Below are 97,496 nucleotides of genomic sequence, written 5' to 3'. Positions count from 1 at the left end.
GAACCGAAATGCTGATGCCAGTTGTTTTTAGGAAGTTGTTTTTGTAGATTGTCAAGGCTCTCGAAAAACATCGAAGTGCAGAGCGGTCCCGGAAGCTACAAAGAAAAGCAAGACCGCTTGCTCCAAACGCCAACACCGAAAAACACACCAGAATCAGCAGCCAAAGAAACCATCGAAGGGATGGAAAAGGGTTGTCATTCATCGAACGAAAACAAAAATTCGATGCAAAAAACAGGATGTATGCTAATATACTGACTCGAAGAAAGACAAAGAAATCCCTTAACGTCGGCAGCCTCATTCTGCCGAGATGGATAAAGTCCCGCGCGAAAGGAACTGAAAAGGCGTTTGCCAATACGGGCATCAACACGACAAACATTGGGGCAATGACTCCGTACGTTGAATTCGTAATGGGTCCGTAATTGACGAAGGAACTCACCAGTTCTTCGGCAACGGTCCATAAAGCCGCGACGACCATGGAAACCAGATACCTGTACAACACAGTCATCATGGACACTTCCAGTTCTTCATTCTGCATGCTTTGTACATACCACACCAATGAATTTCCTGTACATAGATCAAGTGATACTTGTGCGTGTCGGTTTGCATGCACGAAGACGATTGCGTTAGAGAACGAAAAAGGACTTCACCCAGCCTCCCGGATGGATACATGTACACAGGGACAGCTGGGGAAGCCCACGTGCGATTCCATCACGCTCGCTTTCCCCCATAGTGCTGCGTCACAATGGCAATAAACGCCTTCGTCAGTTCCTCGTGCTCAATGGCATCCGGATACGCCAGGAAGGTGGGCCGGCAGAAGTGCGGATCCGACAAGGGGATGGCCACCACGCCCTTGGCATCGGCGTCGTGCAGTGTGCGCCGGGGAAGGAGCGAGATGCCGAGCCCCTGCGCCACCATTGCCTTGATCCCGTCGATGGAATCGAGCTCCATGCGCACGTCTGGATACACGTTGTACTTGGCGAGGAGCATCGCGACGCGCCGCCGGAACGGCGCCGTGGTGTCCGCAAACGCGATAAAGGGTTCCTCCGCGAGTGCGCCGATGGACGGGAGGTCGTGCACAAACCGATGGCCGCGCGGAACGACGAGATCGATGGCATCCGGCGGATATTCGATGAGCCGCACGCGCGGATGGTGGATGGGCTCGCCCAGAAAGCAGAAGTCCACCTGATTCCCGATGAGCGCCTCGACCATATCCTCGTACATGCCCATTCGGACCTGCAGGCGCACCTCAGTCACTTGCAAAATCTGATGGAGGCACTTTGGCACGTCGGTGGAGACGAAGGCGCGCCCGCTCATGACGCGGAGCGTCCGCACCGCGCGCCTGGACGGCTCGAGCATGCGGTGCTCGAGGTCCACCATGCGCTCCGCGAGCGGATAAATCCGCTTGCCCTCCTCCGTCAGCTGGACGCCGCCGGGCGTGCGGGTGAACAGTTGGCAGCCGAGATCGCGCTCGAGCCGCTGCAGGCGGTTCGTCACGGTGGATTGGGACATGTAGAGTTGGTCCGCGGTGCGCGAGATGGACCGGTTGCGCGCCACGGCGAGAAACAGTTCCAGATCTTTCGTTTCCAAGCGCTCCACTCCTCACTCGTCCACCGGCTCGCGCGACGCGATGATGCCCCCACCGAGGCACACCTCGCCGTCGTAGAACACCACCGACTGGCCCGGCGTGATGGCCCGCTGGGGCTCATCAAAGATGACGCGGCACGTGTCTTCGCCCGTCATCTCGACATCGACCGGCTGATCGTCCTGGCGGTAGCGGAACTTCGCCGTGCAGCGGAATCGCTTGGCAGGCGGCTGTTCCGCGACGAAGCTCACCGTGTCCGCGGTGAGTGCCCGGCTGTACAGGCGCGGGTGATCGTGGCCCTGCGCCACCACGAGGACGTTTCGCGCGAGGTCCTTGTCCACCACGAACCACGGCGCCGGATCGCGACCGGGAAGGCCGCCGAGGCGCAGGCCCTTCCGCTGGCCGATGGTGTAGTACATGAGCCCGTCGTGCTCGCCGAGCACCCGCCCGTCCACGTCCTCGATGAGGCCCGGCTGGGCCGGCAGGTACTGCTGCAGGAAGGCGCGAAAGTTGCGCTCTCCGATGAAGCAGATGCCGGTCGAATCCTTCTTCTGCGCCACGTGCAGGCCGTGATCGCGCGCAATCTGGCGCACCTCGGGCTTGGTCAGATGGCCGATGGGAAACATGGCCCGCCTGAGCGGGGCCTGCGTGAGCATGTGCAGGAAGTAGGTCTGATCCTTGTTCTTATCTCGCCCCCGCAACAGCGCCACCGAGCCATCCTCTTCCCTGCGCACCTGGGCATAGTGCCCCGTGGCAAGGTAGTCGGCGCCGAGATCGAGGGCGCAGGCGAGCAGTTCCTTGAACTTGATCTCTCGGTTGCAGAGCACGTCCGGGTTCGGCGTGCGCCCGCGCTCAAACTCCTCCAGGAAGTGCTGGAACACGCGCTCCTCGTACTCGCGCTCGAAGTTGACGCCGTAATAGGGGATCCCAATCTGCTCGCACACCCGGCGTACGTCCTCGAAATCCTGTTCCGCCGTGCAGGCGCCGTTCTCGTCCGTCTCGTCCCAGTTCTTCATGAACACGCCGATCACGTCGTAGCCGGCTTGCTTGAGGAGGAGCGCCGTCACGGAGGAATCCACGCCGCCGGACATGCCCACCACCACGCGCGTCGCCATCTTCGTTCCCTCCCTTCTCCGCGCTTTCGGGCGATCTTTGATACAATGATCACCGGCATTCGTTTCACCCTCACAGGGAAAGGCGGGTGATGCGCGGTGTTCGAACTCGATCGATCCGCCATCCTGGAACATCCACGGCTTCGGTTTCTCACCGATCTCGTTCCCGTCCACGAGCATCTGGACAACATTGAAAAGTTTATTCGCATCTGTTTTGAAGAGCAAGGATGGCGCGTGGCGCAGTCGGGGCGCGTGGTGGCGCTGCGCGCGACGGACCAGGACAGGCTGTCGAGCGCCTTCAAGGCGAGTCTGTATCTGGGCAAGTACAACGACATGGCGAACCGGGACAGGTTTCTGCGCAGCATGGTGGCCGCGGGTCACTCGTACGAGCCCATCCGCGGCGAGACCATCTTGTTTCTTTTCATCGGCGTGGCCAAGCCGGTGTACGACCACCTCATCACCTACACCGTGGGTCGGCCCACGAGAATTGCCGGCGGGCAGCGGGCCAACGTCCCGTGGGGCTTTGAGCTGCCGGTGGAGGCGCGCCATCCGGAGGAGTACGAAGAGGAGCTGGAGCGCATTCGTGAGGTCATTCGCCTGGCGAAACAGGAGCGCACCGAGCAAATGCAGGCGGCGCGGGCGAAGCTGCCCGTGGGCTACATCATGCCACCCTTTTTGCTCGAGTTCTCCGAGGAGGCGCTCATCAAGCACGTGTTTCGCCAGCGACTGTTCGAGCGCGGCGCGCAGGGCGCCACCGTCGAAGTGGTGTCCGACATGCTGAAGGCGTGCCTCGCCATTGACGAGGAGAAGTGGACCTTCCTCATTGATTATCACGGCCCGCACATCCAGCAGTGGCAGAAAGCGATGCGCACACTCCGCAAGGAGCGCCTCAGCCTTCGCCAGCTCGCGGCGATGGAAAACCTGTCGCCCGAGGAGGCGCTCGACGCAGATCTTTACGATCTGCTCATGGCGACGGTCGGCAAGCTGCCGCCGTCGATGTGGGACAGAATGCGCTGACTGGCTGACGGAAGGGCATCAGGTGATCTCCTCCACCGATTCAACCACCCAGATGCCGCCGGGGCCCTGTTTGACGGGCTGATACAGGCGAACCAGGTAGACGCAATCGCGGTGCTTGACGCGCACCACCGCGTGCATGAGCCCGCTGTCCGCGTCGCGGTACTGTTCGACCAACGTGTAAATGTCGTTCATTCGAAACCCCAGATGGCGCGTCCCCACCTCCTGCGCGGTTCGGACGGGGCTTAAGCGCCATAGATTTTGGCCGTGATCGACGGCCTCCTGAATACGGCGAAAGTCCTCGCCTGGAATCGCGACGTGACCCGTGACGACCTCGGGGCATGGCATGGGGAGCATCCTCCTTCGTGCGGAGCAACTGTGCAGTTCAGCGTATGGCATCCTGGCGAACGCCGACACGACGGTCGCCCAACTGCCTTGAAAGGGTGTGAGCAAGCGATGGCAATCGACGGACGTGGCAAAGTCGCGGTGGTGACCGGGGCGTCGAGCGGCATTGGCCGGCAGACAGCCCTGGCGCTCGCGCGCGCGGGGTTCGACGTGGGGGTGGGGGCGCGCCGCAAGGAGCGCCTCGCCGATCTCGTCGACGAGATCGCCCGGGAATCGGGGAAGGCCGCATACGCGGCGGAGCTCGACGTGACGAGCGCAGCCAGCATCGACGCGTTCGTGGAAGGCGTCATTCGGCACTTTGACAAGGTGCACGTCCTCGTGAATAACGCGGGGAAGGCTTTGGGGCGGGATCCGGTGGAAACCGCGGATGAGTCAGATTGGCAGGAGATGCTCGATACGAACGTCATGGGTCTCATGCGCATGACGAAGCGCTTCCTGCCTCACATCGCGGCGTCCGGCGACGGACACATCGTCAACCTCGGTTCCATCGCGGGCCACGAGTCGTACGCCGGCGGCAGCGTGTACTGCGCGACGAAGTTCGCGGTTCGGGCCATTACCGAGGCGCTGCGCCACGAGCTGCTGGGCAAGCCGGTGCGCGTGACGTCCATCGATCCGGGCATGGTGGAGACGGAGTTCAGCCTGGTCCGGTTCCACGGTGACGCCGCTGAGGCCACGAAGGTGTATCAGGGCGTGCGACCGCTCACGGCGGACGACATCGCGGACTGCATCGTGTTTGCCGTCACGCGTCCGGCGCATGTGAACATCGACGAGATGATCGTGACGTCCATCGATCAGGCGGGCGCGCGCGTGTTCAACCGAAGGGGGACGACTTCGTGACGGCACTCCTGATCCAGCCTAACGATCTCGCCGCGCGGCTCGGCCAAGGCGAGATGGTCGTGTTTGACTGCCGGTTTCAGCTGTCGGACCCGGAGGCTGGCGAGCGCGCGTATCGGGAAGCGCACATTCCCGGCGCGTACTATCTCCACCTCGACCGGGATCTGTCTTCGCCCAAGGGAGAACACGGCGGGCGCCATCCGCTGCCGGACTGGAACCGGTTCGCCGCGCGACTTTCGGTGTGCGGCGTGCGACCGCACTCCACGGTGGTGGTCTACGACGCGGGCGAGGGGATGGCGGCGCGCGCGTGGTGGCTGATGCGCCACATCGGGCTCGCGGACGTGCGAATCCTGGATGGCGGATGGAAGCGATGGACGAGGGAAAACAGGCCTGTGACGCCTGTGGTGCCCGAGTCTCGGCCGGGCAGTGTCGAGGTCAGGCTGCGCGCGGGCGAGACGGTCGACGTGGACGCGGTCCGGCGGGGACTGCGCGAGGGAAGCCTTGTGCTTGTCGACGCGCGCAGCCCCGAGCGGTACCGCGGCGACGTGGAACCTATCGATCCGAAAGCCGGGCATATCCCGGGCGCCTTGAACCATCCGTGGGAGCAGGGGCTGAAGGAAGACGGCACGTGGCGTTCGCCCGAAGAGCAGCGCGCTCGCTTTGCAGATCTGGCGAAGTGTGGGAAGCATATCGCCGTGTACTGCGGATCGGGCGTGACGGCCTGTTCCACGCTCTTCGCGCTTGAACTCGCGGGCATCCCGGCGAAGCTGTATCCGGGGAGCTGGAGCGACTGGGTCTCGTACCTCGAGAATCCTGTCGCCACAGGGGATGAACCGGGGGCGTGGGCGCCATGAGGACGCTTGGCGCCGCGGAGGCGAAGGAGCGGCTCGAGGCGTGGCGCGGCTCCCGGGTGTACGTGCACCTCGAGGTGAATCCGGAGGCGTACCTGCGCAACGCGAGCGCGACGCTCGACGAGGTGGGCATGTTCGGCGACGGGCTGTATCGCCTGCACCTTCGTTTTCGCGATCCGGACGGCCTGCTCTACATCCAGGATGTGACCGAGTTTGTCGAAGACGGATCGGCGCTCGTCGCGATGGGGCTTGATGGCCAGAATCGCGTCCGGCAGACGCTGACCGTGAGCCTAGCGCCGCTCGATGTGGGAAAGGTGGGATGAGCGCATGGCGACCGTCATGGGCGTGTTCGCTCACCCGGACGACGAGACGTTCATCGCAGGCGGCACCTTCGCGCGCCTGGCGGCCGAGGGGCACCGCGTCGTGATCGCCTGCGCGACGCGCGGGGAGATGGGCCGGCGGCTCGGCGTGCCGCTCCGAGCGACGCGCGAATCCCTGGGCGCGCTCCGCGAGCAGGAGCTGCGCGAGGCGTGCGCCGAACTCGGCGTGAGCCGCCTCGTCCTCCTGGGCTACCGGGATAAAGAGGTCGAGATGGTGCCGGAGGACGAAGGCGTGTCTCGTCTCGCGTCGCTCTTCGCCGAGGAGCGACCCAACGCGATCATCACGTTTCACGATCCGCTCGGCGGCCATCCGGATCACGCGGCCATCGGGCGCTTGGCGACGGCGGCCTTCGGCCGATACCACCGCACCCACCCCGAAGCGCGCCTGTTTTACCTCGCGTGGGGGGACGATCTCGCCGCCTTCCGGCGATACCCGCAGCCAGCGAAGGCGCTGGTCGAAGTGGACGTGCGCGCCTATCGTCGCCAGAAGCTCTTGGCGTTTCGAGCCCACCGCACCCAGTCGGAGCTGGATGGCTCCATCTGGGGAAACGAGGAGAAGGCTGTCCACCGCATGCGCCATCGCGAGTACTTTGTGTTGAGCCAGGGGCCGAGTCTGAGATGCCCGGGAACGTTGATAGACTGAAAGCGGGGCGAAACCAGATGTACGACATCTATGGAGAGAGCGCACTGCCCGCGGACGTGCGCGAGCGCTTGCGCATCACGCGCGATCTCGCCCGTCGTTTCCACGATCGCGCGCCCGAGCACGACCGCGCGGGCGATTTTCCGTTCGAGAACATGGAGGATCTGAAGGCGTCGGGTTACGTGCGCTGGACCGTGCCTGTGGAATACGGGGGGCTCGGCCTGAGCCTCGAGGAGATGCTCATGCATCAGGAGATGCTGGCGAAAGGAGACGGATCGACCGCGCTCGCGATCGGCTGGCACGTGGGCATTCTGCTTCACCTGCGCGAGACGGGGGCGTTCCCGGATGAGCTGTTTCGCGCGGTGTGCGAGTCCGTCGTGAAGGAGGGCGCGCTCATCAACAGCTGCGCCACGGAGCCCGCCACGGGAAGCCCGAGCCGCGGCGGCAAGCCGGAGACCACTGCCGTGAAAGTGCCCGGTGGGTATCGCATCACGGGCCGCAAGACATTCAGCACCCTCTCGCCAGCGCTCACCTGGATCATGGTGACCGCCACCGTGGCGGACGAAGACGTGGTGGGGCAGTTTCTCGTTCGGCAGGAGGACGTGGAAATTGTCGAGACGTGGGACACACTCGGCATGCGCGCCACCGGCAGCCACGACATCGTGCTCAAGGACGTGTTTGTGCCGGAGGAGCGGGTGATTGTCATTCAGCGCCCGGGCGCGCAGGCGGAGCGCAGGCCGGACGGAAGCGGCTGGTTGCTTCATATTCCCGCGTGTTACCTCGGCATCGCCCTCGCGGCGCGCGACTTCGCGCTGGAATACGCCGCGACGTACCGGCCCAACACGTTGCCGCATCCCATCGCGCAGGTGCCGCACGTCGAGCAGAAACTCGGCGAGATGGAGCTCAAGCTGCTGGCCGCCCGCACGCTCCTGTACGATCTCGCCCGCCGCTACGACGCCGCTTCGCCAGAGGAACGCGTCAAGCTGCAGCCCCAGTTCGGCGCGGTGAAGACCATCGCGACGAACGCCGCCAATCAGGTGGTGGATCTCGCCATGCGAATTGTCGGCGGCCGCAGCCTGTCGCGCGCCCTGCCGCTCGAGCGGTACTATCGCGATGTCCGCGCAGGGCTGCACAATCCCCCGATGGACGACGTGGTCTACCGCAATCTTGCGAAGGCCGCACTCGCGCGCCGCGCCGCGGGGCCGGAGAAGGCATAACGCGCACGGCCTCCTGCGCGCTCGCCGCACAGGAGGCCGTCTTCGCCGCGTCAGGACGTCTTCGCTTTGGCAAAGTCAATGTAGCCCGCGCTTCCATCCCGGTTCACGAACAGGTCCACGGCCTCATAGTCCTGGCCGTTGAATCGAATCTTGCCGTTCGAGGCGTACAGCACGCCCGCCGGCGACTTCTGCTTCACGCCGATGCCGGGGAAGAGCAGTTGCTCGTGGCCGTTCATGTAGAGATTTGCCGTGTAAATCACCTGTCCGTTTTGCACGTGTTTCTCCAGGTTCCATGCTTCGCCCACCGAATTGGAGGGCACGGCCTTCGCCGTCACGTGCACCCGGATCTCGCCGCCGGGCAGCTTGTCGTAGCTCGTCGGATACGGGACGCTTCCTCCGATGCGGATCTTGAGCAGCACAACGGCGAGGACGACGATGAAGATCCAGAAGTACTGGCGAAAGCGGGCGTCGCGCAACGTCTCGCACCTTCTTTACGATTCCTGAATTTGAATCGATTCGATGTACGCCGTCTTGAGCGGATAGCTGTCCTCTTGCGTCATCGGATTCGTGGTCACCGGAATAGCGGCGATTTTGTCGATCACGTCCATGCCAGAGACGACGCGCCCGAATTCCGTGTACCGGTTGTTGGGTGGCTGAAACACCTGTGTGTCGTTCGCGGTGCAGATGAAGAACTGGCTGCCGCCGGTATGCGGCTGGCCCGTGTTGGCCATGGCCACAATGCCCTTAGTGAATGGCACTTGGTGGCTCAGTTCGTCGGGGATGGTGTACCCTGGGCCGCCCGTGCCGTCATTGCGCGGATCGCCCGTTTGGATGACGAAGTTTTTCACGATGCGGAAGAACGTGCAGTCGTGATAGAAGTTGTGCTCCGCCAGGAACACGAAGTTGTTGACGGTGACAGGCGCATCCTTGGCAAACAGTTCAATGGTGAACGTCCCGTAATTGGTGTGCACAATGGCGTCATACGTCTTGTTCGGGTTGATGAACATCTTGGGCATGCTCGACCACTGTTCCGTGGACGTGTGGAGGTACGGCGGATTCGCCGTGTCGAGCGTCTGATTGCCCTCGTTCGACGCGGTATTTGCGGCGTTCGTAACGGTTTCATTCGACACGTTCGACGAAGTCGTGTTGTTGGCGGCCGTGCCACAGCCCGTCAATGCGAGAACAGCCGCGAACGATATGCCCGCAAGCAAGGTGCGACGTTTCATGCATCTGCCTCCTCATGAGCTTGGACCAACGCTCATGATATCACAAGCGCTGAGATGTGCCCTATGAGCCGATGTTCAGCCGTTCAAACACCGCCTGAAACAGCGCCTTGGGATCCGATCCGTCCGAGGAGATGACGTTTCCGTCAATCGCAACAGGGCTCTGCTCGAAGATGGCATAGCGAAAGAGAGGCTCGTGCGCTTTTACCACGCGCGCGGGGGCGGTGAACCGCAGGCCACCCAGAAGGCCAGCCGAGGCGAGGCACAACAGCCCTTCGCCAGAGGCGGCGAAGTACCCGCCCGTCGTCGAAAAGCGGCGCAGGTAGCGGTGCAGGCGCAGATCTCCCCAACTGTCCGCCTCATACAGGCCGCTTGGGACGACGCAAAGGTAGGCGTCCGGCGGCACCGGTTCTTCGACGGCGCCGTCCGCCTGGATGACGAGCCCCTCCGCCGTGTGGCACGGGCGACCGTCGAGTGTGATGACGCGGGCGCGGCGGTTCAGCCGGCGGAGCCCTTCGAGAATCGGAGCCACGTCTCCCAGGCGCGTGAATGGCAGTGCGACAAACACAGCTCTCATGGCGAGGCTTGTCCTCTCGTTCCGGTTGGAGTCGATCGTATCGTAACAGAATGGACGGGATCGCACATCCCCGCCGAGGTTTCTCGATGGGCTGCGACGTGGTAGTCTCTGATCTTGCTGAAGCCACGGTGTGGGAGGGACGGCCGTTGTGCTTGATGTGAAGGACATCCTACGTGGACTGAATCCCGAGCAGCGGGACGCCGTCACCACCACGAGCGGTCCGCTCCTCGTGGTGGCGGGGGCGGGAAGCGGCAAGACGAGCGTGCTCACGCGGCGTATCGCTTACCTCATCGCGCACGCTGGCGTGGCGGTGCACGAAATTCTCGCCATCACGTTCACGAACAAAGCGGCGCGCGAGATGAAGACGCGCATTCGAGACCTCATCGGCCCTCGCGCGGACGATCTCTGGATGGGGACGTTTCACAGCATCTGTGTCCGCATTCTGAGGCGCGAGGCGGATCGGCTTGGATATCAGCCGAATTTCACCATTCTCGACGCCGAAGACCAGGAGGCTCTGGTCCAGCAGTGCTTGCTCGATCTCGGCTACGATCTCAAAACGCACGACGCTCGCTCCATCAAGCATCGCATCTCCCATTGGAAGAACGTGGGTAGTGCACACGCCGTCAACGAGTCCAACCCGTCGGATCTCATCGCGGATCGGGTGATGGAGCTTTACAACAAGCGACTTTTCGCGGCCAACGCCATGGACTTCGACGATCTCATCGGGCACACGGTCCGGCTCCTCGAGGAAAACGACGACCTGCGGGACAAATATCAGGAGAAGTTCCGGCACGTGCTCGTGGACGAGTACCAGGATACAAACGGCATCCAGTTCCGCTTGCTCAGGCTTCTGTGCGCCAAGCACCGCAACCTGTGCGCGGTTGGGGACGCGGACCAGGCCATCTACGCCTGGCGCGGCGCGGACAGCGAGCACATGCTGCGGTTCGAGCGGGATTTTCCGGACGCGAAGATCGTGTTGCTGACGCGCAACTACCGCTCGACGCAGGAGATCCTGGACGCCGCCAACAGCGTGATCGCTCACAATCCGCGGCGCCGGCCCAAAGAGCTTCGCTCGACGCGCGGGCATGGCGACAAGCCCCTTGTTGTGCGGCTGCCCGACGGCGCGGCCGAAGCCCAGTACGTGGCGGAGGCCATCGAGGAGCACGTGCAGAACGGAGGCCGTTACGAGGACTGCGCCGTGCTGTACAGAGCCAACGCGCAGTCGCGCGCTGTGGAGGAAAAGCTGCTCGAACGCGCGATTCCCTACACCGTGGTGGGGGGGATGACGTTTTACGATCGGCGCGAGGTCAAAGACGTTCTCGCGTATCTGCGCGTCCTTGTCAATCCGCAGGACGAAATCTCGCTCCTTCGCGTTATCAATCGTCCGAAGCGAGGGCTCGGCGACACGACGGTAGACAAGTTGCTCGAATTTGCACACGCCGAGGGCGTCAGCCTGTACGAAGCGCTCGACCGCGGCGAGGAAGCTGGGTTGTCGGATCGCGCCGCCGAGGCTGGGCGCCAGTTTCATGCCACGCTCGACGAACTCGCGCTCTGGATGGAGGGCATGAGCGTGTCCGAGTTTTTGGCGGAGGTGCTGCACGCCACGCGCTACCGAGAGATGTACCTCGAGTCGGGGAAGAAGGAAGATCTCGCTCGCGCGGAGAATATCGACGAGCTGTTCAGCGTGACGAGATCGTTCGACGAACGCCGGGGCGGAACGGTGGCCGAGTTTCTCGCGGAGGTCAGCCTGCTCTCGGACATCGACAAGGAGCGCGATCGCGGCAAGGGATCCGTCAGGCTGATGACGCTGCACGCGAGCAAGGGACTCGAATTCCCGGTGGTGTTCCTCGTGGGCATGGAGGAGGGGCTGTTTCCTCACGCGCGGTCCCTTGATGACCCGCTGCGCGTCGAGGAGGAGCGCAACCTCTGCTACGTTGGCCTCACCCGCGCGATGGACCGGCTCGTGCTCACGCACGCCGCGTGGCGCACGCTGTACGGCCAGACGGTGGCTCGCGATGCGTCTCGGTTTCTGGCCGAGATCCGCGAGGACCTCATTGTGCGCGTCGATCTCGCAGAGGCGCTGGAGCCAGAGATGCTGCGACCGGGGGACCGGGTGGTGCACCCGCAGCATGGCCAGGGCGTTGTGCTTTCGGTGGAATCTCGCGACGGCGAGGATCGCGTGCAAGTGATGTTCCATCCATCGATAGGAATGAAATGGGTGTCGAAGAAAGGATTACGGACAGACGGTGCCGTCGTGGTACAATGAGACGAGCGCATCCGCGCCGCTGGACTCGCCATCACAGGGGGATATCGCTTTGATGTACTGGATCATCGTCCTCAGCGTGTTCGCAGCGTTGATCGCAGCGTATACCGCCTTTTACTTCTGGGCGCGCAAGCGACAGCGCCAATTCGACGAGCAGTTTTTGGCACACAAGCAACGCTTTGAGGTGTTTGTCCTTTCCAAACGGCGCGTGCGCGAGCGAGGCAAGCAGGGCGTCGCGCGCTTCGTGCCGCTCAGCACGTACCAGGTGGTGGGACGCGTAACGCTTGGGCAGACCATGAAGGGGCTGCACGTGCATCGCACGGCCAACGTGACGTTCCGCACGACCAAAGAGGAGTACGACAAAATTGAGGTGAACCGCAAGTACCGCATGGACATCGCGGGCGACTTTATCGGCAACGTTGTGGCCGAGGTCACCAACAAGCGGCGTCGCGAGCTTGAGCGCAAACGCCAGGAGGAAACGGCGCACCGCGGCAAGGGCATTCGGCGGTTTTCGTTCGCGCGGCGCAAACCCGACTGAGCCGCCGAGCAATTGGGCGGGCATATGCATAGTGTGATGTCGACAGTTCCAAGGGAGGTCGACATCATGCCAAACCGAAATCGCTCCCGCCGCGCGGGCCCGAAAGGTTCGCGCGCGCGGTCTCATGCCAAGCCCACAACGGCTCGGCAAGTCGCATCTCATGCGGTTCCTGCCGAAGAGGTGCGCTATCGCTCGCGCCGCGCCGAAGACGACGATTGGATTGTGCAACTTGCTCGGCGCGAGCTGGGCGTTGTGCACGAACAGGCGTTTGGCGAGCCGTTTCCGGAATCGGAGCTGCGCCAGTACCTTCAGTCAGGCATGCCGACCGTCGTGATCGAACGAAACGGTCGGCCGGTGGGATTCTATTCGTATCTGCCGAGCGCAGTAGGAAAAGTCCACGTCAGTGCCCTGGTGATTGACTCGAAATTTCAGCGCAAGGGAATCGGCCGCAAGGCGATGGAGCACCTGGAGGCGGAGGTCAGGCGCACGGGAGCGCACACGCTTGAGGTGTTCATCCAGGACGTGAATCCGAGCAGCCTCGCGTTCGCCAAGCAGTTGGGCTTCCGCGAAGTGGCGCGCGTGGAGCCGAGGACGCTGGTGTTGTGGAAGGTCATCTCCCCGGGTCCCGTCCTTCCGCCCATGTCCATGCCCTTTTGATCCGGCGACGACAAAGGCCGCACGGACAGGAGGGTTGCATCGCCGCCGCGGGTGCGCGTATGCTAAAAGCGTATTGGAGGGATGGATCATGATGAGCGACGTGACCTCCACAGAAGCGCGCATTCGCGAAGCGATTGAGTCCATTCGCGAAGCCATTCAGCAGGATGGCGGCGATGTGGAATTTGTCTCGTACGACGATTTGTCGAAGACGGTCTATGTGTCTCTGCAGGGTGCCTGCGTGGGTTGCCCAGCGAGCGTCATGACGTTGAAGATGGGAATAGAGCGCGCGGTCAAGAAGGTTGCCCCGGATGTCGAGTACGTCGAGGCAGTCTGAGGCTGTGCGATGCCCGCGTGGGCGCCGCCCTGACGAGGGCGGTTTTTTTGTACTGTGCGCAGATGGGATACAATGGATGGCGTGGTGGTAGGTATGGATTTGCGGGTCAGCCCTGGAGGCGTTTCGATTTCGCTGCCGAAGCCACCCAGAGCGATGCCCTGGGCGGCGTGGCTCTCCCAGGCACTCCATGTACCACAGGCGCACGTTCTGCATCTGATTCGTCATGGGGCCGTTCGCGTGCGAGGCAGAACCCCTGGTCATCTCGACATCTGCGATTCGCCCATGCAGGTGTGGATTGACGAGGATTTGCGCCCGCTCGACTTGGCGCACGCATCGCTGCCGCCGGCTCGAGCTCTGTACAACGAGTCAAGCCTCCTGGTCGTGGACAAGCCTGCGAACTTGCTGGTCCACAGCGACGGGAGCGACGCGCCGACGCTCGACGCCTGCGTGCAGCGACTCCTGAACGAAGAAGGGGCAGGGCGCGCGTATCACGTCCACAGGTTGGATTTAGGCACCACGGGTTGCGTTCTCTACGCCAAGCATGGGCTCGCCCTCCGCGCCATGGACGCAGCGTTGGCAGCCGGGCAAATCAGGCGCACGTATCTCGCCATCGCGCGTGGGAGCCGGGTTCGCTCGGGCTTGATGTCCGCGCCGATTGGGCGGGATCGCCACTTGTCGGGTCGATACCGGGTGTCGCAGACCGGCAAGGCTGCGCGCACGCATGTCGAGGTATTGGCCGAAGCGGGCCAAGGTGAAGCGCGTTGGGCGCTTGTTCGGCTTCGCCTGGAGACGGGGCGCAGGCATCAGATCCGCGTGCACCTGTCGGCGCAGGGCGCGCCCGTGGTCGGCGACGCGCTCTATGGAGGCGCGCCGCATCCGGCGCTTCGGCCAGGACAAATCGCGCTGCACGCGGCAAGCATCCGCTTCAGGCACCCGTATGCGGATGAGGACGTCGAAGTCTGTGCGCCACTGCCGTCGGCATGGGCAGGGCTCGCAGCCGACGTAGGGCTGTCGCTTGATGGCCTTAAAAGGGAGTGAATTTGTGCGATTCCGCATGCAGCAAGCACAGGCATTCGCGCGCAAGCTCGGCGCGAATTGCATGGCGCACGATATCACGTCGCTCGCAGCGCAGATTGCGTTTTTCGCCATGTTTTCTCTCTTGCCGCTCCTCATCCTCGTGATGTACGGGGCGAGTTTGGTCGTGCCCCACCGCGTGATTGTCGAGCTGGTGCTGGGCGCGCTCCGGCCTTATTACCCTGATCTGCAAAACGCCAATCAGATGCTGGAAAATAGCCTCACCAAGCTGAGCGACATCGGCGCGCGAGCCGGCGTGGTGACATTTCTCTCCTTGGCGTGGTCCGCGACGAGTGCCCTTATCGCGGTGCAGCAGGCGCTGGACCGCATCTTCGAAGTGGTCGTGCCGAGGTCCTTTTTGGCGCGCCGCGTCATTGCAGCGCTCTTTCTCGTTGCGCTCGTCGTCCTCGCGGTGGTTTCCGCGCTCGCCATGGCGCTTTACCCGTGGGTGGTTCACCACATTCCGGCGGGGAGCTGGCTTGTCACGGCCTTCACGCGCTTTTCGGGTCTCACGCGCATGCTCTATCCGCTGTCGATCTTCGTCACCTGCTTTGTTGTGTATCGGTACCTTCCCTCACGGCGCGTCGACATGAATTGCACCATCCTGGGGGCGCTTGCCGCCACGGTCTTGCTCGATCTCGCCAGGCTGCTATTCGTTGTCTACGCTGCACACGCCGTCACGTACCACGCCGTGTACGGCGGGTTGACGGTTGTGATTCTCCTCATTTTCTGGATGTACATCGCGCTCATCATTCTGCTGCTGGGCGCCGAGATCGCGTGGCTGCTCGAGCAGACGGGCGCAGAAGCAGGAGGTGCAAAGCCGTGACTGGCGCGTTGAACGGCGCGTTTCCTGATCAATTGAGTCTCGTCGGCATGGTCTTCTACGCCTATCACGGTGCGTACGCGGAGGAGCAGAGGCTCGGTCAGCGTTTCAAGGTGGACGTGCACATGCACGGCGACTTTCGGTGCGCCGGGGAGACGGACGATCTCGACCATGCTGTCAATTACGCCTCCGTGTACGACGTGGTGCGCGCGTCCGTCGAAGGGGAGCCCGTGCGGCTCATTGAGGCCTTGGCGGAGCGCATTGCGCACCGCGTGCTCGCCGCATTTCCTCTTGTGGGCGCAGTGGAAGTGGCGGTCGAAAAGCCGGGCGCTCCTGTTCCAGGGGTTCTCGACACCGTGCGCGCGGTGGTGCGCCGCGCGCGTTGACGGTTAAGCCATGCGCCGGTAGAGGTGTGTGGCGCAGTAGAACAGAATCGGCGTCATGCCGAAACGGTAGATGCGCCGGCGGGACGCGGCCAGGTGCGCGGCCGATTTGGTTTTCGGGTCGGACAGGTACATGCCGACGAGGCCGTGGACGACGTATCGGTGAATGATGCCACCCGGGACGTCGGCGGCCCGTTCGACGCTTTCCGCGGCGAACTGTTCAATTCGCTCCCAGGCCAAACCCGGGCTCCGGTAGCAGGCCACGAAATTGAAATCCCCATGTGCCTCGTCCTCAAGTGCGTCGATCCAGTAATCTAGCAAAATATGCAGGCCGCAGATATAGGGGAAGTACTGGTGATGAAGATTTCGCACGTCCGTCGGGGTGACGGGCTCGGTCGCGGCCAGAAACAGCGCGAACATGCCGAGCGTTGAGCCAGCCGCGGCGGCCCACTCGTGCCAAGCCACGCCCGGATATGCGCCGAGGTGCTGACGGGACCAGTGCAGCAGTCGGTGTTCGCGCTCTTCCGCGGGCGCGTGTTTGTGTTCCTGAAGCTCGCTGTACCGTCGGGCGTACCAGTCCACCTGGGATTCGACGGCGCTGTAATGTGGAAGTTGTTCCAAGGCTCGTTGGCAGGTTTGGACGAGCGCGGCGAGATAGCCGCCGTCTTCTCGGTGGGTGTACTGGCGATAATAATCCGCGATGGGCGCACCGGGATGGACTGCGTCCTGAAGACTTTGATGAAGGACGCGAAAGGCGGACGGATCGCTCACGCCGGCGCGATCGCACAGATTGTCGAGGTAGTCGCTGATGGTCTGAAGCGACACGATGGCCTGGACGAGGGGATGCATGTAAGCCGGGTTGGCGGCGGCATAGACCGATCCGCCGTCTGCATGAAACTGCTTGTCTCTTAGGCTGGCGAGCGCCTGCTCCCGCAGCAGCCCGTCCGGGATGGCTTCCGCCCGCGCGCGCCATCCGGCGAGTTCGGCGCGCACGAGCGGCATCACGCGGCGAAACAGCCGGTACAGGAACTGGCCGTGGCTGAGTTTGGAGCCGTGCGGCATCCTTCATCCTCCGTTCCGATGGCGCTTCACCGGCGATCGAACAGCTCCAGGAGCTGTTGAAGCCACCCCGCGCCTCCTCCGCTTCCTATCGTACCCGAAGACTCCGATTTTACGCTCGCGCCGCTCGAAGGTGCCGAGGCCGGAGGCTGCTGCGCAGGCGTGGAAGCTTGATTCGCGGGGCTCGGCGCGTACGGCGAGAACGGGATGGCGTGGTGATGGACCGGCCAGTGCGCGGGATGGTATGGGTGCGGCGGCGCGTGAAACGCAGGCGGCGTCGTGGGCGGGATCATGCCCCTGCGCCTCATGCCGTGGTGCAGCATGGTGAAAAACGTCCGCACCTTCTCGTCCTGGGCAATGTCGAATGCCAGCCCGCCAAACTTGATGAAGGAGTCGAGTTTCACGTCGATCACCTCCCGCGGTCATCCGATCCTATTCCGTCGGGACGTGGCGCGATCGCGGCGTTTACCGGGGGCGGGCAAGCAGCCGCCGAGATTGTGCAGATGGCGGCAAATTCACGTATCATGGTTGGAGAACATCAGCGAGAGAGGAGAACCGCGATGTCGAGTGTGAGCACGACTGCGCCCAGCTTCGCGCATCGGTTCCTTGCGGTGGCCGACTGGCTCGAGGCAGAAGGCGCGTCTCGATATGCGGAACGTATCCGCAGCATTCTGGCGGACAGCGGAGCGCTCACGACCTACACGGCGGCGTTCTGCGGCCTGTTTTCCGCCGGGAAATCGAGCCTCGTCGGCGCCCTGGCGGGCACGCGCCTGAAGACCGGCGCGAATCCGACCACCGCCGACGTGGAGGCCGTGGAGATGGAGGTGCAGGGAGGCACGTTGCGGTTGCTCGACACGCCGGGGATCGATTCCACCGATGATCGCCACCGGGAAGCCACCATGAATGCGCTGTATCAGGCCGATCTCGTCGCCGTGGTCACCGACTACCAGCACGTCGAGGCCGACGCAAATCTCGAGTTGCTCCAGATGTTTGCGGAGAGCGACAAACCGCTTCTCTTCATCGTGCACCAGGTAGACAAACACCTTGAGGCCGAACTGCCGTTTGACGCGTTCGCCGAGAGCGTGCGCGAGCTCGCCGCGGATTACGGCGTCGAATCATCCCGCGTGTTTTTCACCTCGGTCCGGCCGTCTGCCCACAGCCAACTGGACGAGCTGCGAGCGCTTCTCGTCGCGAGCGCGGAGGCCGCGCTCGGTATGGACGGCGAGCCCATGATCCGGCGGCTGGTGGAGGTGGCCCGCGAGGGCGTGACGGCGTGTTGCGAATCCGAGTGGGCCCGGCGCGCCAAGGCAGTCGAAGACGCAGGAGGGCGAGCGCCCCAGAGCCTGGACGAGGCCCGCGAGTGGCTGTGGGACGCCAAGCGCCGCGCCGAGGCCATCGCGGCCGAGGAGGCGGAACGTCGCCAGGCGCAGAACGCGCTCGTCGAGGCGCTCCGAGACGGTTGGCTCCGGGCGGTCGATCTCGCCCAAATCGCGCCGTATGAGACCGCGGAAAAGGGCCGCCGGTACATCGACAGCCTGCGCGACGACTTCAAAGTGGGCATGTTTCGTTCGGCGAAGAAGACCGAGGCGGAGCGCGAGGCCCGGCTGGCGGCGTTTGTGGCAGACCTCAAAGAAAAGGTCGAGAATTTTCTCGTGCGGCCGCTGTCTTCGGAGATGGCACAACAGGTGCGCGAGTTGGGACTACAGGCAGGCGCGGAAGAGCGTTTCATCGAGCGCTGCCAAGGCCTCGGCGTGTCTGTGGACGCTTCGTACGTGCAGGCATGTGTGAAGCCGGGATCGCTCGTCGCCGCGGAGTACGGTCACCAGTTCGTCCGGGATGTGCAGGACCGCGTTCGCCGGGAGATGCGGGCCCAGGTCCAAGAAATTGCCGAGGAACTTGCGGCAGCCGTGGAGGAGCGGCTCCAGATGGAGGAGCGCGCGCGTGCGCCCGAGCGGGACGCCACCGAGCGCTGGTGTCAGGTGCTGCGAAGCTACGTGGAGTTCGGCGAACGGTACGAGAGCGCCCTTGCGGCGGTGACACAAGGGGAGGTGCCGCGCGGTGCATGAACGAGATCAGGCGCTCGTGCGCCTGCGCGAGATGGGCGCCCTCGTGGAAGGCCTTCAGGGCGTCGATCTGCGGCCACTGAAGCGCGCCATCGAGCGGCTGGAGCAAAAGGCGACCACCATCGCCGTGTTCGGGGCGTTTTCAGCAGGAAAGTCGTCGCTGCTGAACGCGCTCCTCGGGCGGCCGCTGCTCGCCGTGTCTCCGCAGCCCACGACAGCTGCCATCACGAGCATCCACCCCGGAGGCGGGGGTGGCACGTCCGTGCGCATCACGGCCAAGTCTCGGGACGAACTCTGGCAGGACGTGCGCGCACTCCTGGATGCGCTTTTGCTGAACGCCTCCGACCTCGAGGGCGCCATTCGCTTGGCGTCCGGACTCTCGCCAGCGAAGTTTCCCATTCACCTGAGGCGGCACGTCCGGTTCTTAAAGGCGCTCGCCGAGGGCTACCCGGACATGGCGCCCCGCATCGGCAGCCAGTGGGAGGCTTCGCTCGAAGAGCTCCGCGATTTTTCCGCGGATGAGAAGCGCGCGGCGTACGTCAGTCAGGTGGACGTGCGGGCCGATTCGCCGCTTGGCAGGCGCGGGTTCATCTTCGTAGATACGCCCGGCGTCGATTCCATCCACCGCCGCCACACGAACGTCGCGTTCCATTACATGCGCGAGGCGGACGCCATCGTGTTCGTCATGTACTACACGCATGCGTTCAGCCAGGCGGATCGCGAGTTTCTGTTGCAGTTGTCGGGCGTGCAGGACGTCGCGGGAACCAACAAGCTGTTTTCGGTCGTGAACGCGGTCGATCTCGCCGAGAGCCGTGAGGAACTCGACGCCGTGCTGGATCGCGTGAAGCAGGACGAGCGCAGGCTCGGCGTGCGCGAGCCGCGGCTGTATCCCGTGTCGGCGCAACTCGCGCTCGCGGCTCGGATGCTCGCCGCGGATCCGCAGGACGACGCCGCGCTTGAGATCGCCCGCGCGCGCCTGGGTCGCAGCGATTTCGCGCCCACCGCGGACGCCGTTGCCGAGATGGAGCGACAGGCCGGCCTCGCCCTGCTCGAGGCGGATCTGGCGGACTTCTGCACGCGCGAGGCGGATCGTCTGGCCGTCGATCTCGTCGAGCGAACTCGCCAAACCCTGCTGCGCGACGTCGAAGCGGCCCTTGAAAAGGTGTCCCTCGCCATCTCGGCGGATGAGACCGCGCGCGAGAAGCAGCGGGCGGAAATTGCGCGGGCCCACAGACTCGTCGACGAGGCGGCGCAGTCGGTTCAGGTCCGCGCTGTACCGCCCGTTCAGCGGGAGCTGCAGGAGCTTCTGTTCCACGCTGGCGAGCGCGTTCGCTTCGCGTACCGAGACATGTTCCGCGAGGCGTTTCATCCTGGCCGCTTCCGCATGGGAAACGCACAGGACAAGCTGCGCGAGGCCGCGCGCGAGTTTGCGGACGCCGTGGGCCGTCGCCTCGAGATCGAGCTTCGGACCTTCGCCCTCCGCGCAGAGCAACTGGCGTCCAAGGCAGCGGCGCAAGACGCGGCGCGGCTCGCCGATGGATGGCCGGTTCAAGCTGTCCCGGTGCGGGAGCCGGATGTCTCGCTTCAATTCGACACGGCGGACGAGGTCATCACCTTCGATGACGGCGTGCTCGCTCCGCACTTCCGTCACTTCCGCTCTGCCAAGCAGTTTTTCGAAGAGGGGGGGCAAACGGCGATGATGGACGCCGCGATGCCCGCCGTCATGGAGCAGGTCAAGGGAAAGCTTGACGAAGTCGGAGGGCGCTTGGCCGAGCGCGCAAAGGTCGCCCTGGTGGATGCGCTCTCCGCTTTCTACGGCGATCTCGCCGCTTCGCTTGAGACCCTGGCCGCAGACCTTGAGCGACCGGTAGATCCGGCCGAACGGGATCGGCTTGTGGCAGTGCGGGCGTCGCTGCAATCCGTCGAAGGACGGGGCGTTTGAAGATTCGGTTTGTCGCCCGCGCGGCGGATGGTTAGAATGGAGTAGCGATAAGGCCTGCCAAGGAGGAGATGCGCATGCGGCGTCGACGTTGGGAGTACGAGGACTGGCCGAGCGAGAACAGGCGTTGGGGCGTGTGGCTCGCGGGCGGGACTGCGCTCGTCGCCGTCTTCTACATCCTCGGCATCTGGACGGGCGCGGCGCTCACGCGCGGTCGCTCGCAGACGACCGTGGAGTACGTTCCTCCTCAAACGGGCAACACCACGAGCACATCCGGGACCCTTACGCCCATTCCGGGCGTTGATGGCACGACCATTGTGACCGAGATTTACAATCGAGTGAAAAACAGCATCTTCACCATCACCGCTGTGTCCGGTGGCAAGCCGACGTCGAGCGATGCGGAAGAGGATATCGGCACCGGCTTTCTGATCGACCACAACGGGGATCTCCTGACCAACGCGCACGTCGTGGGCTCGGCCACCACGGTCGAGGTGTCCGGCGACAACCGCCAGTTTGTGGGGCGCGTGATCGATGCGGATCAGCTCGACGATCTCGCCATCGTGCGCATCCCTGCGCCCAAATCGCTGCAGCCATTGCCGCTCGGAACGGTGAAGTCTCTCCAGCCCGGCAATTTGGTGATAGCTATCGGCAATCCGTTCGAACTCACGTCCAGTGTGAGCTCGGGCATCGTGAGCGGACTCAACCGATCGATGTCGGAGTCGAGCGGGCACGTGATGAACGGAATGATCCAGACGGATGCGCCGCTTAACCCGGGCAATTCGGGCGGGCCGCTCCTGAACGCGGCCGGTCAGGTGGTGGGCATCAACACGCTGATTGAGAGTCCGATCGAAGGATCCATCGGCATCGGATTTGCCATCCCCATCGACCGATTCATTCAGCTCGAGCCGGAGTTGCTCGCTGGGAAGCCGGTTGCACACGCGTGGCTCGGCATTGAGGGCATGGACATCGACAGCCTGATGCAGCAGGCGCTGAATCTGCCGGTGTCTTCGGGCGTGTACGTGACAGAAGTGACGCAAGGAGGCCCTGCGGCAAAGGCGGGGCTGCGCGGGGATTCCAACGCGGCCAAGCTGAACAGCCTCAGCGAATCGGCGAATCCGTACGCCGCGTTGAAGGGCAACGGCGACATCATCGTCGGGATCGACGGCAAATCCGTGTCGAGTATTGAGCAGTTGACGCAGTACATCAACCAGGACGAACCGGGGCAGACCGTCGTCCTGACGGTGCTGCGCGGCGGGAAGACGTTGCACGTGCGCGTCACGCTCGGGACGTGGCCGTCCGGACAGAATCCTTGAACCGGACGGCCACGCGGCTCGTCTTTACGGCTGGTACTACGGCTGAAGGCGAGCCTCGCGGATGGCCTGCTTGCGTTCCTTGGCGACGTGCGACTGATGAAACATCTTGAGCAGCGCCCGCTTTTCCAGCCGGGACACGTAGGAACGCGAGATGTCGAGCGAGTCGGCTACCTCGTTCTGGGTCCACTCGCGCCCGTCGGCGAGGCCGAACCGGAGTTCAATCACCTTGCGCTCGCGCTCGTCGAGGACGTCGAGCAACTGGCGCATCGTGTTCAGTTCCATCCGGCGGGATACCTCGTCTTCGGTCGAGTCGCTCTCGGAGAAGAGGATGTCGCCGATGGTGATCTCGTTGCCTTCCTTATCCGTCCCGATGGGGCTGTACAGTGACACGTCCTTGCGCGATTTGCGCTGGGCGCGCAGTTGCATCAGAATCTCGTTTTGGATGCAACGCGCGGCATAGGTCGCGAATTTGGTCCCTTTGGACGGCTGATACGTGTCCACAGCTTTAATCAAGCCGACCGTGCCGATGGAAATCAGGTCGTCCTGATCGATCCCGGACGTATCAAACTTCTTCATGTCATCGACATCGCTGCGGTTGGGCCATCGTGGAGGCGAATGCGTGCATTTCCAGGAGATCATTCAGCACTACGGCTATGCGGGCGTCTTTTTCATCATCTTCGTCGAGGCCATTGGATTCCCGTTTCCTGCTGAGACGACGCTGACACTCGCCGGGATCGAGTGGTCCAAGGGCGTGTTCCACCTGGTTCCTCTTTGGCTGATGGGGTGCCTCGGCAACCTCGTCGGCTCCGCCGTGGCGTTTTTGATCGGCTGGTTTCTGGGGCGCCCGGTGGTGTTGTACTTCGGCAAGTACGTCGGGATCACGGACGAGAAGCTCGACAGGGTCAACGAGCGATTCCAGCGATACGAGTTGGCCGTCATCTTCATCGCCAAGTTCATCGCCGGCGTGCGCATCATCGTGCCGTATCTGGCGGGCATCAACCGCATGCATCCGGCGAAGTTTTTCACCGTGAACACGATCGCCGCCGTCGTGTGGTCGGGCGCCTTCATCATTGCCGGAAAGTATATTGGTGAGGAAGTCGCCCGCTACTGGCCGTTCCTGAAGCATCACCTGTGGCTGGCCGCCATCCTCGTCGCCGTCCTTGTCGCGCTCTTCCTTGCGTTTCGCAGGTGGGAGCGCAAGAAGTTGCACGGGTCGGCCCCGGATGCGAAACGAGATCGCGCCGAGCGCTGATTCGCCGCTCCGACAGGCCGCTGTCGTAGGACATCTCTCCATTCGCATACATGCGAATGGGGGGTGTTCTTCGTGCAGCGGCCTGTTCGCGTGATTTGGCTTGTGCAGCAGGGTGACGCCACAGCGCCATGTTCCGCCGAGATTGCGCGACTTTGGGCCCGGACGTCTGTCGCGCTGGCCCACCAACGCGCGGAATCATCCGCTGGCGGCAGAACGGCGGAGGCCGGATCGTGATGTGGACCGCCGTCTACACGCGCGTGTCGACCGAACACCAGGCGCAGTCAGGGCACGGCCTCGATGTCCAGCGGGAGGCGTGCGTGCAGTACGCGGGGGCCCTCGGTGTGCCTCTCTGCGACATCCGCATCTACGAGGAGGCGGGCGGATCGGGCGAGGACATGGATCGGCCAGAGCTCCTGCGACTCCTCGACGACGTCCGGCGCGGGCTTGTCGATCGCGTCGTTGTGAAGCACCCTGACCGCCTTTCGCGCAACGTGGCAGATAAGGCCATCGTGGTGAGGGAGTTGTCCGCTTGCGGCGTGAAGCTCCACTTCGTGGACGTGCCCAACTGGGATGAGTCCGACGAGGCCGTGCTTCTGTTTCACGTCATCTCGAGCATCGCCGAATACGAGTTGCGTCAGATCCGCAGGCGGACGCTGGCCGGCAAACTGAGGGCGGTTCGCGACGGCAAGGTGATGCCGTCCGGCGTCGATCCCTACGGCTATCGATACGAGGGCGGTCGATACGCCGTCGTCCCGGAGGAGGCCGAGATTGTCCGGCTGATCTACCGCTGGTACGCGTTCGAGCACATGAGCCTTCGCGCCATCGCGGATCGGCTCGACGCGATGGGCGTACCGACAAAGACGCGCCGGTCAGCGCGCTGGCACCCGAGTACCGTGGCGCGGATTCTCGACAACCCACTTTACCAAGGCATCTGGTATTACAATCGGCGGCGCACGCGAAAACGGGAACGGCGCGGTTCCAAGGGGCTACTCCGCGGCCGAGGGCGACAGGTGGTGTCCGTACGCGATCCCAGCGAATGGATTGGCGTGCCTGTGCCAGCCGTGGTGGATGCTGAGCTCGCGCGCTTGGTCGCGCTTCGCAAGCGCTCTGAGGCGCCGCGCGGCTCGGCGTCTCGACATACGTTTTTGTCGGGGAAGCTCGTTTGCGCCCACTGTCAACGCGCGTGGCGCCACGAGGCATGTCGGACGGCGAGCGGGATGGTGCGCAAGTTTCGGCGGCCACCGGCGGAGCGGGGCGCAGCGTCCTGCCCGTATGCATGCGGGCGCGTGTCTGCCTGCGAGGTGGAGGAGGCGGTGTGGCGAGAACTGGTGCGGCGCGCGCGGGCGTGGGGATTCGGACCGCATTTCGCCGGGGATTTGAACGAAGGCCATCCGCTGGACGAGGATGCGGCACGCCTGCGGCGAGAGCTTCGTGCGGCTGTGGAACGGCGGGATCGCGCGCGGGAACTGTATCTGCGCGGTCACCTCGAGCGAAGCGAGGCCCTGCGCGCCATGTCCGAGGAGATGCGCCGCCTGCGCGCCGGGCGCGACGAGGCGTGTCGACTGTGTCACGCGCGACAGCGCAGATGGAACGCACATGAGGAGCTGTGGAAGGCGCTCGAGGTAGACGCTGGCGTCGAACTCAGACGGATGTGGCTCGAGGCCCTGGTGTCGCGCGTGGAGATCGACGCTTCGGGAGACGAGGTGGTGCTCACCCTCGTGGCACGCGTGCGCGCCGATCCAAGTTTCGGCGTCGACGACACCTTGGCGACGTGAGCGACCAGGCGGAGGTTGTGCTCGACGAGGATGTCGTGCGCCTGCTTGTCACGGTACTTTCGCCAGAGTTCAAAGTATTTTGCCTCGTCCTCCTTGGACAGCGGTTGCGGAAACGACTGGCTGGCAAAGCTCGACGCCAGCACAAAGTCGTCGGCCGATCCGGAGAGCAGGGACAGCTTGAACAACGGGGATTCACCTCCGACTGTGCCAAACGGCCGTGCTTCCTAGCCTATGTCGCATCGCCGCCAGGGGTGAGATGTACCCGGCCAGTCCCAGGCCGATGAGCCGGTGGCCGAGATCGTTGGGATGTACGGGAGCGCGGCCGTCGAGCACGTCCCTCAGCGTTCCCGTGCGGTAGCCCGAGATGAGGAGCGCCTCTCGGCCCGCGAACCACGCGTCCACTGGCGCGACGGGTGCGCGAAGGCGGCTCGCCACTTGACCAATCACGCTGTTGAGGCCACGGATGGCGGACGTGGCGAGGGGAGCGTGCGGAAAGGGATTGTACAGGGTGCAAAGTACGATGGGTGCGCCTGCTTGCCGACAGGCGGCCGCGATGAACGCGAGGTCGATCGCGTAGCGGCGGTAGGCGGCGCGAAGGTGCCGGCGTAAGTGAGCCTGCGAGCGCGAGGCGAGGGCGGCTTGAATCAGGTCGTCTCCGCCGACGAGGACGGCGGCCACGTCGGCGCGCGTGAGCGCCGCGTTGTCCGACGCCACCGCTGCCGCGAGATCCGCACTTGTCCATCCGGGCCGCGCCACGACACGCGTTTCCACCTGCGCGCGCATCTCGGCAGCCACCGCTTGCGCCGCCACCTGCGGGTAGGCGCGCGCGGGCTGAGACGCGCATTCTCCGTACGCGATGGAGTCGCCCAAATGCAGCACGATCACGCTCATCAACTCCTTGGCCAGCGCCCGCAAGGGGCGGGAACGTCGGCATACAATGAACCATCGCAACTTCATTGCATGCGGTTGCCTCGCGAAACGAGCGGGTGTTTGCCACAATGTGTGCGTGAGGAGAGGAGAACGTGACCGTACGCCCCGAACAGGTGCTCTTGTACGCCGCGACGCAGGGCGATCTCGTCAAATGTTACGCCGCGGCGGACGTCGCGGGCATTCCGTACAGCCAGTGCACCGGCGATTTTCAGACTGCGTGGGCGAAGTGCGCGGACGCCTCCACCATCGTCGTGGCGGTCGGCGGTGCGGCGCTGTACGCGCTCTACTACAATCCGTGTGGTTGGTCCAACCCTGCGGCCATGCCCGCGGGACACACGCCCTTCACGGTCGAGCCATCTGGCATGGGGGTTCAGGCGGCGCGGGCCAACGCATTTGTCAACGCGGCTGGATACACGGCGCTCGACAGCCTCACGCTCGCCGTGATGTTGTCGTACTATGCCGTGCACGGCGCATTTCCGCGCGGCTACACTTCGCTTCCAGCGCAGGAGGTCCCTCAACGCGTCTGCGTGACGGGGAGTTCTTCCCACGTAGTCGGCGTCTCGGTTTCGCAAGGCGTCGATCCGTCTCCCACGGTGTCCAGCCCGTCCGTCGGCCTGTACGCGGCTTTTGCCACGGAGCAGGAGGTCCTGCAGGCGTTTCAGCAGGGATGGCCGGGCGTGGCGACAACCGCTGGCCTTGGCACGGAAACCGCGCCGTACACGCACGTCATTGCATCGCAGCCAGACGTGAACATTGCGCGGGCGTTTGCGGCGACCAACCATGCGTCGTGGTGGCTCTCCTTCTGGACCGTCAGCTGGCCTGAGACCGGCACCACGTTTTACGAAGCGGGTTATACGGCCGGCGCTTACGCCGCGTCTCAAATCGAGGCGTATCCCGGTTCGCGGCGGCCCGACTTTGTGATTTTGGATCCGGAGGGATACAATAATCCTGCGTCGACGGCGGCGGAGTGCCAGTCGTTCATTCAAGGGTTCGTGGCAGGCGTGAAGAGCGTCTCAGCGCGGCTTCAGCCGGCTTTCTACGTCAACCAGTGGCAGTATGTGACGTACGACCTTCAGTCGGTCGATCTGCCGTGTTTTATTGCCATTGCACCCATCGCGGGCAACCGCCCCATGGTGAACGGCGCGAATATCCGCGGCTATGTCGCGTATTACGCCGGCTGCCCGGCCGCCTCCTACGTCAGTCAGGTGAAGACGTGGGGCGGATTGTACAATACCGTTCAGTTTCGAGACAGTGGCGTCGATTGCCCGCCCGCCTGACGGCGGGCTTGGGGCCTTAGGGCGGCGAATTCGAGGAGGAAATGGTGTGGCGACATCTCGCGTGGACTCGGAGCGCGCGCACGCGCCTTTGCGGGTGGACAAGCCGATGGATACGGCCCGGATTGAAAAGGCGGTCCGTATGATCCTGGAGGCCATCGGAGAAGACCCGGATCGGGAGGGACTTGTGGACACGCCCACCCGGGTGGCAAGAATGTATCAGGAGATCTTTTCCGGGCTCCATCGAGATCCTGAGGAGGAGTTGTCAGCCCGGTTCCACGTTGAACACGGGGAAGTCGTCTTGGTGCGGGACATCCCCTTTTACTCGATGTGCGAGCACCACCTGCTTCCGTTTTTCGGAACGGCGCACGTGGCCTATCTTCCGCACAACAACGTCGTGACGGGGCTGTCAAAGCTCGCGCGGCTTGTGGACGTCGTGGCCAAGAAGCCACAGGTGCAGGAGCGCATGACGAACGAGATTGCAGACGCCCTGGCAGAGGCGCTGGAGGCGGAGGGCGTGCTCGTCGTGATCGACGCGGAACACCTGTGCATGAGCATGCGGGGCATTCGCAAGCCTGGCAGCCGCACCACCACCATCGCCGCGAGGGGCAAATACGACGAAGATTCGCGGCTGCGCGAGGAGATCCTGCAGCTCATCCGCCTCGGGGGCTGACTTTGGAGTCCACTTGGGCCATGCCCTCAACAGCAGTAGTGCCGCCTGCGCGAACGGTCCTGGCGTTCGTCGCGACTTGGGAAGTCGTCCTCGTCTTCGGGTGACGGTCCGAGTGCCGCGCGCTCCGAGCTTTCTCCCGGATGAGGCGATTCGGCCTTGGAACCAGGCGATCCCGGCACGCGGGTGGCGTCCTCAAAGGTCCCGAATACGACGGGCTTTCCATCCTTGACCATGAGCCTGCCCTTTGCATAGACGCGTTCGATGCGGAATTGATCATCGCACACGACGAGGTCGGCGTCGCAGCCGACCTTTAATCTTCCCTTGTGCCGCAGTTTGAGCAGCCGCGCGACGTTCTGGGTCGCGAACGAGATTGCCAGTGAGACGGGGAGATGCTCTTCGCGGACGAGATCGACCGTCTCTTCCCACAGCGTCGCGATGCTGCCAATGCCCATGGCGACGAGTTTGCCGCGCTCGTCGAAAATGGGGGACGATCCATTGGAGTCGGAGCTCATGGTGATGACATGGGGCTTTACGCCTGCGTCGAGCAGTTTCACGATGGCCTTCGAAGGCTTGATGGAGACGTGATCGTGCGCGTCTGGGCGAATGCCGCTCGTGATGTCGCACATGCCGTACCGCTTGCCCCACTCGATACTTGCCTCCAGCAGTCCCGGATTTCGATTCAGGTGCGTGGGCACAAAGGTGGAGCGGGGCAAGCCAGTGCGCTTGGCCACGCGAATCAAAAGATCCAGTTGGTCCTCCTCGTCGCCCATGTGAAAGTGCACCACGCCCGCCTTTCCCGCCAACAGCCCTCCGACGTACGCCTCCGAGACCAATTCGGCGATCTCGTTTTCATCCGGGTGGCTGGAGCGGGAGTCTGCGATGGCGATTTCCCCGATGCCGACCACCTTGTCGATCAGGACGAGGTCCGACCTTGGCATGCCCGTCAGCGTCCGGGTGGGGACTTGATAGGCGCCGCTGTAGATATATGTGGTGATACCTTCGAAGTCCAGCGCAAAGGCCTTCGCGAGGAGTTCACGGGTGCTTCTCGTGACACCGTCGGTGCCGAGCACGCCTACGGCGGTCGTGACGCCTGCGGTCGTAACGTGGGACAACGAGATTTCCGGCGTCCGGTAGTGGAAACCGCCCTCGCCTCCGCCGCCAGCCATGTGCACGTGCTGATCGACGAGGCCGGGAAAGGTGGGGCGGCCGTCGAGATCGATCACGTCAATGGGTACATTGCCTGCGAGCTCAAGATGAGGTTCGATGGCTGCGATCTGACGGCCTGTGATGAGGATGTCGCGGACGCCGAGATCGTCTGGCGCGTAGACGTGGGCGCGTTTGAGCAAGGTGAGCGAAGTCATAGGCCCTCCCTGGTCGAGAAACTTTTATGGTATGATGTTCCAAAACGGGGAAGGCTATGCGCCGGCATGAAAAAACCGCCCCAAGCGGGGCGGTTTGACGGGCCACTTCAGCCGTTCAGCGCGGCTTCGTAGTTTTTGTTGGCCTGATCCCAGTTCAGGACGTTCCACCAGGCCTTGATGTATTCCGGACGGCGGTTCTGATACTTGAGGTAGTACGCGTGCTCCCACACGTCGAGGCCGAGGATGGGCTTCTTGCCCTCCATGAGCGGGTTGTCCTGGTTTGCCGTGCTCATCAGCGCAAGCTTGCCGTTGTCGAGGACGAGCCAAGCCCAGCCGCTTCCGAAGCGAGCCGTGGCCACCTGCGTGAACTGCTCCTTGAACGCTTCAAAGCTGCCGAAGGTGTCCCGGATGGCGTCCGCCAACTTGCCCGTGGGCTCGCCGCCGCCGTTCGGCGAGAGGAGCGGCCAGAACAGGCTGTGGTTGGCGTGACCGCCGCCGTTGTTGCGAATCGCGGTGCGGATGTTCTCCGGCACGGCGTCCAGGTTGCTGATGAGTTGTTCCACGGTCTTGGATTCGAGATCCGGGTGGCCTTCCAGCGCCTTGTTCAGGTTGTTGACGTACGCCGCGTGGTGGCCGTTGTAGTGAACGTTCATGGTCGCCGCGTCGATATGCGGCTCCAGCGCGTCATACGCGTAGGGAAGCGGTGGGAGTTGATGTGGCATTCGCAGCTCAACCTCCTTACGAATTTTCATGATCCGTTCCCATTGTAGCGCATGTCTGTCCACAATTCCAGATGAGAAGGAAATCTGAGGATCCTCAAAGGCTCGCCGCACCGCGCGTCCAGTTTACGGAGCGCACGTAGGGATGGTATACATGAATGGAGATGTCGTAGCTGGAAAGGGAGATGAGGTTGCACCTTCTGGAAGGCAAGACCATCGCGGTGATGGGCGTCGCCAATCGCCGGTCCATCGCCTGGGCGGTGGCGGAATCGGTTCGCAAGTTGGGCGGAAAGCTCATCTTCACCTATCGAAGTGAACGCGCCGGGCGCGAATTGGAGCGCCTCTGCCAGGACGCGTTTGGAGAAGACGTGCCGCTCATCGTCCGCTGCGATGTGCAGGATGAGGCCTCGCTCGAGGCGGCGTTTGCCGAGATCGCGCAGGCGACCGAGCGCGTGGACGGGCTCGTGCATTCCATCGCGCATGCGCGCGTCGAAGATCTTCAGGGCGAGTTCGTCGAAACGCCGCGCGAGGGCTTTGATCTCGCTCTCGAGACGAGCGCCTACAGCCTCGTCGCCGTCGCGCGTGCCGTGCGCCCGCTTATGACACAGGGCGGCAGCATTGTCACCATGAGCTACCTGGGCGCAGAGCGAGCGGTGCCCAATTACAACGTCATGGGCGTCGCGAAGGCCGCCCTCGAGGCGTCGGTGCGCTATCTGTCGCGCGATCTCGGCCCCAACGCCATCCGCGTCAACGCTGTCTCAGCAGGACCCATCCGCACGCTGGCCGCCAAGGGCGTCCGCGGATTTAACGACGTGCTGCACGCCGTCGAGGAGCGCGCGCCACTTCGGCGCAACGTCACGGCGGAAGAGGTGGGCGACGTGACTGCGTTTCTCTTGAGCGATCTCGCCCGCGGCCTGACAGGCGAAGTCATTCACGTCGACGGCGGTTACCACATCGTGGGCATTTGACACAAGATGCGGGGGGCGGTGAGCCTCCCGCGCGTCCGATTTACCCCTTCACGTCGATTCCTACGGCTTCCCCAACGTTCGCGAATCCGTCTCGCGCGAGCAGTTCGTCGAGTCCCCGCACGAGTTCTCCCACGACCGCCGGTCCGCGATAGATGAGGGCCGTGTAAATCTGCACGAGCGACGCACCGCTCCGGATTTTTTCGTACGCGTCTTCGGCCGTGAACACGCCGCCCGAGCCGATGATGGGCAGGCGTTTTTGCGCCGCGCGCGAGGCGATGCGCACCACTTCTGTGGAACGAGCCGCGAGCGGCCGCCCACTGAGCCCGCCCGTCTCGTCCCGGTATCTCCCGGAAAGTGGGGGCCTTTCGATTGTCGTGTTGGTGCAGATGAGTCCCAGGTGTGCCCGAAAGGGCGATGTGGCCAACGCGTCCACGATGCGTTCAATCTCGTCATTGGGCAGATCGGGCGCGAGTTTTATCCACAGCGGCAGACTGTGTCGGCTTCGGATGGGCTCAATGGCTTTGAGCAGATCGAGCATGAAGGACTCGGACTGGAGATCGCGCAGGCCAGGCGTGTTGGGCGAACTCACATTGATGGTCAGGTAGTCGGCGAATGGCGCCACCTGCTCGAGCGCCAGCAGGTAATCCTCGTGCGCGAGCTCATTGGGCGTCGCTTTGTTTTTACCGATATTGATCCCGAGAATGCCATGGATCCCTAACTGCCGAATCTGCTCCAGGCGGCGAGCGACGGCACGGGCCCCTTCATTGTTGAAACCCATCCGGTTAATCAACGCCTCGTCTTCAATCAGGCGGAACAGTCGAGGCTTAGGGTTTCCTGGTTGGGGCCTCGGGGTCACGGTTCCGATTTCTACAAACGAGAAGCCCATGCGGTACCAGGCCGGGATGGCGACGCCGTTCTTGTCGAGTCCTGCCGCAAGGCCAATCGGATGAGCGAAAGGAAGGCCGAGCACAGTCTGCGCCAGGCTTTCGGGCGCTCGCACTCGCGGTGCAAACCACCCTGCGGCGGCTGGCGCGCGGCTTAGCGCGGCGAGTATCCATTCGTGCGCCCGTTCCGCGGACATGCGAAACAGGATGGATCGGACAGCGGAATACATACGCTCCCCCTCGTGTCGCGGATGATGGTCGTTGGCAAGTGTATCATGATTGACAACGTGTTGCACGGCGCTACAGCTGGCGTTCCACGAAGGTGGCCACATGGAAGTCGGAACGCGCTGTCACACATTCGCGGCAGCGTTCGTCTACATAGTGGACCCAGATTTGAAGGGGTAGAGGGATGAGGCACGCGCGTCGCAACGACACGCCGGCGGAGGACGCGCCGCCGCTCGCTGAATGGATGGAATTGTATGGCGGTGACGTGATCCGTCTGGCATACTCGTACGTCCACAACTTTCACAAAGCTGAAGATATCGCCCAGGACGTGTTCCTGCGCGCATGGCAGCACTACGGAGACTTTCAGGGCCACTCGTCCATCAAGACATGGCTTCTGTCCATCACGGCCAATCGCGCGCGTGACGTTTTGCGATCCGGCGCCGAGCGGCGCGAGCTCGCCGACGAGGGCGAGGCGTTTGCGCGGCAAGTCGAGCCGTCCGATCCCGCCGACGTGGTCGCGGACAAACTGGCTCGTGACGCCGTCTGGCGAGCCATTCGGGCGCTACCGGAAACGTATCGCGAGGTGATGGAACTGTATTACGGAAACGATCTCACGACGCATGAGGTCGCCGAAGTCCTCGGGATCCGAGATCAGACGGTGAGGACGAGGCTGCACCGAGGGCGTCAGTTGCTCGAACGGGCGCTGGCCGAGCAGGGAGGGATAGGCGTTGACCAAGCGTGACGACGATGATCTGGAGGCGAGGATCCGCAGCGCATATCGGGAGCGAACGCCTGTGCCGTTCCGCGACGAGATCAGAACGCGCGTCCTGCGGGAAGCAGCCTCCACCACGGGAGCGAGCAGGACTCTCCGCGCCTCGGCAAGGCAGCGACGCTTCGTGTCATCGGCCGTGCTCTGGCTGGCGGGTGTGGCCGTCGCCGCCGTCTGCCTGGTGGTGGCTTGGCCGAAGACGCCGCTTGGGCCTATCTCCGGAACGAACACGGCGATGCAGTCCGCTAGGGCTCACGGCCAAACGGTGGTCCAAGGATATGGGCTCACCTACGCTCCCATCGAGGTGTCCGACGTGCGCATCGGCACGCTGCCCGGGGAACCGGCCAACTCATGCGTGCTGGCCGAACTGCGGAATACTTCGAAGCAGACGCTCGTTGAGCCTGATGTGATGGGCATTCTCTGGTTTACGCCGCGGAGCGGAGGCGGCGAGAACTGGCTGACGTTCGTCAACGCGCCCGCCCAAGGGCTGAAGCCCGGTCAGACGGTCACGTGGGGGTTTCACCCGTCAGGGCCGCACGCCCAATCGTCCCAGGCCCTCTCGGAGATCCCTCATCTTCGGTTTTTCTACAGTCGGGAAGCGTCTGCTGAATGGGCCAACCTCGTGTGGAAGCAGGCGCCGATTCGCGTGGAAGACGTCCAGGTGCTACCCGTACCCGGCGGAGCGGGGGCGACCTGGCAGTCCGTCGACGTCTACGCCACCCTCGTGAATCGCTCGTCTCGGACGGTGGATCTGGCGGACGAGCGGGCCGTCATCTGGTTCTCGCAAGGGGCGTCCGATACGTTTTTCGATCCGTCCGCTGTCCGGTTTCTGTTTCACGTGACGCCGGAGTTGCCAGGAGTTTCGTGGCCCACCGTGCTTAAGCCAGGTCAACGAGCGCGCGTGGATTTCCGCGTCCTGTCAACCAGAAGCACGGACTTTTTCAGCCGCGTGTGTCACGTAGCCGTGTTGGACGCGCCGCTCGTTCCCGAGAACTAGGGTAGCACCCGTATTGTCCCAGTCCCCCGCCTGCCATTGCGTTTCGTGGACGTGCTCAGTACACTGGATGCGGAACAAACGAGGGCGACTTGCCCCAAGGCTCGCTGGGGGGATCTAGGTGATTATTGGTGTACCCAAGGAATTGAAGGACAACGAGAATCGGGTGGCCATCACGCCGGCACTAGCGCACGCGCTGGTGGACCAAGGGCACGAGGTTCGGATTGAGGCGGGGGCGGGAGAGGGAAGCGGTTTTCGAGACGAAGACTATACCTCGGCAGGCGCCACCATCGTCCCGGACGCAGAGACGGTCTGGAAATCGGCGGACATGGTCATGAAGGTCAAAGAGCCCCAACCGGTTGAATATTCGCACTTCCGGTCCGGGCTCATTTTATTTACCTATCTCCACCTCGCGCCGGAACCGGAGCTCACGAAGGCGCTGATGGATTCGGGCGTCACTGCCATCGCGTACGAGACGGTGCAACTGGAAGACCGTTCGCTGCCCCTCTTGACTCCGATGTCCGAAGTGGCGGGACGCATGTCCATTCAGATTGGGGCACACTTCTTGGAGAAGGCGCACGGCGGGCGCGGCGTGTTGCTCGGCGGCGTGCCCGGTGTACCGCCTGCGCGCGTGATTGTGGTGGGCGGCGGGATCGTCGGCACCAATGCGGCCCGCGTGGCCGTCGGCATGGGCGCCGATGTCACCATCTTCGACAACAATCCGAAGCGGCTGCGGGAACTGGACGACCTGTTCCAGGGGCGCGTGCGGACCATGATGTCCAACCCGTACAATCTGCGGGAGCACATCGAGGGTGCGGATCTCCTTATCGGCGCAGTGCTCATCCCGGGGGCGCGCGCACCGAAGATCGTCACGGAAGAGATGATCAAGGGCATGAACCGCGGCGCCGTGGTGGTCGACGTGGCCATCGATCAGGGCGGGTCCATTGAGACCATCGACCGCATTACGACGCACTCGAACCCTGTGTTTGAAAAGCACGGCGTGCTCCATTACGCGGTGGCCAACATTCCGGGCGCGGTGCCGCGAACCTCGACACTTGCACTGACCAACGCGACGGCCCCCTACGCGCTGCGGCTCGCGCAGGGGCGTGAGGATGCGCTTCGGCACGATCCGGCGTTGGCCCGCGGCGTGAACGTCTACAAGGGCCGTGTCACGTACCAGGCGGTGGCGGATGCGCTCGGGCTGGCGTATACGCCGATCGACAGTTTGCTGTAAAATGTGACTAAGGGGGGGTGCGCGTGGTCACCGAGGAACAGGTGCGCACAGTCTTGATGGACGTGCTTGACCCCGAGATCCAGATCGACATCGTCAACCTGGGCATGGTGTATGGCGTCGACATTCAGGAGGGCGGGAAGCGAATCAAGGTTACCGTCACCCTGACGACGATGGGATGCCCGTTGTTTGACGACATCAAGGAACAGATCATCGAGAAGCTGTCCGAGCTGGAAGGGGTCGAAGAGGTCGACGTGGAGTTGACCTTCGATCCGCCCTGGGACAAAGAGATGATGTCCGAAGAGGCCAAGCTGGTGTTCAAGTACTTGTTCTAACACATATCGCGCAGGGCGGGGGCGCTTCCGCCCTGCGCCGACTTGCTTTTTGCTGTCGATGTGGTACGCTTGGGATCGAAAGATGACTTATGCAGTCAACATTATGTTGCCAAGATACAGGCGAAAAGAGAGAGGTCGGTTCGTGTGAGCAAACCGGATTTTGTTGTTCGCGGCCTTCGCGTTGCGGTGGAAGGCAAGGAGATTCTGAAGGGCGTGGACCTTCATGTTCGCGGAGGAGAGATTCACGCCATCATGGGCCCGAATGGGACAGGCAAATCCACGCTGGCTTCGGCCATCATGGGCCATCCGCATTACGAGGTGACCGGCGGAGAGATCCTGCTCGACGGCCAGAACGTCCTGGAGATGTCGGTGGACGAGCGCGCTCGCGCGGGGCTGTTCCTGGCCATGCAGTACCCGGCCGAGGTTCCCGGTGTGTCGAACGCCAACTTCATCCGCACGGCGTTGAACGCCCGCCGCGGTGAGGGGAACGAGATGCCTGTGCTTCAGTTCCATCGCCGCCTCGTGCAGAAGATGAAGGAATTGAGCATCGATCCATCGTTTGCTGAGCGGTACTTGAACGAGGGCTTCTCCGGGGGCGAGAAGAAGCGGAACGAGATCCTGCAGATGGCCATGCTCGAGCCTCGCATTGCCATTTTGGACGAGATCGACTCCGGCCTTGATATCGACGCGTTGAAAATCGTCGCGAATGGCGTCAATCAGCTGCGCTCGGATAACATCGGTTTCCTCATCATCACGCACTATCAGCGGCTTTTGAATTACATCGTGCCGGACGTGGTGCACGTGATGATGCAGGGACGTATTGTCAAGTCGGGCGACGCCAAACTCGCCGAGGAGCTCGAGGCCAAGGGATATGACTGGTTGAAGCAAGAACTCGGCATTGAAGATGAGACTGTCGAAGTGGAAGCCTGAGGGGGTGACGCAGCCATGGGAGAAGTGACTGCTTTGAATCCAGTGCTGCGCGTCGCCCAGGCGTTGCAGGAGCCAAAGGCTGTAACCGTTCGGCGGGATGCGGCTTGGAAGCTGTATGAGTCGCTTGAGGTCCCTCGCCTTGAAAAGACGGATTTGCGGCGCGTCGCGTGGGAAGTGGGCGAGTTCGAGCCGTCGGACGCTCCCGTACCGGAAGCGGCGCTTGGCTATGTTCGCGAGCTTGCGCACTCCTACGCGCTCGTCGTGGACGGCCGGATTCGCGAGATCCACCTGAGCGAGGAGGCCAAGGAGAAGGGTGTCGTTGTCACCTCCATTTTGGAGGCGTGCGACGCGCATCCTGAGATCTGGAATCGGCACTTTGGCACCATTGTGCCCGCCGAAGAGGCGAAGTGGACAGCGTTGAACATGGCGCTGTTCGCGGGCGGGTTGTTTGTGCTCGTCCCGCGCGGCGCGGAGCTGGAGCAGCCTGTCGAGGTCGTTTACGTCTGGACGGGGCGCACCTTCAGCGCCTGCTCCCGGAGTCTGGTCGTCACCGAACCGCTGTCGAGACTGCGCTACGCGGAGACGACCTTCGCATCGGACGGGGGGCGCTTCGTCAACAGTCACGTGCTTGAGGTGTTTGCCGGGCAGGCGAGCCGGGTCGAGATCGCGACGGCGGACGAGTGGGCCAAGGGCGGCATCCATTTCGTGACCCGGCGCGCGAAGGCGGGTAACGACGCCGAGATCGACTGGGTGGTGGCGGATACGTCCGATGGCCAGGCGGTGGAGACGATCGAGAGTGCGCTTGTGGGGCAGGGCAGTCGGAGCTTCGCTCGCGTCATGGGACTCGGCCACGGCCGCGCACACGTGGAGATCACGGCGAGCATGCGGCACGTGGGGCGCCACACGGAAAGCGAGATCTCGATGAACGGAGCGCTGCGCGACCGCGCGAACGTGATTTTCCGCAGCTGCACGCAGATCGAAAAAGGCGCGATCGGCGCGGGCAGCGAGCAGCACGATCGGATGATCATGGTGGACGGCACGGCGCGGGCGGATGCCATCCCGATGCTGCTCATCGACGAGAACGACGTGGAGCGCTGCGGCCACGCGGCGAGCGTCGGCAAGATTGACCCGCTGCAGGTGTACTATCTCATGTCGCGCGGCATTCCGCAGTCCGTCGCGGTGCAGATGATTATCTGGGGCTACCTGCGCGATTCGGTCGAGGCACTGCCGTCGGACGCCATGCGCGATCTCGTCGTGTCAAGGGTGGAAAGGGAGCTTGCGCGATGAACGCGGAGGAGCTTCGCAAGGATTTTCCGATTTTGTCGGAGCGAATCAACGGACATCGACTGGTGTACCTGGATAACGCGGCGACGTCGCAGAAGCCGCGCCAGGTCATCGACGCCTTGCGTCGATACTACGAGCACGACAACTCCAACGTGCACCGCGGCGTGCATACGCTGGGTTCGCGCGCGACCGAGGCGTACGAGGCGGCGCGCGAGCGGGTGGCGCGGTTCATCCGGGCGAAATCACCACAGGAGATTGTCTTCACGCGCGGCACGACGGAGTCGCTGAATATGATCGCGCACGGATATGCGCGCGCGAAGCTGCGCGAAGGGGACGAAATTGTCCTGCCGCCGAGCGAGCACCACTCCAACCTCATCCCGTGGCAGCAGGCGGCGCGGGCGACGGGCGCGACGTTGCGCTACCTGCCGCTGCAGCCGGACGGGACCATCCGGCTGGAGGACGTCGAGGCGGCGGTGACGGATCGGACCAAGATTGTGGCCATCGCGCACGTGTCGAATGTGCTTGGCACGGTCAACCCGGTGCGGGAGATCGCCGAGATCGCCCACCGCCACGGGGCCATCATCGTCGTGGATGGGGCGCAGAGCGTGCCACACATGCCGACGGACGTCGTGGAGATGGACTGCGACTTTCTGGCGTTCTCGGGCCACAAGATGCTCGGCCCGACGGGAATCGGCGTGCTGTACGGCAAAGCCGAGTTGTTGGCGGAGATGGAGCCGACGTACTTCGGCGGTGAGATGATCGACGTGGTGGATCTGTACGAGTCGACGTGGAAAGAGGCGCCGTGGAAGTTTGAGGGCGGCACGCCCATCATCGCGGGCGCCATCGGGCTCGCCGCCGCGATGGACTATCTCGAGAGGGTCGGCATGGCGGAGATCGAGCGGCACGATGCAGCGCTCGCCGCGAAGGCCGTCGAGCGGCTGGCCGAGATCGACGGCGTGACCATCTTCGGTCCGCCACCCGGGCAGTCGCGCGCGGGCCTCGTCACGTTCAACCTCGGCCGCGTCCATCCGCATGATCTCGCCACCGTGCTCGATGCGCGCGGCGTGGCTATCCGGGCAGGGCACCATTGCGCGCAGCCGCTGATGCGCCTGTTCAACGTCCCCGCGACGGCGCGCGCGAGCTTCTACCTGTACAATACCGAGGAAGACGTCGATGCGCTCGTGGATGCCGTCCTCGAGGCAAAGGAGTTTTTCGGCCATGCAATTGGATGATCTGTACCGCCAGGTGATCATGGATCACTATCAGCATCCGCGCAATCGGGGGACGCTCGATGAGAGCGCCATCTCGGTGGATCTGCGCAATCCGAGCTGTGGCGACGAAATTCACCTGCAGCTGCTCGTGGAGGGCGGCGTGGTCAAGGACGTCCGGTTCCTCGGCAGCGGCTGTTCCATTTCGATGGCGTCGGCCTCGATGATGACGGAGGCCATCAAGGGCAAGCCCATTGAGGAGGCTGTCGAGCTCGCGCATTCCTTCCGCGCGATGATGCGCGGCGAGGACGTGGATCTGGAGCACATGGGGGAGCTTGAAGCCTTGCAGGGCGTGAGCAAGTTTCCGGCGCGCATCAAGTGTGCGACGTTGGCGTGGCAGGCGCTGGAGCGAGCTGCGTCCGTGCCCCATGGGGAGCACGTCGAGGAAGAGACGTTCGGCGAGTGAGGAAAGGGCCGCGAGCTGCGGCCGAGATCGACCACGAGGAGGGGATTGGACATGGCGAAAGTGCTGCCGGACATGGAAGAGTACCAGTATGGTTTTCACGACCCGGACATCGCCGTGGCGAAGCTCGACAAGGGTTTGTCGCGAAAGACCGTCGAGCAGATCTCGATGATGAAGAACGAGCCCGGATGGATGACTGACTTCCGCCTGCGCGCGCTGGAGATATTTGAGCAGAAGCCGATGCCCATGTGGGGCGGCGATCTGAGCGAGCTCAACTTCGACGACATCACGTACTACGTGAAACCGACAGAAAAGAAGGGGCGCTCGTGGGACGAGGTGCCGGAGGAGATCAAGCGGACGTTTGATCGCCTCGGCATCCCGGAGGCGGAACAGAAGTTCCTCGCGGGTGTCTCGGCGCAGTACGAGTCGGAGGTCGTCTACCACTCGATGCGCCAGGACCTCGAGAAAATGGGCGTCATCTTCATGGACACGGATAGCGCGCTGCGCGAGTACCCTGAGCTGTTCAAGGAGTATTTCGGCACCGTCGTGCCACCGGAGGACAACAAGTTCGCGGCGCTCAACAGCGCGGTGTGGAGCGGCGGCAGCTTCATCTATGTGCCGAAGGGGGTTCGCTGCGAGGTTCCGTTGCAGGCGTACTTCCGCATCAACTCCGAGAACATGGGTCAGTTCGAGCGCACGCTCATCATCTGCGACGACGACAGCTTCGTCCACTACGTCGAGGGCTGCACGGCGCCGATTTACAGCACCAACTCGCTGCACAGCGCCGTGGTCGAGATCATCGTGAAGAGCGGTGCTCGCTGCCGCTATACGACCATTCAGAACTGGGCGCCGAACATCTACAACCTGGTGACAAAGCGTGCCGTTGCGTACCGCAACGCCACGATGGAATGGGTCGACGGCAATATCGGCTCGAAGCTGACGATGAAGTACCCGTCGGTGTACATGAAGGAAGAGGGCGCGAAGGCGATGGTGCTGTCCATCGCGGTGGCGGGCCGCGGCCAGCATCAGGACGCGGGCGCGAAAGTGGTTCACCTGGCGCCCAACACGACATCGACCATCGTGTCGAAGTCCATCAGCAAGCACGGCGGCAAGACGACATACAGGGGTCTCGCGAGCTTTGGCCCGAACGCGAAGGGCGCGAAGGCGAACATCAAGTGTGATACGCTGATCCTCGACGACAACTCGACGTCGGACACGATTCCGTACAACGAGATCATGAACGACGACGTGACACTCGAGCACGAGGCCTCGGTATCCAAGGTGAGCGAGGAGCAGCTGTTTTACCTCATGAGCCGTGGAATTTCGGAGGAAGAAGCGACGCGCATGATCGTGATGGGGTTCATTGAGCCATTCACGCGTGAGCTGCCGATGGAGTACGCTGTCGAAATGAATCGGCTCATCAAGCTGGAAATGGAAGGTTCGATCGGCTGATGGCTTGGATCAAGGTGGCGAGTGTCTCCGAGATCGGCGTGGGGGAGATGAAGCGCGTCGAGTTGCCTTATGACGACGTCGCCATTTACCACGCCGAGGACGGGTTTTATGCGACGTCGGATGTGTGCACACACGCGGCTCAGTCGCTCACGGAGGGCCGTCTGGAAGGGCACATTGTGCACTGTCCGCGTCACGGAGGAAAATTTGATATCCGCACAGGCGAGCCAACGGCTCTGCCGTGCGTGATTCCGCTGCAGACGTATCCGGTGGAGGTTCGCGGCGGAGAAGTGTGGATCGACGACGAGGGCTGACCCGGTCGTCGATCTCGCCCTCCGCGTTCGACGCGGAACGGAGGGATAACTTGAAGATTTCAAGCCGCACAGAATACGGGCTCCGCGCCATGGTGGCGCTTGCCAGAATGGCGGGGCATGAGCGCCCGGTGCCACTCCGGGCCATCGCAGAGGTGGAGGCCATCCCGGAGCCGTTCTTGGATCAGATTATGGCGAAGCTGCGCCGGGCCAATCTGGTGACGAGCGTTCGCGGCGTGAACGGCGGGTACCATCTGAGTCGGCCGGCGGAGGAGATCTCGGTCGGCGAGTTGGTGCGGGTGCTCGAGGGATCGCTTGCGCCCATTGCATGCGTGGACGACGCCGATCCCGACACCGCCTCATGCGATCTGTACGCGGGTTGTCACGCGCGAAGCGTGTGGGTGCGGGTGACAAAAGCCATCGCGCGAGCGCTTGATCAGCTGTCGCTCGCAGACGTCATGCACGACGACGTGCCGCTTCAGGTGTAGAGGCGGCACGTCGTCAATTTGTGTGTTTAATTGGTAAACCCAAGATCGAGTTTGGGCAACTGCTGGATATGTTCGACGGCCTTGTCTCGCTCGTGGCACGCGTCCAGGTATTGGAGGTACATCTCTTTGATGGACGGGTGTTTGTGGAGGATGACAGGATCGACCAGCAAGTGGTGTTCGCCTGCGTCATACGAAATGTGATGGCTGGGATTGTACCCGCAGTCGCGCATTTCGTTGAGCAACGCCGCCAGCGTGTCTTTCACCCGGAAGTGGGCGTTCGACCAAGCGTCTGAGCGGTAGACCTCCATTTCCGCAGCCCCCCTTCATGCCGTCTTTCCGTGTGAAAAGGCCATCTTACTACCAGTATAATGCGCGAAATGGGGATGCGCCAGTTTTGGCATGGCGTGCGGAGGGGCAACGGCAGCAGGTCCATGCGCCGTAGCTCTGTTGCACGGCTTCGGGATGAGCGAGCAAGACGCGCGGCACGAGAGGAGTGGGCGCCGCGCCGCCTTGTGTGTGTTCAGATGCTCCGGGGAATGAAGGTCTCAATGCCGACGACCACGACGGCCACCCAAAACAGCACCCAGAAAAAAGTCCGCAATGGAATGCGCCTCCTCTGCTTGTCATCGGACCAAACTACGGGTATTGTAGCAAATCGGATAGCTAAGTTCATCTCGCGCCTGTTGGCGCGTGGGCAGATCGCTCGGCACCCGGGCCATGCATGGCGAAACCGGGGATGGGGGGCATGTGCGATGGCCAAACGGAGACCCTTGAAACGACGGGATGAAGACGGACTCGACAAGCCCGCCTATGCGCGTGGCGAGTCGGAGCAGCCCAAAGAAGCGCAAGAGGATAAGCCCACAAGGACGACGGTCCAGCTGGAGGACGCGCTGAAAGGTGAAATGGCTGAAAAGCTTCTCGCGCTGAAAGCATCGCTCGAACCGGCCGAACCGAGTGAGCGCGCGCCTCAGAAGACCCAGCGGCATTCGGCAAAAATCCGCGACAAAAGACAGCTTGAAGCGGACGAGGAGTTGTCATTCGAGGAACTCCTCAATCCGCGGGACGACAGTGAGTCCTTTGAGGCGCTGCTGGAGCAGTCGAAGCTCGATTGGCGCTATTTCAAGGGCGACGACTGAGAAGGGATTGTGACGCATGATGGAGCCGTCTTACGTTTCGCTCGCTGCGGCCGCGTTTCGCGCAGCCCGTGCTGCGGGCGCTCAGATGATCGGGCGTTATCGGACAGAGTTGGTGGTGGAGACCAAATCTTCATTGGCGGACGTGGTGACCGACGTCGATCGCGCCTGTGAAGAGGCTATCCGCCGCACGCTCGCCGATGCGTTCCCGGATCATCGCGTTCTGGGTGAGGAGGGCGTGCGGCCGGGCCGGGAAGCGGCGGTCGAGGCGCTGACGAATTGCCTCGACTGTGCGGACCTGTGGATTGTTGATCCGCTGGACGGCACCACGAACTTCGTCCATCAGCTGCCGCTGAGCGTGGTTTCCATCGCTTACGCGCGCGACCGCGAGGTGCGCATGGGCGTCGTGCTAGATCCGTATCGAGGCGAGTGGTTTTACGCGCTGCGCGGGCAGGGCGCGTATGCTGCGGGTCATCACGATGTGGAGGCGTGGCTCGCCGCGCCGTCCGAGGATTGGCCGGGCAAGCGCATGCGCGTGTCCGGCGTGTGCGAATTGCGGCGCGCGGTCATGGCGACGGGCCTCCCCGTCCGGCACCGCGATCGAGCGCGCGTGATGCAAAGAGCCGCGGACGTGATCGCCCAGGTGAAGAGCCTGCGAACGCTGGGCGCTGCCGCGCTGCATCTGGCTTATGTGGCCGCGGGGCGCATCGACGTGTTCTGGGAGTTTGATCTCAACGCCTGGGACATCGCGGCAGGGGCGCTGTTGGTCCAGGAAGCGGGCGGTGTCATCCAGTCGATGGAAGGTGAGCCTTATTCGCTCCGCGTTCGGGACGTGTGTGCCGGATCGGATGGCGAGATGCTCCGGGCGCTTGGGGCGCGTCTTGCCGTCGAGTGAAGTAAGCTCAGTCGAGCCAAGGTGGGGATGAGGGGATGGATATCAAAGAGCGCGCGAGGGCGCGCGTCGACGAGATAGGAGCGTTGCCGGTGTATCGTGATCGCCATCTGACGTTGCTCACGGATTTGTATCAACTGACGATGATGTACGGCCATTTCCGGGCCGGTCGCCACGAGACCCGCGTGGTGTTTGACCTGTTCTACCGGAAGAATCCCTGCGGGAATGGTTACGTCATCGCGGCGGGACTCGAACAGGTGGCGTGGTACCTCCACAATCTCCGCTTTTCAGAGGATGATCTCGCCTACCTGCAGTCGCTCGGCATGTTCTCCGACGACTTTCTTTCCTATCTGCGCCACTTCAGGTTCCGGGGCGACGTGTACGCGGTGCCGGAGGGCACGGTGGTGTTTCCCAACGAGCCGCTCCTGCGCGTGGAAGGGCCCATCGCGGAGGTTCAGCTGATTGAGTCGGCGGTGCTCGCGTTCATCAACCATCAGAGCCTCATCGCGACGAAGGCGCGGCGGATCGTGGAGGCGGCGCGGACCAACGTCAGGCATCCCGGGAGCACCGTGATTGAAATGGGCCTCAGGCGCTCCCAAAATGCCGACGCGGCCATCTTCGGCGCGCGCGCAGCGTTCATCGGGGGATGCGTGGCGACGAGCAACGTGTTGGCGGCGCAGGCCTACAACATTCCGGCTGCGGGCACGCAGGCGCACAGTTGGATTCAGAGCTTCCCCAGCGAGTATGAGGCATTCCAGGCATATCGGGCCGCGTTTCCGGACAACACGGTCCTGCTCGTCGACACGTACGACGTATTGAGGAGCGGCGTGCCAAACGCCATCTGCGTCGGCCTTGAGATGAAGGCGGCGGGTCAGTCTCTCCGGGCAATTCGAATCGACAGCGGCGATCTCGCCTATTTGTCCAAGCGAGCCCGTCAAATGTTGAACGACGCGGGGCTTGCCGAGGTGCAGATCATCGCGTCGAGCGATCTCGACGAGTACACCATTCGCGACCTGCTGACGCAGGGCGCCGAGATCGACGCCTGGGGCGTGGGCACGCGGCTCATCACGAGCGAAGACTGTCCTTCGCTTGGCTGCGTGTACAAGCTCGTCGCGCAGCAGTTTGGCGACCAAATGGAGCCGAGGATCAAGATCTCCGAAAATCCCAACAAGATCACGAACCCAGGCAAGAAGAAGGTCCTGCGCCTGTACGTGAACGGATCGGCCACTGCGGACCTCATCGCGCTCGACGAGGAGATGTACGATCCGTCCGAGCCGCTCGAACTGTTCCATCCAATCCATACGTACAAGCGCAAAGTGGTGCAGAACTACGAGGTGGAGGAGTTGCTGCAGCCAGTCTTTGTCGGCGGTGAACTGGTCTACGAGTTGCCGACGGTGCAGGAGATCCAGGCGCGCGTGGAAACGCAGTTGTCCGCATTCTCGTCGGAAGTTCGCCGACACTTGAATCCGCATGAGTACCACGTGGATCTGTCCAAACCGCTCTGGGATTTGAAGCAGCGGCTGTTGCACGAGTGGCGGCGGTAGGAAACTCGCCAAGCGTGCCCTGCGCCCGGCGTTCGGGTATGATGGAGACGAGGGGGCGAGCGTATGGAGGTCGTCAAAATTACGCCGCGCGGCTACTGTTACGGCGTGGTGGACGCGATGGTGATCGCCAAGCGGGCGGCGGAAGACAAGCGCCTGCCGCGGCCCATCTACATCCTGGGTATGATTGTGCACAACCAGCACGTGGTGGACGCGTTTGCGAGGGAAGGCGTGATCACCCTGGACGGCGCGGATCGCCTGTCGCTGCTCGAGAAGATTGATCATGGGACGGTCATCTTCACCGCGCACGGCGTTTCTCCGGAAGTGAAGCGGAGAGCGCGCGAGCGGGGCCTCACCGTGCTTGATGCGACGTGCCCAGACGTCAATCGCACCCACGAGTTGATCCGGGAAAAGGTCGCGCAAGGTTACGAGATTGTCTACATCGGGCGACGGGGCCATCCTGAGCCGGAAGGAGCGATGGGCGTCGCGCCGGGGCACGTGCACCTCGTGGAAAAGAAGGAAGACATTGAAGCGCTTTCGCTGCAGACGGATCGGATTGTGGTGACCAATCAGACCACCATGAGCCAATGGGACACCCGCGAGCTGACCGAGCTGGTATGCCGTAAATATCCCACGGCAGAAGTGCACAACGAGATCTGCCTCGCGACACAGTTGCGCCAACAGGCGGTTGCCGAACAGGCAGGGCAGGCCGACCTGTGCATTGTGGTCGGCGATCCGCGGAGCAACAATTCCAACCGCCTGGCCCAGGTCGCGGAGGAGATTGCCGGGGTAAAGGCGTACCGCGTGGCGGACGTGACGGAGATCCATCCCGAGTGGCTGTTGAACGCCAAACGCGTGGCGGTCACCTCCGGCGCGAGCACGCCGACCGCGGTGACCAAAGAAGTCGTGGACTACCTCGAACACTTCGATCCGGCGGATCCCTCAACACACCAGCCGAAGCGCACGCTGGACCCGAATCGCATTCTGCCCGTGTTGCGAAACGAGCGCGTTCGCCAGGGCGTGGAGCGCGAGGCGACATGAGAACAGCGCTGTGGGCAGTGGCAGGGGCAAGTCTGGTCGTCTCCATAGGTCTCTGGGCGTGGCGGCTGCGCGTGCCGAAGGGTTCGCGCGGCCGTGGATTTCTCACGTTCTTCACATGGCTCTGCTGGTTGGGTTTCTTGTCGATCGCCGGGTACGGCGTGGGATTTGAGGCGGGCGATCGCGGCGTGAACCTGCTCCACGTCCTGCATATCTCTCGCTAGGTGCTGGCGAGCGCCGACGGGATCGCCGTGTCGGAAAACGTACCATGCGATGTACAGTTTCCTTCGCCGTGATGGAAGCTGGGAAATCATTCGCCTCTTGCAATTTGAGGATAGCGCTTTCATTTCGACAAGAATCGAAAAAATTTTTGCTCGTTGATGAATTCGAGGTTCGACAAACGGACACAGGGTGATATAATAGCCCCGAGGCGGCGCAGAATTGAAAGAAAACTTTACATATTTGAAATGGGAGGTGAATTAGGAGGGGCGCGCGACGGCGTGGGAGACGCGCGCCACGCAGGGCGAGTGCTGAACGAAGGCCGTTTTACGCAGGACTCTTGCATGGAATTTTCATATTTGATCAACAAACTTCGCCCTGCCTGTAACAAGAGCGGAGGATGAGCAGAGGCGCGCCGCAGAGATATCGGCAGATATTACGACGTTAGGGGGATGCTTTTTGCAGCAAGGCAAACTTCGAAAACAACTCTCGCTGACGGATCTCACGTTCGTCGGACTGGGATCCATTATCGGGTCCGGGTGGCTGTTCGCGTCCGCGCGCGTCGCTTCCACGGCCGGGCCTGGTGGAACGCTCAGCTGGTTAATTGGCGCTGTTGCAGTCATCCTGCTGGGCCTGGTGTACGCGGAGTTGGGGGGATCCATTCCGCGCGCGGGCGGTTCCGTGCGGTATCCGCTGTATTCCCACGGGCCGCTCATCGGTTACTTGCTTGGGTTTGCGTCGCTCGTCGCGTTTTCCAGTGTGGCGGGCATCGAGGTCGAGGCGGCTCGCCAGTACGCCACGGCCTGGTGGCCTCAGCTCACACAGCCGCAAAGCAGCAATCCGACAGTGCTCGGCTGGTTTGTGCAGTTGGCTCTTCTCGCCATCTTCTTTGGAATTAACTACTTCGGCGTCAAGCTGTTTGGGAAGACCAACACCATCATCACGGCGTTCAAGTTCATTGTGCCGATCATCACGGTCATCACGCTTCTCACGCAGTTCAAGGGCGTGAACTTCCATTCGCACGGTTTTGCGCCGTTTGGCTTCTCTGGCATCGAAGCCGCGGTCTCCACGTCCGGTATCATCTTTGCGTATCTCGGATTCCAGCAGTCCGTTGGCTTTGCGTCTGAGGCGCGCCGCCCGCAGCGCGATGTGCCGATGGCCATCATCCTGGCGGTGGTGTTGTCGGCCGCCCTCTACGAACTCTTGCAGATCGCGTTCCTCGGCGCTGTGCCTGCGGATAAGATCGGTCAGGGCTGGGCGAATGTCGACAACGTGTTCAAGCTGCCGTTCCACGACATCGCGGTGGTGCTTGGTTTCACCTGGCTCGCGTGGCTCATTCTGTTTGACGCGTTCATTTCTCCGTCGGGCACGGCAAACATTTACCTGTCCGCGACCACGCGCGTCATCTTTGGTTGGGCGCGCAACCGCACGTTCTTCCGTGTGTTCGGCAACGTCGACGAGAAGACAGGCGTCCCACACGCTGCGCTGTGGCTGGCATTCGTCATGGCCATCTTCTGGACGCTGCCGTTCCCGTCCTGGGGCGCGATGGTCAACGTCGTCTCGGCTGCGACGGTCGTGACGTACGTCGTCGGCCCGGTGTCCGCGCACGCGTTCCGCAGGACGGCGCCCGATCTGGACCGCCCATTCAAGCTGAAGGGCATGTCCATCATCAGCCCCTTGTCGTTCATCGTCGCTTCGCTCATCGTGTACTGGACCGGCTGGAGCACGGATTCGTGGCTTCTCGGTTGTATGCTGGTGATGTTTATCCTGTACGTCATCTTCCAACGCTTCGTCCCAAAAGATGTCGTAAGCTTTGGCGATCAGCTGCGCGCCAGCTGGTGGCTCGTGGCGTACTTCATCATCATGATCGTCCTCTCCTATCTCGGGACGTTCGGGGGAATCAAAGCGATTCCATCTCCTTGGGATCAGATCATCGTCGTGGTGGTCTCCCTGGCGCTCTACTACTGGGGCGTGAATTCGGCGCTGCCGAAGCCGGTGTTTGACGATGACCAAGTCGCAGACGAGGAGGTCAACGCCGCTGTGCTTTGAGGTGGCTTTCCAGGCTCGGCCGATCTTCGCATCGGTCGAGCTTTTTTGGGTTGGAGACGAGGATGGGCGAGGTACAATGAAAGGAGTGCATTAGGTAGGAGGGTTCATATGGCACGTTTTGAGCATCGGAGGGCCAAGCTTGCGTCCGCATGCGCAGCGCACGGGTGGCGGTACGTCCTCCTCACGCACCCCGCCAATTGGCATTATTTCACCGGCGTCCGATTGGAGGCAGGAGAACGACTCGCGTGTCTCGTCGTCTCGGACCAGGGCTTTGCGTTCGCCATCGCGCATGAGATGTTCGCGGCTTGGGTTGAGCGGATGGGTGTCCCGTTCGAGCTGTGGCGCGACGGAGAAAACGCGCACGCGCTCCTTGCGGACCGGCTGGCCGAGGGCGCGAAGGTGGGCGTCGACGGCGGTCTGCCTGCATACCATTTGCTGCCTCTCATGAGGGAAGCTCGCAAATGCTCGTTTGAGCTGGCCGATCACGCCGTCGCGAGCCTGAGAATTCGAAAGGATGAGCGCGAAATCGAGCTTCTGTTAGAGGCTTCGCGGCGTGCGGACCGAGTGGTCGATCTCGTCCGGGGTCACATTCGTCCAGGTGTCTCAGAGCTTGAACTTGCAGACGAGATCGCCCGCATCTGGCGCGAGGTGGGCAGCCCCGGCATGTCGTTTCCGCCCATTGTGGCGTTCGGCGCGGGAGGCGCCGAGCCGCATCACGAGCCCGGCGATCGGGTCATCTCGCCTGGAGACGCCGTCATTGTCGACACGGGCGGTTTCTGTGACGGCTATGTGAGTGACATCACGCGCACGTTTGTCGTGGGGGAACCATCGGCCGAACTCGCTGCCGTGTACAACGCGGTGCTTCGCGCCAATCTCGCAGCCATCGCGTCTGTGAAGCCTGGTGTGAAGTTCTGTGAGATCGATGCTGCGGCGCGCCGCGTGATTGAAGAGGCGGGATTTGGCCCGTATTTCACACATCGCACGGGGCACGGCGTCGGCCTCGATATTCACGAGCCTCCGTACGTGGATGCGGCGAACGAAAGCGTGGTCGAGCAGGGGATGGCTTTCAGCATCGAACCGGGTATCTACCTGCCAGGGAAGTTTGGCGTTCGTATTGAGGATTTGGTGATTGCGACGCAGGACGGCGCCCTGGTGCTCAATCAGGCGCCGAAGAGGCTGGAGGAAGTGATCTTGCCAGGAGTGTGAAGATGTGAAGGAGGCGTGAGCTTTCTCACGCCTCGTCCTCCTGCTCGAGTTGCGCGATGGGCACGGCCGCGGTTTCGCCTGTCATTTGGCGGATACCCCACGCCATAATGCCTTCGAGGGCGGTCACGGTGAGACGGTCGTATTCCTCGGCGATGCGGTACGTGCGCCCAATTTCGATGTTTACCTCGTCCTTGATCTCGTAACTCTTTGCGAGGTACCAGCGGGTCATGTAAATCTCATATTCGCTCCAGTTCTCGCGTTCATAAGCGTCGCGGCCCTTCCGCTGCAGTTCCGTCATCTCTCGCTGCAGTTCTTCCTTCGACATCTCGCTGTACAACATCCCGTCATCACTCTTTCACGACTCTGCTTGCACATCTCCCCGAACGAACAGGTGCAGCGTGTCCCCCGTCATTATAGCCGCTGTGACGTGAAGCCGGTAGCGCCGCTTTGCGACCGGGATGGTTTGGACGTTGAGCACGGCCGACGGCATGTACGGGTTGTCGTACAGGAGCTGCATCGGCTTTCCCAAGAGGAACGAGAGGCTCGCGAGAACTTGCCTTCGGATGGCCGTCTGGACTTCTGGCGGCGTGTTCGGCGGGCATTCGACCACGATTCGCCGCAACGAGCGTTTGCCAGGCTCCGACTGTTCTGCGATCAGAAACTGGTTCTCGGTCTCCAATTGGTCGATCGCCTGGCGCAGGCTGGCCACCTCCATGTGCATCCGGTGCAGGTCGCGCGCGCTGTACACGGTGGCGGCGAGGAGGCCCGCGAGAAACGAGAGTGCGGTGATCGCGGCGGTGGATCGCAAGCGGCTCATGAGGAGGAACGACCTGCCGTGAGCCATTGAATTAAGACATACCCGACGTGGCAGCCGAGAAAGGCTGCGAACAGGTAGATGAGTTGGCGGACCATGGGGCCGACGTGGAGGCCGAACACGCCGCGATCGATCACGCGGAGGACATCCATGGATCCTCCGAGCGCGGCGACGATGGCCCAAACCTTGAGGTCGGAGGCGAGTGCGTTCATGGCCGCCTGTGGATCGTGATGCGTGAGAAGCGCCGCGAGTCCGCCAAACAACGATCCGCCGATCACGAGGCCCATGGAGACGAGAAAGTCGAGCACGCAGTTTTCAGCGATACTGTTCCACAAGTCCAACCGCCTCCCGAAAGGACGAGGCTTTGCTTCATCTTACGCCGCGTCCGCGCCCCTCATGTGCGAGGGTCACGGGTTTCAGCGCGTGGTGCGAGGTGTTATGATCGAGAGACAGGACATTTCAGGAACGGGGGCGCGTGGATGGACCGGACTGCGCCGGAGCGGATTGGTCGGAGCGTGGTGGAAGAACTTGGCCTGGCGGACGCCCTGCGTACCTGGCAGGCGCTGGCGCTCGATCTCGCCCAAAAAATTGTGGACCATGGCGACGTGGTGGCCGTGGCGCATGGGGAGCGGATGGAGCAGCGGGAGGTCGCGCTGTGGCTTCGCCAGATGGCGCAGGGAAGGGCACAGGGCTTCCCCTCAGGCGAAGCCAGCTTTCTGGCGCGCTGGGCTCCCGCGTGGACATCGGATGCGCTCTTGGCGTTCCGCTATCGCCTCGTCTCCTGTGCCACGCGCGGCGCCCTGGCCAAGGTCTATTCGTCCGCGGCAGCCGTGGACGCACTGTTGATCCAACTCGTGGACCGCGAGCTGAGGCGGCGCGTTGTGGACGTGGAACTGCGCACGCCGTCCGGGAACGGATACAGCGTGATGTACCGCGGGGAGAAGGAAGCGCTCGCCGCTTGGGCGCGGGCGCTCGTGGGGTCGCCGCGTTTTCTGGCGGATGGCTGGATCGTCAGCAGAGAGTGCGCGCGGTCCCTCGAGGGGTCCGGTTGGAGCCGCCCGGATTTCGACGACGACAGCGGGCGGATCGCGTACGATCTCGCCTTTTCGCTCGAGCCGCCGGGTGAGAATCTCGGTGGGGAGTGGGCACTCCGCTTTGAACTTCGCCACCGGTGGACTGGCGAGCGAATTCCGCTTTCGGCGTACTGGCAGTCCCCTTCCCGGGAAATGGCCGCCAACGGGGATGTGCTGGTGGCGCCGGAGCGCTGGTTTCTGCCGAAACTGCGTGAGGCGGCGCGGCTGTGTCCCGCCATTGCGAGCGCTCTGCGCGCCCCTGCACCCGCACGGGCCGTCCTCCATCCGGATGAGATGGTTCGGTTTTTGTACCACGAACTTCCCGAACTTCGCCGCGCATCGTTCGTCGTGGAGACGACGGCGCTCGAGGAGGCGCGGGACATTCGGATTCGCGTTCGACTGGAGCGTATGGACGGCGGCGCTTTCCGCCGCGGAGGCGGACGAAGAGCGGCGGGGATGCCGAGGTTTTCCGCGGATGCGGTCGCGCGGTTTGATTGGTCCGTCGTGATCGACGATCACACGCTCACGCCCGAGGAGTTTCGAAGGATGGTGGAACGGCAAACGCCACTCGTGCAGGTGGACGGCGTCTGGCGCCTCGTGCCGCTGGCCGATCTGCTGCGCCAGGTCGAGGCGCTGCCTGAGCGCGGCCAGGAGGTCAGTCCCCTCGAGTGGATGCGCGCGCATGCCCTCGCTGCGCACGACGGGCCGGGGAAGATGGAGGTGGACGCAGAGGCGCCACGCGCCGCGAACTGGGTGGACGTGTGGGCGCTCGGCCGAGACGCGGAGCCGGAGCCGCCGCCAGCTTCGTTTCGAGGCACCCTGCGGCACTACCAGGAGCGAGGGTACGCGTGGCTCATCCAGTTGAGAAAGCTTGGAATCGGCGGTTGCCTGGCGGACGACATGGGGCTCGGCAAGACGGTGCAGATGATCGCGTACTGGCTTCGGGTCAAAGAGCGGGGCGAGGCGTCGGGACCCCATCTCCTCGTCTGTCCGACTTCGCTGGTCGCGAATTGGAAGGCCGAGATCGAGCGGTTTGCCCCCGATCTTTCGGTGTACGTGCATCATGGGTCCGCCCGCAATCTCGACAGGGCCTTCGCGCCCCCTGTCGATCTCGTCATCACCACGTACGGGACGCTGCTTCGAGACGGCGAGGCGTTCCGCCAGCGGGCGTTCGACTGCGTCGCCATCGACGAGGCGCAGGTGGTGAAAAATGCCTCGACGCAGCAAGCGCGAGCGCTTCGGGCGTTGACGAGCCGTCACCGCGTCGCGCTCACGGGCACGCCTGTGGAAAATCGGCTCGATGAGCTGTGGTCGCTCATGGATTTTTTGAACCCTGGCTACCTCGGATCGCTGCGCTGGTTTCGGACGACATTCGGTTCCATCGCAGAAGGGCGGGATTTGAGCGGCGTGCGCATGCGCCAGTTGCAGCTGCTGCTTCGTCCGGTGCTTCTGCGCCGCCGAAAGAGCGATCCGGCGATTGCGCCGGAGCTCCCGGAGAAGTGGGAAGTGGAGGAACGCGCGCTCCTGACGGCCGAGCAGGCCGCGATGTATCAGGCATTGGTGGATCAGATGTTCGCGCAGATCGCGTGCGGTCCGAGCGGCATCGCGCGAAGAGGCGCGATTCTGACCACGTTGCTCCGGCTCAAGCAGGTGTGCGATCACCCGGCGCTCATCTCGGGCGGGCGGCCATCTGCCAAGCGGAGTGGGAAACTGCGGAGCCTGTTGGATCTCCTGCGCGTGGTCGTGGACGGCGGGGAGGCCGCGCTTATCTTCACGCAGTTTCGAGAGATGGGCGAGATGTTGTGCGCAGCGGTGGAGGGTGAGCTCGGATTTCGGCCGCCTTTCCTGCACGGCGGCATGTCCGCCAAGGCTCGGGGCGAGATCGTCGAGCGGTATCAGGCCAAGCGAGTAGCGTCGCCCGTGCTCGTCCTGTCGCTGCGAGCGGGTGGCGTGGGGCTGAATCTGACGCGGGCGAATCACGTGTTTCACTACGATCGATGGTGGAATCCGGCGGTGGAAGATCAGGCGACGGACCGCGCGTATCGGATCGGCCAGTCGCGGGGCGTGGAGGTGCACAAGATGATCTGCGCCGGCACGCTGGAGGAGCGAATTGACGAGATGCTGCGGGCGAAGCGGGCGCTGTCCGACGTGGTGAGCCGCGTGTCGGAGGACTGGGTGACGGAACTCGACGACGAGGCGCTGTATCAGTTGTTTGCGTTGAACCCGGTCGGCGTGATGGAGGAGGATGAGCCGTGAAGCGCGGTCCGTACGCGTCGCGCTGGGAGCCCGTGCTGGCCGAGGTGGATCCGTCTCACCTTCGCGCCGCCACGCGCCTGGCGATGTCGGGAGCGGTGCGCTCGAGAGCGTGGGACGGCGCTGGCTGGCGGGCGGTGGTGGAGCGGAGCGGCACGCGCCGCGCCTTCGACGTGTGGCTGCCCAAGCTCGCGGATTACGCGGGGCACGCGCGAGACGTGGCGCGCTGGCTCGCGATGCGCCCCGATTGGCTCGCGGCGCATTACGCAGGGGAGTGGGACGAGTCGTTCCTGGATTTTCTGTCCGCGCATCAGGTGGAGGTGGTGCCGACGGGCGAGACGGCGGCTCGGCTGCGCGCGCTGTCCACCTGCACCTGCGAGGAGATGGATCCACTTTGTCCGCACGTCGTGGCGGTGCTCCTCGCGTTCATCTGGGAAGCGGACACAAACCCGCTTGCGGCGTTTCGGCTGGTCGGGATCGAAGTGGACCAGTTGCTCGATCTCGTCCAGGAGGAGACGGCCGCGCTCGCGAGTGCCGCGGGGGCGTCAGGGCGCACCGATGTGCCTGGGGATTGGAGTCTCGAAGAGTGGCGCAAAGATGCGCCGGTTCGGCCGTTGGGGAGGATGCGGCCCATCGTGAGGCCTGAGATTCGCCCGTGAGGCGGATCTTTTCTTTTGGTCAAAGATGCGAACATATGTTTGCTTTTTGTGTGCGCGAGGGTATAATGAAGGTGTAGAACATTTGTTCGGTGGTGAGTCGGATGCGGTACAGTCTGTACGGCGAATGCGAAGGGCTGCTGGGCGAGGGCCAAGGTCCGTTTTTGGTCGAAGAAGATGGCAGGATCATCGATGCCTCTCGCACCGCTGCGCGGGCAGGGGTGCGGCTGGGAATGCCGGTACGGGAAGCTCTGGCGCTCGTCCCGGGCTGTCGCGTGGAGTCGGCTGCAGGCGAATCGACACCCTGGAGGCATTTGCGCCAAGTGCTGTGGTCGCACACGCCGTGGGTCGAAACGCACCCGGATGAGCGGCGGTTTTGGATCGAGCTCTCCGGACCGCGCGTCCCTCTCGCGGAACTGCGGCAGATGGCGCGCGACATCCGTCTGGGATTGACGGAGGAACAGCGGGTGGTGCTCGCGCTGGCCAAGACGCCGTGGCAGGCTCGTATGCTCCTCGCGTGGAGCCGACAGGAGCGGGTGCCGGGGGCGCTGTACCGAAAACTGGGGACCGAGCCGCTGGTGGTGGCGCCGGATCTGCTGAGCAGGGAGGATGAAGCCGTCTGGATGCGCGCGCCCATCGCGGCGTCGTGGTGGATTCCCGACGATGCCAAGGCCGAGCTTCTCTCCCTGGGCGTCTTCCGACTGAAAGATCTGGCGGAGATCCCGGAGGACATGTTGTATGCCCGCTTTGGAGAGCAGGCGCGGATCTGGCAGATGAAGGGTACGGAGAACAGAGGGCTTCGGCAGGATCGCCCGCCTGAGGCGTGGAGCGCCTCGTGGCGCGGAGACGCGGAAGGCGTGCCGCTCGAACAGGCGAAGATGCAAGTTCGCCTATGTATGGAAAGCCTTTGTAGCCGCCTCGTGCGATTGGGGCTGGCCGTTCAAACCCTGTCCATCGCTTTGTGGACCGACGCGCGCGAGATTCGATGGGAAAAGCGGATTGCGAAGCCCTCTCCTCAGCCGGACGCCTTATGGGCCCAGATGGCGTGGCCGGAAGAGATCCATCGGGCGCGGCGGATTTGGGGCGTCGAATTATGCGCGACCGAGGTGGCGGAGCTTCGCCCGGTGCAGATGGGTCTGTTGGCGCAAGGGAAGGCGCTCGACGCCCTCGAGGCGCGGGATTCGGCGAACCGGCTCGAGCGGTTGAACGCGTGGGATGCGTGGATGGCGAGGTGGCCGAAGTTGCAGCGGGGCATGGCGGCGGATTTTCGCGAACGACGCCTGGCGCTGGTTCTCGCCGAGATGGCGCGTTGAGCCGCTTGGTGCGCAGGCCCTTGGCCGTGCTGCAATGGGAGGCGGATCTCCCGCGCTCGTTCATATACGAAGGCCAGAGACACCAGGTTCTATGGGTTCTCGATGAATGGTGGGAGATGGGCGACTGGTGGAAAGCCGGGCGGGATCGGCGGATGGTGCGCGTGTGGACGGATGTCGGCGCGTGCATGGATTTGGAATGCGAGGATGGGGTCTGGCGCGTGTATCGCGTTTGGGATTGAGGAGGGCGTGCGATGTTTGTCCATCTGCACTGTCATTCTCCCTATTCGTTTCTCGACGGGGCTTCCAGCATCGAGGCGCTGGTCGCGCAGGCGGCCGCGCAGGGCATGCCCGCGCTGGCCTTGACGGATCGAAATACCATCGCGGGGCAGCCCGAGTTTCATCGGTTGGCCGCCGCGTACGGCGTGAAGCCCATCGCGGGCGCGGAGCTGACGATGGAGGACGGATCGCAGCTTGTGGTCCTGGCGGAACATGCGAAGGGGTTTCGCCATCTATGCGAGCTTCTCACGCGCATGCACGTGGAGGCTCGGGATCGCGCGGATCCCAGGCTGCGGGAAGCGGATCTGTTTGAGCGGAGCGAAGGGCTTCTCGTCCTGTCGGGCGGACTGCGCGGATTTGTCCAGCGAGCTTTGGCGCGGCGCGCGTACGGGGATGCCCGGAGGTTCGTGGAGCGATATCGGGATGTGTTCGGGGACCGGTTTTATCTCGAGTGGACGGCAGACGGACTCCCGGGCTGCGCGCGGCGCATGCGGGATTTACTCCAACTCGCCGAGGCGACGGGCGTGCCCGACGTCGCGGCGACCGATGTTCGCGCCGCCAGCCCGGAGGAAGTCGCGGTGCACGATGTGCTCACCTGCATTCGGGTGGGGTGCCATTTGCAGACGCCCCATCCCGAGCGCCCGTTTAACCGCCTGGGATATTTGCATGATGAGGCCGAAGCAAGGCGCAGGTTCGCGCAAGATCCGCGAGCCATGGCGAGGACGGTCGAGATCGCCGAGCGGTGCTCCCCGGTGTTTCCCGCGGAAGGGCCTCTGTTTCCCGAATACCGAGATGCGTCGGGCCGAGGTGGGGTGGAACTTCTTGACCAACTCGTGTGGCAAGGGGCGCGGGAGCGATACGGAAAAGTGAGTCCCGAACTTCAAATGCGTCTGGAACACGAGCTCGCCATCATTCGCGATCTCGGCTATGCCGATTACTTCCTCGTCGTATGGGACATCGTCCGATATGCGAGATCTCGCGGCATCCGCTGCGCGGGCCGCGGCTCTGCGGCCGACTCCGTGGTCGCGTACTGCCTCTATCTGACGGACGTGGACGCGCTGAACCGAAATCTGCTCTTTGAGCGATTTCTCTCGCGCGAGCGAGCGGAGCGGCCGGACATCGACATCGACTTTGCGAGTGATCGCAGGGACGAAGTCATCGACTACGTGTACCGGCGCTACGGGCGCGACCGGGTGGCTCGCGTAGCGACGTATCAGACATTTCGGGCGAGATCTGCCGTGCGCGAGGTGGGGCGCGTGTTCGGGATCCCCGAAGAGCTCCTGGATACGTTGGCCAAGCGGATCCCGTGGTCCACGCACGCCGATGAAATCGAAGAGGCGCTGGAACGGGTGCCTGAGTTGCGAGATTTTCAGCCTTATCGGCGCGCATTTCAATGGATGTTGGCCATCTCGCGCCAGATTGCGGGATTCCCTCGCCACTTCGGGACGCATACCGGCGGCATTGTCATCAGCGGGGAGCCGCTGATGAAAGTCACCAGCCTGCAGCCATCGGCCTCGGGGTGGCTCATCACGCCGTACGACAAACGGCTCCTGGAAGACGTGGGCCTTGTGAAGCTCGACCTCTTGTCCCTCCGAACCATGGCGGCCGTGGAAGGGGCACTCCGCCTCGGCACGGCGCGCGCGGTCGACTATGATCGCATCCCGATGGACGATGAGGCCACGTTTGCCTCCATTCGCCGCGGGGACACCATCGGCGTCTTTCAGTTGGAGAGCCCCGCGCAGCGGGCGCTGCAGGTTCGGCTTGGCGCGGAGTCCCTGGAGGACCTGGTGGCGAGCGTTGCGCTCATTCGCCCGGGTCCCATCCAGGGCAACATGGTCGATCCGTTCCTGGCTCGCCGGCGCGGACTGGAGCCTGTGAGTTATCTTCATCCGAAACTTGAACCCATTCTCGGCAAGACCTACGGCGTGGTGCTGTTCCAGGAGCAGGTCATTGAGATTGCCACCGCCATCGCAGGATTTACGCCGGGCGAGGCGGACGAACTCCGCCGCGTGATGAGCCATGCGCGCAACCGCGCCGAAATGGAGCAAATCGGCGAGCGATTTGTCCAGAAGGCCGTGCGCCAGGGTGTGCCGCTGGAGACCGCGAAGACTCTCTTTTCCTACATCCGCGGCTACGCGAGTTACGGATTTTGCGAAGCGCACGCGGCGGCATTTGCCACCACGGCCTACAAGACGGCCTATCTCATCGAACATCATCCGGCGAGTTTCTTCGCGGCGGTGTTGAATCAATTGCCCATGGGGTATTATCCGGCGCACGTGATCTGCGCGGAAGCTCGAAGGCGCGGCGTTCGAATTCTGCCTGTCGACATCCAGGAGAGCGACTGGGACGCGGGCGTTCCCGAACCGGACGCCATACGCCTCGGATTTCGGCTCATCCGTTCATTCTCGGAGTCCGTGGCGCGCGCACTCGTCGAAGAGCGGCAGGCATCCGGCCCCTTTCGAAGCCTTGCCGACGCGGTGATGCGCCTGCCCCAAGCGGATGCCCTTCACGTCGAGCGCCTGATCCGCGCGGGCGCGTTCGATCGCGTCGAAACCCGGGATCGCCGAGAACTTCTTTGGCAGCTTCCAAGGTGGCTCGCGCTTCGCAAGGAGCGAGATCTGGCGCTTTTCGACACCATCGCCGCGCCAGGTCAAGCGGAGGGCGCGGCTCGCCTCTCACAAAGCATGCCGCCCATGAGCTTGGCCGAGCGCATTGCCGACGAGTATTCGGTGCTGGGCGTCGGCGTGAGCGGGCATTGGCTGTCGCTGTATCGGGAGGCATTGCGAGACGAGGGGTATTGTACGTTGGCGGAGGCGGGCGAGAAGCCGGAGGGTGCGAAGGTCACGGTGGCTGGGCTTTCGATCCGGCCGCACCGCCCCCCGACGAAAAGCGGAAAAACGGTCGTCTTCTTCACCTTGGAGGACGAGACGGGGCTCGCGGATGCCGTGATGTTTGAGACCGTGTACCGCCGCGAAGGGGCCGTCTTGTTCACGCCATTCGGGAGATTGATTGGCCTGTCGGGCCTCATCGAGCGGCGTGGAGGGCTCAAGGCGCAAATCCGCGTCGAGCACATCTGGACGCTCGCATCCGGCTGAAAGTCGCTTGGAGCCGTCCATTTGGTTTACGATATTGAAACTCATACCATTGAAAACAGGAAGCGGTGGGCGCGTGCCGAATGGAAGAACCGTGAATTCCGAGACGCGAGGTGAACCTCTTGCACACACGCCCCCGCTTTTTTGAACATTCCACCATCCGCCGATGCCTGCGCCTGCCCTTTCGCCGGTGGCGCGCACTCGTGTTCACCTCCTTGCTCTCCGCTCTTCTCACAGGATGCGGGCTGTGGCCCCTACCAGCCGAGCAGGGAGAGAAAACGCCGGCCCCCGTGAAGCTCTCAGACGGGCGGGCATTTCTCTGGAGCGGTGATATCAAAAAGCAGGCGCTCGCCATGATTCGCGCAAGCCGCCATCGGCTCTACGTGGACATCTACGAGTGTTCGGATCCGGATCTGCTGCATGCCCTGATCGCAGCCAGACGCCGCGGCGTCGAGGTTCGCGTGGTGCTCGATGCCACCGAGAAGCACTCGATGGCCGTCGCGCTGCCCACGCTCGCGAGGGCCGGCATCGACGTCGCGCCCATCCGCATCAAGCAGGGGATCGATCACGTCAAGATGATCATCGCGGACGGCGATGTCCTCATCGGCGGGATGAATTTCGGCGCCGACAGTTGGGCCAATCACGATGCGTCGGTGGATTTGCCCGGACGCGCCGACATCTTTCTCCCAATGTTCTTGTGGGACGCGGCGCGGGCCCACGGAGAGACCGCCGAAGCGCCGGAAGATCGATCTCCGCTCATCTCGGACCGCGATATCGGTCCGTGTGTTCTCCGCGCGATTCGAGGCGCGCGGCGCGAGATCGACATGGAGGCCTTCAATCTGACGGACGAAGACGTCGTGAACGCCCTGCGCTGGGCCGTCGCGCGGGGCGTGTCGGTGAACATCCTCGTGGATCCGTCCCAGTCTCGCAATCGCGCCGCCGTGGAGTCGTTGCGCCAAGCGGGCGCTTTGATACGATATTACCGTCCCTACGGGGACGAGTTGCTGCACGCCAAAATCCTGGACGTCGATCACGGCGCTTTCTTCATCATCGGGAGTGCCAATTTCACGCATCAGGCGTTCACGTACAATCACGAGGCGGATGTGGAACTCATACGCGTCCCGGCGTTTGCCGAGGCCTTCGAGTCGGATCTGCACCGTCAGATGGCGCGCGGGAGTTCTTACCCCATTCGCGAAAAGGTGGCATCATGGGACGAGTCCTGAAGATCTGGTCGCTCATCGAACGCGCCGACTGGCGCGTCCTCCGCTGGTGTGAACGGCTCTGGGGGCGTTCGCCCGCGTTCGACGCGGCAATGATGGCAAGTGCGCTCTACACGCCCTTCGTGATGCTGGCGCTCATCGCCATCGCCGCTTCGGGCTGGCTCGGGCAAGCGCGCTCCGCGTCATCTGTTTGGGCGGCGGCCGCCAGCGTGGCTGCGGCCGTGATCGTCCGCGTCGCACACGAACCCATCAGTCGCGCGGCTCGGCGGCCTCGCCCCTTTGAGGTGGAACCCATTCAAACGCTCGTTGCCCACGAGCCGGGCGAATCGTTCCCCAGCAACCACGCGGCTGGTGGCTTCGCACTGGCCTTGGGAGGCTGGCATCTCGGCGCGGTCGCCTACGTGATGCTGGCCCTCGCCATCTGGTTGGCGCTCGCGCGCATCTACTGTGGGCTCCACTATCCGAGCGACGTGATCGCCGGCGCGGCGAGCGGCGCGGTGGTCGGATACGCGTGTTCCACACTTCAATGGGCGGGCGGCTTGCCGCTGGAGAGGGCGCTGATGGGAGCGAATTCGGATGGACGATGAGGAATCAAATCCCTTTCCTCGCGCACACTAACCCCTGCAGATTCTCACGGGAGGGGTCTCGTATGCGCAAGGTCCGTCCGGTTCAAGCGCTGGCGATGGTCCTTTCATCCCTCGCCGCGGTCACACTCGTCCAGGCTTCGTGTGCCGTCGTGTCGGCCCGCCCCATCCAGGTGACACTGCGGGATGGCGGGATCGAGCCGCGCGAGATCGACGTCACGCAGGGCGCCACGGTCGACATCGTGGTCCGCAATGAAGGATCGCAAATTCACAACTTTGTCGTCCCGGATTTCTATGTGTTCACGCAGAACTTGCAGCCCGGGGAAACGGTCACGGTCTCCTTTGTCCCTGACAAAACGGGAAACTTTCGCTACTACTCCGATCGCGACGGGATTCCTGAAGTGGGGATGCAGGGGACGATGAAGGTGGCGTCTCAGCCAGGGGCGGAGCAGTGACGTGACGCCGGCCCAAATCGGCGCTACAATAGGCGGGAAGGGGGCGAGCGCATGGAGATGAAAGTGGTGGGCAAGTGGCTCGGACAGCGCCACTTCCAGGCTGACGGTCCTTCCGGCAACACCATCTACATGGATGCCAAGAAGGAAGATGGAGGAACGGGACAAGGCAACCGCCCCATGGAACTCCTGCTGATGGGCGTCGTCGGGTGTACCGGCATCGACATCGCCATGATTATGGAAAAGATGCGGGTTCCGCTTCAGGGGCTCGAGATTGAGGCGGCGGGCGAGCGGCGCGAGGAGTATCCGCAGGCCTTCACGCGCATCCATTTAACGTACCACATGACGGGCGAAGTCCCGCCAGCCAAGGCCTGGCGCGCCATTCGCCTCAGTGAGCAGAAGTACTGTTCAGCAATTGGTTCCTTAAAGGCTGAGGTGATTCCACACCTCGTTCTCAATGGCCAGGAGGTGCCTCCGCTCGACGTCGTGGTGGACGGCCAGCCAGATTAACCTGGCGGCCATCCGAGTTGTCGACCACCCAGTAGATGGTAGTGGAGGTGCGGGACCGTCTGCTGGCCGTGTCGGCCGATGTTGGCGACGAGGCGATACCCGTCCTCCGCGACCCCCGCATCCTCGGCGATGACCGGAATAACGCTGTGGAGATAGCCCAGCGTCTCGCGATCTTCCGGTTTCACAGCCTGCGCTGATTCGATGTGGCGCTTCGGAATGATGAGGATGTGCACGGGGGCCTGTGGGCGGATGTCGTGAAAGGCGAGGACGTGATCGTCCTCATACACTTTGTTGGCGGGAATGTCGCCAGATACCAATTGGCAAAAGAGGCATGAGCTCACATCGTTCCCTCCTCGTTGGGCCTCATGACGATTATACAATGGGGCGCGAACGCGTGCCCAATGAAATGCGCCGCGGGAAGCACAAGAGATGGCCAGAACGACGGGGCCGCGAGCAGGCCTCGCTTGCCACGCTCACAAGAGAAGAGGGATGCCAGATGGCGGTGATTGGATATTTCAACGGGCGGTGGATCGACCCGGCCGAGGCGTGCGTGCCGCTCGACGAGCGCGGCCACCAATTTGGCGACGGCGTCTACGAGGTGATTCGTGCCTATGGCGGACGGCCGTTCCTGCTCGACTGGCACGTGGAGCGGCTGTTTCAGAGTATGGAGGCGCTTCGCATCCGGCCGCCTTTTGATCCGGGTGCGTGCAAGGACTTGATTCACGCGCTCATCGAGCGGAGCGGTGAATCGGAGGCGGCCATTTACCTGCAGGTCACCCGAGGATCGGCCGTGCGCAATCATCTGTTTCCCGAACCTTCGGTCGAAGCGAACGTCTCTGCCACAGTTCGGCCCGTGAAATCGGGCGCCACCGAGGCCAAGTCCGGTCGGCTGCTCCTCGTCCCCGACGAGCGCTGGCTGAACCCGTGGATCAAGTCGCTCAACCTGTTGCCCAACATCATGGCCAAGCAAACGGCGCACGACGCCGGGGCCGACGAGGCGCTCCTCGTGCGGGACGGCTGCATGATCGAGGCTGCGAGTTCCAACGTGTGGTTCGTGGTGAACGGCGAACTCGTCACCGCCCCGGCGGATCGGTATATTCTGGCAGGCATCACGCGCCGATTCGTCCTTGAGATGGCGCGCGATCTCGGCATCCCGGTCCGCGAAGAGAAGCTGCCGCGCGAGCGCCTGTCGGAAGTGGATGCCATCTTCCTGACTGGGACGTTGACCGAGGTGTATCCCATCGCGACCGTGGTCGAACACCCGGACATTCCCTGCGCGTCGATCCCGGCTGAACGTGTCCCGGCCCGAAGCGTGGGTCCGGAACAGGTTCGCGAGGTGTGGACGGCGCGGGACCTCGGGCTTGTCGAGCGGCTTCGGGCTGCGTTTGTCGAACGCGTGCGCGCATGGGCAGGTGCCATCGCCTGATGCAACGCCGCGAAGGAGCGTGAAAGGTTGCAGCGAAAGACGCTGTCTCTGCCCAAACTCGAGCGGCTCACGCCGACGCTCGAGTCGACGATGCTCAAAATTACCGAGGAGGTCGGGGAGCTCGCCCAGGCCATCGGCAAGTTCCGCGGCCTCTCGGGTGAAGAGAAGCGCATGCCGGACGAAGAAGTCGTCCGCGCCATCGTGACCGAACTCCTCGACGTCGCGCAGACCGCGACGTCCATGATGTTTGTCATCGAAGACCTGTACGGCATCGACATCGAGCGAGAGGTCGAGCGGCATATCGAGAAGCTTCGGCGCAAGGGTTATCTCTGAGCTGCAAAAAGGGCACCTGCCATGGGTGCCCTGAACGGAGTGCCCGATGCGCTCTCACGCGCGGTCGAGGAGCAGGTCGATTTCCTCCTTGTACTTGCCTTCCGGCGTCTCGAGGATCTGCGGGATACCCTTGAGCGCCGGATGATGGACGATGCGCTTGAGCGCCTCCAGGCCAAGCGTCCCCTCGCCCACGTTGGCGTGCCGATCCTTGCGCGAGCCGAACGGATGCTTCGAGTCGTTGACGTGGACCACCTTCAGGCGATCCATCCCGAGGACGCGATCGAACTCGGCCAAGAAGCCGTCGAAGTCGTTCACGACGTCGTACCCATAGCTGTAGTTGTGGCACGTGTCGATGCAGACGCCAAGCCGGTCCTCGTGCTTGACGCGGCTGATGATATCGGCGATTTCCTCAAGGCTGTTGCCGACTTTCGATCCGTCCCCCGCCATGGTCTCGAGGCACAGCCACAGCGACTCGTCTCCCGTGAGGATCTCGTTCAGCGCGTCGGCAATTTGCCGGATGGCGAACGATTCTCCCTCGCCGACGTGGGAGCCGGGGTGCATGACGATGTAGCGGAAACCCAGATACGCCACCCGTTCAATCTCCTCGCGCAATACGTCCATGCCGTACTGCCGCGTCTCCGGCTTCGGGCTCGCCAGATTGACGAGGTACGACAGGTGCACGACGGGATCGTGAATGCCGTGTTCCCGCATCAAGGCGAGGCCCTCGTCCCGGTGAAAGGACTCGATGGGACGAGCCTTCCCGCCCCGATTGCTGCGGGTGTAAATCATAAACGTGTTGGCGCCGTACGAGATGGTCTCCTCCACGGCTGCCAAGAGCCCCGTCCCGGCGACCGAGACGTTCGCGCCGAGCAGGATGCCCTCGTAGCGAGCTTCTTCGCCCATACCTCAACCCCCGTCCTACCATCTCGACCTATCGTAACATACGAACTTGCAACTGGCACGAGCGTCTCCGTACATACCTTGCCCCGGATGCGACATACTAGGCGGGCAGCGAGGAGGGTGGCCATGCACGCAAAGCCGTTTCGCTTGCCGGCCTTGGCCTGGTGGCTTCTCATCGTCGGCGCGCTGTTCCAGCTTTCCATCAGTCTGTCCAACACGTTCGTCAGCATTTTTCTCTTCAAAGTCGACCGTTCCTTCTCCGCCATTGCCTGGTACCATCTGCTCATCTTCGCCACGCTCCCCGTCACCTTCGTCCTGGCGGCGGCCGTCGCCCGGCGCACCTCGACGGCCATGTCCCTGCGGATTGGCATCGCGCTCTACGCGATTTTTTTCGCCGTCGCGCTCATGGTGGGCGAGGAAGCAGCGCACATGCCCGAGTTGCTCGGTGTGCTCACCGGCCTGGCGGAGGGCTTTTATTGGCTGGCGTTTGACGTGTTGAGCGTGGAATACACGGACAGGGAGGGGCATGAGCCGTTCTTTGGCCTGTTCGGCGTGCTCACCTCCGTGGCGAACGTCATCGCTCCACCCGTCGCGGGCGCGCTCATCAGCCGGGAGGACGCGTACTTCGGCGGACTGACGGGCTATCACGTGGTCTTCGGCATTTCGTTCGCCCTGTTTGTCGTGGCCACGCTGGTCAGCCTTCGTCTGAAGAGCGCGCGCCTTGGCGCGCTTCGGCTTCGGGAGGGATTTCGCGCGCTCGCGCAGAAGCCGTGGCGTCGCGTCGTCCTCGGTTCGGCCGCCTACGGCGTGCGGGAAGGCGTCTTCATGTTTCTGCTCGGCCTCCTGTTCTACATCGTCACCGGCAGCGAAATGAAACTCGGCGAATTCCTCCTGTTGCAGGGGGCGCTCTCGTTTCTGGCGTTTTACGCCGCCGGGCGCTGGTCGGGTCGCTTTCGCTGGCGACTGTTTCTTGTGGGGGCAGTCGGAATTTTCTTAGCCAGCGTCGCATTTCTTTGGCCCATGACGGCGGTGATGCTCATCGTTTACGGCGCCTTGGCCGCGGCCGCATTTCCGCTGTTTCTCGTGCCGTTACAGGGCTACGTATTCGACGCCATGCACACGCTGGCCGACGACGACGTGCCGTCCATCACGCACATCGTCGTCAGGGAATGGCTCGAGAATGCCGGGCGGATCCTGGGTGTGCTCGCCTATTTCGTCGTGGGATCGTTCGAGACGGCGCGCCATGTGGGCGGATTCGGGTGGCTCGCGTTCGCGCTCGGTTTCATGCCGCTTTTGACCGTGGCGCTGATTCAGCCGCTCGAGTCCCGGATCTTCGGGCCGCGATCGCGCCATCATCAGTTTCGGCTCGGCGAAAACGAAGAGAGCCACACGTCGGCGAAGCGGCGAGCGAGACCGACGCCCTAACCTTGCGAGCGGCTCGCCTGCCAATGGTCGCCAGTGCGCCGTGAACGACTATAATGGGATTGATGAGGGCGAAGGAGTGATCGCGTGGAATCCTTTCAAACCCTGGACGCGGGCCGATGCCAGGTGCACACGCTTCCGCATCCTGCGTTTCGCACGAAGGAGATTTCGCTCAAGTTCCACTTGCGCATGGCGCGCGAGCGCGTTACGGAAGAGGCGATGTTGCCAGGCGTGTGGATGAACGGCACGATCGGCCTCCCCAGCCATCGGCAGATTGCGCTTGCAACGGACGATCTCTACGGCACCTACCTGCGCGCGTCCATTAGCAAGCGCGGCGGGCATCACATCCTTGAGGTGGGCACAAGCGTCCCGGACGTGCCGGGCGAGGATGAGGCGGCGCTCGTGGAGCGGGCGCTCGATCTCGCCCTGTCGTTGGCAGTCGATCACGCGGCCGGCGCGGGCGGTTTCTCCGAGGCGGCTGTGCAGCGCGAGAAGGAATTGCACCGCAGGCGAATCCGTGCGGTCCGAGATGACAAAGCCGCATATGCGCTGCAGCGATGTCATCAGATCGCTTGTCGCGACACGCCGGCGGGGCTGCCGCGGCTCGGCTTTGAGGAAGACGTGGAGGCTCTCCTGCCGGATCGGCTGTACGAGGCGCACCAACAGGTTCTCGCGCAGGCTGAGGTGCACGCGTACGCCGTGGGCCAGTTCCGTGACATGAACGGGTTGGCCGAGCGATTGGCGGATCGGCTGGCGAAAACCCTGCCGGAGAAGCGCACGATGCGCGCGGAGGCGGTGGCGCGCGACGTCGTCTTGCCAGCGGAACTGCGCGACTTCGAAGAAGTTACCGAGGCTGAGGAGGCGCAGCAGACGCAATTCGATCTCGCCTTTGCCTCTGGCGTCGGATTCGGCGACGCCGAGTACCCTGCGCTGGTCATGATGAACGGCGTGTTCGGCGGCTTTGCCCACTCCAAGCTGTTCATGAATATCCGCGAGCGCAGGTCCCTTGCGTACAGCGTGTGGTCGTTCGTCGACGCCGCGACGGGGTTGGTCACGGTGTACGCCGGCATCTCGGCCGATAAGCGAGACGAGGTCCGACAAATCATGGAAGATGAGCTGGACGCGATACGGCGCGGGGAAATCGCGGTGAGCGAATGGCAGGAGACGCGCGCCACGTTGCGCAATCAGTATCAGCAGATGCTCGATCAGCCGGCGATGCTCATTGCCTGGCACCATCACGGCGTCATCGCCGGGAGTGCCCGCACGCTCTCGGAGATGATCGCGGCGCTGGATCAGGTGCGCCCCGAGGACGCGGCGGCATTGGCTACCGCGCTTCGGCCTGTGTGCCTGTATGTCCTCGAGGGAAGGGGGAGCCGCGCATGAGCGACGCTCGGCACGTTTCACTTGAACTGCCGTTTGAGACGCGCACCTGGAAACTTGAGAACGGGCTCGTGGTCACCTTGATGCCGCGCCCCGAGCTTCACCAGACGTACGCCATGTTCGCCACCCGATACGGTTCAATCGATCGCGCCTTTCGGACGGACGGCAAAGTGCATGAGATGCCCGACGGAATTGCGCACTTTTTGGAACACAAGATGTTTGAGGACCCCGAGATGGACGTGTTCGCGCGCTTTGCCGCGCATGGGGCGTCGGTCGATGCCTACACCACCTTCGATCACACGGCGTACTATTTCTCGGGCACGGGCGAGATCGCCAAGCACGTAGGCACGCTGCTCGACTTCGTCCAGTCCATCCACCTGACGGACGAAAACGTGGAGAAGGAGAAGGGGATCATCGCGCAGGAAATTCACATGGTCAACGACCACCCGGATCGCAGGGGATACATGGAACTCCTCAAAGCCATGTACCACGAGCATCCTGTGCGCATCGACATCGCCGGCACCGTCGAATCGGTGCAGGCCATCACCAAGGAGCAGCTTCTGCTCTGCTACCACACCTTCTATCATCCGTCCAACATGGTGCTGGTCATCGCCGGCGGTTTTGACGCGGACGAGATCGCGCGCGTCATCGAGGAAAACCAGGCGAAGAAGTCGTTTGGCAAGCCGCCTGCCATCGAACGCCTGTACGCCGAGGAACCCTCGGCGCCCGCGCGTTCCCGCCATTGGGTGCATTTCCCCGTCCAACAACCCCGCCTTCTCATGGGCTGGAAAGAGGCAAACGGGGCGAGTGGGTCGAATTTGATCGAACAGGACACGGCGATGACGATTCTCTTGGACGCGCTATTCGGCCCGACGTCGGCGTTTTACCAGAGCCTGCTGGACGACGGTCTGATCGACAAAGGATTCTCCGCGGGCTACCAGTTGGCGAACACCTTTGGGTACACCCTGGTCGGCGGCAACACGCCGCATCCCGACGTGCTGGCCGAGCGCATTCAGTCGCACCTCGCGCACGTGCGCGAACACGGGATCGACGAGACCGCGTTTGAACGCGCGCGCAAAAAGATCATGGGCAGAGTGCTCATGAGCCTGGATCAAAATGCGTTCCTCGTTCGAAACTGGGTGACGTATTTCGTTCGTGGCGCGGAGGCGTTTGCTTTTGCCGACGTGATCGCCGTGCTCCAAACCATGACGCTCGAACGTGCGAACGCACGCTTGCGAGAGCATCTGCGCGACGACAACATGGTGGTGAGCGCGGTCGTGCCGTCCTGAGCGGCGCAAAGGATGAGGGCGTGTGTCCTTAAGGCGAAGAAGGAGTCGGACGTTCATGTGGATGTTGGCCATCATCGTGGTCGTGGCCGCGGTGGCCGTGCTGTTGTACGCGCTGTATCGCCGTACGACAGCGGACTGGCCGCGGCCAAAGAGGCGAATGCCGGAGCACAGGCCTAAGCCAGATGCGTGGCGTGAGGAAGGACTTTACCTCTCCTGGCTGGGGCACTCGACGGTGCTCATGCAGATGGACGGCGTCCGCATCCTGACGGATCCGGTGCTGTTTTCCCGCGTCGGGGTGCGGGCGTTCGGTTGGACCTTTGGCCCCAGGCGCCACGTGGACTGCCCCATCCGGCCTGAAGCGTGTGGACCGGTCCATCTCGTCCTCCTGTCGCACGCCCACATGGATCACCTCGATCACCCGAGCCTTCGGCGGGTGGTGACGAGGCAGACGGTGGTCGTGACGCCGCGAGGCACGGGCTACCTCGCCCGGTGGCATGGGCCGAAAACTGTGTACGAGATGAGTCCGGGCGAGGAAATTCGGCTGGAGGATGGGACGGAGATCGCGGCCATCGAGGTCCGGCACTGGGGCAGCAGGTATCCGTGGAACCGAAACATGGGCTATCAGGGCTACGTCGTCAGGCGGGGGCCGTGGTCCGTGTTTTTTGCCGGCGACACGGCGGCGACGAACCTATCGGCGGTCGAAAGGTATGAACCGCAGATCGCGTGCATGCCCATTGGCGCCTACGCGCCTGCGCCGTTTGAGAATGCGCACTGTACGCCAGAGCAGGCCTGGGACATGTTTCTTCAGACGGGCGCTCGGGCCTTCGTTCCCATTCATCACGACACGTTCGTGCTTTCGCGCGAGCCCGTGGACGAGCCGCTTCAGCGGCTCATGGCCGTGGCCGACGGCGACAAGGTGTGGCCCATGCGGCATGGCGAGGTCTATTACGTGAAGTCACCCAAATCTATCGAGAAACCCAAGCGGCTCGATTGACGAACCCCCTGATTTGTCAGTACATTCGATCCCAGAGGTTCTACAGCTGAGCCTGGCAAGGGCGGGCTCGCGCAGCGTCACAAAGGAGAATGGACATGGAACATAGCGTCCGCCCGGGTTGGCCGGGCATTTTGGAGGCCTATGCAAGCTTTCTTCCCGTCACCGAACACACGCCGCGGCTCACGCTGCACGAGGGGAACACCCCGCTCGTCTACGCGGACAAGCTGAGCGAGCGGCTCGAGTGCCACGTGTACCTCAAGTTCGAAGGCGCGAATCCGACGGGATCGTTCAAAGACCGGGGCATGGTGGTCGCAGTTGCCAAGGCCAAGGAAGCGGGCAAGCGCGTCGTGATCTGTGCCAGCACGGGGAACACCTCTGCGTCGGCTGCCGCTTACGCAGCGCGCGCTGGGCTGGAGGCGGTCATCCTCATCCCGCACGGCTACGTCGCGCTCGGCAAACTGGCGCAGGCCGTGCAGTACGGCGCTCGCATCGTCGCCATTCGCGGAAATTTCGATCAGGCGCTTGCCATCGTGCGGGAGGTGGCGGAACCACTCGGCATGGAGGTGGTGAATTCCATCAACCCCTACCGCCTGATGGGCCAGCAGACGGCGGCGTTCGAGATCTGCGACACCCTCGGGCGCGCGCCCGACGCGCTCTACATCCCGGTGGGCAACGCCGGCAACATCTCGGCGTACTGGATGGGATTCACGCGCTATTACGAGGAGAAGCGCATCCATGCGCGCCCCAAGATGTTCGGCTTTGAGGCCGAGGGCGCGGCGGCCATCGTGCGCGGAGAACCGATTGCGCATCCGGAGACTTTTGCGACAGCCATTCGCATCGGCAACCCTGCGTCCTGGGACAAGGCGGTCCGGGCCGCCCAGGAGTCCGGCGGCGCCATCGACTGCGTGACGGATGAGGCCATCGCCGAGGCGTACCGGCTCATCGCGCAGGAGGGCGTGTTCGCCGAGCCGGCTTCGGCGGCCAGCGTCGCGGGGCTGTTGAAGCGCCACCGCGAGGGCGGCTTGACCCGCGGCGAGACCGTGGTGTGCGTGTTGACGGGCAATGGGCTGAAGGATCCGGACAGCGCCATGCGCCTCGCCTCGCAGGAGGCCCTCGTTGTCGATGGCGATCCCGACGCGGTGCGGCGGGCGCTGGGTGGACTGTCATGAGCCCGGGTGACATGCGCCGCTCGGTCACGGTCCGCGTGCCGGCGACCACCGCCAACCTGGGCCCCGGCTTCGACTGCCTGGGCATGGCGCTTCAGCTGTACAACACCTTCACGCTCCGCCTCGGTCAGGCGTTTGCCGTTCGCGTGAGTGGAGAGGCGGCCGAAATTTTGCCGAAGACCGAGGACAACGCGGTCATCCGCGCCATGGACCGACTCTTCGCGGAGGCGGGAGTCCATCGCGGCGCGTTGCCGCCCTTCGCGCTTGAGGTGGACAATCAGATTCCGGTGTCGTCCGGGCTTGGCTCCAGCGCATCGGCAATTGTGGCCGGCCTCGTGCTTGGGAATGCGCTCCTTGAGGAGTACGCGCCGGATCGAAAGCTGGGCCGGGATCGCCTGCTGCGGCTCGCCACCGAGCTCGAGGGGCACCCGGACAACGTCGCGCCCGCACTGCTTGGCGGCGGCGTGCTGGCGTTTCACGATCGCGCTGGCCTTCGCACGGCGGAAGTGCCGATTCCTCCGAATCTGCGCTTTGTGGCGGCGACACCCGAGTTCGCGCTGCCGACCGAACTCGCGCGCCGCGTCCTGCCGAAAGCCTATCCCCGGGACGAGGCCGTGGAAAACGTGGCGCAGTGCGCACGACTGTTGCTGGCGCTGCTCAAGCCCGATCTCGACCTTCTTCGCGGAGGCATGCTGGATTACTTCCACGAGCCGTACCGCAAGCCGCTCGTGCCTGGAGCGGACGAGGTCGAGCGAGCGGCGATGGCCGCAGGCGCGTACGCCGTGACCCTGAGCGGCGCAGGGCCCACGCTGCTCGCCTGGTGCAAGCCGGACGTGGCCCTTCGCGTGGCGGACGAGATGACGCTCGCGTGGCGCAACGCAGGCACGCCGTGTCGCGCGCTCGTCGTGCGGCCGGTGCACGGCGAGACGCGCGCACATTGGAAGTTGGAATCAACAGGAGACGAGGTGTGAAGATGGATATTCGAGAGGCGTTGCCAAACACCCTCATGGCCCATCTGGGCATGGAGGTCCTGGAAGCCAACAAGGACCGCGTGGTGATGACCATGCCGGTGGACAGCCGCACACATCAGCCGATGGGACTCTTGCACGGCGGCGCGAGCGTGGCGCTCGCCGAGTCCGCAGCCAGCCTGGGCGGCGCTCTGAACGTGAGCGATCAGGGGAAGACCGTGGTGGGCATGGAGATCAACGCAAATCATCTTCGCTCGATGCGGGAGGGCGTGGTAAAGGCCATCGCCGAGCCCATCCACCGGGGATCGACCACGCAGGTGTGGCAAATCCGCATCGTGGACGAGCGGGATCGCCTCGTGTGCATCTCGCGCTGTACGCTCGCCGTCATTCAGAACCGCGGGCGCATGGAGCACGTGACGCCGACCGAAAACTGAGCGTGTAGCAGGCGGCGCGGGCCCCTTCTCGGCCTCTGGCGCCGCCGCGCTCACGCCCGGGGGGCAGGCGGAGGGAGCGGCCCAATGTTCAGGCTGGACATGGCCATCTCGGCGTTTTGGCATTCCGCAAGCGCCTTCAGCACGGCGATGGTGGGGCGAACGGCGGGGAGCTCACCGGATTCAATGCGCGCGAGCATGTCTCGTGCAGACGCCCACCGTGCGGCGTCGAGTTCTGCTCCGTGGATGCGCGGCTCGCCGAGCTCGTGGCCCACGCAGAGGAAGAACCGCGTGTCGAACCGCACCGGCTGGGTCGGCGGCGTCACGAAGCGCCCGATGCGCCGAAGGCAGCCGAGATCGAACGCGAGGCCTCGCGTGGAAAGCCACGCCGAGAGCGAAGCTGCGCCCTTGCACAGTTCCGCCTGCTCTTCCGGCGAAAGCGGTATGTCCTGCCTGGTTCCCGCGCCGTCCTGCACGGCGAGGAGCCAGCCGATCTCTTCGGCGGTCTCTCGGAGCGCGGTGACGGCAAAGCCGGGATCGTCATCGTCTTCTGCGCACACTGGTCTTCCGAGCGCGCGCTTGGCCACGCTGGCGTCGGACGGGTCCACCGCGCCCCCCGGGAAGGCCACGAAGCCGGGCAAAAACCGCATGGTCATTGCGCGCCGGATGGCAAGCACCTCGATGTCGCCACTCGCCCCGTCCCGGATGACCACGAGCGTGGCGGCCTTTCGAATCTCCGTCATGGCGATCCCGCCTCCTCCTTCAACATGGGCGCCACCTCGTTCATCCGCAAGGACACGAAGGCGGCCCGGGCCTCATGTTCCAGCCGGTCGTCCAGCGCCTCGAGATGATCCGGCAGATGCGCGTAGGCCAAGGCGTCGCGCAGCACCGCGTCCGCCAGCGCCGGGTTTTTCGGCAGGAGCGGGCCGTGCACGTAGGTGCCCCAGATGTTCAGATGGCGCAGGCCCTCGTGGCCGCTCACCCCGTCGTTACCATGTCCGTGCAGGACGCGCCCCAGCGGCCGATGGCCGTGTCGCGTGCGCCCGCCGTGATTTTCAAATCCGACGATCACGCCAATCTCATCGCTCCACACGGCGATGTTGCCAATGAGCCGTGGCGCATCGGGGATGGCCTCCGTCACCATGTCCACGAGGCCGATGCCGGGGACCTTCTCGCCGCTCGGAAGTTGATAGTATTCGCCGAGAAGCTGATAGCCGCCACAGATGGCCAGAACCGGCAGCCCGTCCTCTACGGCGCTGCGAAACGCTGGCGCGCAGGCGCGCAGCTTTTCCGCAACAATCGCCTGCTCGCGGTCAGATCCGCCCCCCAGAAGCACCAGGTGATAGCGCGAGAAGTCCGGGATTTCGCTGTGCGTCACGTGCGCCACCTCGACCTCGTAGCCTCGCCACTCGAGGCGCCGGCGGAGCACGGCGATATTGCCGCGATCGGCATAGAGATTCAGCAGATCAGGATACAGATGTGCGATACAGAGCGGCTTGTGGCTCACGCTCATCCCTTCTTTCCGAAAGCCAGCGGGCCGCGGGGTGCAAAAGCGTGTACGTCACGAGCGCGTGCACGACGGCGCCCGCAGCAGTACCCTCATCGATCCCCAGTTGCAGCGCAGCGGCCAGTTCCGGCTCGATGCGAATTCTGGACTCCGGGAAGCCCGCGTATTTCATCCGGAGCGCGATGTCGTGCGCCCGATATCCGGTGGTGACAATGTATGACAACTTCTGGTCCTCGGCGAGCAGTTCGAAGTCGGCGTCCCAAAGCCAGGACACGTCGCGGCCGTCGGCGGCGAGATCGTTAATTCCAATCACCGCCACCTTGCTTCTTCCATCGGTCACGACGGCATCGAGCACGCTGTCGCAGCCGGTGGGATTCTTGATCAGGTGAAGCGTCACCGGCGCCGCGAGCTCGAAGCGCTGCATGCGTCCCTCCGGCGGTCGGTACGCGCGAAGCCCTCCGTGGATGGCCTCGCCGGTCAGACCAAGCGCGCGCGCCGCAGAGGCGGCCGCGAGGACGTTATATGCGTTGTACAGCCCGGAGACAGGGAGATCGAGCAGGAGATCGGGCAGCCCCTCTTCGGAGAAGCGCAGGAATCCTCCCTGGAGTTCACCCTGAAACCCAGGGTGCGGGCGGACAAAGTCGCACTCCTCGCACCGATACAGGCCGAGCTGGCCGTACCAGAATCCATCGTATCGAAGCGGCCGTCCGCACATCAGGCAGAACTGTCCGTCGCGCATCTGCTCTCGCCGGGGCGATCTCGCCGTGTCTCGAGCCATCCCGTAATACATCACCTTGCGCGAGGAGCGCAGGCCGAGATAGCGACAGAGCGGATCGTCCCCATTCAGCACGAGCGTCGCTTGCGTCTTTCGAATGCCCTCCAAGAGTTTGGCCAAGGTGCCATCCAACTCACCGTATCGGTCCAACTGATCTCGAAACACATTCGTCACGACGATGACGCCAATTGGCAGGTCCGACGCGACCGCGGGCAGCGTGGCCTCGTCGATCTCCAACACCGCCGTGTCCGCGGACAGCCGGCCTGTCCAAGAACAGGACCGCAAAAAAGCTGTGGCAATGCCTTGGGCGAGGTTGGCGCCTTTGTGGTTGGTGACCACGGGTTCGCGTTCGACGACCATGCCCGACAAGAGGGACGTCGTCGTGGTCTTCCCGTTGGTGCCGGTGACGGCGATGACGCGCTTCACCTGTCCGCCAAAGCGCCGGATGAGGCCGGGCGAGATGCGGAGCGCCACTTTACCCGGCAAACTGGTGGCGTCTCTGCCGCGCAGCCTGAGCACCCACAGGATGAGTTTGCCAATCCAGATGCCGAGCATGAGGGCATGCATCCTTTCCATATCGCAGATGGGGTCCGTGGACAACGTCGCGCCCGACGGTTTTCTCCCGTGGATTATACTATATTTCGATCACTCGGGCCCGCCGCCCGAAGAAGGAGGATGCGCAGCTTGTACCATCTGTACGGTTACCGGCGCTGCTCGACGTGCCGCAACGCGCAGGCGTTTCTGGAGCGCTTGGGTGTCGATGTCTCGTTTCATGACATCGTGGAAAGCCCGCCCGACGTTCCCACCTTGCGCCGCTGGCTCGAAGCTGCACACGGCGAAATCAAAGCGCTCGTCAACACCCGCGGCGAGGTGTATCGGAAGCGGGGGCTGAAAGAGGTGGCGTGGCCGGTGGACACATGGCTCGAGGAACTGCATCGCGACGGGAAGCTCATCCGCCGTCCAGTGCTTGAGACGCCATCGGGGCGCGTCATTGTGGGCTTCGACGAGGCGGCCTACCGCGATGCCGTGTCGACGGAGCAGGCGCCATGAAGAGGCGCCTGTTCTTCGGGCTCGAGCTGCCCGACACCTGGAAAGACGAGATCGCGGCATGGTGCGCGTCCATTCGGCAGCAGGGTGAGGTCGTCGCGCGCAATTGGTCGCGCAAAGACATGTACCATCTGACCGTGCTGTTCCTCGGCGCCGTCGATCCGGCCGATCTCGAGCGCGTCTTCGCGGCCGGCGAGCAAGCCGTCAGGGCCCAGGCGCCATTTCGGCTCACCACGGGCCCATGTGGCCGTTTTCATCGCAGCCGCGTGTTCTGGCTCGGGCTCGACGGGCCAGACGCTGACCTCGCTCGGCTGAATGCGCTTCATCAGAGGGTGCGAGCGGCCACTGTGGAGGCACTGCCTGGCGTGCGCCTGGAAGACAGACCGTATCGCCCTCACATCACGCTCGCCCGGGAGCTTCGCCAGTACGAGGCGACCCAACTTGCGGTGCCAAGGCCCATGAGCCACGAGTTCACGGAACTGTGTCTGTTCGAGGCGACCCGCGACAGCGGTCAACTCGCGTATCCTGTCATCCGGCGCTTCCCATTTTCCGGCGCCTCCGCGATTCGTACGCCAGAAGGCCCAGCGCATTGAGCATGAGATCCAGGTGAATGGCCTGCGGGCGGAAGGCCGAGGCGTCCAATCCGAGTTCGCCCAGCCGCTCTCGGACGATCTCGGCCTGCGCCTGTTCGAGCGCTTCAGGGGACGGATGATCGTCGAATGTCCTCGCAATAAGCTCGCGGAATCTGTCGGCATAGTACACGGTCTCGCGAAGGGCCTCGCTCTTGGGCGAAGGGCCGAAGTGCGCCTGGTACACCGTCTCCATCGGCAGTTTCGCGAACATGTCGCACGTCCTGTGCACGGCCTCGGGGTCAAAATCCACCGGCGAGGTGGAGGGCATGACGAATTCGTAGGGAAAGCCGGTGAACCCTTTGACGAACCTGAGGCCCGCGCTGTCGCCGGTGAAAATGCCGTTGGAGACGGGATCCGCAATGGCGAAGTGATGGCTCGCGTGTCCGGGAGCGTCGAGGAACAGGAGACGCCGCTCTCCAATCACGAGCTCGCTTTCGTGGGGCATCGCCTGCACCTGTTCGGCCGGGACGGGTTCGAGAGGCCCGAAGAGCTGGTCGAGTCGATCCCCATAGACCTCACGGGCGCCCTGGTACAGGCGGGACGGATCGATTATGTGCCGAGCGCCGCGCGGGTGGACAAGCAGCTTCGCCTGTGGCGCCAGCTTCATGAACTGACCCGCGCCGCCGGCGTGATCGAGGTGAATATGCGTCACCGCGACGTAGGCGAGATCCGTTGGCGCGAGGCCCAAAGCGCGCAGCCCCGCGAGCAGCGCGTCGTGCGACCGGGCGGAACCGGTTTCAATCAGCAGAGGCTCGCGATCGCGCACGACATAGGCACACGTGCGATAGCGCATGCCAAGTTCCATCAGGTCAATGAGAAATACGCCGCGCGCGATCTCGACGGGCTGTGGGTACGATGCGTGCTGTCCTTCCATGTTTTCTTACCCCCTAGCGCTTGTGGCGGCGAAAGGGTCCGCCAGGTTTTCGCGATCGTTCGTCGCGCCGTTTGGTGGCCGCCGTTTCGCGGCTCGCTCGCCATGATAGCGAGATGGGGCGGTCCGCCTGCTTCAGCGAAGCCCCGCGGTCGCTTGCGCCGGCCTTGCGAAACGGACTCGTCCGAAGGTTGGACAGGCGCGCCACGTGGGCGCGATCCGGAGACCGCCTGGAGCGGTCCGGGACTTCCCGGCGAGTGGCGCGGATCTCGTCGACCGAGATGATGTCGGCGAGGGTGTCCTCTTCCGGAAGCTCGAGTTCGGTCTCGCGTGAGACGCTGAGCAAAATCCCCATGGCAGCTAGATTCATGACGAGATCCGTGCCGCCGTAGCTGATGAACGGCAGTGGGATGCCCGTGACGGGCAAAAGCCACGTCACCGCGCCGAGGTTGATGAGCGTCTGCACGATGACCGAGGCCGTGAGGCCAATTGCGAGCAGCGACCCGAACCTGTCGCGCGCGTACCTTGCGATATGGAAGCCTCGCCAAATGACGACGGCGAAGATCGCCAACAGCCCTAGGTCGCCGAGCCATCCCCACTCTTCTGTGAAGACGGCGAAAATGAAGTCGGTGTACGCCTCAGGTAGGTAGCCGGTTGCTGAAACACTCGACGCGAAGCCGCGTCCCGTGAGTCCCCCGTTGGCGATGGCCGTGAGTCCCTGAATGAGTTGATAACCGGACGACTTCGGATGTTGAAACGGGTGAAAGAACGCCACGAGGCGGCTCGACCGGTATTCCGCCATTCTTGCCCCAAGCAGGCCGAAGAGGACCGAGGCGCCGAATGTGAGCCCGAGTGGCTTGCCTGGCACGCCTGCCGCAAACAGAAGGACCATGGCGGTCAAAAAAATGCACAGCGCAGTGCCCATATCTGGCTCGATGAACACGAGCCCGATGGTCAATGCCACCATGATCATGGCTGGCCTGAAGGTCCGGCGCAGATCACGCAAAATGGGAAGTTTTCTCGTCAGTAAATAGGACAGGTAGACGACGAGGGCTGTGAGCGCGATCTCGGACGGCTGAATGTGGACGCTCGTGGTGCCAATCCAGCGGGTGGCTCCGAGACTCCGATGGCCAATCCCGGGTATCATGACAACCAGCAACAGACCCAAGGCTGCAAGCATGAGCCTGGGTGCGTGCTGGTACCAGACGTGATAGGGGATGAACGTGCACGAGCCCATGGCGGCAAGGCCCAGGATGGCGGCCACGAGCTGCCGAATGGCGAAGTGATCTGGAGAGAGGCCTTGGTGGATGTCGTACACCATGCTTGCGGAGTACACCGTCACCACGCCAATGCCCGTCAACATGAGGACCGCGATAAAGAGCACGTAATCCGGTTGATGTCGCTCGGTCCGCACGTCCACACCCCGCTTTGCGCTGTCTAGGCTATGTCCTCATTCGACAGCTTACGGCCATTCCCTCCTAGAAGGCAAGCGTGCATTACCACCAGTGGACGCCGATGGCCGTGATTCCCAGGATCGCAGCAAGCGGGATGGCAAGGTGCCATGGGCTCTGAGGTCCTCCCGGTGGGCCGTACGGATTCGGCGGGGGTGTGGGCGGCATGCCCTGCGGGCCGGGTCCAAACAGTCCACGCGGGTGGTCGAGTGGCGCGATGGCCGCGTCCGCCCGCACAGCGTGCTGCAGAATCAGGTGATGCCGTGTCACGTGAACGACGACACCTTGAAACGAGCCAAAGTGCGTGTGACAGTGGACGTGGCGCCCCAAGTATGCACGCACATCGCGAAACGTAAGCATAGGTGAACGCCTCCTCTCCTGATTACGTTACGGGGCATGCGTCCGCTTTGGCTGGGCGCCTGCACCGATGAAGCGACCTGGGAGACAATTCGTTCAAGGGCGGGCGGATGGACATGGTGCAGAAACGGACATCGCGCGTTCGGATTTTCGCACACAGGGGCGCGAGCCACGAAGCCCCCGAGAACACGTTGCCGGCGTTTCAAGTCGCGCTGCATCAAGGTGCGGACGTGATCGAGACGGACGTCCACTGGACCAAGGATGGCGAACTGGTCATCTGCCACGATGCGCGCATCGAAGGGGTGTCCGATGGGGCGGGGGCCATCGCGGACATGACATACGAGGAACTTCTGCGCTACGACTTCGGCTATCGATTCACGCGCGACGGTGGGAGAACGTATCCGTACCGCGGGCGCGGAATTCGCATTCCGACCTTGCGAGAGGCGCTTCGAGCGTTTCCGGGCGTCCATTTCAATGTGGATTTGAAACCGAAGCGCCCTCACGTCGGTCTATTTTTGCGGATGCTTGCGGAGGAAGATTCGCTTCATCGCGTCACGCTCGCGTCCTTTCACCATCGGACGCTCGCGGAAGCCAGGGCGCGCTGCCCCCAGCTCAAAACGAGCGCTTCGCCGCTCGAGGTGGCGCGCGTGTTGGCTTTGGCCCGCCTTGGTGGGGCGTTCGGCGGGCAATTGAGGATGCCGTTTGCCGCCGTCCAGGTGCCCATGCGCCAACACGGTGTCCGCGTGGTGACAACTCGCTTCGTAGAATTCGCGCACCGCTGTGGCCTGGAGATCGACGTTTGGACAGTGGACGATCCAAATGTGATGCGAGAACTCATCCGACAGGGCGTCGACGGCATTGTCACAAATTCGCCGCAGATCTTGCAAAAGCTCCTGCTGGAACTGGAACAATAAACGTGACATCATGGGGTTGTTTGTACGGGGAGGAGGGTGGCGCGTGGAATCGGTTCGGCGCGAATGGAAATACTTCGACATCACGGTGGTGGTGGTCCTCGCGCTGCTCGCCGTGTACGCGTGTCTCGCGATTCACGCGGCGACCGCGGGCAACCACAGCGTCAACATCCCGTCCCACGTGATGAGCAAGCAGATCGCGTACGAAGTGCTGGGATTTGTCGCGCTGTTTGCTGGCGCGTTGATGGATTACCGTTGGCTTCGGAAGGCGCACTGGTGGCTGTGGGGGATTTCGTGCGTGCTGTTGGTGGCCGTGTTCGGGTTTCCGGCGACCATGGGCGCGCACTCGTGGATTTCGTTTCATTCCTTCTCCTTCCAGCCGTCCGAGCTGGCCAAGGTCGCTATCGTCGTCTGGCTGGCGAAGTACATGTCGGACGTGGAAGAGGCGGAGGTACCTGACTATCGCCTGCGGAGGCAGTGGATCTTTCTACCGATTATACTTGTGCCATTTGCGCTCACCTTCAAAGAGCCGGCACTTGGACAGGCTCTCGTGATGATCGCCATCTTCCTCACGATGTACAGTGTGTTTGCGCGTCGGGGACCGTACGCAGTGCTGATGTTCTTCGTGCTCGGCGTGATCGCGCTCGGCGTCCTGGCGACGACGGTGTTCACGAACCAGACATTGGCCTTCGTCGACGTCCTGATGAAGCATCACATTCTGAAGGGGTATCAGGCTTACCGCATCCTGACGTGGGTGGATCCGAATTTCAGTCAGGACAAATACGGCTACAATATTCACATGGCTCAGACGGCCATCGGCAGCGGTGAACTGTTTGGCGAAGGTTACGGCAAGGGCGTGCTCACGTCGGGCGGTTGGGTGCCGAACCAGTGGACGGACTATATCTTCTCCGCCATCGGCGAGGAGTTTGGTTTCGTGGGATCCGCCATCCTTGTGCTTCTTTTCTTGATTTTGTGCCACCGTCTCATCCGCATTGCCCAGACGACGACCGATACCTTCGGCATGTACATCGCGGTCGGGATCGTCGGCATGTTCGCGTTTCAGGTCTTTGAGAACATCGGTGCTGACATGTACATGAGCCCGTCGACGGGCATCACGCTGCCATTCATCAGCTACGGGGGTACGTCGCTCCTGGTCAACTATTTCGCGGTGGGCATCGTGTTGAGCGTAGGGCTGAGGCGCAGGCGTGCACGCCTGCAGGCCCAATTCGAGGCGAGCAAGGGGAGATTGGCGTGACATTTCGGCTGTCGGATCGAATCGTGCGGTTGCCGGAGCAGTTTTTTTCCGGATTGACGAGGCGCGTGGCGGGGTTTCAGCAAGCTGGGTATGACGTGATTAACCTCGGGCAGGGGAACCCGGATTTGCCCACGCCGCCACATATCGTGGAGGCGCTGCGCGGCGCGGTCCTGGATCCGGTCACGCACCGCTATCCTCCTTTTCGCGGGCTGCCGGAGCTCAAGGAAGCGGCGGCGGAGTTCTACCAGCGCACCTATGGGGTGGCGCTGGATCCAGAGCGGGAAATTGCCATTCTTGTGGGCGGCAAGACCGGGCTCGTGGAGGTTGCGGAGCTGTACCTAGAGACGGGTGACGTGGCACTTGTGCCCGACCCGGGCTATCCCGACTACCTGAGCGGCATCGCGCTCGCTGGCGCGGAGCCCTACGCGCTTCCCATCACCGCGTCAAACAGCTACATTCCCGATCTCGACGCGGTGCCCGAAGACGTGTGGAAGCGGGCCAGGGTGTGGTACATCAATTATCCAAACAACCCCACCGGTGCTGGCGCAACAACTGCCTTTTTCGAGCAGGCCATCGAAAAGGCGCGCCATCACGGCGTGCTCATTGTGCACGACTTCGCGTACGGCGCCATTGGCTACGACCATCACCGCCCACCTTCCTTCCTGCAGATGAAAGGCGCCAAGGAAGTCGGGATCGAGATCTACACGCTGAGCAAGACCTTCAATATGGCCGGTTGGCGCGTCGCGTTCGCAGTGGGCCATCCAGAGGTCATCGAGCACATCAACCTGATTCAAGATCACTACTACGTGTCCATCTTTGCCGCCGTGCAGCGCGCGTCCATCGCCGCGCTGCACGGGCCGGCTGACGACATCGAGGCTCTGCGCCAGACCTACCAGCGCCGCCGCGATGCATTCCTGGGCGCGCTGAGGGCTGCCGGCATCCATGCGCCTTCGCCCCAGGGCTCGTTTTTCTGCTGGATTCCGCTTCCTGAAGGCGTATCATCCGTGGCATTCGCCGAGCAACTGCTCGAGCAGGCGCACGTCGCGGTCGCCCCGGGAAGAGGGTTTGGCGAGCATGGAGAAGGGCACGTGCGCGTGGGCCTGCTCGCGCCAGAAGACCGCCTCATCGAGGCGGCCGAGCGGATGGCGCAGTTCTGGACGAAGCGGTTCTAAGGGCGCTCAGGTCCCTCGCCGGGCTGGGTGTGGCTTCGGAACTTGTCCGCGAGTTGAATCAGCCACAGGTGATGATACGGCTCCTGGTACAGCACGGGTTCAATGCGGCGATCCGCCGGCCCAATCTTGTACATCCAAATCGTCGTCTGCTGGCGAATCCCTTCGTGCACGCGGATACCGAGGTGGATGGAATCCCGGTACCCATCTTTGTACGCGATGGCGCCCAACTGTCCGTGGAGTTCCGCCACCATGGGCCGGTATTTCGGATTGCGGATCACCGGCGCGTCAAACCAAGGCGTGAAACCCTGCGCGTCCGTCTTGAACCGCTGCTCAGTTTCAATGAGGACGACTTCCGCACCGTCGATGGGCTCCTTGGTTCTCCCGTCGATCACTCGGATCCGAAGTTTCGCGGTTTTCCGGGTATAGCCCCACGATTCCGGGCCCGCGGGCTGGTCATTGCCTTGTGCTGCCGGTGAAGGCGGCGGAACGGGCTTGGGCGTCGCGGGTGACGCCCCGCTCGAGGCGTTCGGCTTCGCCTGACCTGCGCTCGATCCGCTCGATGGATTCGAGGCTTTTGGCTTGCTCCCGCTTGGGTTCGGTTGCACCGGGACCTTGCCGGGCCCAGGCTTGCCGTTCCCCGCGTCTCGCGCGCGAGGTTGGGGTGCGGGCGCCTCGCTCACCGGAGGTTTCGCTTGCGGGGCCGCCTCGGTGCGCTGTTCCACAGGGTCGATCCCGGCTGGGGCCATCGCCGCGATGGCGCCGTGCAGCGTCCGAGCATGCGCGTGCCGAAGAGCGCCGATCTGCGGCTGCGTGGGGATAGCCACCACAATTGCGCTTGCCAAAAGCGACGCGATGATCACGCTTCGCTTGGATGGATGTCGTTTCATGGCGTATCCCTCGTTTCTCAAACGATGGTTGGCGGTCAGTCGGCGCCATCACTGCAGGCGCATAAGCGCCCGATTCTGATAGTAAAACTGCAGGATCTGCAGGTAGCTCTGGCCTTTCCTCGCCCAGTATTCCGATCCCCACTGGGCCATTTTCTGCGCGTTGCGGTACTGCCAGTTCGGATCATTTTCGTAGCCGGCGGAATAGTTGAGTTCGACAATCTCACCGTTCGGCTTGGTGTACGCGAGTTTTTGAATCGCCTGAAATGCCGCGTTGGTGGTCGGCTGGCTGGACATCTCTTGAAAGTGTTGGAAATTCGTTGTGTTATCCACGTCAAACGTGAAACCATCAATGGTGACCGGGTGCAGATGATGGTACCAGGCGAACATCTTCACGGCCATGGCACCGGCCTTGAGGGCCTCGGGGTGCCAGCTCGGGAACCATTCGTTGGGCAACACGTCTTCGCAGTAGGTTGCGAACGGCACGGCTTCCACGTAGATGATCCGCCCGCGGGGATCCGGCTCTCCGCTGGCGTTGTTCTCTCGGATCGCGACGCGGATCACGGAAGGAGGACTGGTGTTATAGATGGTCTGAGCTGCTTCCACGCGGGGCGCCGGAAGAATGGGCGCGATGGCGGCGAAGCCGCAGCTAGCGCACAATAGGCTGATTGTCCGTTGTACTCTCGTCATGACCTGTCCCCTCGCGAGATGTGGTCGTTTGTTTTACTTTTCCCCGCTTGCCGCCGGACATGCGCTTGTGGCACATGTGACACATCCCGGTGGAGCGGGTACAATGAGTGTTTAGAATTGCGAGCGATCCCCGTGAACGCCACGTTCCATCCATTCGGGAGGAGGATCTCGGATGCAAAAGTTGGGTCTGACTGGTCAGTCGAAGCAGCCACACACGTCCGATGACCAACTGAAGGGTATCTCGGCCGTCTTGATGGACGGAGACGAAATCTTCATCGACAACAACGCCATTCATGCGAAGAGCCGCGTCGAGGTGGGCATTCGCTTTGTTGGCTCGCTTGAGGAAGTTCCTCATCCCAGGCGGATTGTCGGGCTCTGGGTCAGCCTGAAACGCTTTGAAAATGGCATGGGCTTCAACGGCGTTCAGGCGATTGAAATGTGGATTGACAGCGAAGCGCAGCTCGGGTACAAGAAACTCGCGGACCACGTGAATGCCATGGACAAGGCCGTGAAGGGCAAGGCGGATCTGAGCCTCTTGAGCTCAGAACAAGTCGAAAAGTTCGCGGCGTTCCTGCGCGGACTTCGCCCGGATCTCTGGGAAAACGCGTCTCCAGCATTCCGAGAAGCTTTCTCCGCCGCGTGAAGCGGTTGGGCCGCGGTCCCATCTACGGCAAGGAGGGAAGTCTCCCTTGAACCAGAACGAAACGCCGTTGTTCGATGCATTGCTCAGACACGTGGCGCGCAATCCGCGCCAGTTTCACATCCCAGGGCACAAAAAGGGCCGCGGTATGGACAGCCGTTTTCGCGCGTTTGTCGGAGATAACGCGCTCGCGCTTGATCTCATCAACATCGCGCCGCTCGACGACCTCCATCATCCGACGGGAGCCATCAGGCACGCTCAGGAACTCGCCGCAGAGGCATTCGGGGCCGATTACACCTTTTTCTCTGTTCAGGGCACCTCCACGGCCATCATGACGATGGTCATGGCGACGGTCGGCCCCGGCGATAAAATTCTGGTGCCGCGCAATGTGCACAAGTCGGTCCTTACGGCCATCATCTTGGCGGACGCCACGCCTGTTTTTCTTCACCCCGAGGTGGATCGCGAATTCGGTATTTCACACGGTCTGTCCGTCGAGACCGTGGCGCGCGCGCTCGAGGAGCACCCCGACGCGCGAGCCCTTGTAGTCATCAACCCGACCTATTTTGGTATTGCGGCCGATCTCGAGCGCATCGTCGAGGTGGCGCACGGCGTCGGCGTCCCCGTCCTCGTGGACGAAGCGCATGGCGTGCACATCGGGTTCCATCCGGATTTGCCACTGTCCGCGATGCAGGCGGGCGCCGACATGGCCGCCACCAGCGTGCACAAGCTCGGCGGTTCCATGACGGGATCGAGCGTTTTGAACGTCCGCGAAGGGATGATCGACCCTCGGCACGTCCAGGTGGTCCTGAGCATGTTGACCACCACGTCCACGTCGTATCTCCTGCTCGCATCGCTCGATGTCGCGCGCAAGGAGTTGGCCATTCACGGGCGCGAGCGGTTGGATTACGCCATTTCCCTTGCGAGCAAGGCCCGGCGGGCGATTCAGGCCATTCCTGGCCTACAGTGCCTCGATGAACGTCAGCTCGTCTCAAGCGCCACCTACGCGCTCGATCCCACCAAGTTGACCATCTCTGTGCGCGATCTCGGCCTCACCGGGTACGACGTGGAGCGCATCCTGCGCGAGGAGTACAACATTGAGGTCGAGTTGAGCGATCTCTACAACATCCTGTGCATCATCTCGTGGGGCGACACGGAGGAAGACATCGAGGCGCTGATCCAGGCACTCGAGGCCATCGCAGAGCGCTACGGCCAGGGCGCGGTGCGCGAGCACCAACCTGTCACGCTGCCGTCGATGCCCGAACTGCGGATGACGCCGCGCTCCGCCTTTTACGCCCGGACGGAGGTCGTGCCCCTCCAGCAAGCCGTGGGTCGAACCATGGCAGAGATGGTCATGGTGTATCCGCCAGGTATCCCCATCCTCTTGCCTGGCGAAGTCATTACGCAGGATAATATCGACTATATCGAAGCCAATCTGCGGGCCGGATTGCCGGTGCAGGGCCCCGACGACCCCGAGATCCGCATGATCAAAGTCGTCCGCGACTGAGCGTCCGGCCGCGAAGGAGGAGTTTGCATGGCGCTGGAAGTCGGTGTGAAGGCGCCTGAGTTCTCGGCGGAGTCCGACTCGGGCGAGATGGTCAAGCTGTCGGATCTGCGCGGCAAGGTTGTTGTGCTCTACTTTTACCCGAAGGATGATACGCCAGGCTGCACGCAGGAGGCCTGTGCGTTCCGAGATCTGAAGGCGCGGTTTGAAGAGGCCGGCGCGGTCATTTACGGCGTATCTCGGGACGATGTGCGTTCGCACGCAAAGTTCCGGGACAAGCACAGCCTGAATTTTCCCCTGTTGTCCGATCCAGACGGTCAGATCTGCGAGGCGTACGACGTGCTGAAGGAAAAGAACATGTACGGCCGCAAAACCATCGGCATTGAGCGGACGACGTACGTAATCGATCGCGACGGCGCCATTGCGGCCGTGTTTCCGAAAGTGAAGGTGGATGGCCACGCGGAAGAGGTGCTCGCGAAGGTCCGGGAAGTCGCGGGCTGAAACGACACGTCACAAGTCGTATAATGGAAGATGGAAGGGGAGGCGATGGCGATGATCACGCTGACCGAACAAGCTGCAGACCGCGTTCGCACCCTCCTCGAGTCCCAGGATGCCGGGGAGGATGCGCTGCGCATCTACACCAAGCCGGGCGGTTGCACGGGGTTCACGTACGGGCTTGCGCTCGACAGCGAAAAGCCTGGCGACGTGGTCACGGTGCAGCACGGCGTCAAGCTCGTGGTCGATCCAGAGAGCCTGGAACTGATTGATGGGTCCGAGATCGACTACGTCGACGATCTCACTGGGCAAGGCTTCAAGATCAACAACCCGAACGCCACGCAGATGTGCGGCTGCGGTTCGAGTTTCCGGACCGCGACGCAGGCGGGGCAGCCGGGATCGTGCAACTGAGTGGGAACGGGCTGGCCGGAGTCGCGCTTCGGCCGGCCCGTTGCTGCGTAAGACGAGGGTTGGGGGACGCCACGTGTTCGAGAAAGTCCTGAAAGATCCGGTTCATGACGAAATTCTGTTTGACGATCCGCTTCTGTGGGCGCTGGTCAACGTGCCTGCGTTTCAGCGCCTGCGGCGCATCCGTCAACTCGGCACCTCGTTTCTCACGTTTCACGGTGCGGAGCATTCCCGCTTTGCACATTCCCTTGGCGCCTATGAGACCATGCGGCGCGTTTTATTTCATCTGCAGCGCGAATGCGGCTGGCCCACAGATCCACGTGAAATTCGGCTGGCTCTCGCTGCGGCGCTTTTGCACGACATCGGGCACGGCCCGTTCTCGCACACGTTCGAATCTGTGCTTGGGGTCCACCATGAGACGTGGACGCATCGAGTGATCCTGGAGGACCCTGCTTTGCGTTCCGTGCTCGACGGCGTGGACGACGAATTCGCGTTGGATCTCGTCCGCATCCTGCGCAGCGACAGCCGGTATCCCGCCGTGGAGTCGCTCATCTCGAGTCAGCTCGACGTGGACCGTATGGATTACATGCTTCGAGACGCGGAAGCCACAGGCGTGTCGTACGGCCTGTTTGAACTCGCGAGATTGATCCGCTCGCTGACGTATTCGGATGGGCGTGTGTACGTCAAAAAGCAAAATTTACATACGGTGGAGCAGTATCTGCTTGCACGCTACTTCATGTACGTTCAGGTCTATCTGCATCCGGTGACGGTGGGCAGCGATGTCCTCGTCGAAAACATTCTGGTTCGCGCAAAAGACCTGATTGCGCAAGGAGAGCGGATCGACATGCCGGAGCCTCTTCGGCGCGTGCTCCAGGGCGACATGGAGGACGTATCGTGGTACATCCGGCTGGACGAATCCGTTCTGCTATACGCCTTCCACACGTTTGCCGAGCAGCCGGATCCCATCTTGCGCGATCTCGCGGAGCGCTTTCTCAACCGCCGATTGTTCGCGCCCGTGGTGCGCCAGGGGTCGACGCCCGTCGACGATCTCGCCCTGCTTCGCACGACGGCCAAAGCGATGGGATTTCATCCCGACTACTATGTCACGCTGCGCTCCTGCAAGATCCCGGGGTACGACGTCATCGGTCAGGGACTTCTCCTGCGAGACGAAAACGGCCGCGTGGAAGATCTCAGCCAGGCGTCCAAGCTCATACGTACGCTCGTGCCGAGCCAGGAAGAGCGCCTGTTTCTGCCGAAGGAGATGCTCGATCCGTCCAATCCGCTCTCGGCGCGCGTCCGCTCCATCGCTTATTCCGCTCTTTGATCCGAGCGGCGGCGCAACCAGAACCAGAGCAAGGCGGCGACGAGGATGGCGGCCCCGAGATACGTGAACGGTTTGACGTGATCGGCCAGGACCTGCCAGTGTTTGTTCAGCTGGTAGCCGCCGTACACGAGTGCCAGGTTCCACACAAACGATCCGAGCAAGCTGAAGAGGATAAAGCGCGCGATGGACATGCGTGCAAAGCCGGCGGGCAAGGACACGAACGTGCGCACGGCGGGAACCATGCGTCCGAAAAAGACGGTCGCCTCGCCGAAGCGGTGGAACCAGCGCTCCGCGCGTTCCAGGTGGCGGGGGGTGAGGCCCACGTAACGGCCATAGCGAAGGACGAAGGCTCGGCCAGCGTAGTTGCCGATGGCGTACGCTACGAGGCTTCCGACGACGTTGGCCAGTGTGGCCACAAGCACCGCCGGCCAAAAGCCGAGCAGGTGCCGAAAGGCGAGGAATCCGGCGAGCGGCATCACGACCTCGGAGGGGATGGGGATACAGCAACTTTCAAGGGCCATGAGCAGGAAAATGCTCAAGAGGCCGTGATGAACGACAAGAGTGGTCAAATGCGACACGGTCATCCTCCGTTCCGTCGGCGGTCTGAGACAAGCCTCTTACCATGGTACCTGGATTTCGTCACAACTCAAGGACGAAATCAGGGTTGCGCGAGTTCAGGGGCTTGTCCCGGCGCAGAACGGATCATCCGTTCTGCGCTGCGCGCCCGAGCGCCGCAAGCGCTTCACGCATCGGCATGCCGGCATGAATCCCGAGTTCCTCTGCGGCCTGGGTTTGGCTATCGACAGACGCAGCGAGCAATTCCTCCAGCGTGCGAACGCCAGTCGCGCGCATGGCCACGACGTTTCGATCCCGCAGTTTGGTCCGCAATAGCTGGACGTCGAGAGCCCCACACATCGCGTACCCCACGGAATTCGCGATGACGAGGAGCGTCGTCTTCGGCAAATCCACCTGCACGGCAGTGAAGGGATATCCTTCAATCCACATGGGCTCCACGCGCACCATCCCGCATCTCTCCTCCTCGAGTTCTCTCCATCGTATGAGCCGAAAGTGCCAAGGGTGCGCGCGCCTTGTCCAATCCGGTTGTGATATCATGAGTGGCGGTGTCAGATTTGGCGCAGAGGGGGAGAGTCATCGATGCATCCACATGTTGAAGTGTTGCGCGATCTCTGCGACGCCCACGGGATCTCCGGCTACGAGTCCGGCGTGCGCAAACAATTTGAGGAGCGCCTCAGGCCGCTTTCCGAGGAATTGTTGCGCGATCGCACAGGCGGCGTGGTGGGACGCAAAACCGGTGACCCAAACGGGCCCAAGGTGCTGGTTGCGGGCCACCTCGATGAAATCGGCTTCATGGTCACCCATATCACCTCTGAGGGGTTCCTGAAGTTTCAGCCCATCGGCGGCTGGTGGTCTCAAGTCGTGCTGGCGCAGCGCGTCCTCGTGCAGACGCGCAAGGGACCTCTGCTCGGCGTCACGGGCTCGAAGCCTCCTCACATTTTGTCGGCCGACGAACGCAACAAGGTCGTTGAACTGAAGGACGTGTTTGTGGACATCGGGGCCACGAGCAAGGAGCACGCCGAGGAAATGGGCGTGCGGCCGGGCGACGCCATCGTCCCGTACAGCCCGTTCACACAGCTCGGCAATCCCAAGATGTACGTGTCCAAGGCACTCGATAACCGGCTCGGCTGCGCGACCGCGCTCTGCGTGCTGAAGGAACTGCAGGGGCAGCCGCACCCGAATGTGGTGTTTGCGGGTGCGACCGTTCAGGAAGAGGTCGGCCTGCGCGGCGCGAAAACGCTCGTTCATCTGGTCGATCCCGACATCGCCATTTCCATTGACGTCGGCGTCGCCGGCGATACGCCCGGGATTGAGAGCGGGGAGCGCCAGCACCTCGGCGACGCCGGCAAGGGCCCGCTGCTCATGATCTATGATCACTCGATGATTCCAAACAATCGCTTCCGCGATTTTGTGCTGGACATCGCCGCGGGGGAAAACATCCCGGTTCAGCTCAGCAGCCTGGCGGGCGGCGGTACGGATGCCGGATCGTTCCACCTGCACGGCATCGGCGTGCCGAGCGTCAACATCGGCTTCGCGACGCGCTACATCCACAGCCACAACGGCGTCGTGCACGAGGACGATTATCTGCAGGCGATTCAGCTCGTCACCGCCATGGTGAAGGCGCTGGACAGGGATATGGTCACCGAAATTCAGGCGTGGTAAAGTGAAGAGTGGACAGTCCGCGAGGCGCCGGTGAGTCGGCGCCTCGCTTCTCGAGGAGGCCCCTGAATGCCCGATCTTCTGCACTTCTTGCAGGGCTTGTGGGGAAATACCGCGTTGATGGCGGCTATTTGCGCCATCGTGGTGACCCAGATTCTAAAGGTCCCTATCCACTATTTTACGACGCGCGCCTGGGATTGGAGCCGCGTCTTTGGAGCGGGCGGCATGCCAAGTTCCCACTCGGCGGGCGTGGTGGCGCTTGCCAGCGCGCTGTGGTTTGTCGTCGGCCCGACGTCCCCCATTTTCGCCGTTGCGGTCGTATTTGCCGCCATTGTGATGTACGACGCCGGCGGCATTCGACGTCACGCGGGCGAGCATGCGGTCCTCTTGAATCGTATCGCGATGGAATTCTCACAGCGATCGGAGTCTGCCGTCGCAGGTCAGCCCGAGGGAGAACGCTTGAAGGAGATCCTCGGGCACGAACCGGCCGAGATCGTCGTGGGCGGCCTCATTGGCCTCGTCATCGGAATTGCTTTCGGCAGGTGGTGGTAACGTGGGGGGCGAGGGGTTTGCGCCAGCCAAGCATCTGACCTTCGATCCCGCCCTGCGCCATCCCGCGCCGCATTCGGTGCTCGTGTTTGCGAGGCTGTTCGACGGCTGCATGTGGGTGCGCCATCACGCGCGAGGCTGGGAACTTCCCGGCGGCAAGGTGGAATCGGGAGAGACGCCGGACGCCGCAGCGCGGCGCGAAGCGTTTGAAGAGGCGGGTGCCCTGCTCGACAATCTCGTCTGGTTCGCGCAGTACACCATTGTCCTGCGCGACGGCTCTGAGGCGAGCAAATGGGTGTATCTCGCCGACGTGCACGACGTGAAGGCTCGGCCCGCGACGTCGGAGACCACGGCGGTGCGCCTCGTGCCTTGGATTTCTGGTATACAGGCTTTTCCTGACAACGACCTGAGCCCTATCGTTCAGGATGACGTGTTCGCGAGGCTTTTTTCCGAAGTCGCCTCGCGCTTTCGAGTGAGGTGAGACGGTGTTTCTGACGAAGGATCATAAGCAGCAAATCGAGGTGTGGCTCGACGCACTCGGTGCCCGGGTTGCGTGGTTGGAGGATTTGGCCGAGCGGGAGGAAGCGTGGGAAGAAGATCTCACGTGGCGGCTCGCCGCCGAGCGCGCGCTCTGGACCAGCGTCGAGTACGTCACCGACATCGCGTCCCTCATCATCGACGCCCTTGTGATGCGCGATCCCGGCGGCTACGCCGATATCGTCAAAGTCCTCGTCGAGGAGCAGGTCCTCGATCGTCCATGGTTCGAAGCGTTCACCGGCGCGATCGACTTCCGATCCCGCCTGCTTCGCGATCACGCCCGCATCGCGCCGAAAGACGTGCGCGAGGCCGTATCGCGTTACGCGGATCTGTTCGCTCCCTTCATGAACCAGATTCGCGAGTTTATGCGCAACAATTAGACGTCGTCGAGATCGTCCGGGATGTACACGGTCACCCGGCAGTTGCGCTTCACCCCAAACTGCAAGGCATGTTTCCGCGACGGCATGAGCACGTCGATGTGATGGCCTCGAATGGCACCTCCCGTGTCTTCCGCGATTCGCCAGCCCACGCCCTCGATGTAGAGCAGGCTGCCGTAAGGGATCACCGCCGGATCGACGGCAACGGTCCGGCCGATCACGGCGGGCCGCCCGGTGCTCGTCACGCCAAAGCCGGGGTCGCCAGGGTCCTTTCCGGTGGAGAAGCGATCCAGGTTGTAAGCCGTGACGACAAACGTGTCCGTGAGCTTTCGACACCGGCGAATGTCGTAACTGCGGCCGAACACCGTGATGGCCTCCGGTTCGGACCGCCACGACACCGACTGCGCGCGGGTGTTCGCGTGCGTTTGGTTCGCCGCCGGCGTTCCATGGGCCGATGCGGCGCTCGAGCACCAACAGGCGGCTGCACACAGCAGTGTGAGGCACATACCTATGCAACGGGAACTGTTCATGGTTGTAAGATGTGCTTGGAAGGGCAATTTATGCAACGCAAGAGGGGTGCCTTCTGAGGCTTGCCCGGCCGACGCGGATAGTGCCAGCGGCCGGGCGACAATGCTTGTCAGGTATACATTTGTCGAACAGCCGACAGGTGCCGATACCAGTACGATCCCGGCCGAACGCTGAGGAAGCCGACGCGTCCGAGCCCGCCGCCGCATTGAATCATTTCTCCGTTGCCAGCGTAAATTCCGACATGCCCGCCGTCGTTGAAGATGAGCAGGTCGCCAGGCTTCAGGTCGCTGTACGGCACTCGCCAGCCCACGTCGTAGTACTGGAGGCGAGACGATGTCGTGAAGCGATATCCAAGGGCATGGTGATACACATACTCCACGAAGTTCGAGCAGTCGAATCCGTACTGCCCACGGTCTTCGTTGTGCCCCCAGATGTACGGCGTGCCGATTTTGCTTTCGGCCACTTCCAGAACCGCCTGGGTCTTCTGTTGATACGACGCGTTTTCCGAGGCGAGGGGTTGGATGGACGGATCGAGATGAACCCCTGGGGGCAGCGCAGATTGCGCAAAGGCGGTGCAACTTCCCAACGTCAGCGTAGCAAGGGTGGCCGCGGTGGCGGCAATCGCTCCAACGGACGTTCGTTTCGGCAGCATGCTTCTCCTCCTGTAGCCTCCGAGGTTAGTTGACGGGTTCGGATGGAAGAGTCCCCCTATGCGCCAATGGCGCAATTCACCCCTGGGCCTTGAGCCCGCTTGTCCCCCGTACCTGCGTTCCGCAGGATTCGGCGTAATCTTGGTGTGAGTGGTGCACTGAAAGCGTAACAGGAAGCGCAAGCTCATTCATTACACGAATGATGGATCGGGCGGAGGGAAACAGGAACGGGTGGAAACGCCCTGGGTCAAGCCATTACCCAGAGGAACACTTGCGGCAAGAGTCAAAGGATGGTCCTGGATCTGCCGAGTGGCGCCGTCAGGGCGCCGAAAACTGAGGCTCTTGAGATCATGAAGAAGCCCCGACATGCTGCCGGGGCCGAATGGCTCTCATGCATTGGAAGCCGTGCTGGAAGAGGTCGACGCGGGTTGTGCACCGGGCAAGTGGGCGCCTTTGGGACGTGGGAGCGTCCCGTTGACCCAATCGGCGATCCATGTGTCCACGCGAGCCTGGAGCGCCTGCGCCTCGCTCGAGGTGATTTTCCCAGAGGACACCGCTTTTTGAATGTCCGCTTGGGCCGCGTTTTCAAGGTCGGCGGTCAGCGTCGACGCCGCAACCCCCTGGGCTGTGGCGATTTGCGCGAGCGTTTGGCCGTTGCGCAGGTCCGCCATCAGCGACGACTCGGATAGGTGAAGGTCGTTGGCAGCTGTGGAGATCAGCTGATGGCGCCACGCGCCGAATTCGCGCGGACGCATCTTGTCCCATCCAGCCGGCCACTTCCCGTTCACCCACGCTTGAATGACGAGATCGACCCGCGATGAGATTTTTGAAGCTTGTGCGCTCGTCAGGGAGCCGCTGGTGACATCGGCCTGAAGGTCCGATTGCGCCTTGCTTTCGAGATCCGAGATGAGCGTGAATGTGGAGACGCCCGCCTGTGAAGCCAGTTGACGAATTGTCTTGCCGTCTCGCAATTCCTGGCGAAGGGCGGTTGGCGTGAGATTGAGTTCCTGTGCCGCTGCGGTCACAAGGTCTTGCCGCAATGTGCGGAGAACTTGCCGATCCCCGCGCATCGACGACCCCGACTGCTCACTGGCCGCGTGCACAGACGAGTGGCCGTGATCGACGGCTGCAAAGGTCACGCCCCCGCCCACGGCGAACGTCGACAGCAGAGCGGCTGAACCAACAAGAGTCTTCCGGTGCAAGAACATTGGTATAGTTGCCACCTCCGTACCGAAACTGGAATAGGAGCGGTACGGATTCAACGTAACACACGATGCTTGAAATCCCCTTGAACGTCGGTCGCCGCGTTTCAGCTCACCCACCAGGGATCTCGCACGCAGGACTGAAGAACCCACTCCAGCTGTTGGGATGAAACCCGGTACGGAACATTCTTCTTCCTCTTGCGCCGAACCACCTGAACCATGCCGTCTCCATACAGGTAGGCGGTAAACTCGTACATGCGTTTGCCTTCTTTGACACGAATGAAAATCGGGTTATAGTTGAGCTCGGGGATCATCCCCCGTTCAAACAGAAAGTCGGCTTGGTTAAAGGCGTGAAGAAACCGGTCTCGATCACGCCCGCGAAGCTCGGTGCCGTACACGTTGACCGAAGTGACGCGCGAGACATCAAACGTCGGATGAATGGAGAGCGACGAAACGAGTCGATTCACCCATATGCTGGGCGGCGTCAGGGCAAAGGCCAAGACGGGGAATACGACAGCGGCGGCGTAGACAACCCACTGTGGAATGGCTGGCAACCCGGATCTCCCCTTGTTGATGAACTCGCCTTGACGATATTATAGCGCTCGGGGCGCGGCCATTTGTATGAAATTCTCCGGTGTAGGGGCCGTCTTTGTGACGTTTTGTGAAGAAGCTAAGAGTTGACAGGGACGTCAAACTCGATGTAAAGTTATATCTGCGCTTGGTTTGGAGACTTGCGGAAGTAGCTCAGGGGTAGAGCATCGCCTTGCCAAGGCGAGGGCCGCGGGTTCGAATCCCGTCTTCCGCTCCATGATGAGGGGGAGGGGTACCTCTCCTTCGTTGTCATGTGGAGAGGTGGGCGAGTGGTTGAAGTCAGCGGTCTTGAAAACCGCCGTGTCCGCAAGGGCACCGTGGGTTCGAATCCCACCCTCTCCGCCACAGCGAATTTTCCGCGTCACATCAACGTTTTTTGGACGTCGGTGGAGCGATAGGCAACGTCAGATAACGGTTGATTTACGACAGCGAACTCGGCTGAAAAAAGTCGAGACCGCCGCTAGTAATTCGCCGAGACCGTTGTCGGTCAAGTCGGCTTCGCGTTCTGTGCAATGACGGAACGGAGGTCGATTTTTTATGTCCACAGACAGACGTGTAGGGAAGCGAGCAGTTCGTTCGAGGTCAACGGATAAGTCAACGTTGGAGAGAGTAGTGAAGTATTCTCTCGAACAAGCGTTTGACGTCTTTATCCACGCGAAGGCAGTCGAAGGACTCCGCGAGAGGACGCTCAACGACTATCGAACACATTTCCGCTATCTCGAGGAGTGGTTGAAAGACTCTCATCCAGAGGTCGAGTATATTGGCGACATCACCGCGCAGACGTTGAGAGACTACGTCTATTACCTCACCTACGAAAAACCTCACTACGAAGGGCATCCGCTCAAATCCGAAGTGGATAAAGCAAAGCGTGGACTCTCACCGGCTTCAGTCAATATCCGAATCAGTACGATGAAGGCATTTTTCAAATGGCTCCACGCAGAAGGGATTATTCCGTCGAATCCAGCGGCAAACTGGTGTTAGGTTAAAACAGTGGACACGGCGAATCGAGAATGTAAGAATAAGTCGATTCGAGGTGAGCCACGTGACACAAAAGTACGACAACGACTTTAAACTCCATGCTGTTCAACTCGCTTTGGAAGGCCACAAGCCAGCAAGTGAAATCGCAGGCGATCTCGGGATATCTGTGAAGAGTTTGTACGGGTGGATCGCGAAGTATCGCGAAGATCCTGAAACCCCGTTCGTCGGAAGCGGAAACCTGAGACCGGAAGCGAAAGCGATGCGCGATCTGGAGCGGGAAAATCGCCAATTGCGAGAGGAGAATGAGATCCTAAAAAAAGCCATGCGCATCTTCACCAACGACCGGAAGTAGTGTATGCCTGGATCCACAAGCACCGCTCCGAATTTCCGGTTCAGAAGATGTGCAAAGTCCTCGGTGTATCTCGGAGCGGCTACTACGCATGGCGCGGACGGCCCGAAAGTCTTCGCGCCAAGCGCAGGAAGCGACGGATCCGTCGCATTCATGAGCTGTTCCTGCAATCTCGTCGACTGTACGGGAGTCCCAAGATCACAGCGCTCCTGCGTCAGGACGGGGAACGGATTGCACAAAAGACGGTCGCACGTCTCATGCGAGAGCACGGGCTTCGGAGTCGTACCGTACGCAAGTACAAAGCGACAACGGATTCGAAGCATCGTCATCCCGTGCATGAGAACGTCCTCAATCAGCGTTTTGTGGCAGAACGGCCAGGGCAGGTCTATATGGCAGATATCACGTACATCCCCACGGATGAAGGATGGGTGTATCTTGCCAGCGTTGAGGATCTATACAGCCGTAAGATTGTGGGTTGGAGCGCAGGTGCGAGGATGTCGAAAGAGTTGTGCATCCGCGCCCTGGAGCAAGCGCAAAAACGCAGGCTGCAACGCGACGGCGTTGTCCTGCACCATTCGGATCGTGGGAGCCAGTATGCGTCGCAAGCGTATCAGGACCGACTCAAAGCCTATGGGATGACGGCAAGCATGAGTCGAAAAGGAAATTGCTATGACAATGCTTGTATGGAATCGTTCCACAGTGTGCTCAAGCGAGAACTCGTGTACCTCGAGAGATTTCGGACGCAGGCTGAGGCGATCCGACGGATCTTCGAGTACATCGAAATCTGGTACAACCGACAACGGATCCACGGTGCAGTTGGGTATCGGACGCCCGATGAGGTCGAGCGCCAATACTTCGAGGCGAAGTTGAAAGGTGTCGGTGCAGATGGCCAAGTGAGTGCTTGACGTGGAGAGGCGGGCATGATAGCCTGGCCGGTCTTCCAAGGGCGAGCGTGGCTCGGCTGCGGTCAAACGTGACATCATGCCCGCGGAGGCTCCATGTCAAGTACGGCTCAGGCAGCGCATCGGGCAGGAAATCTTGTATATTCTCGATTTTGATGTGTCCATTGTATTGACTCAATACCAATTTTACACTCTCCCACATGGCTTTCATCCTCTCGTCGCTTGAAAATGTCATCAACAAGTC

General features: G+C 62.8%; 108 protein-coding genes, 2 tRNA genes and 1 riboswitch. Of the genes, 76 read left to right on the top strand and 34 right to left on the bottom strand.

Features of this window, described 5'->3' with window-relative positions; translation table 11 throughout:
* The 3 genes from AMA01_RS14050 to mnmA all read right to left on the bottom strand — a co-directional run.
* Positions 1–553: hypothetical protein (locus tag AMA01_RS14050; protein ID WP_231862878.1), on the bottom strand; the 553-nt coding region annotated here is incomplete at its 3' end.
* Between the two features lie 155 nt (positions 554–708).
* The gene (locus AMA01_RS08090; protein WP_067849813.1) at positions 709–1,587 is read right to left on the bottom strand and encodes a LysR family transcriptional regulator; all 879 of its coding nucleotides are present in this window, start codon (positions 1,585–1,587) and stop codon (positions 709–711) included.
* A 12-nt stretch (positions 1,588–1,599) separates the two neighbouring features.
* Complete coding sequence (gene mnmA / locus AMA01_RS08085) at positions 1,600–2,697, bottom strand: tRNA 2-thiouridine(34) synthase MnmA (protein WP_067849811.1); 1,098 nt, start codon at positions 2,695–2,697, stop codon at positions 1,600–1,602.
* 96 nt (positions 2,698–2,793) lie between these two features.
* Here mnmA and AMA01_RS08080 point away from each other — a divergent pair, with 96 nt between their 5' ends.
* Positions 2,794–3,711 carry a hypothetical protein gene (locus AMA01_RS08080; RefSeq protein WP_067849809.1) on the top strand — a complete coding sequence of 306 codons (918 nt, stop codon included), beginning with the start codon at positions 2,794–2,796 and terminating at the stop codon, positions 3,709–3,711.
* A gap of 18 nt (positions 3,712–3,729) precedes the next feature.
* Here the strand turns inward: AMA01_RS08080 and AMA01_RS08075 are convergent, their stop codons facing one another.
* A complete protein-coding gene (locus AMA01_RS08075) occupies positions 3,730–4,056 on the bottom strand; it encodes a hypothetical protein (protein WP_067849807.1) in 327 nt (108 codons plus the stop codon).
* 108 nt (positions 4,057–4,164) lie between these two features.
* On the opposite strand from AMA01_RS08075, the gene AMA01_RS08070 reads away from it, so the two are divergent.
* Genes AMA01_RS08070 through AMA01_RS08050 form a run of 5 tightly spaced genes read left to right on the top strand, consistent with a single transcriptional unit; the run spans position 4,165 to position 8,035 of the window.
* A complete protein-coding gene (locus tag AMA01_RS08070; protein WP_067849805.1) occupies positions 4,165–4,950 on the top strand; it encodes an SDR family NAD(P)-dependent oxidoreductase in 786 nt (261 codons plus the stop codon).
* Positions 4,947–5,801: a sulfurtransferase gene (locus tag AMA01_RS08065; RefSeq protein WP_067849803.1), complete on the top strand. Its 855-nt coding sequence runs from the start codon at positions 4,947–4,949 to the stop codon at positions 5,799–5,801. Before AMA01_RS08070 ends, AMA01_RS08065 begins: the two co-directional genes overlap by 4 nt.
* Positions 5,798–6,121, top strand: a complete 324-nt coding sequence (locus tag AMA01_RS08060) for a DUF1806 family protein (protein WP_067849831.1) — start codon at positions 5,798–5,800, stop codon at positions 6,119–6,121. The genes AMA01_RS08065 and AMA01_RS08060 overlap by 4 nt, the downstream gene beginning before the upstream one ends.
* A 4-nt stretch (positions 6,122–6,125) precedes the next feature.
* On the top strand, positions 6,126–6,821 hold the full coding sequence (locus AMA01_RS08055) for a PIG-L family deacetylase (RefSeq protein ID WP_067849801.1): 696 nt from the start codon (positions 6,126–6,128) through the stop codon (positions 6,819–6,821).
* A gap of 17 nt (positions 6,822–6,838) precedes the next feature.
* Positions 6,839–8,035 (top strand): acyl-CoA dehydrogenase family protein, encoded by a 1,197-nt coding sequence (locus tag AMA01_RS08050; RefSeq protein ID WP_067849799.1) that lies wholly within the window; start codon positions 6,839–6,841, stop codon positions 8,033–8,035.
* 50 nt (positions 8,036–8,085) lie between these two features.
* On the opposite strand, the gene AMA01_RS08045 is transcribed toward AMA01_RS08050, so the two are convergent.
* The 3 genes from AMA01_RS08045 to AMA01_RS08035 form a co-directional block, all read right to left on the bottom strand.
* A complete protein-coding gene (locus tag AMA01_RS08045) occupies positions 8,086–8,511 on the bottom strand; it encodes a hypothetical protein (protein WP_067849797.1) in 426 nt (141 codons plus the stop codon).
* 15 nt (positions 8,512–8,526) lie between these two features.
* A complete protein-coding gene (locus tag AMA01_RS08040; RefSeq protein ID WP_067849795.1) occupies positions 8,527–9,261 on the bottom strand; it encodes a peptidylprolyl isomerase in 735 nt (244 codons plus the stop codon).
* Positions 9,262–9,322: 61 nt separating this feature from the next.
* Positions 9,323–9,835 carry a DJ-1/PfpI family protein gene (locus AMA01_RS08035; protein ID WP_067849793.1) on the bottom strand — a complete coding sequence of 171 codons (513 nt, stop codon included), beginning with the start codon at positions 9,833–9,835 and terminating at the stop codon, positions 9,323–9,325.
* Positions 9,836–9,983: 148 nt separating this feature from the next.
* Between AMA01_RS08035 and AMA01_RS08030 the strand changes: the two genes are divergently transcribed.
* From AMA01_RS08030 to folB, 7 genes are all read left to right on the top strand, one after another.
* A complete protein-coding gene (locus AMA01_RS08030; protein ID WP_067849791.1) occupies positions 9,984–12,101 on the top strand; it encodes an ATP-dependent helicase in 2,118 nt (705 codons plus the stop codon).
* Positions 12,102–12,153: 52 nt separating this feature from the next.
* Positions 12,154–12,636 (top strand): hypothetical protein, encoded by a 483-nt coding sequence (locus tag AMA01_RS08025; RefSeq protein WP_067849829.1) that lies wholly within the window; start codon positions 12,154–12,156, stop codon positions 12,634–12,636.
* Positions 12,637–12,702: 66 nt separating this feature from the next.
* Positions 12,703–13,293 carry a GNAT family N-acetyltransferase gene (locus AMA01_RS08020; RefSeq protein WP_067849789.1) on the top strand — a complete coding sequence of 197 codons (591 nt, stop codon included), beginning with the start codon at positions 12,703–12,705 and terminating at the stop codon, positions 13,291–13,293.
* A gap of 88 nt (positions 13,294–13,381) precedes the next feature.
* Positions 13,382–13,627 carry a NifU family protein gene (locus AMA01_RS08015; RefSeq protein WP_008339476.1) on the top strand — a complete coding sequence of 82 codons (246 nt, stop codon included), beginning with the start codon at positions 13,382–13,384 and terminating at the stop codon, positions 13,625–13,627.
* Positions 13,628–13,864: 237 nt separating this feature from the next.
* A complete protein-coding gene (locus AMA01_RS08010; protein ID WP_231862877.1) occupies positions 13,865–14,665 on the top strand; it encodes an RluA family pseudouridine synthase in 801 nt (266 codons plus the stop codon).
* 4 nt (positions 14,666–14,669) lie between these two features.
* Positions 14,670–15,527: a YihY/virulence factor BrkB family protein gene (locus AMA01_RS08005; protein ID WP_067849787.1), complete on the top strand. Its 858-nt coding sequence runs from the start codon at positions 14,670–14,672 to the stop codon at positions 15,525–15,527.
* The gene (gene folB / locus AMA01_RS08000) at positions 15,524–15,910 is read left to right on the top strand and encodes a dihydroneopterin aldolase (protein ID WP_082744075.1); all 387 of its coding nucleotides are present in this window, start codon (positions 15,524–15,526) and stop codon (positions 15,908–15,910) included. Before AMA01_RS08005 ends, folB begins: the two co-directional genes overlap by 4 nt.
* 3 nt (positions 15,911–15,913) lie before the next feature.
* Here the strand turns inward: folB and AMA01_RS07995 are convergent, their stop codons facing one another.
* Together AMA01_RS07995 and AMA01_RS07990 are read right to left on the bottom strand one after the other, a co-directional pair.
* Positions 15,914–16,969 (bottom strand): tetraprenyl-beta-curcumene synthase family protein, encoded by a 1,056-nt coding sequence (locus AMA01_RS07995; protein ID WP_067849785.1) that lies wholly within the window; start codon positions 16,967–16,969, stop codon positions 15,914–15,916.
* Positions 16,970–16,995: 26 nt separating this feature from the next.
* The gene (locus AMA01_RS07990; RefSeq protein ID WP_082744073.1) at positions 16,996–17,370 is read right to left on the bottom strand and encodes a hypothetical protein; all 375 of its coding nucleotides are present in this window, start codon (positions 17,368–17,370) and stop codon (positions 16,996–16,998) included.
* A gap of 156 nt (positions 17,371–17,526) precedes the next feature.
* Between AMA01_RS07990 and AMA01_RS07985 the strand changes: the two genes are divergently transcribed.
* From AMA01_RS07985 to AMA01_RS07975, 3 genes are all read left to right on the top strand, one after another.
* Entirely contained in the window at positions 17,527–19,032 is a 1,506-nt protein-coding gene (locus AMA01_RS07985) for a dynamin family protein (RefSeq protein ID WP_067849782.1), read from the top strand.
* Positions 19,025–20,971 carry a dynamin family protein gene (locus tag AMA01_RS07980; RefSeq protein ID WP_067849780.1) on the top strand — a complete coding sequence of 649 codons (1,947 nt, stop codon included), beginning with the start codon at positions 19,025–19,027 and terminating at the stop codon, positions 20,969–20,971. Before AMA01_RS07985 ends, AMA01_RS07980 begins: the two co-directional genes overlap by 8 nt.
* 74 nt (positions 20,972–21,045) lie before the next feature.
* Entirely contained in the window at positions 21,046–22,281 is a 1,236-nt protein-coding gene (locus AMA01_RS07975; protein WP_067849778.1) for a S1C family serine protease, read from the top strand.
* 36 nt (positions 22,282–22,317) lie between these two features.
* Here the strand turns inward: AMA01_RS07975 and AMA01_RS07970 are convergent, their stop codons facing one another.
* Complete coding sequence (locus AMA01_RS07970; protein WP_067849776.1) at positions 22,318–22,857, bottom strand: sigma-70 family RNA polymerase sigma factor; 540 nt, start codon at positions 22,855–22,857, stop codon at positions 22,318–22,320.
* Between the two features lie 43 nt (positions 22,858–22,900).
* On the opposite strand from AMA01_RS07970, the gene AMA01_RS07965 reads away from it, so the two are divergent.
* The 3 genes from AMA01_RS07965 (at position 22,901) to AMA01_RS07960 (ending at position 25,308) form a co-directional block, all read left to right on the top strand.
* The gene (locus AMA01_RS07965) at positions 22,901–23,533 is read left to right on the top strand and encodes a DedA family protein (RefSeq protein WP_067849774.1); all 633 of its coding nucleotides are present in this window, start codon (positions 22,901–22,903) and stop codon (positions 23,531–23,533) included.
* A gap of 72 nt (positions 23,534–23,605) precedes the next feature.
* Positions 23,606–23,767, top strand: coding sequence for a hypothetical protein (locus tag AMA01_RS13910; protein WP_195867184.1), 162 nt, complete (start codon positions 23,606–23,608; stop codon positions 23,765–23,767).
* Positions 23,767–25,308 (top strand): recombinase family protein, encoded by a 1,542-nt coding sequence (locus AMA01_RS07960; protein ID WP_067849823.1) that lies wholly within the window; start codon positions 23,767–23,769, stop codon positions 25,306–25,308. The genes AMA01_RS13910 and AMA01_RS07960 overlap by 1 nt, the downstream gene beginning before the upstream one ends.
* 192 nt (positions 25,309–25,500) lie before the next feature.
* Here the strand turns inward: AMA01_RS07960 and AMA01_RS07955 are convergent, their stop codons facing one another.
* Positions 25,501–26,199, bottom strand: coding sequence for an SGNH/GDSL hydrolase family protein (locus tag AMA01_RS07955; protein WP_231862876.1), 699 nt, complete (start codon positions 26,197–26,199; stop codon positions 25,501–25,503).
* A 131-nt stretch (positions 26,200–26,330) separates the two neighbouring features.
* Between AMA01_RS07955 and AMA01_RS07950 the strand changes: the two genes are divergently transcribed.
* On the top strand, positions 26,331–27,515 hold the full coding sequence (locus tag AMA01_RS07950) for a hypothetical protein (RefSeq protein ID WP_067849772.1): 1,185 nt from the start codon (positions 26,331–26,333) through the stop codon (positions 27,513–27,515).
* Between the two features lie 106 nt (positions 27,516–27,621).
* Positions 27,622–28,185 carry a GTP cyclohydrolase I FolE gene (gene folE, locus AMA01_RS07945; RefSeq protein WP_231862879.1) on the top strand — a complete coding sequence of 188 codons (564 nt, stop codon included), beginning with the start codon at positions 27,622–27,624 and terminating at the stop codon, positions 28,183–28,185.
* 26 nt (positions 28,186–28,211) lie between these two features.
* On the opposite strand, the gene iadA is transcribed toward folE, so the two are convergent.
* Together iadA and AMA01_RS07935 are read right to left on the bottom strand one after the other, a co-directional pair.
* Positions 28,212–29,546 (bottom strand): beta-aspartyl-peptidase, encoded by a 1,335-nt coding sequence (gene iadA / locus AMA01_RS07940; protein ID WP_067849768.1) that lies wholly within the window; start codon positions 29,544–29,546, stop codon positions 28,212–28,214.
* A gap of 107 nt (positions 29,547–29,653) precedes the next feature.
* Complete coding sequence (locus AMA01_RS07935; RefSeq protein WP_067849766.1) at positions 29,654–30,268, bottom strand: superoxide dismutase; 615 nt, start codon at positions 30,266–30,268, stop codon at positions 29,654–29,656.
* A gap of 182 nt (positions 30,269–30,450) precedes the next feature.
* Here AMA01_RS07935 and fabI point away from each other — a divergent pair, with 182 nt between their 5' ends.
* Positions 30,451–31,233 carry an enoyl-ACP reductase FabI gene (fabI, locus tag AMA01_RS07930; RefSeq protein ID WP_067849764.1) on the top strand — a complete coding sequence of 261 codons (783 nt, stop codon included), beginning with the start codon at positions 30,451–30,453 and terminating at the stop codon, positions 31,231–31,233.
* 40 nt (positions 31,234–31,273) lie between these two features.
* On the opposite strand, the gene AMA01_RS07925 is transcribed toward fabI, so the two are convergent.
* Positions 31,274–32,347: a quinone-dependent dihydroorotate dehydrogenase gene (locus AMA01_RS07925; RefSeq protein WP_067849762.1), complete on the bottom strand. Its 1,074-nt coding sequence runs from the start codon at positions 32,345–32,347 to the stop codon at positions 31,274–31,276.
* 179 nt (positions 32,348–32,526) lie between these two features.
* Between AMA01_RS07925 and AMA01_RS07920 the strand changes: the two genes are divergently transcribed.
* From AMA01_RS07920 to AMA01_RS07870, 11 genes are all read left to right on the top strand, one after another.
* Positions 32,527–33,084, top strand: coding sequence for a sigma-70 family RNA polymerase sigma factor (locus tag AMA01_RS07920; RefSeq protein WP_067849759.1), 558 nt, complete (start codon positions 32,527–32,529; stop codon positions 33,082–33,084).
* Complete coding sequence (locus AMA01_RS07915; protein WP_067849757.1) at positions 33,071–34,108, top strand: hypothetical protein; 1,038 nt, start codon at positions 33,071–33,073, stop codon at positions 34,106–34,108. The genes AMA01_RS07920 and AMA01_RS07915 overlap by 14 nt, the downstream gene beginning before the upstream one ends.
* Positions 34,109–34,226: 118 nt before the next feature.
* Positions 34,227–35,339 carry an alanine dehydrogenase gene (gene ald / locus AMA01_RS07910; RefSeq protein ID WP_067849755.1) on the top strand — a complete coding sequence of 371 codons (1,113 nt, stop codon included), beginning with the start codon at positions 34,227–34,229 and terminating at the stop codon, positions 35,337–35,339.
* Positions 35,340–35,362: 23 nt separating this feature from the next.
* Positions 35,363–35,671, top strand: a complete 309-nt coding sequence (locus AMA01_RS07905) for a metal-sulfur cluster assembly factor (RefSeq protein WP_067849753.1) — start codon at positions 35,363–35,365, stop codon at positions 35,669–35,671.
* A 144-nt stretch (positions 35,672–35,815) separates the two neighbouring features.
* Entirely contained in the window at positions 35,816–36,601 is a 786-nt protein-coding gene (gene sufC / locus AMA01_RS07900; RefSeq protein WP_067849751.1) for a Fe-S cluster assembly ATPase SufC, read from the top strand.
* Between the two features lie 15 nt (positions 36,602–36,616).
* Positions 36,617–37,888: a SufB/SufD family protein gene (locus AMA01_RS07895; RefSeq protein ID WP_067849749.1), complete on the top strand. Its 1,272-nt coding sequence runs from the start codon at positions 36,617–36,619 to the stop codon at positions 37,886–37,888.
* A complete protein-coding gene (locus AMA01_RS07890; RefSeq protein ID WP_067849747.1) occupies positions 37,885–39,117 on the top strand; it encodes a cysteine desulfurase in 1,233 nt (410 codons plus the stop codon). The genes AMA01_RS07895 and AMA01_RS07890 overlap by 4 nt, the downstream gene beginning before the upstream one ends.
* A complete protein-coding gene (sufU, locus tag AMA01_RS07885) occupies positions 39,104–39,559 on the top strand; it encodes a Fe-S cluster assembly sulfur transfer protein SufU (RefSeq protein ID WP_067849745.1) in 456 nt (151 codons plus the stop codon). The genes AMA01_RS07890 and sufU overlap by 14 nt, the downstream gene beginning before the upstream one ends.
* Positions 39,560–39,610: 51 nt before the next feature.
* Entirely contained in the window at positions 39,611–41,008 is a 1,398-nt protein-coding gene (gene sufB, locus AMA01_RS07880) for a Fe-S cluster assembly protein SufB (RefSeq protein WP_067849743.1), read from the top strand.
* Positions 41,008–41,319 (top strand): non-heme iron oxygenase ferredoxin subunit, encoded by a 312-nt coding sequence (locus tag AMA01_RS07875; RefSeq protein ID WP_067849741.1) that lies wholly within the window; start codon positions 41,008–41,010, stop codon positions 41,317–41,319. Before sufB ends, AMA01_RS07875 begins: the two co-directional genes overlap by 1 nt.
* Before the next feature lie 50 nt (positions 41,320–41,369).
* A complete protein-coding gene (locus AMA01_RS07870) occupies positions 41,370–41,804 on the top strand; it encodes an RrF2 family transcriptional regulator (protein ID WP_067849739.1) in 435 nt (144 codons plus the stop codon).
* Between the two features lie 26 nt (positions 41,805–41,830).
* Here AMA01_RS07870 and AMA01_RS07865 read toward each other — a convergent pair whose 3' ends face one another.
* Positions 41,831–42,112, bottom strand: coding sequence for a hypothetical protein (locus AMA01_RS07865; RefSeq protein ID WP_067849737.1), 282 nt, complete (start codon positions 42,110–42,112; stop codon positions 41,831–41,833).
* 240 nt (positions 42,113–42,352) lie between these two features.
* Here AMA01_RS07865 and AMA01_RS07860 point away from each other — a divergent pair, with 240 nt between their 5' ends.
* The 7 genes from AMA01_RS07860 (at position 42,353) to AMA01_RS07830 (ending at position 49,882) form a co-directional block, all read left to right on the top strand.
* Positions 42,353–42,940, top strand: coding sequence for a YqkE family protein (locus tag AMA01_RS07860; RefSeq protein WP_230087785.1), 588 nt, complete (start codon positions 42,353–42,355; stop codon positions 42,938–42,940).
* Positions 42,941–42,956: 16 nt separating this feature from the next.
* On the top strand, positions 42,957–43,832 hold the full coding sequence (locus AMA01_RS07855; protein WP_067849733.1) for an inositol monophosphatase family protein: 876 nt from the start codon (positions 42,957–42,959) through the stop codon (positions 43,830–43,832).
* Between the two features lie 35 nt (positions 43,833–43,867).
* Positions 43,868–45,373 carry a nicotinate phosphoribosyltransferase gene (locus AMA01_RS07850; RefSeq protein ID WP_067849732.1) on the top strand — a complete coding sequence of 502 codons (1,506 nt, stop codon included), beginning with the start codon at positions 43,868–43,870 and terminating at the stop codon, positions 45,371–45,373.
* Between the two features lie 63 nt (positions 45,374–45,436).
* Positions 45,437–46,411, top strand: coding sequence for a 4-hydroxy-3-methylbut-2-enyl diphosphate reductase (locus AMA01_RS07845; protein ID WP_067849731.1), 975 nt, complete (start codon positions 45,437–45,439; stop codon positions 46,409–46,411).
* Positions 46,408–46,632, top strand: coding sequence for a hypothetical protein (locus AMA01_RS07840; RefSeq protein ID WP_067849729.1), 225 nt, complete (start codon positions 46,408–46,410; stop codon positions 46,630–46,632). The genes AMA01_RS07845 and AMA01_RS07840 overlap by 4 nt, the downstream gene beginning before the upstream one ends.
* A 454-nt stretch (positions 46,633–47,086) precedes the next feature.
* Positions 47,087–48,676 carry an APC family permease gene (locus tag AMA01_RS07835; RefSeq protein ID WP_067849727.1) on the top strand — a complete coding sequence of 530 codons (1,590 nt, stop codon included), beginning with the start codon at positions 47,087–47,089 and terminating at the stop codon, positions 48,674–48,676.
* Between the two features lie 108 nt (positions 48,677–48,784).
* Positions 48,785–49,882, top strand: a complete 1,098-nt coding sequence (locus AMA01_RS07830; RefSeq protein ID WP_067849725.1) for a M24 family metallopeptidase — start codon at positions 48,785–48,787, stop codon at positions 49,880–49,882.
* Positions 49,883–49,907: 25 nt separating this feature from the next.
* On the opposite strand, the gene AMA01_RS07825 is transcribed toward AMA01_RS07830, so the two are convergent.
* Genes AMA01_RS07825 through AMA01_RS07815 form a run of 3 tightly spaced genes read right to left on the bottom strand, consistent with a single transcriptional unit; the run spans position 49,908 to position 51,031 of the window.
* On the bottom strand, positions 49,908–50,222 hold the full coding sequence (locus AMA01_RS07825) for a DUF1811 family protein (RefSeq protein WP_067849723.1): 315 nt from the start codon (positions 50,220–50,222) through the stop codon (positions 49,908–49,910).
* Positions 50,223–50,237: 15 nt separating this feature from the next.
* A complete protein-coding gene (locus AMA01_RS07820) occupies positions 50,238–50,699 on the bottom strand; it encodes a hypothetical protein (RefSeq protein WP_067849721.1) in 462 nt (153 codons plus the stop codon).
* Positions 50,696–51,031, bottom strand: coding sequence for a YtrH family sporulation protein (locus AMA01_RS07815; protein ID WP_067849719.1), 336 nt, complete (start codon positions 51,029–51,031; stop codon positions 50,696–50,698). Before AMA01_RS07815 ends, AMA01_RS07820 begins: the two co-directional genes overlap by 4 nt.
* Before the next feature lie 144 nt (positions 51,032–51,175).
* Between AMA01_RS07815 and AMA01_RS07810 the strand changes: the two genes are divergently transcribed.
* The 9 genes from AMA01_RS07810 (at position 51,176) to AMA01_RS07770 (ending at position 62,125) form a co-directional block, all read left to right on the top strand.
* Positions 51,176–54,025, top strand: a complete 2,850-nt coding sequence (locus AMA01_RS07810) for a DEAD/DEAH box helicase (RefSeq protein WP_067849717.1) — start codon at positions 51,176–51,178, stop codon at positions 54,023–54,025.
* The gene (locus AMA01_RS07805; protein ID WP_067849714.1) at positions 54,022–54,681 is read left to right on the top strand and encodes a hypothetical protein; all 660 of its coding nucleotides are present in this window, start codon (positions 54,022–54,024) and stop codon (positions 54,679–54,681) included. Before AMA01_RS07810 ends, AMA01_RS07805 begins: the two co-directional genes overlap by 4 nt.
* A 101-nt stretch (positions 54,682–54,782) precedes the next feature.
* The gene (locus tag AMA01_RS07800) at positions 54,783–55,991 is read left to right on the top strand and encodes a DNA repair nucleotidyltransferase (RefSeq protein ID WP_067849712.1); all 1,209 of its coding nucleotides are present in this window, start codon (positions 54,783–54,785) and stop codon (positions 55,989–55,991) included.
* The gene (locus AMA01_RS07795) at positions 55,988–56,230 is read left to right on the top strand and encodes a DUF6504 family protein (RefSeq protein ID WP_067849710.1); all 243 of its coding nucleotides are present in this window, start codon (positions 55,988–55,990) and stop codon (positions 56,228–56,230) included. The genes AMA01_RS07800 and AMA01_RS07795 overlap by 4 nt, the downstream gene beginning before the upstream one ends.
* Positions 56,231–56,242: 12 nt before the next feature.
* A complete protein-coding gene (locus AMA01_RS07790; RefSeq protein ID WP_067849709.1) occupies positions 56,243–59,362 on the top strand; it encodes a DNA polymerase III subunit alpha in 3,120 nt (1,039 codons plus the stop codon).
* A 287-nt stretch (positions 59,363–59,649) separates the two neighbouring features.
* Positions 59,650–60,582, top strand: a complete 933-nt coding sequence (locus tag AMA01_RS07785) for a phospholipase D-like domain-containing protein (RefSeq protein WP_231862875.1) — start codon at positions 59,650–59,652, stop codon at positions 60,580–60,582.
* Positions 60,567–61,166 carry a phosphatase PAP2 family protein gene (locus tag AMA01_RS07780; protein ID WP_067849704.1) on the top strand — a complete coding sequence of 200 codons (600 nt, stop codon included), beginning with the start codon at positions 60,567–60,569 and terminating at the stop codon, positions 61,164–61,166. The genes AMA01_RS07785 and AMA01_RS07780 overlap by 16 nt, the downstream gene beginning before the upstream one ends.
* A gap of 62 nt (positions 61,167–61,228) precedes the next feature.
* Positions 61,229–61,618, top strand: a complete 390-nt coding sequence (locus AMA01_RS07775) for a cupredoxin domain-containing protein (protein ID WP_067849702.1) — start codon at positions 61,229–61,231, stop codon at positions 61,616–61,618.
* Between the two features lie 51 nt (positions 61,619–61,669).
* Positions 61,670–62,125, top strand: a complete 456-nt coding sequence (locus AMA01_RS07770; protein ID WP_067849700.1) for an OsmC family protein — start codon at positions 61,670–61,672, stop codon at positions 62,123–62,125.
* Here AMA01_RS07770 and AMA01_RS07765 read toward each other — a convergent pair.
* Entirely contained in the window at positions 62,122–62,466 is a 345-nt protein-coding gene (locus AMA01_RS07765) for a histidine triad nucleotide-binding protein (protein WP_067849698.1), read from the bottom strand. The two genes, AMA01_RS07770 and AMA01_RS07765, sit on opposite strands and share 4 nt — an antisense overlap.
* A 155-nt stretch (positions 62,467–62,621) precedes the next feature.
* On the opposite strand from AMA01_RS07765, the gene AMA01_RS07760 reads away from it, so the two are divergent.
* Both AMA01_RS07760 and AMA01_RS07755 read left to right on the top strand, forming a co-directional pair.
* Positions 62,622–63,551: an aminotransferase class IV gene (locus tag AMA01_RS07760; RefSeq protein ID WP_067849696.1), complete on the top strand. Its 930-nt coding sequence runs from the start codon at positions 62,622–62,624 to the stop codon at positions 63,549–63,551.
* Positions 63,552–63,578: 27 nt separating this feature from the next.
* Positions 63,579–63,884 (top strand): MazG-like family protein, encoded by a 306-nt coding sequence (locus AMA01_RS07755; protein ID WP_067849694.1) that lies wholly within the window; start codon positions 63,579–63,581, stop codon positions 63,882–63,884.
* A gap of 54 nt (positions 63,885–63,938) precedes the next feature.
* On the opposite strand, the gene AMA01_RS07750 is transcribed toward AMA01_RS07755, so the two are convergent.
* Positions 63,939–64,787, bottom strand: coding sequence for a deoxyribonuclease IV (locus tag AMA01_RS07750; RefSeq protein WP_067849693.1), 849 nt, complete (start codon positions 64,785–64,787; stop codon positions 63,939–63,941).
* A gap of 123 nt (positions 64,788–64,910) precedes the next feature.
* Between AMA01_RS07750 and AMA01_RS07745 the strand changes: the two genes are divergently transcribed.
* The 7 genes from AMA01_RS07745 (at position 64,911) to AMA01_RS07715 (ending at position 72,437) form a co-directional block, all read left to right on the top strand.
* Positions 64,911–66,209, top strand: coding sequence for an MFS transporter (locus AMA01_RS07745; RefSeq protein ID WP_067849691.1), 1,299 nt, complete (start codon positions 64,911–64,913; stop codon positions 66,207–66,209).
* An 84-nt stretch (positions 66,210–66,293) separates the two neighbouring features.
* Positions 66,294–67,589 carry an EF-P 5-aminopentanol modification-associated protein YfmF gene (yfmF, locus tag AMA01_RS07740; RefSeq protein ID WP_067849689.1) on the top strand — a complete coding sequence of 432 codons (1,296 nt, stop codon included), beginning with the start codon at positions 66,294–66,296 and terminating at the stop codon, positions 67,587–67,589.
* Positions 67,586–68,875 (top strand): EF-P 5-aminopentanol modification-associated protein YfmH, encoded by a 1,290-nt coding sequence (gene yfmH, locus AMA01_RS07735; protein ID WP_067849687.1) that lies wholly within the window; start codon positions 67,586–67,588, stop codon positions 68,873–68,875. The genes yfmF and yfmH overlap by 4 nt, the downstream gene beginning before the upstream one ends.
* Positions 68,876–68,930: 55 nt before the next feature.
* Entirely contained in the window at positions 68,931–69,869 is a 939-nt protein-coding gene (locus tag AMA01_RS07730) for an MBL fold metallo-hydrolase (protein WP_067849684.1), read from the top strand.
* Positions 69,870–69,964: 95 nt separating this feature from the next.
* On the top strand, positions 69,965–71,038 hold the full coding sequence (thrC, locus tag AMA01_RS07725; RefSeq protein WP_067849682.1) for a threonine synthase: 1,074 nt from the start codon (positions 69,965–69,967) through the stop codon (positions 71,036–71,038).
* Positions 71,035–72,006 (top strand): homoserine kinase, encoded by a 972-nt coding sequence (gene thrB / locus AMA01_RS07720; protein ID WP_067849680.1) that lies wholly within the window; start codon positions 71,035–71,037, stop codon positions 72,004–72,006. Before thrC ends, thrB begins: the two co-directional genes overlap by 4 nt.
* Before the next feature lie 2 nt (positions 72,007–72,008).
* The gene (locus AMA01_RS07715) at positions 72,009–72,437 is read left to right on the top strand and encodes a hotdog fold thioesterase (RefSeq protein WP_067849678.1); all 429 of its coding nucleotides are present in this window, start codon (positions 72,009–72,011) and stop codon (positions 72,435–72,437) included.
* Positions 72,438–72,487: 50 nt separating this feature from the next.
* Here the strand turns inward: AMA01_RS07715 and AMA01_RS07710 are convergent, their stop codons facing one another.
* From AMA01_RS07710 to AMA01_RS07700, 3 genes are read right to left on the bottom strand one after another with little or no spacing between them, the layout of a single operon-like run.
* Positions 72,488–73,177: an NUDIX hydrolase gene (locus AMA01_RS07710; protein ID WP_067849676.1), complete on the bottom strand. Its 690-nt coding sequence runs from the start codon at positions 73,175–73,177 to the stop codon at positions 72,488–72,490.
* Positions 73,174–73,947, bottom strand: a complete 774-nt coding sequence (locus tag AMA01_RS07705; RefSeq protein WP_231862874.1) for a type 1 glutamine amidotransferase — start codon at positions 73,945–73,947, stop codon at positions 73,174–73,176. Before AMA01_RS07705 ends, AMA01_RS07710 begins: the two co-directional genes overlap by 4 nt.
* Positions 73,901–75,271 carry a Mur ligase family protein gene (locus AMA01_RS07700; RefSeq protein WP_067849672.1) on the bottom strand — a complete coding sequence of 457 codons (1,371 nt, stop codon included), beginning with the start codon at positions 75,269–75,271 and terminating at the stop codon, positions 73,901–73,903. The genes AMA01_RS07705 and AMA01_RS07700 overlap by 47 nt, the downstream gene beginning before the upstream one ends.
* A gap of 120 nt (positions 75,272–75,391) precedes the next feature.
* Between AMA01_RS07700 and AMA01_RS07695 the strand changes: the two genes are divergently transcribed.
* Positions 75,392–75,766: an arsenate reductase family protein gene (locus AMA01_RS07695; RefSeq protein ID WP_230087786.1), complete on the top strand. Its 375-nt coding sequence runs from the start codon at positions 75,392–75,394 to the stop codon at positions 75,764–75,766.
* Positions 75,763–76,356, top strand: a complete 594-nt coding sequence (gene thpR, locus AMA01_RS07690) for an RNA 2',3'-cyclic phosphodiesterase (RefSeq protein WP_067849668.1) — start codon at positions 75,763–75,765, stop codon at positions 76,354–76,356. Before AMA01_RS07695 ends, thpR begins: the two co-directional genes overlap by 4 nt.
* On the opposite strand, the gene AMA01_RS07685 is transcribed toward thpR, so the two are convergent.
* The 3 genes from AMA01_RS07685 to AMA01_RS07675 all read right to left on the bottom strand — a co-directional run bounded on the left by AMA01_RS07685 (position 76,292) and on the right by AMA01_RS07675 (position 79,077).
* The gene (locus AMA01_RS07685; protein ID WP_067849666.1) at positions 76,292–77,269 is read right to left on the bottom strand and encodes an MBL fold metallo-hydrolase; all 978 of its coding nucleotides are present in this window, start codon (positions 77,267–77,269) and stop codon (positions 76,292–76,294) included. The genes thpR and AMA01_RS07685 overlap by 65 nt on opposite strands.
* Before the next feature lie 13 nt (positions 77,270–77,282).
* Positions 77,283–78,680, bottom strand: a complete 1,398-nt coding sequence (gene ftsW, locus AMA01_RS07680; protein ID WP_231862873.1) for a putative lipid II flippase FtsW — start codon at positions 78,678–78,680, stop codon at positions 77,283–77,285.
* Positions 78,681–78,762: 82 nt separating this feature from the next.
* Complete coding sequence (locus tag AMA01_RS07675) at positions 78,763–79,077, bottom strand: hypothetical protein (RefSeq protein WP_067849663.1); 315 nt, start codon at positions 79,075–79,077, stop codon at positions 78,763–78,765.
* 113 nt (positions 79,078–79,190) lie between these two features.
* Here AMA01_RS07675 and AMA01_RS07670 point away from each other — a divergent pair, with 113 nt between their 5' ends.
* The 3 genes from AMA01_RS07670 to AMA01_RS07660 are packed head-to-tail and all read left to right on the top strand — an operon-like array spanning position 79,191 to position 82,412.
* Entirely contained in the window at positions 79,191–79,988 is a 798-nt protein-coding gene (locus tag AMA01_RS07670) for a glycerophosphodiester phosphodiesterase (RefSeq protein ID WP_231862872.1), read from the top strand.
* A 43-nt stretch (positions 79,989–80,031) separates the two neighbouring features.
* Entirely contained in the window at positions 80,032–81,240 is a 1,209-nt protein-coding gene (locus tag AMA01_RS07665) for an FtsW/RodA/SpoVE family cell cycle protein (protein ID WP_067849658.1), read from the top strand.
* Positions 81,237–82,412, top strand: a complete 1,176-nt coding sequence (locus tag AMA01_RS07660; protein ID WP_067849656.1) for an aminotransferase class I/II-fold pyridoxal phosphate-dependent enzyme — start codon at positions 81,237–81,239, stop codon at positions 82,410–82,412. Before AMA01_RS07665 ends, AMA01_RS07660 begins: the two co-directional genes overlap by 4 nt.
* Here the strand turns inward: AMA01_RS07660 and AMA01_RS07655 are convergent.
* Entirely contained in the window at positions 82,409–83,299 is an 891-nt protein-coding gene (locus AMA01_RS07655) for a hypothetical protein (RefSeq protein WP_067849654.1), read from the bottom strand. The two genes, AMA01_RS07660 and AMA01_RS07655, sit on opposite strands and share 4 nt — an antisense overlap.
* A gap of 48 nt (positions 83,300–83,347) precedes the next feature.
* On the bottom strand, positions 83,348–83,986 hold the full coding sequence (locus AMA01_RS07650; RefSeq protein ID WP_067849653.1) for a SpoIID/LytB domain-containing protein: 639 nt from the start codon (positions 83,984–83,986) through the stop codon (positions 83,348–83,350).
* Between the two features lie 172 nt (positions 83,987–84,158).
* On the opposite strand from AMA01_RS07650, the gene AMA01_RS07645 reads away from it, so the two are divergent.
* From AMA01_RS07645 to AMA01_RS07625, 5 genes are all read left to right on the top strand, one after another.
* Positions 84,159–84,629 (top strand): YwhD family protein, encoded by a 471-nt coding sequence (locus AMA01_RS07645; RefSeq protein ID WP_067849651.1) that lies wholly within the window; start codon positions 84,159–84,161, stop codon positions 84,627–84,629.
* Positions 84,630–84,675: 46 nt separating this feature from the next.
* Positions 84,676–86,130: an aminotransferase class I/II-fold pyridoxal phosphate-dependent enzyme gene (locus AMA01_RS07640; RefSeq protein ID WP_067849650.1), complete on the top strand. Its 1,455-nt coding sequence runs from the start codon at positions 84,676–84,678 to the stop codon at positions 86,128–86,130.
* Between the two features lie 27 nt (positions 86,131–86,157).
* Positions 86,158–86,628, top strand: a complete 471-nt coding sequence (gene bcp, locus AMA01_RS07635; RefSeq protein ID WP_067849649.1) for a thioredoxin-dependent thiol peroxidase — start codon at positions 86,158–86,160, stop codon at positions 86,626–86,628.
* 51 nt (positions 86,629–86,679) lie between these two features.
* Positions 86,680–87,033: a HesB/IscA family protein gene (locus AMA01_RS07630; RefSeq protein WP_067849646.1), complete on the top strand. Its 354-nt coding sequence runs from the start codon at positions 86,680–86,682 to the stop codon at positions 87,031–87,033.
* 73 nt (positions 87,034–87,106) lie between these two features.
* Positions 87,107–88,354, top strand: a complete 1,248-nt coding sequence (locus tag AMA01_RS07625; RefSeq protein WP_067849644.1) for an HD domain-containing protein — start codon at positions 87,107–87,109, stop codon at positions 88,352–88,354.
* Here the strand turns inward: AMA01_RS07625 and AMA01_RS07620 are convergent.
* Together AMA01_RS07620 and AMA01_RS07615 are read right to left on the bottom strand one after the other, a co-directional pair.
* Positions 88,339–88,938, bottom strand: coding sequence for a DedA family protein (locus AMA01_RS07620; RefSeq protein WP_231862871.1), 600 nt, complete (start codon positions 88,936–88,938; stop codon positions 88,339–88,341). The genes AMA01_RS07625 and AMA01_RS07620 overlap by 16 nt on opposite strands.
* Before the next feature lie 118 nt (positions 88,939–89,056).
* Complete coding sequence (locus AMA01_RS07615) at positions 89,057–89,377, bottom strand: YunC family protein (RefSeq protein ID WP_067849640.1); 321 nt, start codon at positions 89,375–89,377, stop codon at positions 89,057–89,059.
* Positions 89,378–89,509: 132 nt separating this feature from the next.
* On the opposite strand from AMA01_RS07615, the gene AMA01_RS07610 reads away from it, so the two are divergent.
* The 4 genes from AMA01_RS07610 (at position 89,510) to AMA01_RS07595 (ending at position 92,055) form a co-directional block, all read left to right on the top strand.
* The gene (locus AMA01_RS07610) at positions 89,510–90,592 is read left to right on the top strand and encodes a M42 family metallopeptidase (protein WP_067849638.1); all 1,083 of its coding nucleotides are present in this window, start codon (positions 89,510–89,512) and stop codon (positions 90,590–90,592) included.
* A gap of 66 nt (positions 90,593–90,658) precedes the next feature.
* Positions 90,659–91,141: a divergent PAP2 family protein gene (locus tag AMA01_RS07605; RefSeq protein ID WP_067849636.1), complete on the top strand. Its 483-nt coding sequence runs from the start codon at positions 90,659–90,661 to the stop codon at positions 91,139–91,141.
* Position 91,142: 1 nt separating this feature from the next.
* On the top strand, positions 91,143–91,619 hold the full coding sequence (locus AMA01_RS07600) for an NUDIX domain-containing protein (RefSeq protein WP_067849634.1): 477 nt from the start codon (positions 91,143–91,145) through the stop codon (positions 91,617–91,619).
* Positions 91,620–91,623: 4 nt separating this feature from the next.
* On the top strand, positions 91,624–92,055 hold the full coding sequence (locus AMA01_RS07595; protein WP_067849632.1) for a DUF86 domain-containing protein: 432 nt from the start codon (positions 91,624–91,626) through the stop codon (positions 92,053–92,055).
* Here AMA01_RS07595 and AMA01_RS07590 read toward each other — a convergent pair.
* The 4 genes from AMA01_RS07590 to AMA01_RS07575 all read right to left on the bottom strand — a co-directional run bounded on the left by AMA01_RS07590 (position 92,052) and on the right by AMA01_RS07575 (position 94,986).
* Positions 92,052–92,417 carry a 3D domain-containing protein gene (locus AMA01_RS07590; protein WP_231862870.1) on the bottom strand — a complete coding sequence of 122 codons (366 nt, stop codon included), beginning with the start codon at positions 92,415–92,417 and terminating at the stop codon, positions 92,052–92,054. The two genes, AMA01_RS07595 and AMA01_RS07590, sit on opposite strands and share 4 nt — an antisense overlap.
* Before the next feature lie 272 nt (positions 92,418–92,689).
* Complete coding sequence (locus tag AMA01_RS07585; RefSeq protein WP_067849630.1) at positions 92,690–93,232, bottom strand: C40 family peptidase; 543 nt, start codon at positions 93,230–93,232, stop codon at positions 92,690–92,692.
* A riboswitch (cyclic di-AMP (ydaO/yuaA leader) is annotated at positions 93,232–93,376 on the bottom strand. (Overlaps the previous gene by 1 nt.)
* Before the next feature lie 243 nt (positions 93,377–93,619).
* Positions 93,620–94,438: a hypothetical protein gene (locus AMA01_RS07580; protein ID WP_067849628.1), complete on the bottom strand. Its 819-nt coding sequence runs from the start codon at positions 94,436–94,438 to the stop codon at positions 93,620–93,622.
* Positions 94,439–94,539: 101 nt separating this feature from the next.
* Positions 94,540–94,986 carry a YfmQ family protein gene (locus AMA01_RS07575; RefSeq protein WP_067849626.1) on the bottom strand — a complete coding sequence of 149 codons (447 nt, stop codon included), beginning with the start codon at positions 94,984–94,986 and terminating at the stop codon, positions 94,540–94,542.
* A 179-nt stretch (positions 94,987–95,165) separates the two neighbouring features.
* Between AMA01_RS07575 and AMA01_RS07570 the strand changes: the two genes are divergently transcribed.
* From AMA01_RS07570 to AMA01_RS07550, 4 genes are all read left to right on the top strand, one after another.
* Positions 95,166–95,240, top strand: a tRNA-Gly gene (locus AMA01_RS07570).
* Positions 95,241–95,278: 38 nt separating this feature from the next.
* Positions 95,279–95,368 (top strand) — tRNA-Ser (locus tag AMA01_RS07565).
* 255 nt (positions 95,369–95,623) lie between these two features.
* The gene (locus AMA01_RS07560; RefSeq protein ID WP_195867182.1) at positions 95,624–96,004 is read left to right on the top strand and encodes a tyrosine-type recombinase/integrase; all 381 of its coding nucleotides are present in this window, start codon (positions 95,624–95,626) and stop codon (positions 96,002–96,004) included.
* Between the two features lie 61 nt (positions 96,005–96,065).
* Positions 96,066–97,255, top strand: a protein-coding gene (locus AMA01_RS07550; protein ID WP_268758617.1) for an IS3 family transposase whose coding sequence is annotated in 2 segments (ribosomal slippage) — positions 96,066–96,312 and positions 96,312–97,255 — 1,191 coding nt in all. Because the reading frame shifts where the segments join, the coding sequence is not laid out codon by codon here.
* Positions 97,256–97,496 lie beyond the last annotated feature (241 nt).

Source organism: Alicyclobacillus mali NBRC 102425 (assembly GCF_001570745.1).
Lineage (GTDB): Bacteria > Bacillota > Bacilli > Alicyclobacillales > Alicyclobacillaceae > Alicyclobacillus > Alicyclobacillus mali.
This window is presented reverse-complemented; position numbering and strand designations above follow the sequence as displayed.

What these genes read in the sequence shown, in the direction of transcription:
- mnmA (WP_067849811.1), bottom strand. Translation starts at nt 2,697, where the DNA reads ATGGCGACGCGCGTGGTGGTGGGCATGTCCGGCGGCGTGGATTCCTCC.
- AMA01_RS08075 (WP_067849807.1), bottom strand. Translation starts at nt 4,056, where the DNA reads ATGCCATGCCCCGAGGTCGTCACGGGTCACGTCGCGATTCCAGGCGAG.
- AMA01_RS08070 (WP_067849805.1), top strand. Translation starts at nt 4,165, where the DNA reads ATGGCAATCGACGGACGTGGCAAAGTCGCGGTGGTGACCGGGGCGTCG.
- AMA01_RS08060 (WP_067849831.1), top strand. Translation starts at nt 5,798, where the DNA reads ATGAGGACGCTTGGCGCCGCGGAGGCGAAGGAGCGGCTCGAGGCGTGG.
- AMA01_RS08055 (WP_067849801.1), top strand. Translation starts at nt 6,126, where the DNA reads ATGGCGACCGTCATGGGCGTGTTCGCTCACCCGGACGACGAGACGTTC.
- AMA01_RS08050 (WP_067849799.1), top strand. Translation starts at nt 6,839, where the DNA reads ATGTACGACATCTATGGAGAGAGCGCACTGCCCGCGGACGTGCGCGAG.
- AMA01_RS08040 (WP_067849795.1), bottom strand. Translation starts at nt 9,261, where the DNA reads ATGAAACGTCGCACCTTGCTTGCGGGCATATCGTTCGCGGCTGTTCTC.
- AMA01_RS08035 (WP_067849793.1), bottom strand. Translation starts at nt 9,835, where the DNA reads ATGAGAGCTGTGTTTGTCGCACTGCCATTCACGCGCCTGGGAGACGTG.
- AMA01_RS08025 (WP_067849829.1), top strand. Translation starts at nt 12,154, where the DNA reads ATGTACTGGATCATCGTCCTCAGCGTGTTCGCAGCGTTGATCGCAGCG.
- AMA01_RS08020 (WP_067849789.1), top strand. Translation starts at nt 12,703, where the DNA reads ATGCCAAACCGAAATCGCTCCCGCCGCGCGGGCCCGAAAGGTTCGCGC.
- AMA01_RS08015 (WP_008339476.1), top strand. Translation starts at nt 13,382, where the DNA reads ATGATGAGCGACGTGACCTCCACAGAAGCGCGCATTCGCGAAGCGATT.
- AMA01_RS07995 (WP_067849785.1), bottom strand. Translation starts at nt 16,969, where the DNA reads ATGCCGCACGGCTCCAAACTCAGCCACGGCCAGTTCCTGTACCGGCTG.
- AMA01_RS07985 (WP_067849782.1), top strand. Translation starts at nt 17,527, where the DNA reads ATGTCGAGTGTGAGCACGACTGCGCCCAGCTTCGCGCATCGGTTCCTT.
- AMA01_RS07975 (WP_067849778.1), top strand. Translation starts at nt 21,046, where the DNA reads ATGCGGCGTCGACGTTGGGAGTACGAGGACTGGCCGAGCGAGAACAGG.
- AMA01_RS07970 (WP_067849776.1), bottom strand. Translation starts at nt 22,857, where the DNA reads ATGAAGAAGTTTGATACGTCCGGGATCGATCAGGACGACCTGATTTCC.
- AMA01_RS07960 (WP_067849823.1), top strand. Translation starts at nt 23,767, where the DNA reads ATGTGGACCGCCGTCTACACGCGCGTGTCGACCGAACACCAGGCGCAG.
- AMA01_RS07955 (WP_231862876.1), bottom strand. Translation starts at nt 26,199, where the DNA reads ATGAGCGTGATCGTGCTGCATTTGGGCGACTCCATCGCGTACGGAGAA.
- folE (WP_231862879.1), top strand. Translation starts at nt 27,622, where the DNA reads ATGGATACGGCCCGGATTGAAAAGGCGGTCCGTATGATCCTGGAGGCC.
- iadA (WP_067849768.1), bottom strand. Translation starts at nt 29,546, where the DNA reads ATGACTTCGCTCACCTTGCTCAAACGCGCCCACGTCTACGCGCCAGAC.
- AMA01_RS07935 (WP_067849766.1), bottom strand. Translation starts at nt 30,268, where the DNA reads ATGCCACATCAACTCCCACCGCTTCCCTACGCGTATGACGCGCTGGAG.
- fabI (WP_067849764.1), top strand. Translation starts at nt 30,451, where the DNA reads ATGAGGTTGCACCTTCTGGAAGGCAAGACCATCGCGGTGATGGGCGTC.
- AMA01_RS07925 (WP_067849762.1), bottom strand. Translation starts at nt 32,347, where the DNA reads ATGTATTCCGCTGTCCGATCCATCCTGTTTCGCATGTCCGCGGAACGG.
- AMA01_RS07920 (WP_067849759.1), top strand. Translation starts at nt 32,527, where the DNA reads ATGAGGCACGCGCGTCGCAACGACACGCCGGCGGAGGACGCGCCGCCG.
- AMA01_RS07895 (WP_067849749.1), top strand. Translation starts at nt 36,617, where the DNA reads ATGGGAGAAGTGACTGCTTTGAATCCAGTGCTGCGCGTCGCCCAGGCG.
- AMA01_RS07890 (WP_067849747.1), top strand. Translation starts at nt 37,885, where the DNA reads ATGAACGCGGAGGAGCTTCGCAAGGATTTTCCGATTTTGTCGGAGCGA.
- sufU (WP_067849745.1), top strand. Translation starts at nt 39,104, where the DNA reads ATGCAATTGGATGATCTGTACCGCCAGGTGATCATGGATCACTATCAG.
- sufB (WP_067849743.1), top strand. Translation starts at nt 39,611, where the DNA reads ATGGCGAAAGTGCTGCCGGACATGGAAGAGTACCAGTATGGTTTTCAC.
- AMA01_RS07875 (WP_067849741.1), top strand. Translation starts at nt 41,008, where the DNA reads ATGGCTTGGATCAAGGTGGCGAGTGTCTCCGAGATCGGCGTGGGGGAG.
- AMA01_RS07865 (WP_067849737.1), bottom strand. Translation starts at nt 42,112, where the DNA reads ATGGAGGTCTACCGCTCAGACGCTTGGTCGAACGCCCACTTCCGGGTG.
- AMA01_RS07860 (WP_230087785.1), top strand. Translation starts at nt 42,353, where the DNA reads ATGCCGACGACCACGACGGCCACCCAAAACAGCACCCAGAAAAAAGTC.
- AMA01_RS07855 (WP_067849733.1), top strand. Translation starts at nt 42,957, where the DNA reads ATGATGGAGCCGTCTTACGTTTCGCTCGCTGCGGCCGCGTTTCGCGCA.
- AMA01_RS07850 (WP_067849732.1), top strand. Translation starts at nt 43,868, where the DNA reads ATGGATATCAAAGAGCGCGCGAGGGCGCGCGTCGACGAGATAGGAGCG.
- AMA01_RS07845 (WP_067849731.1), top strand. Translation starts at nt 45,437, where the DNA reads ATGGAGGTCGTCAAAATTACGCCGCGCGGCTACTGTTACGGCGTGGTG.
- AMA01_RS07840 (WP_067849729.1), top strand. Translation starts at nt 46,408, where the DNA reads ATGAGAACAGCGCTGTGGGCAGTGGCAGGGGCAAGTCTGGTCGTCTCC.
- AMA01_RS07830 (WP_067849725.1), top strand. Translation starts at nt 48,785, where the DNA reads ATGGCACGTTTTGAGCATCGGAGGGCCAAGCTTGCGTCCGCATGCGCA.
- AMA01_RS07825 (WP_067849723.1), bottom strand. Translation starts at nt 50,222, where the DNA reads ATGTTGTACAGCGAGATGTCGAAGGAAGAACTGCAGCGAGAGATGACG.
- AMA01_RS07820 (WP_067849721.1), bottom strand. Translation starts at nt 50,699, where the DNA reads ATGAGCCGCTTGCGATCCACCGCCGCGATCACCGCACTCTCGTTTCTC.
- AMA01_RS07810 (WP_067849717.1), top strand. Translation starts at nt 51,176, where the DNA reads ATGGACCGGACTGCGCCGGAGCGGATTGGTCGGAGCGTGGTGGAAGAA.
- AMA01_RS07800 (WP_067849712.1), top strand. Translation starts at nt 54,783, where the DNA reads ATGCGGTACAGTCTGTACGGCGAATGCGAAGGGCTGCTGGGCGAGGGC.
- AMA01_RS07790 (WP_067849709.1), top strand. Translation starts at nt 56,243, where the DNA reads ATGTTTGTCCATCTGCACTGTCATTCTCCCTATTCGTTTCTCGACGGG.
- AMA01_RS07780 (WP_067849704.1), top strand. Translation starts at nt 60,567, where the DNA reads ATGGGACGAGTCCTGAAGATCTGGTCGCTCATCGAACGCGCCGACTGG.
- AMA01_RS07775 (WP_067849702.1), top strand. Translation starts at nt 61,229, where the DNA reads ATGCGCAAGGTCCGTCCGGTTCAAGCGCTGGCGATGGTCCTTTCATCC.
- AMA01_RS07770 (WP_067849700.1), top strand. Translation starts at nt 61,670, where the DNA reads ATGGAGATGAAAGTGGTGGGCAAGTGGCTCGGACAGCGCCACTTCCAG.
- AMA01_RS07760 (WP_067849696.1), top strand. Translation starts at nt 62,622, where the DNA reads ATGGCGGTGATTGGATATTTCAACGGGCGGTGGATCGACCCGGCCGAG.
- AMA01_RS07750 (WP_067849693.1), bottom strand. Translation starts at nt 64,787, where the DNA reads ATGGGCGAAGAAGCTCGCTACGAGGGCATCCTGCTCGGCGCGAACGTC.
- AMA01_RS07745 (WP_067849691.1), top strand. Translation starts at nt 64,911, where the DNA reads ATGCACGCAAAGCCGTTTCGCTTGCCGGCCTTGGCCTGGTGGCTTCTC.
- yfmH (WP_067849687.1), top strand. Translation starts at nt 67,586, where the DNA reads ATGAGCGACGCTCGGCACGTTTCACTTGAACTGCCGTTTGAGACGCGC.
- AMA01_RS07730 (WP_067849684.1), top strand. Translation starts at nt 68,931, where the DNA reads ATGTGGATGTTGGCCATCATCGTGGTCGTGGCCGCGGTGGCCGTGCTG.
- thrC (WP_067849682.1), top strand. Translation starts at nt 69,965, where the DNA reads ATGGAACATAGCGTCCGCCCGGGTTGGCCGGGCATTTTGGAGGCCTAT.
- thrB (WP_067849680.1), top strand. Translation starts at nt 71,035, where the DNA reads ATGAGCCCGGGTGACATGCGCCGCTCGGTCACGGTCCGCGTGCCGGCG.
- AMA01_RS07715 (WP_067849678.1), top strand. Translation starts at nt 72,009, where the DNA reads ATGGATATTCGAGAGGCGTTGCCAAACACCCTCATGGCCCATCTGGGC.
- AMA01_RS07710 (WP_067849676.1), bottom strand. Translation starts at nt 73,177, where the DNA reads ATGACGGAGATTCGAAAGGCCGCCACGCTCGTGGTCATCCGGGACGGG.
- AMA01_RS07705 (WP_231862874.1), bottom strand. Translation starts at nt 73,947, where the DNA reads ATGAGCGTGAGCCACAAGCCGCTCTGTATCGCACATCTGTATCCTGAT.
- AMA01_RS07700 (WP_067849672.1), bottom strand. Translation starts at nt 75,271, where the DNA reads ATGCTCGGCATCTGGATTGGCAAACTCATCCTGTGGGTGCTCAGGCTG.
- AMA01_RS07695 (WP_230087786.1), top strand. Translation starts at nt 75,392, where the DNA reads ATGCGCAGCTTGTACCATCTGTACGGTTACCGGCGCTGCTCGACGTGC.
- thpR (WP_067849668.1), top strand. Translation starts at nt 75,763, where the DNA reads ATGAAGAGGCGCCTGTTCTTCGGGCTCGAGCTGCCCGACACCTGGAAA.
- AMA01_RS07685 (WP_067849666.1), bottom strand. Translation starts at nt 77,269, where the DNA reads ATGGAAGGACAGCACGCATCGTACCCACAGCCCGTCGAGATCGCGCGC.
- AMA01_RS07675 (WP_067849663.1), bottom strand. Translation starts at nt 79,077, where the DNA reads ATGCTTACGTTTCGCGATGTGCGTGCATACTTGGGGCGCCACGTCCAC.
- AMA01_RS07670 (WP_231862872.1), top strand. Translation starts at nt 79,191, where the DNA reads ATGGTGCAGAAACGGACATCGCGCGTTCGGATTTTCGCACACAGGGGC.
- AMA01_RS07655 (WP_067849654.1), bottom strand. Translation starts at nt 83,299, where the DNA reads ATGAAACGACATCCATCCAAGCGAAGCGTGATCATCGCGTCGCTTTTG.
- AMA01_RS07650 (WP_067849653.1), bottom strand. Translation starts at nt 83,986, where the DNA reads ATGACGAGAGTACAACGGACAATCAGCCTATTGTGCGCTAGCTGCGGC.
- AMA01_RS07645 (WP_067849651.1), top strand. Translation starts at nt 84,159, where the DNA reads ATGCAAAAGTTGGGTCTGACTGGTCAGTCGAAGCAGCCACACACGTCC.
- bcp (WP_067849649.1), top strand. Translation starts at nt 86,158, where the DNA reads ATGGCGCTGGAAGTCGGTGTGAAGGCGCCTGAGTTCTCGGCGGAGTCC.
- AMA01_RS07630 (WP_067849646.1), top strand. Translation starts at nt 86,680, where the DNA reads ATGATCACGCTGACCGAACAAGCTGCAGACCGCGTTCGCACCCTCCTC.
- AMA01_RS07620 (WP_231862871.1), bottom strand. Translation starts at nt 88,938, where the DNA reads ATGACCGTGTCGCATTTGACCACTCTTGTCGTTCATCACGGCCTCTTG.
- AMA01_RS07615 (WP_067849640.1), bottom strand. Translation starts at nt 89,377, where the DNA reads ATGGTGCGCGTGGAGCCCATGTGGATTGAAGGATATCCCTTCACTGCC.
- AMA01_RS07610 (WP_067849638.1), top strand. Translation starts at nt 89,510, where the DNA reads ATGCATCCACATGTTGAAGTGTTGCGCGATCTCTGCGACGCCCACGGG.
- AMA01_RS07605 (WP_067849636.1), top strand. Translation starts at nt 90,659, where the DNA reads ATGCCCGATCTTCTGCACTTCTTGCAGGGCTTGTGGGGAAATACCGCG.
- AMA01_RS07585 (WP_067849630.1), bottom strand. Translation starts at nt 93,232, where the DNA reads ATGCTGCCGAAACGAACGTCCGTTGGAGCGATTGCCGCCACCGCGGCC.
- AMA01_RS07580 (WP_067849628.1), bottom strand. Translation starts at nt 94,438, where the DNA reads ATGTTCTTGCACCGGAAGACTCTTGTTGGTTCAGCCGCTCTGCTGTCG.